The organism is Rhizobium sp. Leaf311, assembly GCF_001423445.1.
Taxonomy (GTDB): domain Bacteria; phylum Pseudomonadota; class Alphaproteobacteria; order Rhizobiales; family Rhizobiaceae; genus Agrobacterium.
The window spans coordinates 57423-161090 of the sequence record NZ_LMNZ01000022.1; the positions used below are offsets into that span (position 1 = coordinate 57423).

Below are 103668 nucleotides of genomic sequence, written 5' to 3' on the forward strand. Positions count from 1 at the left end.
CTTCAAGCGCGCGGATGGCTTCTGCGCTGGTCACGGCAAAGGCGGCCGGTCTCGACGCGAATGCGTCCACACAGGCTTGCGCCAAATGAAGGGGGCGAACCAATGGCAGCAGAATGACCTCGTGGCCTCGCTGCCTCAACAGCTGTGCCGTCTTCATGCCCGACGCTTGCGGGCGCGTGACGACAACGCGCATGGTCAGCCCCAGCTTTCGAAGAAGCCGGTTCCCGCTGCACTTCTGACCCTCTCACCGGCTTTCAGCCCCAGCGCTTCGGCTTCAGTGCGTTTGCCCGAAACCTCGATGCTGTGTTCGGTCCGCCCATCCGGTGTCAGGATCATGCCGTGGAAATTCAAAAGGTCGCCGTCGCAGGTCGCGTAGCCGGCAATGGGGGTTCGGCAGGAGCCATCCAGAGCGGCCAGAAATGCTCTTTCGCAGTTTACCGCATCGGTCGTTTCGCGATGATCGACAGCAGCGAGCAAATTCTCCACGCGCGTGTCTCCAATGCGGCTTTCCAGCGCAATCGCCCCCTGACCGGGAGCGGGTGGGAACGTCGCGGCGTCCAGTATTTCCGTCGGAACGGTTTCCTTCTCAAGCCTTTTCAGGCCAGCAAGGGCGAGCAATGTCGCATCGGCCTGCCCCTCTTCAAGCTTGCGAAGGCGCGTGTCCACCAGACCGCGAAAAATGATGACGTCAATATCGGGGCGCAAGCGGCGGATGAGTGCCTGACGTCGAAGCGAGGCGGAGCCCACCGTTGCCGCATGGGGAAGCTCGATCAATCTTGCAGCCGTCCTGCCGATGAAGGCATCTCGAACATCTTCGCGCGGGAGATAGGCGGAAAGGTGCAGCCCATCCGGCAGCCGTGTCGACATGTCCTTGGCGCAATGCACGGCAAAATCCAGGTCTCCGGACAGAAGCTGGGTTTCCAGCTCTTCGGTAAACAGTCCTTTGCCGCCGATTTCCGACAGGGGGCGATCCGTCATCCGGTCTCCCTTCGTGGAAAGCGGAACGATCTGGAACATGTCCTGAGGAAGACCGTGCGCAGCCATCAGGCGGTCACGGGTTTCAAAGGCCTGTACCAGGGCAAGCGGGCTGCCGCGCGTGCCAATTCGGAAAGGTTTTGTTTGCATCCGCTTCTATCCATTGTTACCGGAGGTGTTCGTACCCAAGTTTCTGAAAAACCGCAATCAACGAACCGGCTGATGACCCCCATTCTTCGTATCCTCGGTATTGAGACAAGTTGTGACGAAACCGCTGCTTCCGTGGTGGTTCGCCATGAAAACGGGCAGGGTGACATTCTCTCCGACGTCGTTTTGTCGCAGCTTGAAGAACACAGCGCCTATGGCGGTGTCGTCCCCGAGATCGCGGCGCGCGCCCATGTTGAGGCTCTCGACAGGCTGATCGAGGAAGCCTTGACGTCAGCCAATGTGTCCTTGTCGGAAATCGATGCTGTCGCCGCGACATCCGGTCCGGGATTGATCGGGGGGCTGATCGTCGGCCTGATGACCGGAAAGGCCATCGCAAGAGCGGCGAACAAGCCTCTTTACGCCATCAATCATCTGGAGGGCCATGCGCTCACGGCGCGGCTGACCGACGGGCTGTCATTTCCCTATCTGATGCTGCTTGTCTCCGGCGGCCACACCCAGCTCATTCTTGTGCGCGGCGTTGGTGAATATGAACGCTGGGGCACGACGATCGATGACGCCTTGGGCGAAGCCTTCGACAAGACGGCCAAGCTCCTGGGGCTGCCTTATCCGGGTGGCCCGGCCGTTGAAAAGGCAGCAGCGAAAGGAAACGCAGACCGTTTCAATCTGCCCCGTCCCATGGTCGGGGAGGCGCGGCTCGACTTTTCCTTTTCCGGCCTGAAGACGGCAGTCCGGCAGGCGGCGACCGCGATAGCCCCCCTTTCGGAGCAGGATATCGCCGATATCTGCGCATCTTTCCAGAAAGCCGTCTCGCGCACGCTAAAGGACCGGATCGGGCGCGGTCTCAAGCGATTCTTGGAAGAATATCCTGATGTTTCCGGCACGCCGGCGCTTGTCGTTGCCGGGGGTGTGGCCGCCAACCAGGAAATCCGCCGCACGCTTCAGCAACTGTGCGAGATCCACCATTTTCGATTTGTCGCGCCGCCTTTGCACTTGTGTACGGATAATGCGGTCATGATCGGCTGGGCAGGGCTGGAGCGGATGGCGCTCGGCATCGCTCCCGATAGTCTGGACGTCCAGCCGCGATCGCGCTGGCCTCTGGATGCGCAGGCGCAAACACTGATCGGCTTTGGCAAGCGAGGCGCAAAGGCATGACGGCAAGGGATCGGATCGTCGTTATCGGTGCAGGTGCCTTTGGTACCGCGATAGCGGTTGTGGTGGCACTTGAGAACAGACAGGATGTGACACTTCTTGGCCGGGATGCCAGCTTGATGGCGGATTTGCGAGACAGCGGTTTCCACGATGCAGCACTCCCCGGCATTTCCCTGCCCGACGCCCTGCAATATTCGGCTGAGGCTGACGTTCTGAAAGATGCAAGTCTCGTCCTTTTCGCCATGCCGTCCCAGGCACAGGCCGATGCAGCCCGGACTTATGGTCCTTATCTGGCTAAGGATGCCGTCGTCGCAACCTGCGCCAAGGGGATCGACCGGCTGTCTGGCCAGTTGTTGACGGATGTGCTGGAGCGTGAACTGCCTCATCATCCCATATGCGTCCTGTCCGGCCCGGGCTTTGCAGCCGACATCGCGAAGGGACTGCCGACCGCGATGGCTTTCGCTGCGCATGAGACGAGCCTCGCAGAGCGTCTTGCGAGAATGATTTCAGGAAGCACATTCCGGCTTTACGCATCGAGTGACCGGATCGGCGTGCAACTGGGTGGGGCGTTGAAGAATGTTCTGGCCATCGCTGCCGGAATCGTCGAGGGCGCTGGTTTGGGCGAGTCCGCCCGGGCAGCACTGATCTCGCGTGGATTGGCCGAAATGTCTCGTCTGGTCGTGGCAATGGGCGGCAATGCGGATACGGTTCGTGGCCTCTCGGGCCTGGGAGACCTGGTGCTGACGGCGACCAGCCATCAGTCCCGCAACCTGCGCTTCGGAATCATGCTGGGGCAGGGGGGTGGTCCGGGATCGTTCCATGGCGGGTTGGTGGAAGGTGCCTATGCCGCCTCGGTCGCCTCGCGGCTGGCTGACGGGCTTGGCGTGGAGATGCCGATTACCGATGCCGTTGCGTCCATCATCGATGGCAGGCTGGAGATCAGCACCGCCATCCAACAGTTAATGACCCGGCCCATCACCACGGAATAGGGCCTTACGAGGAGACGAGAATGCTGTTTGCTTTCATTTGTAAAGACAAGTCCGATCATCTGCATGTGCGGATGGAAACACGCCCTGCTCATCTTGAGCATTTGAACGCCCTCAATGCAGCGGGAACGCTGAAAATGGCTGGCCCTTTTCTGGACGCCGAAGGCAAACCCAATGGCAGCCTGGTGATTGTCGAAGCTGCCGATATCGATGCGGCACGGGCCTTGGCCGATGCTGATCCTTATGCAAAGGCCGGCCTGTTCGAGAGCGTCGAGGTCAGACCGTATAACTGGGTCTTTAACAATCCGGGAGCGTAAGACCATGCCGAATTACTGGCTTTTCAAGTCGGAACCTTCCACCTGGTCATGGGACCAGCAGAAGGCGAAGGGAGAGGCGGGCGAGGAATGGGGCGGCGTTCGCAATTACCAGGCGCGCAACAACATGCGCGCCATGAAGCTGGGCGACAAGGGATTTTTCTATCATTCCAACGAGGGTCTTGAAGTCGTCGGCATCGTGGAAGTATGCGAATTGTCCCGGCCCGATTCGACGGCTGAAGGCGACGCGCGATGGGATTGCGTCCACATCAAAGCTGTCTGCGACATGCCGTCACCGGTTACCTTGAAGGATGTGAAGGCCAACCCCAAGCTTGCCGAAATGTCCCTTGTCACCTCGATGCGCCTGTCCGTACAGCCTGTCACGGAGGCGGAATATCGTGAAGTCTGCCGTATGGGAAAGCTGGCCGATCCGCCACAATCGCCGGAAACGGACGAGTGAAAACCGATCCTGAGACCTTCATCCGGGGAAATACATCCGTTCAGTCGCCGCCACATGTGCCGGAAATCCTACTTCATCTGGCAAGCGAGGCGCATGATCTCTGGCTGAAGACGGAAGATGAGTTGCAGGAAATCGGGCTTCCGCCGCCGTTCTGGGCATTCGCCTGGGCCGGTGGCCAGGGCCTTGCTCGCTATATCATCGACCATCCGCAGGAGGTGGCAGGCAAGCGCGTGGTAGATTTTGCCAGTGGATCGGGATTGGTCGCCATCGCGGCGGCCAAGGCTGGCGCCTTGAGCGTTACCGCCATCGATATCGATCCATGGGCGCAGACGGCGGTTGGCCTCAACGCGGCGCTGAATGGTGTGGAGGTGGATTTCTCCGGCGATGACATTATCGGGCGGGATGTGGAGACCGATGTCCTTCTCGCTGGCGACGTCTTTTATGACAGCGCATTCGCCGGGCTGCTTCGGCCATGGCTTCGCGAACTGACTCGGCGCGGTATTGGCGTTCTCGTCGGTGACCCTGGGCGCGCCTATCTTCCCAAGGACGATCTTTTCGCCTGCGCGACCTATCAGGTGCCGGTAACGCGGGCGCTTGAGGATAGTGATGTCAAGAAGACAACGGTTTGGCGTTTTGCATGATGGTCTCTCAGGGCCTTATGACGCACACGCCTGCCTCATAGGAACATGAGGCATCCGACCTGGCCTTGTCGACGTGGATAATGCGCGGTTTGGGCAGACCGCCAGCGCCAGGCCTTGAGAACGAGCCTCCCTCCACTGCGAAATAATTGCCATTTCTTCTCTCCCGAAAGGCCGTGATGCCACCTGAAAAGGTTCCCAATCGGCGGATGGAGGTCGTCAGGCTGTCACCACTATAAATTGATTTGTCATGGCGCCCATAAGAATGATGATGCCGGAAAGGGCTTTTCGAGTATTCCGCATGAGCGACAGAAACGCCGAAAATGGCCGTCAGGAGCCCCAGAAACGGTATCAGGTTACGGTGCGCAAACATGAGATTTTATCTCCTGAATAAATGGAATCTGCCGCATTTTTTCTAACGTTTACGTAAGAAAAAATATGCGTCTTGGCTTGGAAACGCTGGATATTTTATTTTTGATCCTTCAATCGCAAAGAATCTTCGATACACAATCGATTAAATTCGTTTTGCCGCCCAAATGTGCTTGTGGTTGCCGCCTCGTGCGATTAAAGGTCGCGGTTGGTGCAATGCACATTCCTCCGTCATGTGCGTTGTTTGGGGGCGTCCGGCTTGCGGGCGCAGGAAACGCCGTGAGGTCCATATGGCGAATACGACAAACAATCGGCCTTTGTCGCCGCATCTTCAAATCTACAAGCCCATTCCGACGATGGTCGCATCCATCATGCATCGCGTCACCGGTGGCGCACTGTATTTCGGCACGGTGCTTGTTGCCTGGTGGCTGATTGCGACCGCTTCTGGCGTCGACGCCTACAGCTGGGTGCAGTGGGCAATGAGTTCCATCATCGGTAAACTGATCCTGATCGGTTATACCTGGGCGCTCGTCCACCACATGCTGGGCGGCCTTCGCCACTTTATGTGGGACCTTGGGCATGGCTTCGATAAGCATTTCACGACCAGGATCGCGAAGGCGTCTTTCGTCGTTTCGATCTGTCTGACCGCGCTGATCTGGGTTGTCGCCCTGATCGTGCGCTGAGGAGATATTTTCATGGATATGCGCACACCTCTCAACAAGGTTCGCGGACTTGGCTCGGCCAAGGATGGCACTGAGCATTTCTGGCGCCAGCGCCTTACCGCAGTGGCAAACGTACCTTTGCTTATTTTCTTTGTCGTTTTCCTGGTTATGTATGGCGGCGCACCCTACGAGGAAGTCGCCTCCGCTCTGTCGAATCCGCTTGTGGCCGTTGTCATGGGGCTTGTTGTCGTTTCCGGCATCATCCACATGAAGCTCGGAATGCAGGTCATCATCGAAGATTACATACATGCCGAAGTGCCCAAGCTGGCGCTTTTGATGCTCAACACTTTCTTCGCGGTCATCATGGGCGGACTTTGCCTCTTCGCCGTACTGAAAATCGCATTTGCAGGATAATTTGTCATGGCATCGATCAGTTCACCTTCACAGAACGGCAAGGCCTACAACTACGTCGATCACTCCTATGATGTGATTGTCGTCGGCGCTGGTGGCGCGGGTCTTCGCGCGACGCTCGGCATGGCCGAACAGGGCTTCAAGACGGCCTGCATCACCAAAGTCTTCCCCACCCGCTCGCACACGGTTGCAGCGCAGGGCGGGATTGCCGCATCGCTGACCAACATGACGCCAGACTGCTGGCAGTGGCACCTTTACGATACCGTTAAGGGATCCGACTGGCTGGGCGATGTTGACGCCATGCAGTATCTCGCCATGGAAGCGCCAAAGGCGGTCTATGAGCTGGAGCATTACGGCGTTCCCTTCTCTCGTAATGCGGAAGGCAAGATCTACCAGCGCCCCTTCGGCGGCCATATGCAGAATTACGGTGAAGGCCCGCCGGTGCAGCGCACCTGTGCTGCTGCCGACCGCACCGGTCACGCCATCCTGCACACGCTCTATGGTCAGTCGCTGCGCAACAACGCCGAATTCTTCATCGAATATTTCGCGCTCGACCTCATCATGTCGGATGACGGTAGCCGCTGCACGGGCGTCGTTGCCTGGAACCTCGATGACGGTACGATCCACCGCTTCTCCGCCAAGATGGTGGTGCTGGCGACGGGCGGGTACGGACGTGCCTACTTCTCCGCTACATCCGCGCACACCTGCACGGGCGATGGCGGCGGCATGATTGCACGCGCCGGGCTTCCGCTTCAGGACATGGAGTTCGTCCAGTTTCACCCCACCGGCATCTATGGCGCTGGCTGCCTGATTACCGAAGGCGCGCGCGGTGAAGGCGGATATCTCGTCAACTCCGAAGGCGAGCGTTTCATGGAGCGCTATGCGCCTTCCGCAAAGGACCTGGCTTCGCGTGACGTCGTTTCGCGCTGCATGACCATGGAAATCCGCGAAGGCCGTGGCGTTGGCAAGAACAAGGACCACATCTTCCTGCATCTGGATCACCTCGATCCGGCTATCCTTCATGAGCGTCTGCCGGGCATTTCCGAGAGCGCGAAGATCTTTGCAGGCGTTGACGTGACCCGCGAGCCTATCCCGGTTCTGCCGACCGTTCACTACAATATGGGTGGCATTCCGACCAACTATTGGGGCGAAGTGCTGAATGCCGACAGCGAAAATCCAGAGCGCATCATCCCCGGCCTGATGGCAGTGGGTGAGGCCGGTTGCGCCTCCGTTCATGGCGCAAACCGTCTTGGCTCCAACTCGCTGATCGACCTCGTGGTCTTCGGGCGTGCCGCAGCAATCCGCGCAGCGGAAGTCATCGATCGCAACAGCTCGATCCCGGCTCTCAATGTCGCTGCCTGCGACAAGATCATGGATCGCTTCGACCGTCTGCGCAACGCCAATGGCAGCACGCCAACAGCCGTTCTTCGTGACAAGATGCAGCGCGCCATGCAGGACGATGCAGCGGTGTTCCGCACGCAGGAATCGCTGGAAAGCGGCTGCAAGCGTATCTCGGCCATCTGGAAGGAACTGCCAGACATCAAGGTCACCGACCGCTCGATGGTCTGGAATTCCGACCTTGTCGAGACGTTGGAACTTGAGAACCTGATGGCCAATGCCATCACGACCGTTTACGGGGCGGAAGCGCGCAAGGAAAGCCGCGGAAGCCACGCCCGCGAGGACTTTGTCGACGGCCCGTTCGGCGGCCGTGATGATGTCAACTGGCGCAAGCACACGCTGGCATGGGTAAACGAGCAGGGTGACGTCAAGCTTGACTATCGCCCAGTGCATACCGACCTGATCGCCGATGGCATCGATCTTCAGAAGATCGCGCCAAAAGCCCGCGTCTACTGATAGAGGATTTTGGACATGGTTGAACTGACTCTTCCCAAGAACTCTCAGATGACCGAAGGCAAGGTCTGGCCAAAGCCTGCGGGCGCGAAGAATGTTCGCGAATACCGTATTTACCGCTGGAACCCTGACGACGGTCAAAATCCGCGTATTGATACCTATTATATCGACGTGGATGATTGCGGCCCTATGGTTCTCGATGGCCTTTTGTACATCAAGAACAATATCGATCCGACCCTGACGCTGCGTCGCTCCTGTCGCGAAGGTATCTGTGGCTCCTGTGCCATGAATATCGACGGCACGAACACGCTCGCCTGCACCAAGGGCATGGAAGACATCAACGGCACGGTGAAGGTCTATCCTCTGCCGCATATGCCTGTGGTCAAGGACCTCGTTCCTGACCTTTCGAACTTCTACGCACAGCACCGTTCGATCGAGCCATGGCTGAAGACTGTCTCGCCAACTCCTGCCAAGGAGTGGAAGCAGAGCCACGACGACCGTATGAAGCTCGACGGTCTGTATGAGTGCATTCTGTGCGCCTGCTGCTCCACGTCCTGTCCGAGCTACTGGTGGAATGGTGACCGCTATCTTGGCCCGGCAGTCCTGCTGCAGGCTTATCGCTGGTTGATCGACAGCCGCGACGAGGCCACCGGCGAACGCCTCGACAATCTTGAGGATCCTTTCCGCCTTTATCGTTGCCACACCATCATGAACTGCGCACAGGCTTGCCCCAAGGGTCTGAATCCTGCCAAGGCCATTGCCGAAATCAAGAAGATGATGGTCGAGCGTCGCGTGTAAGCGGCACGCCATATTGACTTAATAGACAGGCCATGACGCGCGCGAATGGCCTGTTCACCAGACAGAGGGCTGAAGATTTGCATAAAATTCGGCTGAAATCGTAATTATCGAAGCATCGGCTTGCCGTGACTAATTCTTTGGTAATAATTCAGCCGTTTTGTGTAGACATGTTCTTTCCGAAGCAGAGAATCGGGAGCTTGAGATGCAATTCAGATATGTGGTGACAGGCCTTGCGGTTGTGATGAGCCTCGCCGGTTGCCAGCGTACCTCTTATGACTACAACAACAGCCCGAGTGGCAATTCCGGCTACACGCCGCCTCTTCAGGCGCAGCCGGTGCCTTCCGTTCAGTCCGGTTCATTGCCGCCACCGGGTGGTTCCACGCAGTTCCCGACAGCTCCTGGCAATGCGGCCCCTGCTGGCACCAACGTCGCTTCCGCAGCACCTGCTGCCGCAATGGACGTGACGAAAGAAGCCATGGTTGGCAACTGGCGCGTTTCGAATGGCGGCGCAAGCTGTGACATGTTCCTGACCCTGACCAACCTTGGCAGCGGTTCGCGTGGCGGCACACGTGGCTGCGCGGGCGAGCTTTCGTCGATGGGTTCCTGGGAAGTTTCCAACAAGATGGTGTTGTTCAAGAACAGAGCCGGTGACACGATCGGCCGTGTCTACAAGACTGGCGAGACCAAATATGATGGTACGACAAACAGTGGCCAGCCATTGACCCTCAGCCGATAATTCCATCTCTGCGGGCGCATCCGTGTGCCCGCACATAAGGCTCTTTCATGCAGCCATTGCCCGATTATAACCACAGCGTCGTAGAACAGCTCCAGGCATTGACCGCTTCTGGAGAGTTGAAGGCAGATGCTGCCCAGCTTGATGTCGCTCATAATCTCGACCGCATTCTAACCGACTTGAAGATCCGCAAGCCGGCGAGAAAGAAAAGCGCTCTCGGCTGGATGTTCGCAAAAAAGGCAGGGCCAGCCCCTTCGGTCAAAGGCCTCTATGTTCACGGTAGTGTCGGCCGTGGCAAGACGATGCTGATGGACATGTTCTTCAACATAGCCCCGGTGGAAAAGAAACGACGCTGCCATTTTCATGAATTCATGGCAGACGTCCATAATCGCGTCCACGCCCATCGCCAGAAGCTCAAGAATGGCGAAACCAAGCAGGCAGACCCCATTCCTCCCGTTGCGGCACAAATTCTGGAGGAGGCCGAGCTCCTCTGCTTCGATGAGTTTACGGTCACCGACATCGCTGACGCCATGATCCTGGCGCGTCTCTTCACTGAACTCTTTGCGCATGGATGCACGCTGGTGACGACGTCAAATGTCGTTCCGGACAATCTCTACAAGGACGGCCTCAATCGCGGGCTCTTTCTGCCTTTTGTCGATCTGCTGAAAGGCCACGTCCAGGTCGTCACGCTCGATAGTCCAACGGATTATCGGATGGAGAAGATCAGAAGTCTGCCCGTATATGTTACGCCGCTTGGCGATGCAGCGGATGCGGCCATGGAAAGAGCCTGGCAGCAACTGGTGAACGGGCAGGTCGTTGCATCGACAGAGATACAAATGAAGGGACGGTCGATCCACGTTCCACGTTCGGCCGGTCGCATCGCCCGGTTCTCGTTCTCCGACCTTTGCGAAAAGCCTCTCGGTGCTTCCGACTTCCTTGCGATCGCAGCTCGTTTCGACACTGTGTTCATCGATCACATCCCCCTTCTCGATGCGAATAAGCGCAACGAGACGAAACGTTTCATCATTCTCATCGATGCGCTCTATGACCACACGGTCCGCGTCATCGCATCGGCAGCAGCGATGCCGGAAGAGCTTCTGGTGACGCGTAAAGGTACCGAAGGTTTCGAATTCGACCGAACGGCGTCGCGACTTTTCGAAATGCGCAGTGCCGACTACCTCGCTCTCCACAACGAAAAACGTGAAGCAGCATGACAGAAACGTGTCTGAAATTCTTACGTTCACGTAAGAAATTTATCATCTAAACGATTGAAAATACTGAGCCTAAAAGAATCTGTTGCCAATTGGAGCCAATAAAGCTAAGTCGAGTGCGACAATTTAAAGCCGCCATACATTCGCGGCGAAATTGAATTGAAGCTCGAGAGGAAGCATTCGATGGCTCGCAAAAAGATTGCACTTATTGGTTCTGGCATGATCGGCGGTACGCTGGCGCATCTGGCCAGCCTGAAAGAACTGGGCGATATCGTCCTCTTCGACATCGCTGACGGCATCCCGCAGGGCAAGGGTCTGGATATTGCCCAGTCCGGCCCGGTCGAGGGCTTCAATGCAAAGCTCACCGGCGCATCCGACTACGCCGCGATCGAAGGCGCCGATGTCTGCATCGTGACCGCCGGTGTTGCCCGAAAGCCAGGCATGAGCCGCGACGATCTTCTCGGCATCAACCTCAAGGTCATGGAGCAGGTTGGCGCTGGCATCAAGAAATATGCCCCCAATGCTTTCGTGATCTGCATCACCAATCCGCTCGACGCCATGGTCTGGGCACTCCAGAAGTTCTCCGGCCTGCCGAAGAACAAGGTGGTCGGCATGGCTGGCGTTCTCGACAGCGCGCGCTTCCGCCTGTTCCTCTCGGAAGAGTTCAATGTTTCCGTTGAAGACGTGACCGCATTCGTTCTGGGCGGCCACGGCGACACGATGGTTCCGCTTGCCCGTTACTCCACGGTTGCCGGCGTGCCTTTGACCGACCTCGTCAAGATGGGCTGGCTCACTGCCGAGCGTCTGGAAGAAATCGTTCAGCGCACCCGTGATGGCGGTGCCGAAATCGTCGGTCTGCTCAAGACCGGTTCTGCCTATTACGCGCCTGCGGCTTCCGCAATCGAGATGGCTGAATCCTACCTCAAGGACAAGAAGCGCGTTCTGCCAGCTGCTGCCTATCTCTCCGGTCAGTACGGCGTCAACGACATGTATGTCGGCGTCCCAACGATCATCGGTGCCGGCGGCATTGAGCGCATCATCGAAATCGAACTCAACAAGGACGAGGAAGCTGCCTTCCAGAAGTCCGTCGGCGCCGTTGCGGGTCTTTGCGAAGCCTGCGTCAACATTGCTCCGTCGCTGAAGTAATTGCCGTTCAGGCTACAAACAGGGATTAATCCATGAATATTCATGAGTATCAGGCCAAGGCTCTCCTGAAGGGCTATGGTGCGCCGGTGGCCGAAGGGGTTGCTATCCTCAAGGTCGAAGAAGCCGAAGCGGCTGCAAAGCAGCTTCCCGGTCCGCTTTACGTGGTCAAGAGCCAGATCCATGCTGGCGGTCGCGGCAAGGGCAAGTTCAAGGAACTCGGCCCCGATGCAAAGGGCGGCGTTCGCCTGGCCAAGTCCATCGAGGAAGTCGTTTCCCACGCCAAGGATATGCTCGGCAACACGCTGGTCACAGCGCAGACGGGCGATGCCGGCAAGCAGGTCAACCGCCTTTACATCGAAGATGGTGCGGATATCGAGCGCGAACTCTATTGCTCGCTGCTGGTTGACCGTTCCGTTGGTCAGGTTGCATTCGTGGTTTCCACGGAAGGCGGCATGGACATCGAGGCCGTTGCGCATGACACGCCTGAAAAGATCCACACGATTGCGATCGAGCCGGAAGCTGGTGTGACGGCTGAGAATGTCGCTGCAATTTCGAAGGCACTCGAGCTTTCCAGCGCCGCTGCAGAAGACGCCAAGGCGCTCTTCCCTGCGCTCTACAAGGCCTTCGTCGAAAAGGACATGGCTCTTCTCGAAGTGAACCCGCTGATCGTCATGAAGGATGGTCACCTGCGCGTTCTCGACGCCAAGATGTCCTTCGACGGCAACGCGATCTTCCGCCATGACGACGTCAAGGCGCTGCGCGACGAGACCGAAGAAGATGCCAAGGAAATCGAAGCCTCCAAGTGGGACCTCGCCTATGTAGCGCTCGATGGCAACATCGGCTGCATGGTCAACGGTGCCGGTCTTGCCATGGCAACGATGGACATCATCAAGCTCTACGGCAAAGAGCCTGCAAACTTCTGCGACGTCGGCGGTGGCGCTGGCAAGGAAAAGGTTGCGGCTGCGTTCAAGATCATCACGGCTGACCCGAAGGTCGAGGGCATCCTCGTCAACATCTTCGGCGGCATCATGAAGTGCGACGTCATTGCTGAAGGCGTTATTGCCGCAGTGAAGGAAGTCGGCCTGAAGGTTCCTCTCGTCGTGCGCCTTGAAGGCACCAATGTCGAGCTGGGCAAGAAGCTTCTGAATGAATCGGGTCTTGCGATTACGGCTGCTGACGATCTGGACGATGCGGCCAAGAAGATCGTTGCGGCGATCAACGGCTAATTGAGGGACTGGAAATAATGTCTATTCTTGTAAACAAAGACACCAAGATCCTCGTTCAGGGTCTGACCGGCAAGACCGGTACCTTCCACACCGAACAGGCGCTTGCCTATTACGGCACGCAGATGGTCGGCGGTATTCACCCTTCCAAGGGTGGCACCAACTGGACTGGCTCCAAGGGCGAAACCCTGCCGATCTTCGCTTCCGTTGCTGAAGCCAAGGAAAAGACCGGCGCTGACGCATCGGTCATCTATGTTCCGCCAGCAGGCGCTGCAGATGCAATCATCGAAGCCATCGATGCGGAAATTCCGTTCATCACCTGCATCACCGAAGGCATTCCTGTCATGGACATGGTTCGCGTCAAGGCTCGCCTCGACCGCTCCAAGTCCCGCCTGCTTGGCCCTAACTGCCCGGGCATCATGACACCGGAAGAATGCAAGATCGGCATTATGCCGGGCTCCATCTTCCGCAAGGGCTCCGTCGGTATTGTCTCGCGCTCCGGCACGCTTACATATGAAGCTGTGTTCCAGACATCGAACGAAGGTCTCGGCCAGACAACGGCTGTCGGCATCGGCGGCGACCCGGTCAAGGGCACCGAGTTCATCGACGTGCTGGAAATGTTCCTCGCAGATGAAGCGACGACATCGATCATCATGATCGGCGAAATCGGCGGCGCTGCAGAAGAAGATGCGGCACAGTTCCTGATCGACGAAGCCAAGAAGGGCCGTAAGAAGCCAATGGCTGGCTTTATTGCCGGTCGTACGGCTCCAAAGGGCCGCACCATGGGCCACGCTGGCGCTGTCGTTTCCGGCGGCAAGGGCGATGCGGAATCGAAGATCGCAGCCATGGAAGCAGCTGGTATCAAGGTTTCGCCATCCCCGGCTCGCCTTGGCAAGACGCTGGTCGAAGTCCTTAAGGGCTGAGATAACAAAGATTTGGCAGCGGGCAGGTGTCGGAAACGGCAGCCTGCCCGAAGCCGCAAGAAAAGAGACTGACGCTGCATCGATTTAGACGCGGCGTGGACGAAAGCGGCAGGCCGGAAACGGTCATCAACGGGATTGAGGAGGCGGGCGAATACGTCCGCGAAAACACCATGGCAAGGCAAGACGCCAACGAGCAGTTTCAGATCACGTCGTTTCTAGACGGCGCGAATGCAGCCTATATCGAGCAGCTCTACGCCCGGTACGAGGAGGATCCGTCCTCCGTTTCTCCAGAGTGGCAGAGCTTTTTCAAAGGGCTTTCCGACAATCCCGACGACGTGAAGAAGGCCGCCAAGGGTGCTTCGTGGAAGCGCGCAAACTGGCCTATCGCGGCCAATGGCGACCTTATCTCGGCGCTTGACGGCAACTGGGCGACGGTTGAGAAGGCGATCGAGAAGAAGGTTCAGGCCAAGGCCGAAGCCAAGGGCGCAGAAACCGGCAAGGGCGTCAGCGAAGCCGAAGTCTTGCAGGCGACGCGCGACAGCGTGCGCGCCATCATGATGATCCGTGCCTACCGCATGCGCGGCCACCTGCATGCAAAGCTCGATCCGCTCGGCATTGCCAGCGCGGTTGAGGATTACAACGAATTGTCGCCGAAGTCCTACGGCTTCGAGGAAAGCGACTACGACCGCAAGATTTTCATCGATAACGTTCTGGGTCTCGAATACGCGACCGTTCGTGAGATGATCGAAATTCTCGAGCGGACCTATTGCTCGACGCTCGGCGTCGAATTCATGCATATTTCGAGCCCGGAAGAAAAGGGCTGGATCCAGGAACGCATCGAAGGCCCGGACAAGGGCGTTGCCTTCACCGCCGAAGGCAAGAAGGCGATCCTGTCCAAGCTGGTCGAAGCCGAAGGCTACGAGCAGTTCCTCGATGTGCGCTTCAAGGGCACAAAGCGTTTCGGCCTTGATGGCGGTGAATCGCTCATCCCCGCGCTGGAACAGATCATCAAGCGCGGCGGCCAGGACGGTCTGGAAGAAGTCGTTCTCGGCATGGCCCACCGTGGTCGCCTCAACGTTCTGACCAACGTCATGGGCAAGCCGCACCGCGCCGTTTTCCACGAGTTCAAGGGCGGTTCGTTCAAGCCTGACGATGTCGAAGGTTCCGGCGACGTGAAGTACCACCTCGGTGCGTCTTCCGACCGCGAATTCGATGGCAACAAGGTTCACCTGTCGCTGACGGCCAACCCTTCGCATCTTGAAATCGTCAACCCTGTCGTCATGGGCAAGGCCCGCGCCAAGCAGGACCAGCTTGCAAAGTCCTGGGACGGCGATACCATCCCATTGTCCGAGCGAGCCAAGGTTCTGCCACTGCTGCTGCATGGCGATGCTGCTTTTGCAGGTCAGGGCGTGGTTGCCGAAATCCTCGGTCTGTCCGGCCTTCGCGGTCACCGCGTTGCCGGTACCATGCACTTCATCATCAACAACCAGATCGGCTTTACGACGAATCCGGGCTTCTCGCGCTCGTCGCCTTACCCATCCGACGTTGCCAAGATGATCGAAGCGCCGATCTTCCACGTCAATGGTGATGACCCGGAAGCGGTTGTTTACGCGGCGAAAGTTGCGACCGAATACCGCATGAAGTTCCACAAGCCTGTCGTTATCGACATGTTCTGCTACCGCCGCTTTGGCCATAATGAAGGCGACGAGCCGTCCTTCACGCAGCCGAAGATGTACAAGGTCATTCGCGCACACAAGACTGTCGCGAATATCTATGCCGAGCGCCTGATTGCCGAAGGTCTGCTGACCGAAGGCGAATTCGAAAAGATGAAGGCCGACTGGCGCGCCAATCTGGAGCAGGAATTCGAAGCCGGTCAGAGCTACAAGCCGAACAAGGCCGACTGGCTCGACGGCCAGTGGTCCGGCCTGCGCGCTGCTGACAACGCAGATGAGCAGCGCCGTGGCAAGACCGGTGCTCCGATGAAGCAGTTGAAGGAAATCGGTCGCAAGCTGTCGACCATTCCGGAAGGTTTCAAGGCGCACAAGACCATTCAGCGCTTCATGGAAAACCGTGCCAACATGATCGAGACCGGTGAAGGTCTGGACTGGGCGATGGCTGAAGCACTTGCCTTCGGCTCGCTCGTGGTCGACGGTCACAAGATCCGTCTGTCCGGTCAGGATTGCGAACGCGGCACCTTCTCGCAGCGCCACTCGGTTCTTTACGATCAGGAGAGCGAAGAGCGTTACATTCCGCTGGCAAATCTTGCGCCAACGCAGGCTCGCTACGAAGTCATCAACTCCATGCTGTCAGAAGAAGCCGTTCTCGGTTTCGAATACGGCTACTCGCTGGCCCGTCCGAATGCGCTGACGCTTTGGGAAGCCCAGTTCGGTGACTTCGCCAACGGTGCGCAGGTCGTCTTCGACCAGTTCATCTCGTCTGGTGAACGCAAGTGGCTTCGCATGTCCGGTCTCGTCTGCCTTCTGCCGCATGGCTATGAAGGTCAGGGTCCGGAACACTCGTCTGCCCGTCTGGAACGCTGGTTGCAGATGTGCGCCGAAGACAACATGCAGGTCGCAAACGTGACCACGCCGTCGAACTACTTCCACATCCTGCGCCGTCAGGTGAAGCGCGACTTCCGCAAGCCGCTGATCCTGATGACGCCGAAGTCCCTGCTGCGCCACAAGCGCGCGACGTCTTCGCTGACCGAGCTGGCGGGCGAGTCCTCGTTCCACCGCCTGCTGTGGGACGATGCTGAGGTCATCAAGGACGGCCCAATCAAGCTGCAGAAGGATTCCAAGATCCGTCGCGTCGTACTGTGCACCGGCAAGGTCTATTACGACCTTCTGGAAGAGCGCGAAAAGCGCGGCATCGACGACATCTACCTGCTGCGCATCGAGCAACTCTATCCGTTCCCGGCCAAGGCGCTCATCAACGAGCTGTCGCGCTTCCGCAACGCCGAGATGGTCTGGTGCCAGGAGGAGCCGAAGAACATGGGTGCGTGGTCGTTCATCGACCCTTATCTGGAATGGGTTCTCGCCCATATCGATGCCAAGTACCAGAAGGTCCGTTACACGGGTCGTCCTGCTGCTGCATCGCCAGCAACGGGCCTGATGTCCAAGCACCTCGCGCAGCTCGCGGCATTCCTGGAAGACGCGCTGGGAGAGTGAAAACTCTCCCGCATGCACCCTTGCAAAACAGATTTTTGATGAAACGGAACTAGATCATGGCCACTGAAATCCGCGTACCAACCCTCGGCGAGTCCGTCAGCGAAGCGACTGTCGGCACCTGGTTCAAAAAAGTTGGCGATACCGTCAAGGCTGACGAGCCGCTGGTAGAGCTGGAAACCGACAAGGTTACCGTTGAAGTTCCAGCGCCAGCTTCCGGCGTCCTTACAGAAATCGTTGCGCAGAACGGTGAGACCGTTGGTCTCGACGCGCTGCTCGGCCAGATCGCTGAGGGTGCAGCCGGCGCTGCTCCATCTGCACCTGCTGCTGCACCGGCAAAGGCTCCTGAAGCCGCACCGGCTGCTGCTGCACCTGCCGCTGTTTCTTCTGCACCAAGCTCCATGCCACCAGCACCTGCTGCTGGAAAGCTGCTGGCTGAAAACAATCTGTCGGCCGATCAGGTTGACGGTTCCGGCAAGCGTGGCCAGGTTCTGAAGGGTGACGTTCTGGCGGCTGTCGCCAAGGGAACGTCTGCTCCTGCCGCAGCACCTGCTGCCGTTTCCGCGCCACGTCCGGCCTCTTCCGAGGGCGATGCTGTTCGCGAAGAGCGCGTGAAGATGACGCGCCTGCGCCAGACCATTGCGCGCCGCCTGAAGGACGCACAGAACACAGCAGCGATGCTGACCACTTATAATGAAGTGGACATGACTGCGGTCATGGAACTGCGCAATCGCTACAAGGACGTGTTCGAGAAGAAGCATGGCGTCAAGCTCGGCTTCATGGGCTTCTTCACCAAGGCCGTGACGCACGCGCTGAAGGAACTGCCAGCGGTTAACGCCGAGATCGATGGCAACGACATCATCTACAAGAACTATTGTCACGTCGGTATGGCTGTCGGCACGGATAAGGGCCTTGTCGTTCCTGTTATCCGTGATGCCGATCAGCGCTCCATCGCTGGCGTTGAAAAGGAACTGGGTCGTCTTGCCAAGGCAGCACGCGATGGTTCGCTGGGTATGGCAGACATGCAGGGCGGCACCTTCACCATCACCAATGGTGGTGTCTATGGTTCGCTGATGTCTTCGCCGATCCTGAATGCGCCTCAGTCCGGTATTCTGGGCATGCACAAGATCCAGGATCGTCCGGTTGCCATCGGCGGTCAGGTTGTCATCCGTCCGATGATGTATCTGGCGCTGTCCTACGATCACCGTATCGTTGATGGCAAGGAAGCCGTGACCTTCCTCGTTCGCGTCAAGGAAAGCCTGGAAGATCCAGAGCGTCTCGTTCTCGATCTCTGATCGAACTTGCTTTTTCGGTCAGCGGGGTTTCAAGTGAAATCCCGCTGAAATTGTCTCAGGAGCTTGCTCGTGCAACCCACTTTCCTTGCCGCATCACCGTTTCTACCCCTCATAGGGGTCAGTGTACTCATTCTGATGGTGCACATCGCGCTGCAGGCCATGACGGCGACGAAAGAGTTGGGGAGCAGCTGGAATGCCGGTCCGCGTGACGACGGCAAAAAACCGCAGGGCAAGCTTGCTGGCCGTGCAGAGCGCGCAGTCTCGAATTTTCTCGAAACCTACGTTGCCTTCATCGCTCTCGCCTTTGGGGTCATCATGGCGGGCGATCCTGCAGGGATTGCTTTGATTGGCGCATGGATCTGGGTCATCTGCCGCATTGTCTACATCCCGCTCTATCTGATGGGCATTCCCTATGTCCGGTCACTGGTCTGGATCGGTTCCATGATCGGGCTTCTCCTCATGCTCTTCGTCTTGATGTTCTAGGGGAAAGATCGATGCACCAGTATCTCATCGAGCTTGCATCCCTGATGGCGATTTTCTCGTTTGCCATCGTGTCTCCCGGGGCCGACCTCGCCATGGTCATGCGTCAGGCCATGGTGAATGGCCGCAGAGCGGCGATCATCACCAGTTTCGGTGTGGGAACATCCCTGATGTTCCACGTCACCTATACGATCCTTGGGCTCGGGCTGGTCATTTCTCAGTCCATTTATCTCTTCAACATCGTAAAGTGGCTTGGCGTCGCCTATCTAATCTATATCGGCATCAAGGCTTTGCGCGCTGGCAAGATGGATATCCCAGAGGTTGGTGCGGAAGACGTTTCCAGGCAGAAAAGACAATCGGGCCTCAAGGCCTTCACCCTTGGTTTTGCGGCCAATGCGCTCAATCCCAAGCCGGTGTTCTTCTTTCTGTCGATCTTCTCGACGGTGGTTCATGCGCATACGCCCGTTCCGATCAAGTTCGGCTACGGTTTCGTGATGGCAAGCTGCCTCATTCTCTGGTTTGTCGGTGTCAGCATGTTCATGACGACACCACGGATGCCCGCGGCTTTCGCCCGTGCCAGCCAGTGGATCGACCGCACGAGTGGCGTTGTGTTCATCGCCCTCGGAATCAAGCTTGCAACTGAAAAATCGGCCTGAATTTCAGGTCAAACGAAAGAAAGGACGGCGGTCGCCGTCCACAATCTATCAGGAACAAAGACATGGCATATGATGTAGTTGTGATCGGCACAGGCCCGGGCGGATATGTTTGCGCAGTCAAGGCAGCGCAGTTGGGGCTTAAGGTCGCTGTTGTCGAAAAGCGCGCGACCTATGGCGGCACCTGCCTCAACGTCGGCTGCATTCCCTCCAAGGCCCTGCTGCACGCGTCGGAAGTTTTTGCTCACGTGGCCCATGGCGTCGACAGCCTTGGCATCGAGGTTGCTGCTCCTAAGCTGAACCTCGAAAAGATGATGGCGCACAAGGACGGCGTCGTGAAGGCCAATGTCGACGGCGTATCCTTCCTGTTCAAGAAGAACAAGATCGATACATTCCAGGGCCTCGGCAAGGTCGTTTCCGCCGGCAAGGTCTCCGTGACCAATGATGCGGGCGAGGTTCAGGAAATCGAGACCAAGAAAATCGTCATCGCGACGGGTTCTGATGTCGCTGGCATTCCCGGCGTACAGGTCGAAATCGATGAGCAGGTTATCGTGTCCTCGACGGGCGGCATTGCCCTGTCGAAGGTTCCGGAAAAGATGATCGTCGTCGGTGGCGGCGTCATCGGTCTCGAACTCGGTTCCGTCTGGTCACGGCTTGGCGCGAAGGTCACCGTCGTCGAATATCTCGACAACATTCTTGGCGGCATGGACGGCGAATTGTCCAAGCAGGCCCAGCGCCTGTTTGCCAAGCAGGGCATGGACTTCAAGATGGGCGCCAAGGTTACCGCTGTTGAGAAGTCAGGCGATGGTGCCAAGGTGGTGTTTGAGCCGGTCAAGGGTGGTGCTGCTGAAACGCTGGAAGCCAATGTCGTGCTGATCTCGACCGGCCGCAAGCCATACACTGAAGGTCTCGGTCTGGCAGAGGCGGGCGTGGCACTGGACAGCCGCGGTCGCGTTGAAATCGATGGTCACTACAAGACGAATGTCGCAGGCATCTATGCCATCGGTGACGTGGTCAAGGGTCCGATGCTTGCGCATAAGGCCGAAGACGAAGGTGTGGCACTTGCGGAAATTCTTGCCGGTCAGCATGGCCACGTGAACTATGATGTCATCCCGGGCGTCGTCTATACCCAGCCGGAAGTCGCGTCGGTCGGCAAGACCGAAGAGGAATTGAAGGCCGCAGGCATCGCCTACAAGGTCGGCAAGTTCCCCTTCACGGCCAATGGCCGCGCCCGCGCCATGCAGGTTACCGATGGTTTCGTGAAGATCCTTGCTGACAAGGAAACGGATCGCGTTCTGGGTGGACACATCATCGGTTTCGGCGCTGGCGAACTGATCCAGGAAATTTCGGTCCTGATGGAGTTTGGCGGTTCGTCGGAAGATCTGGGCCGCACCTGCCACGCGCACCCGACCATGTCGGAGGCCGTCAAGGAAGCTGCCCTCGCAACCTTCTTCAAGCCGATCCACATGTAATCGGCCGGGCCGCGAGCGGCTCCATCATTATATTTTGGTAAGGCAAAAGCCGCAGCTTGATTGAAGCTGCGGCTTTTACCATGATGCCTGGACGCTTCTGAGGGGTTAAGGGCATGGCTGCAGTGTCACGAACTGGCTACACGTTTCCACAAAAGACGCTTCACTGGCTGATGGCGCTGCTGATCTTCTTAAATCTTCTGTTTGCGGATGGCATGGAGCACTGGAACAGGCTGGTCCGGCGGGGCGAACCCGTAACCGCTGCGGACATTTCCTCGGCGAATATCCATGCCTATGTCGGCATCGCCATTCTGCTGCTCTGTCTCGTGCGACTGATTTTACGCTTGGTTAAAGGTGTACCCGATGCGCCTGCAAACGAGCCGAAACTGGCAAAATTGGCAGCCAAAATTGCGCATTGGGCGTTCTACGCGCTTTTCGCCGTCATGCCGCTTGCTGGGATCGGCAAATACTACTTCGGCAACGAAGTGGCTGGCGATCTGCATGGCGGCCCGCTCAAACTACTCCTGTGGACGTTGATCGTCGTTCACATCGCGGCGGTGCTCGTCCACCAGCTCTACTGGCGGACGAACCTTATCAGGCGGATGACCTGAGCATCCATGCGCTTGGCCTTGACGATAGTCTTTAGCTGCGGATGGCGTGGAGGTACTGGAAGTGCCTGTCATATTGTAGCAGGACGTCCTGGATCAGCTCCTCCTTGGTGAAGCCCATCACGTCGTAGTCCTGCCCACCGTCCGACAGAAAGACTTCGGCGCGGTAGTAATGGTCGGCGGTCTTACGGTTCGACTGGCTTTCGAAGAAGCTGTAGCCAGGTGTTTCATAGCGGCGCATACGGATGCCATAGATGAATTCCTCCGCCTCGCCCGGTGTTACGACCAGCTTCAGCCTGTCCGCCTGATGATCGAACTTTGAGGTGAGCGCACGTTTCTCCAGCTCAAGCGCGACGGCCTCAAGGGCAGGCGTTGCGACGTCGTGGAGAAAACGCTCCGTTTCGGCCTTTCCGGGATGGTTCAAGATGCCCTGCAACTGACGCTGCCAGCTGGCCGACTGGCGTGGCCTCAGGCTTTGTACCAGTGCGTTCTGCCGCAAGCCCTCGCGCTGCAGTCCCTTCCAGAGGCCCCAGCACATCAGAAGCATGACAAAGGTGAAGGGCAGGGCACCGGCGATGGATGCGGTCTGCAAGGCATCCAAGCCGCCTGTCGACAGCAATATCGCTCCGATTATCCCAGAGACGATTGCCCAGAAGACACGGCGTGCCGTCGGGCCATCCTCGCGCCCGCCTGATGTCAGCGTATCGATGACCAGAGCAGAGGAGTCCGCGCCTGTGACGAAGAAGAACACGATCAATGCCATCGCAAACCACGACACATAGACGCCGAGCGGGAACTGCTCAAGAAACACGAACAGTGCAAGAGTTACGTCATTTGCCACGGCTTCTGAAACGGCAGTCGTCGCGCCCGTCAGATGCATGGAAAGCGCCGTGTCGCCGAAGACAGTCATCCAGGCGAAGCTGAAACCGGCGGGTACGAGCAACACGCCTGCAATGAATTCACGTATCGTCCGTCCACGCGAGATGCGGGCAATGAACATGCCGACGAAGGGCGACCAAGCGATCCACCAGCCCCAATAAAACAGCGTCCAGTCACCCAGCCAGTCACTCGGGCCCTTATCGGGGGCATAGGCGTACATGTAGAAAGTGCGCAGGACGAAGTGGTCCAGATAGGCTCCCAGATTCTGGACGAATGCGCGCAACAGGAAGGTTGTCGGTCCCATGACGAAGACGAACAGCATGAGGGCAACGGCCATCATCATGTTCAGATTGGACAGGAATTTGATGCCCTTATCGAGACCGGTTGCGACAGAGACGGTCGCCATGCCTGTAATGATGACGATCAGCGGCAACTGTATCCAGAAGCTAATTGGCCAGCCAAGCACGTGGTTGAAGCCTGCATTGACCTGCAGAACACCCAATCCGAGCGATGTCGCGACACCGAAGAGAGTACCGATAACGGCGAAGATATCGACGGCGTTGCCGATGGGACCGTAAATGCGATCACCGATCAGGGGGTAGAGCGCCGAGCGCATCGTTAGGGGCAGACCGTGACGGAATGAGAAATAGGCAAGTGACAGACCGATGACGGCATAGACGGCCCAGGCGTGGAGTCCCCAATGGAAATAGCTGATTTCCATGGCGGTGCGGGCGGCATCGATGGTGGCGGGGTCTCCCACCGGGGGTGCCGTGAAATGTTTGACCGGTTCCGCCACGCCAAAGAAGACAAGACCAATGCCCATGCCTGCCGCAAAGAGCATCGAGAACCATGCACCATAACTGTAATCCGGCTCGGAGTGATTCGGCCCCAGCTTGATCCTGCCGTGGCTGGAAAAGCCCAGGTAGAGCATGAAGATCAGAAAGACAGCCACTGACAAAAGGTAGATCCAGCCAAGCTCCGTCACGATCCAGGACTGCATGGCGCTGAAGACGGCGGCAGAACCCTGGGGCGCAATCACGCCAGCGATCACGAAGACCAGCGTCAGACCGACTGACCAGATGAAGACGGGCTTGTTGACCCCCTCTGTCAGACCCACACGCTTCGGTTCACTTGGTTCGTGTGCCATCTCTTTTCCCCTCGAAAACAGGTTTCCAGGCCGCTGTCGCAGCCTTGATGCGAGGAAATAATGAATTGCGCGCGATATGGTTGCACCAAAGGTGCCGATTTTGAACTTAAGAAAATGCTAAATTTACAGTGGCTTACCACTCGTTGACAGCGGTCAGCGTGAAGCCGCTTTTACGCAGGAGTTCGATGACCCCCACCTCGCCGGGAAGATGCAGGGCGCCGACCGCCATGAACACATTGCCTTTTTCGAGATGTGGTGTAGCGCCCTTGGCCATGACGTGATTGCGATCATCGATAACGCGCTGTTCGAATGCTGCATAGCCTTCATCCGAATTCTCGCTGGCATCGAGATGCTTCATCATGGGCATGATCATTCCGACCTGTCCATCCTGATAGAGATCGATCATCGTCGTCATCATGTCATCCATTCGCGCGCCAAGCCGAAGCATTTCGACCAATGACTGGACATGGAAGGACATTGGAAGTTCCGACAGGGCCGTAATCTGCTCAAGAAGCGTCTCGAGGCCCACGAGTTTCTTGCCCTGAGCGACGGCATCTTTTGCGAGCTTCATGTCCAGAAAGCTGGCACCGCTGGCTTTGCGGGCATATTCGCAGGCCGGGAGTGCGACGAAGCTGGACAGGATCCAGGGTTTCATCTTCGCAACGGCGGCGAGGGGAATGCCGCGCTCCTTCAGGCCACGTTCAAGTGTTGCTGCATCTTCTTTCGACAGCATGTCGGTCATGGATGTCCCGTCGAGAAACATCATGAGTTCGGGCTTTGCGAGAAGTGCCGCCGCAGCCTGCTTCTCATCGGTGATCTCATCGGATTCCACGATGACCGTCGTCGCTTTCGCGAAGGCTTCGGGCGCGCCCTGCGGCATTTCAAGCACGCGCGGGTCGGACAGATGCATTGTTCCCAGAAGCCATGACGGCTCGACCCCATCTTTTTCGATCTTCCAGAAGGTGCCTTGACCATTCGGTACCTTCGCAGCCTCTTCGACGATTGCGTCGTAGCCTGCCTTGTCCGACTGCTGCATGTCCACCAGCAGATTTTTCCCCGGGCAGGCTGTTTCCTGCGTAGCGGCATTCGCATCCGTGAGTGACAGAAGGGTCGCCAGCAGAACGGCAAGCGCCGCCAGGTGCATGGAGGCGAACAGCCACAACAGCGCATTTCCCATGCGGCCCATCAATAAGGATGTCAGGCTCTGAGGCTTGGAAATAACAATCATCGAATCACCCCCTGTCATTTGCGATTGCTTATAGGGCGGCGGATTTGCATGGACGGTTAACGCGTTTGGTTAGCAAACAGTAAACGCTTGCGTCTTTTTAATCCTGTTGGGTATGACACCCTTCGTTTCAGGCGCGAGGATGCGCCTTGTCGTAGATTTCAAGCAACCTGGCGGTGTCGACGCCGGTATAGATCTGCGTCGTCGACAGGCTGGAATGCCCCAGCAACTCCTGAATTGTGCGCAAGTCACCGCCGCCCGCCAGAAGATGCGTGGCAAAGGAATGGCGCAGTGCGTGCGGTGTCGCATTCTCCGGCAGGCCGAAGGCGCCCCGCATCTTCTGCATTTCACGCTGAATGATTGCCGGCTGTAGAGGCCCGCCACGCGCACCGAGGAAAAGCGGCTCGTCTTGTGCCAGATGGTACGGGCAAAGCTTGCGATAGGCCTCAACTGCTTCCAGCACGACGGGGAGCAGCGGCACGACGCGCATCTTGTTTCCCTTGCCGGTGACCCGAAGGCTTCGCGTCCCGGCGGTCAGGTCGGATGCCGTCAGACCGAGTGCTTCGGAAATGCGCAAACCGCAACCATACAGCAGCGCAAGCACCGCCGCATTGCGTGCGGCGATCCACGGTTCGTCTGAAAGCTGCCCCTCGGCAGTGGTGATTGTCAGCGCCTGCCGGTCGGTCAGCGGTTTGGGCAGGGACTTTGGCTGTTTGGGAGAGCGCATGGCCGTTGCGCCTGCCGCATTGACCAGCCCCTTTTTTTCCAGAAATCGAAGAAAGGAACGCAGGCCTGCGAGGTGCCGCCCAAGTGAACGCGCACCGGTTCCCTCCTTGCGCCGAAACGCCAGAAAAGCGCGCAGATCGACGGGCCGAAGCTTTCCGATATCGGTCAGGCGAGTGGAATGCCCGAGGTGACCTGTCATGAACATGAGGAATTGCCGCGTATCGCGCTCATAGGCCTCCACGGTGTTTCCGGCCAATCGCCGTTCACCCTCAAGCGAAGCCAACCATGATTGGCGCAGGGCAAGAAGCTCAGTATCGGCAAAGGTCAGAATGTCCTGCAAGTCGCTGTTTCCCGTCGTTTCATGCGACAATACGCTGCCGCCCTCAGCATTTGGTTAAACTTTTCATGATGTGCGGCCATGGCGCCTAGCTGAAGAGGCCTGACACGCCCAAAAATGATTCCGATCCCGGATGCGATGCGCTAAAGGTTCCCTTTCCTATCATTAGAGGGCATTGTCGCCTGCATCATGGCAAAAGATTCGACCGATCTGTTTGGCGCGCTGTTCGATCAACGCAAGCCTTCTCCGTCTGACCCTGTTTCGGCTGTTCCCGTGCTGGTGCCGTTGCCCGCGCCGGGGCCCTATAGCTATGCGGTGCCGGAAGGAATGATTGTCGAGCCCGGTTCCATCGTGCAGGTGCCGCTGGGTCCCAGACAGGTCATTGGCGTTGTCTGGGATGAGAGCGATGGTGCGCCTGTCGATCCCAAGAAATTGCGACCGATCACCAAAGCCTTCGACTGCCCGCCCATGCGCACGGAAATGCGCCGTTTCATCGATTGGGTCGCTGCCTATACCCTGTCAGCGCCGGGCCTGGTGGCGCGCATGGCCTTGCGCGCACCGGCTGCCTTTGATCCTGAACCGATGATCGAAGGCCTGCGCCTGACAGAGGCTCGCCCGGAACGGTCGACCCCGGCTCGCGCGCGCGCGCTGGAGCTTGCCGCTGAGGGGCACGCCTGGACCAAGAGCGGCCTTGCCAATGCGGCGGGCGTTTCCGCAAGCGTCATTGATGGCCTTGCGAAGCAGGGGGTGTTTGAAACCGTCTTCCTGCCAGCGCCGCCAGTCGTTGCGGAGCCTGATCCGGACTATACCGCACCCAGACTTGAAGGTCCGCAAAAGCAAGCTGCATCCGAAATCCTCGAAGACGTCGTAAAAGGCAGCTTCGCTGTCTCTCTTATTGATGGGGTGACGGGGTCTGGAAAAACCGAGGTCTATTTCGAGGCCGTCGCCGAAACCCTGCGGCAGGGAAAGCAGGTCCTTATCCTGTTGCCGGAAATTGCCCTGACGGCCTCGTTTCTTGAACGCTTTCAGGATCGCTTCGGCTCCAAGCCGGCAGAATGGCACTCGGACCTTTCACCGCGTATGCGCGAGAGGGTATGGCGTCAGGCGGTCACCGGAGAGGTTCGGGTTGTGGCTGGTGCGCGCTCCGCTCTGTTCCTGCCGTTCGACAATCTGGGCCTCATCATTGTCGATGAAGAACATGACCCTGCCTACAAGCAGGAAGACCGCGTCTATTACAATGCGCGCGACATGGCCGTGGTGCGCGCCCGTATAGCGGATTTCCCCGTGGTGCTGGTGTCAGCCACGCCATCCGTCGAAAGCCAGGTCAACGGCACGTCCGGCCGCTATAATACGATTCATCTGCACACGCGCTTCGGTGATGCGGCGATGCCGGATCTGCATCTTGTGGATATGCGTCGCCATCCGCCGGAGCGAGGTGGTTTCCTGTCGCCTGTGTTGCTGCGCGGCATTGCAAAAACACTGGAGAAGGGCGAGCAGTCGCTGCTGTTTCTGAACAGGCGCGGTTATGCACCGCTCACCCTGTGCAGGGTTTGCGGTCACCGCTTCCAGTGTCCGCAATGCTCAAGCTGGCTGGTGGAGCACCGTTTCCGCAGCCAGTTGCAGTGCCACCAGTGTGGCCACAGCCAGCCGACGCCCGACCATTGCCCGGAATGCGGAACTTTCGATCATCTGGCTGCTTGCGGCCCGGGCGTCGAGCGGATTGCCGAAGAGGTCGAGAAGCACTTCCCGGAGGCGCGGACAATCGTGCTGTCGTCCGATCTCATGGGCGTCAAGCGCTTGAGACTGGAACTGGAAGCAATTGTCAAAGGCGAGGCCGATATCGTGATCGGCACGCAGCTTGTTGCCAAAGGCCATAATTTTCCGCTGATGACCCTGGTCGGCATTGTCGATGCCGATATCGGTCTTGCAAATGGTGATCCACGTGCGGCGGAACGAACATTCCAGCTCCTGTCCCAGGTGACAGGTCGCGCTGGCCGCACGGGTCGCAAGAGCCACGGGCTGCTGCAGACTTACCAACCCCAGCATCCCGTTATGCAGGCCATCGTTTCGGGGGATGCGGCGGCATTTTACGAGCGCGAGGTGATCGAGAGAGAAAAGGCGCTGCTGCCACCCTTTGGCCGTCTAGCCTCAGTTATCGTTTCCGCAGATACCCGGGCCGAAGCTGAAGCCCATGCCCGCGGCTTGCGTGCATCGGCACCCCCTGCCTCCGGCATCATGCTGCTTGGACCGGCGGAAGCACCGCTTGCGTTGATCCGCGGACGCTACCGTTTTCGTTTGCTCGTTCACGGCAAGCGCAATTCCGACATGCAATCCTTCATGCGGGCCATGCTCGGTAACGGGCCGAAGGAGCGCGGATCGATCCACGTTCAGGTGGATATCGACCCACAAAGTTTTCTCTGAGCTTCTTTCGATGGCGCAGTCTTCGTGCCATAAGGCGGCCACGAGAATATTGATTTGAGGGACATCATGGAGTTCTATTTTCCGGTGGAGTTCGGCGAACAGCTCGCCTTTTTCGCCGCAGCCCTTTCCGCTGTCATCGGCCTTGTCATCATGTTTGCACCGGGGCTCATCTTCCGGTTGTTTGGCCTTCAGGTTACTGCAGAGCGCCGCGACGGCCTCGTCCTGCTTCGATCTTCCCTGGCAGCATTCTATCTCGGGTTTGGCGCAACGGCGATGCTGCTCGCCCAGCCCATGGTTTACCTCGCATTCGGGGCTTCATTCGCCCTTGCTGTCTTTGGTGCTGTCCTCTCAATCCTGTCGGACGGTGGAGCAACACTGCGAAATTGCCTACTCCTGGTTGTTCACGCCATTCTCGCGGCCTTGCCGCTCTGCTACGTATTCGGAATGGTCTGAGGCGGCGGTTTTGACATTTCTGCCGCAGTTATCGCTCCCAAGGGCATGATGTCGGAAAATTTAACGCCATCCCTCTTGCCCAAACGACACTTTCCGTTACTACGCGTGTTGCGAGTCCCGGCTTCCTATGCTAGACGGACCGCGAAATCGAGATAAGGCAGGGGGGAATTCCGGCCTTTTTCGGGGAAATTGAAACGATTTCAAGAATTTGGTGGAGCTGGTCCTCAGCTTGGCCTTCTTGGACGATTAGCAGGGAAAAAGTGCCCGTGGCAGATACCTCCCATGGAACATCCGGTGTAGCGGAAAGGTATGCGTCGTCGCTTTTCGAGCTTGCTCTGGAAGCGGGTGTGATTGAAGCGGTCGGTGCTGACCTCGATAAGTTTCAGGCTATGCTGGATGACAGCGATGACCTGAAGCGTCTGGTTGCGAGCCCGGTCTTTTCTTCGGAAGATCAGTCGAAGGCCATCTCAGCCATTTCTGCAAAGGCCGGTATCTCCGGTCTTGCGGCAAATTTTCTGAAGGTTGTCGCAGGCAATCGTCGTCTGTTTGCCGTTCCCGGCATGATCGTTGCTTATCGTGAAATCGCTGCCGCTCATCGCGGTGAGATTACTGCCGAAGTGACTTCGGCACATGCGCTGGATGAGGCGCAGGAAACTGAACTGAAGGCGGCGCTGAAGAGCGTGACTGGCAAGGATGTGAAGGTCGTATTGACCGTCGATCCATCCATTCTTGGCGGTCTCATCGTCAAGGTTGGCTCACGCCAGACCGATACGTCTCTTCGCACCAAACTTTCCACCCTTAAGCTTGCACTGAAAGAGGTTGGCTGATGGATATCCGCGCCGCGGAAATTTCCGCAATTCTAAAAGACCAGATCAAAAATTTCGGCAACGAGGCAGAAGTCTCGGAAGTCGGCCAGGTGCTTTCCGTCGGTGACGGTATCGCCCGCGTTTACGGCCTCGACAATGTTCAGGCTGGTGAAATGGTCGAATTCCCAGGCGGCATTCGCGGCATGGCACTCAACCTCGAAAACGACAACGTCGGTGTTGTTATTTTCGGTTCCGACCGTGACATCAAGGAAGGCGACACCGTCAAGCGGACTGGCGCTATCGTTGACGTTCCTGTCGGTCCAGAGCTTCTTGGCCGTGTTGTCGACGCTCTCGGCAACCCGATCGATGGCAAGGGCCCCATCAACGCCACGCGTCGTTCGCGCGTTGACGTAAAGGCTCCTGGCATCATTCCGCGCAAGTCGGTTCATGAGCCAATGTCGACAGGCCTCAAGGCTATCGACGCTCTTATCCCTGTCGGCCGTGGCCAGCGCGAGCTTGTCATTGGTGACCGTCAGACCGGCAAGACCGCCATCATTCTCGACACCATCCTCAACCAGAAGGCCATTCACGACAACGGCCCTGACAGCGAAAAGCTGTACTGCGTCTACGTGGCCATCGGTCAGAAGCGTTCGACGGTTGCGCAGTTCGTGAAGGTTCTGGAAGAGCGTGGCGCTCTGCAGTACTCCATCATCGTCGCTGCAACCGCGTCCGATCCTGCTCCTATGCAGTATCTGGCTCCGTTCGCCGGTTGCGCCATGGGTGAATACTTCCGTGACAACGGCCAGCACGCGCTGATCGGTTACGACGACCTTTCCAAGCAGGCTGTTGCCTACCGTCAGATGTCGCTCCTTCTGCGTCGTCCTCCGGGCCGCGAAGCCTACCCTGGTGACGTTTTCTACCTCCACTCCCGTCTTCTCGAGCGCGCTGCAAAGCTCTCCGACGAAAACGGCGCTGGCTCGCTGACGGCTCTGCCGGTCATCGAAACACAGGGTAACGACGTTTCCGCCTTCATTCCGACCAACGTGATCTCGATCACCGACGGCCAGATCTTCCTTGAAACCGACCTGTTCTACCAGGGTATCCGTCCGGCTGTTAACGTCGGTCTGTCGGTGTCTCGCGTTGGTTCTGCTGCGCAGATCAAGGCCATGAAGCAGGTTGCCGGTTCGATCAAGGGTGAGCTTGCCCAGTATCGCGAAATGGCAGCGTTTGCCCAGTTCGGTTCCGACCTCGATGCATCGACCCAGCGTTTGCTGAACCGTGGTGCGCGTCTGACCGAACTGCTCAAGCAGCCACAGTTCTCTCCGCTCAAGACGGAAGAACAGGTTGCCGTGATCTTCGCCGGTGTTAACGGTTACCTCGACAAGGTTGCTGTTGCCGATATCGGCAAGTTCGAGCAGGGTCTGCTGTCCTACCTCCGTTCGGAAGGCAAGGACATTCTCGACACCATCCGCACGGAAAAGGCTGTTAGCGATGACACCAAGAGCAAGCTGAAGACCGCTCTTGAAAACTTCGCCAAGTCTTTCTCCTGATTAGCCTCGTGACTGGGACGGATAACGGATGCCTTCACTAAAGGATCTGAAAAACCGCATTGCCTCCGTAAAGGCGACGCAGAAGATTACCAAGGCGATGAAAATGGTCGCCGCGGCGAAGCTTCGGCGCGCCCAGGAAGCTGCGGAGGCCGCCCGGCCTTACTCGCAGCGCATGGGCGCCGTTCTTGCCAACATCGCGCAGGCGGTTGAAGCAGACGTTGCTCCGGTTCTGATGACCGGTACGGGCAAGGACGACGTGCATCTGCTCGTCGTCTGCACCGCTGAGCGTGGTCTTTGCGGCGGTTTCAACAGCCAGATTTCCCGCTTTGCCCGTGATCGTGCCCGCAAGCTGATCTCAGAAGGCAAGACGGTCAAGATCATGACTGTCGGCAAGAAGGGCTACGACAGCCTTCGTCGCGAATTCGCATCCAATATCATCGAGCGCATCGAGTTGCGTGACGTGAAGCGGGTCGGGTTCGAGAATGCGGATGGCATTGCCAAGAAGATCATCGCGCGTTTCAACGCCGGTGAATTCGATGTTTGCACGTTGATCTATTCCGAATTCAAGTCGGTGATCAGCCAGGTGCCGACAGGCCTGCAGCTCATCCCTGCTGCTGCCCCTGCCGCTGACGCTGTGCAGCCGACTACGACGGCTATCTACGAATACGAGCCGGATGCGGCTTCCATTCTGGAAGACCTTATTCCGCGCAACATTTCGGTTCAGGTTTTCCGGGCTCTGCTCGAAAACGTTGCTGGCGAAATGGGTGCCAAGATGAGCGCGATGGACAATGCCACGCGCAACGCCGGTGAAATGATCCACAAGCTGACGCTTTCCTATAACCGTCAACGCCAGGCTCAGATCACCAAGGAACTGATTGAAATCATTTCGGGCGCGGAAGCGCTCTGAGGTTAAGGAAAGAGGGTAAGGATAATGGCTAAGGCAGCTACCCCCAAGAAAACCGCAGCGATCACTGGCGCGACCGGCAAGGTTACGCAGGTTATCGGCGCTGTTGTCGACGTGGCGTTCGAAGGCGACCTGCCTGCGATCCTCAACGCGGTCGAAACTGACAACATGGGCAACCGTCTGGTTCTCGAAGTTGCGCAGCATCTCGGCGAAAACGTTGTTCGCACGATCGCCATGGACTCGACCGAAGGTCTGGTTCGCGGTCAGGCCGTTCGCGACACGGGCGCTCCGATCACCGTTCCAGTCGGTCCAGAGACACTCGGCCGTATCATGAACGTCATCGGCGAGCCAGTTGACGAAGCAGGCCCGCTGGTCACTTCCGGTCGCCGCGCCATTCACCAGGAAGCTCCTTCCTACGTGGACCAGTCCACCGAAGGCCAGATTCTGGTTACGGGCATCAAGGTCGTCGACCTCTTGGCACCTTATGCAAAGGGTGGCAAGATCGGCCTCTTCGGCGGCGCCGGCGTTGGCAAGACCGTTCTGATCATGGAATTGATCAACAACGTCGCCAAGGCGCATGGTGGTTACTCGGTGTTTGCTGGCGTGGGTGAACGTACCCGCGAAGGTAACGACCTCTATCACGAAATGATCGAATCCGGCGTGAACAAGCACGGCGGCGGCGAAGGTTCCAAGGCTGCACTCGTGTACGGCCAGATGAATGAGCCACCAGGCGCGCGTGCCCGCGTTGCTCTGACAGGTCTGACCATCGCTGAAGACTTCCGCGACAAGGGCCAGGACGTTCTCTTCTTCGTGGACAACATCTTCCGCTTCACGCAGGCTGGTTCCGAAGTGTCGGCTCTTCTCGGCCGTATTCCTTCTGCCGTGGGTTATCAGCCAACGCTGGCAACCGACATGGGCCAGATGCAGGAACGCATCACGACGACAACTAAGGGCTCGATCACATCGGTTCAGGCAATCTACGTGCCCGCCGACGACTTGACCGACCCGGCGCCTGCAACATCCTTTGCCCACCTAGATGCAACGACCGTTCTGTCGCGTTCGATTGCTGAAAAGGGCATCTATCCGGCTGTTGACCCGCTCGACTCCACGTCCCGTATGCTCGACCCGATGATCGTTGGCGAAGAGCACTACGAAGTGGCTCGTAAGGTTCAGTCGACGCTGCAGCGCTACAAGGCTCTCCAGGACATCATCGCCATCCTCGGCATGGACGAACTGTCTGAAGAAGACCGTCTGGCTGTTGCGCGCGCTCGTAAGATCGAACGCTTCCTGTCCCAGCCATTCTTCGTTGCCGAAGTCTTCACCGGTTCGCCAGGCAAGCTGGTTGCTCTCGAAGACACGATCAAGGGGTTCAAGGGCCTCGTCAATGGCGAGTACGACCATCTGCCGGAAGCGGCATTCTACATGGTTGGCTCCATGGAAGAAGCGATCGAAAAAGCCAAGAAGATGGCTGCAGAAGTCGCCTGATACTATGAAAGAAGGCGCGTGGTTTGACACGCGCCTTTGCCCGTCGCGCAACAAAAAAGAAGTGAAAAGCCATGGCTGACAGTTTCAAATTCGAACTTGTTTCCCCAGAGCGTCTGCTTGTTTCCGAAACGGTTACTGAAGTTGTCATTCCTGCCACGCTTGGTGAAATGACCGTGCTGCCAAACCACGCACCGGTTATGACGACAATCAAGCCTGGTATCGTGACCGTAAAGCTGGCTTCCGGCGAGTCCCACAAATATGTGGTTTTCGGTGGCTTCGCAGATATCTTGCCCACAGGTTGCACGCTGCTTGCCGAATCTGCCACGCCCGCCGACGAACTGAGCGCCGATGACCTGCAGAAGCGTATCGATGCCGCCCGTTCAGAGATTGACGAAGGCAGCCACCATCACGAACATCTGACAAAGCTTGAAAAGCATCTCTATGAATTGACGAACCTGCACGAGGTTCTTGTCGCTGCTTGAAAGCACCGGGCGGGTTCGTAAGAACGACTGCCCAAAAAGCGGAACCTTCAAGCGGCCCAACGGGCCGCTTTTTCTTTTGGGCTGCACTTAATCGCGCATGGTCGCGCTACGCTGGTATAGTATGTCTCTTCAGAGATAGCCAAAGAAGCCGAAAGCGTTGACCGAGATCGGCGCAATCGCGTTTCAGGCATTCATTCAGTATTTCCAATAGGTCCGTCCATGCCCGCAACTTCCCCGTACCGCTCCGTCAAACGCATATCCCGCCGTGATGGCGTCGTGAGCGAGGGCCTTCGGGATTCTCCTGAAGAAGTCGCCGTTGCTTTCTCATATGGCGGCACCACACATGCCGTTATGATGGCGACACCTGCGGATCTGGAAGATTTTGCGGTTGGCTTCAGCCTCACCGAGGGGATCATATCGAGCGTTTCGCAGATTGATGCTGTGGACGTGCTGGAGACCGAGCAGGGTTTCGACGTCCAGGTGTCGCTATTCGATGAGCAGGCTGACGCCTTGCGCTCACGCAGGCGTCACATGGCGGGCCCCGTTGGGTGTGGCCTATGCGGCATTGAATCGATCGAGCAGGCATTGCGGCCCATTCCGGATGTGTCGCATTGCGATCTCAAGGTTTCCGCTGATGATCTCGTGGCTGCCATGGATGCGCTCCATGAAGCCCAACCCATTTTCCGGCAAACCCGTGCGGTGCACGGTTGCGGCTTCTATATTCCCGGAGAGGGACTTCAAGCCGCGCGCGAGGATGTCGGGCGGCACAATGCGTTGGACAAGCTGGCAGGGGCGGTTCTGCGCAGCGGTGGTAGCGGCAGCGCAGGCGTGGTGGTCGTGACGAGCCGCATCTCAGTCGAGATGGTCCAGAAGGCCGCGATTCTCGGTAGCAGTATGTTGGCGGCGGTGTCAGCTCCAACCGCCCTGGCGATCGAAACCGCCGAACGTGCCGGCATGACACTCGTCGCCCTGGTCAGGGGTGATGACATGGAGATATTCACGCGTTCCGACAGGGTTCTTGTTGACTGAGGTAAGATATCGGCAAGCACGGCATCAGCATTCCTTTTGCTTTCTGATGCAGTTTTGCTATTCCTCAACTCCGTAACGCGCGCGGCTGGCCCTGAGCGCGAAACCGGCGTCTCCACGCAAAAATCTGACGGTCCGCTGATGTTGCGCGCCGGGAGAATACCATGCAACATGACATGATCCCGAAGACCAAGGCAAAAGGACAGGAGCCGGATTTCGGCCCGTGGCTAGCCAAGGCCTCGGTTCTCATCATCGATGACGAGCCCGGCATGCGCAACTTTCTCATGCGGACGCTCGAGACGCGTTGTGCCTTTGTGGACGAGGCCGCAGATACCGCAGAGGCGACCCGAAAGCTGGACGAGCGCCATTTCGATATCGTCATTCTCGACAATATCATGCCGAAAAAAACAGGCCTGGAATGGCTGGCGGAGCAGAGAGCGGTCGGCTTCTATGCCGATGCAATCCTGATGACGGCCTATGCGGATCTCGACACTGCAATCCAGGCCATCCGAGCTGGCGCTGCGGATTTCGTTCTCAAGCCGTTTCGGTCAAACCAGATCCTGAATGCGATCTCACGTGCGCTTGATCGTTCCAATCTCCAGCGGGAAAATTCGGCACTCAAATATCAGTTGAGGACCGCCGCCGACCATATTTTCCTCAGGGATCGGCTGGTCGGCAGTTCTGCCACCATTCAACAGACGCGCGACATGATAAGCCGGGTTGCGCCGTTGCCAACCTCCGTTCTGCTGACCGGCGAATCCGGAACAGGCAAGGAAGTGCTGGCGCACTCCATCCATGATCTGTCCGACCGTGCCAGCAAACCATTCGTGCCGGTCAATTGCGCAGCCATTCCCGCCGACATGCTGGAAACCGAACTCTTTGGCCACGTGAAAGGTGCGTTTACGGGGGCAGATACGCGACGGGAAGGATTGTTTCTGCACGCTCAGGGCGGAACATTGTTTCTGGATGAGATTGGCGAAATGCCCGTCCCCTTGCAAAGCAAGTTGTTGCGCGTTCTCGAAGATCGGAAAGTCCGACCCGTCGGTGCCGAGCGCGAGGTGCCGATCGATATACGCTTCATCTTCGCGACCAATGCAGATCTGGCGGCGGATGTCGAGAAAGGCCGGTTCCGGGCAGATTTGTTCTACCGTATCAACGTTATGCAGATTTATCTGGCGCCGTTGCGTGACCGTGACCAGGATGTTCTGGAACTCTGCGAGTTGTTCATGCACAAGCTTTCGCAGCAACTGGGAATGCCGCCTGTGGCGATGGACGATTCGGTTCGTTCAATGCTTCTTTCCTACCATTGGCCGGGGAACGTGCGGGAACTGCGCAATTTCATCGAGCGAAGCCTCATCCTTGGCCGTTTTCCGCTCGATCTGAAGGGCAGTGTGCCGCTGCAAAGCTCTTCCGGGACGCTGGAGGAGGTCGAGCGACGTCATATACTGGCTGTCTTGAGTGACGTTTCGGGGAACAGGGACGAGGCTTCAAGGCGGCTTGGAATTTCACGAAAGACGATCGATCGTAAGATGTCTTTCTGGCATGGCTGAAAAACCGGGGCTTTTTAGCGTATTTGGCGCATTGAAATCAGTCCGGTTTCGGCTTCTGGCCATCGCCTTGTTGCCGACGCTCGTCATTCTGCCGCTGCTGCTCGGCATAACCATGGTACGGTGGAGCGGCAAGTTCGATGCGCTCCTGACCACCAAGGTCAACAGTGACCTGACTGTTGCCCATCAGTATCTCGCAACAATCCTCGAGAACACCGGCGAACGGCTGGGGGCGATCAGCGCTTCGGCCCGCCTCAGAGACATCACCACCGCGGGAGATGAAGAGGCGCTCAGGCTCTTTCTGGAAGAGAGCAGGCAAAAGCTCGGCCTCGACTTTCTTTTCGTCGTGGATGGCGGGGGAGCGATTTCCGCAAGCGCGGGTACCGGAACAGGCCGGACGCGCGTCGATTGGCCGGTGCGTTCGTCTGCCCTTGCAGGCAAAGCATCTTATGCTATCGATGTTTTTTCCGAGGAGGATTTGAAGACGCTGTCGCCTGCTCTTGCACAAAGAGCGCGGCTTGACCTCGTGCCGACCGCCAACGCCCAGAGCGGAGAAAAACCTACCGAAACCCGCGGAATGATGATCCATGCGGCAAGTCCGCTCCAGCTGCGTGACGGAACGACGCTCGCGCTGGTTGGCGGCAGGCTGCTCAACCAGAACCTCGATTTCATCGATACGATCAATGATCTCGTCTACCGAAAGGCCAGTCTGCCGGAGGGAAGCCAGGGCACGGCTACCCTTTTTCTGGATGATGTCCGCATCAGCACCAATGTGCGGCTGTTCGAGAATCAGCGGGCTCTGGGGACCAGAGTATCGCAGGTGGTGTATTCCGCCGTTCTGGGTTCCGGTCAGGTCTGGCTGGACAGCGCCTTTGTCGTCAACGACTGGTATATTTCAGCCTATGAGCCATTGGTGGACAGCTATGGCAAGCGCGTGGGAATGCTTTATGTCGGTTTTCTGGAGGCCCCGTTTGCGCAGGCCAAGTATGAGACGCTTGGTTCTGTTATTGCGGCGTTTCTGGGCATTACGATTCTCAGCATTCCCGTTTTTCTGCGCTGGGCACGGGCCATCTTCAAACCACTTGAACGCATTACCGAGACAATTTCACAGGTTGATGACGGCAATCTTTCGGCGCGAACCGGCCTTCCACCGAACGCAGACGAGATAGGACAGGTGGCCGTTCACCTTGATGAGCTGCTTGATCGGCTCCAGCAGCGCGAGGGTGAGCTGCGCGCTTGGAACGAGGAGCTCAACGTCCGGGTCGGCCAACGCACACAGGAATTGCAGCTTGCCAATCTGCGTCTGGAGGCAACGACGAAGCAATTGGTCATGTCGGAAAAGCTGGCGACGATCGGAGAGATTACCGCGGGCGTCGCCCACGAGATCAACAATCCGATTGCGGTGATCCAGGGCAATCTCGAAGTCGCGCGTGTGATTCTGGGCGATCAGGCGGATCTGGCGAGGACGGAGTTCAATCTGATCGATGAGCAGGTCGAGCGGATCAGCCGGATCGTGGGCAAGCTTCTGCAGTTTGCCAGACCGGAGGAATTTGCCGGATATGTGGAGCGTCTCAGCCCGGACGCGGTGATCTCAGACTGTATGCCGCTGGTCAAACATGTGCTCAGCCGGGCAGGCATTGAAATCGTCAGGGCAGACACTGCCACCGGCCTTCTGGCAATGAACCGCACTGAACTGCAACAGGTACTGGTCAACCTCATCGTCAATGCCGCTCATGCCATGCCAGAGGGCGGAACCCTTACATTGACCAGCTTTGATGAGGAACGGCACGGGTCACATGGGGTAGGGCTTGCCGTGAAGGATAATGGCGTGGGCATGAGTGAAGATGTCGTCGCCCGAATTTTCGATCCCTTCTTCACCACGAAGCGGCAGGAGGGAACGGGTCTCGGTCTGTCCGTCAGCCAGATGCTGATTGCCCGGCAAGGCGGTGAAATTACTGTCGAGAGCATTCCCGGCCAGGGTACGTCCTTCACCATATGGCTGCCGCAGGCCCTCTAGGGGCAGCCAAAGCCATCCGATCGTGGCGAAAAGAAAGCAAAAATGTGGACATTTTGTCGGGCCCGCTGGGACATTTTGTCCCACTGCCTGATGAATGCCTGTCTATCTCGTTGATAAACCTCAATTTCGTTTCTGGCACATGAATTGCTGAGCCTTGGATGGCAACACATCAGGCCAGTGCATGTGAGCGTCCCGTAGAAGGAGCCGCCCGCGCATTTTGGCCCCGTGGGCTTGGGACATTGTTTCCAATGTATCGGAGCGCGCCTTGCGCCAGGAAGCGCCAGACGCTGCTCCGACACCGTGGAAATGAATAACAACATCGAAATTCATCGCCTGGCGCGGTGAATGGAGGGACACAAATGACTGCGACCAACGAAACATTCGCGCCCACAGGTGCGGGTGCAGGTCTTCTGGACCGTGAAAGAATTATCGCAAAACCTGGCTTCAACCGCTGGCTGGTTCCCCCGGCCGCTTTGGCCATCCATCTGTGCATCGGCATGGCTTACGGCTTCTCGGTTTTCTGGCTGCCGCTCACCAAGGCAATCGGCATCACGTCGTCCGTTGCATGTACCGACCTCAACCTCGCATCTGCGCTGTTCACCACGACTTGCGACTGGCGCGTCAGTGACCTCGGCTGGATCTACACACTCTTCTTCGTTCTCCTGGGTTGCTCTGCCGCCATATGGGGTGGATGGCTGGAGCGTGCGGGTCCCCGCAAGGCAGGCTTCGTATCGGCAATCTGCTGGTGCGGTGGCATGACCATCGCTGCCATCGGCATCATGACACACCAGCTTTGGCTAATGTGGTTCGGCGCCGGCGTTATCGGCGGTATCGGCCTTGGCCTTGGCTACATCTCTCCGGTTTCCACCCTGATCAAGTGGTTCCCGGACCGTCGCGGCATGGCAACCGGCATGGCCATCATGGGCTTTGGTGGTGGTGCTATGATTGGTGCGCCTCTTGCTGACGCTCTCATGCGCCATTTCCGCACCGACGTTTCCATCGGCGTGTGGGAAACCTTCCTTGTCATGGCAGCGATCTATTTCGTCTTCATGATGGCCGGTGCCTTTGGTTACCGCATTCCGCCAGCTGGCTGGAAGCCGGAAGGCTGGACAGCGCCTGCTGCCAAGAATTCCATGATCACGACCCGTCACGTGCACCTGAAAAACGCGCACAAGACGAAGCAGTTCTGGATGATCTGGCTCGTTCTGTGCCTTAACGTTTCTGCCGGTATCGGCGTTCTTGGCATGGCATCCCCGATGCTCCAGGAAATCTTCGCCGGTTCGCTGATTGGCCAGCCGGACGTCAAGTTCGCTGATCTTACCCCGGAGCAACTGGCGCAGATCGCCGCAATCGCCGCCGGTTTCACCGGCTTGCTGTCGGTATTCAACATCGCCGGTCGTTTCTTCTGGGCTTCGCTCTCTGACCGCATCGGCCGCAAGGGCACCTACTTCACCTTCTTTGCTCTCGGCATCCTGCTTTATGCGTCGGCTCCCTGGGCGGCAGGTCTGGGCAACAAGGCGCTCTTCGTTGGAATGCTCTGCATCATCGTTTCGATGTATGGTGGTGGCTTTGCGACGATTCCGGCCTATCTTGCCGATATCTTCGGCACCCAGTTCGTTGGCGCCATCCATGGCCGCTTGCTCACAGCCTGGGCAACGGCGGGCATCATCGGGCCTGTCGTCGTCAACTACATTCGTGAAGCGCAGATCGCCGCCGGTATTCCGCGCGCCCAGGTCTATGACTTCACGATGTATATTCTGGCTGGCATGTTGGTCCTCGGCCTCATCGCCAATCTGATGGTGAAGCCGCTGGCCGACAAGTGGTACATGTCGGAAGAAGAAGTTGCGGCCCTTCAGGCCAAGACGACAGCTGCTGGCGCCGGTCCGACCGGATCTTTCGGAATTGGCAAGGGTGGCTTCGACGCCAAGGCGCTGATTGCATGGGCAATCGTCGGTATCCCCATCATCTGGGGTATCTGGATTACGCTGCAGAAGACATTCGTATTGTTCACCTGAGCGACACGATATGACACATGAAAAAGGCGGCAGATTGCCGCCTTTTTTGTTGGCCGGGAAAGTCTCGGCTTAGAAGTCTTCCCATTTGGCTGCCGCTGCAGTCTGTCTGGACGATGCTACCATCCTGACTGGCGATGGCGCGACACGTGCCTCCGGGACGCGGGGGGAGGGGGCGGAATTGCCGATCTTGAACTGACCCAGCAATTCTCTCAGGCTCTCGGCTTCGCGCGCCAGGCCGTGGCTCGCGGCGTTGGTCTCTTCCACCATTGCCGCATTTTTCTGAGTTGCCTGATCCATGATGTTGACGGCATCATTGATTTCCGCCAGACCGCTTGCCTGCTCCTTGGTGGCCTCAACGATAGCCGCGACATTGGCATCGATCAGTCCGACCTTGGACGCAATCTCCTTGAGGGCGCTCCCCGTCTGGCCGACAAGATCGACACCGTTGGCGACCTGTTCTCGAGATTTGTTGATCAGTTGCTTGATTTCCTTTGCTGCACTTGCCGAACGCTGCGCAAGTTCGCGAACCTCCTGTGCGACGACGGCAAAACCCTTACCAGCCTCGCCTGCGCGGGCGGCCTCTACCCCGGCATTCAGGGCAAGTAGGTTTGTCTGAAAGGCGATATCGTCGATAACGCCGATAATGTTGGTGATCTCACCGGAAGACTGTGAGATTTGGTCCATGGCCCCGATGGCCCGGTCGACAATCGCGCCTGATACTTCGGCGCTTTGTTTTGTGGAGTTAACCAGCTTCCCGGCCTCGTTGGCCCGCTGGCTGGAATCCTTTACCGTCGTCGTTATCTGCTCCAATGCCGCCGCGCTCTCTTCCAGAGACGCCGCCTGCTGGCTCGTTCGCTGTGCAAGTTGGTCTGCCGCGACACGAATTTCCGTCGAGCCCGAGGCAATGGTCGTGGCATTGTTCGCCACGGTTTGCATGGTCAGGCGCAGTTTCTCGATGACTTCATTGAAATCGGCCCGCAGCTTTTCCATGCTGGGCACAAAAGGCGTGTCCAACTTCTGGCGAAGTTCTCCATCTGCCAATTGGCGCAAGGCTTCGCCAAGCGTCGAAATCGCGCTCATGCGCGGCGTCACGTCCGTGGCGAGTTTGACGACTTTTACAACATGCCCCTTGTCGTTCAGGATGGGATTGTAAGCCGCCTGGATCCAGACTTCCTTGCCGTTCTTGCCGTATCTGACGAATTCGTCGGAGATGAATTCACCCGCTGCCAGGCGCTTCCAGAAGTTGGCGTATTCCGGTGAAGCAACATAGTTTGGTTCGCAAAACATCCGGTGGTGCTTGCCGACAATTTCGCTCAGGCTGTAATTCAGCGTGGTGCAGAAGTTCTCATTCGCGGTCAGAATCTCACCGGTCGGCGTAAATTCAATAACGGCCTGAGAACGTGAGAGGGCGTTCATCTTGCCCTTGTCGTCGTCAGCCTTCAGCTTCTTCGCCGTAATGTCGGTTGCAAGTTTAACAACCTTGTAAGGTTTGCCGTTACGGCAGATGGGGTTGTAGGAAGCTTCGATCCAGACTTCCCGACCGTCTTTGCGAATACGCTTGTATTCCCGTGCGTCGTATTTCCCGTTTCCGAGGCTCTTCCAGAAGTCGATATAGGCTTGAGAATTTCTGTAATCCTCTTCGCAGAAAATCCGATGATGTTTTCCAACGATTTCGGCCAGCGAGTACCCCATCGCCGAGCAGAAGTTTTCGTTGGCATCAAGAATGTTTCCCGTCAAATCGAATACGATCATCGCCTGAGATGCTGAAAACGCGTCCAGGACTTGCTTGTTGTCCGCACTCTTTCCCCGCCAAAGCATGTTGTCTCCAGGTTGGCTGATGATGCCGCGGCAATGAAGCCATCCGGTGCCGCGCGCATTGTTTTCGAGAACAATCATTATGAATGATTGTTTTCGCTCTGGGATTGAATTAGACATCTATAATATTAAAAATTCATTTATGAATTTCTCTTACAGCAGTATTTTTCCCTGTATTGCAAGTATAAATCGACTATTATTGCGAATAAATCTTTTGTTAATTCAAAGGTTTATAGTATTTAAATGTATATCCGCATATTGTTTTATGAAACAACAGCAATGAAAAAAGCCGCCCAGTTTTGCCGGGCGGCTTCGCAATGGTAGAAAACTATACTTGGCAGTATCAGGCGGCCAGATCTTCCAGATCGGTGCCCTTGAACATCTTTGCGAGGTTCAGGAAGCAAATCATGCCATGTTCGTTTGCGATGATGCCTTCCGAGAAGGACTTGTCGAAGGACGCCGAAACTTCAGGGACAGGCTGCACCTGGCTTGCTGGAATTGTCAGAATGTCCGAGACGCGATCAACCAGCATTCCGATGACCATATTGTGCACTTCGGCAACGACGATGGCGCTGCGTTCATTCGCAACAGTGCTCTTCATGCCAAGCTTGTAGGCCAGGTCGATGATGGGGATGACAGAGCCGCGAAGGTTCATGACGCCGATGACATCCTTCGGCGCGTGTGGAAGTGGAGTCGATGGAGCCCAGCCGCGGATTTCACGGATGGTGGTCGTTTTGACGCAGAACTCCTGATCGTGCAGACGAAACGCGATGATTTCCAGCGTATCGCCGCCAAAGTTCGTAGAATTAATCGTAACCATCAGAATTCTTCCCAATCCTTGTTCTGGGCTAGTGCAAGCGCACCGACGCTCGCGTATCCGGACTTCGGCTTCCTGCCTGGTGTAAGAACAACCGGAGCATGGCGTTCCGGCTTCATCCGTATAGTTGTAACAGCAGATTGTTGCTTAAATCTAAACTGCGTTAACAAATTTCTCAGAATCGACTTGATGCGCAAGGCTTTGGATTGCTGCGGTGGTGTCTTCCAACGTCGCCGTGTTTTGCTGGGCACTCGAATCCAGCGCTTGAAGGGCGTGGGTTCTGTATCGAGAGTTCTTCACCCGCTTACGCTGCGGGTTTCAGTACTCTTTTTCGTAGAAGATGCCTGCAGCACCTTCGCCATCACCACCGGCTTCGCCGCGCAGTTTCACGCCTCGTCCGACATCGAGATTGATGATCGCTTTTGCACCTGAACTGCCGCTCTGCTCAAGCTCCAGATAGGTCCGGTCATTCAGATATTTACCGGCAGAAACGCGCGCCTGACCTTCCGAATCCGTCGAAATATCGAGATCGTCGATACCGAGGTTGCTGCGCAGGCTGTCGAAAAGAGATGTGGAGCGCCCGCCTGCGAGCTGACCGGCCGCATCTGCCAGACGCGCGATCTGGAGTGCGGACAGTTTTGACATGGATTGGCCGAAAATCAGCTGGGCCATCACCTCGTCCTGCGGCAATGCCGGGGAGGAGGTAAAGGCGAATGCCGGATCATTGGCATTGCCGGTAACCGATACCGTTACCGTTGTCGATCCGGCGGTCGATTCGGCTGCCATGTTGAGCACGGGTACGAGACCGCCGCCGAAGGTGATGTCGCCGGTGGTGAAGTCCAGACGGCGCGTCAGGATTTCCAGTCGGCCCCGGCGCATTTCAAAGCCGCCCGATACGGCTGGCTCCGCTGCCGTGCCCCGCACCGTCAGGCTACCCGTCAACTCCGCGTCGATGCCTCGTCCGCGCACGAATATGCCGCTTGGCGCATTGATCTGGAGATCGAGAGCGATGGGCGACGAGTTCCCCCCGCTGCCCTTGTCTGCCTTGAGCTTGCGGTCCTGTGCTCTTACCGCTGCCGGAGCGTTCTTGTGCTTGACATTCAACTGTGACAGCGAAGCGGGCAGACGCTCTGGAATGGTGATTGAGCTTTTTTCGAGTGTGATCGTACCGCCCAACACCGGTGAATTCAGGACCGGGCCCTTCAGGGTCAAGGTGCCGCTTGCGATCGTGGTGAACAACGTTCCGTCATTATAGGCCGCGCGATCAAGCGTGATGGTCAGATCGGCGGGAAAGCCCGACGCGGCAGACATTCCGACCGAGCCCGTGCCGGATATGGTTCCCCCACCTGCCAGACGGCCTGTCAGGCGCGAGATCGTCGCCTTGTCACGGTCAAAGCCAATCGTGGCACCCAGATTGTTGATCGTCAGGTTGCGACGGACATCGGTCACGCGCGTACCGTCCGTCGTTATGCCGCCGGTAATGACCGGCGCACTGGTGGTGCCGTCGATCTTGACATCGATTGCTGCCGAACCTTGAACATCGAACCCTTGCGCAGACGTTTGCGCTGCGAGAGCCCCGAAGGGCAGGGTACCCTTGAACGCCATCGCCAAAGGCCTGTTGCCGGTGACGCCCAGCGTACCTCCGCCGGACAGCGTGAGGCCACCCTGTCCTGTGACCGTGGTGTCGAGACGCAAGGTTGCCCCTGCAAAACGCCCATTTGCCTTTATGCCCAGGGCACCCAGACCAGCGGCCCGTGTCTGGCTGATGGCAGCGTCAGACCATGTCAGATCGTAATCCACCGCAGGATCGGACGAGGCGCCGGTGGCGGCCACAGTGCCGGAAATAGTTCCCGCCGCATCAAGCCCCGGTGAAAAGGCATTTGCGAGGTCGGCTGGCAGGCTTCTGATCTGCGCCTTGAGATCGAGCGCAGATCCTGCCGTACCGTTGACCTCAATGCGGCCATTTCCCGTCTGGATGAAGAGATTGCTGATGCGAGCCGTACCATTGGTGATGGTAACAGTTGTTGGCTGCACAAGCTTGACCGGAATACCCCGTGGGGTCGCTGACAGCGCATCCACCGTTACCGCTATCGGTCCTGCGCCGGTATCTGCGCTTCCCTTGAGGGTCAGAGGCGCGTTGTCGTAACGACCATTGAGATCGAATGTTGTTGCCGTTCCGGCATGATCGACGTTGACGTTCAGCCCTGAAATGGCAACAGCACCGGCATTGATGGTTTCCGCGCGCACATTTCCATTGGCAGCCAGAGCCGTGAGATCATCGATCTTCAGATCGGCGGCCAGTTTCGAAATCGTTGTGGTGCCCTGCGCGATGGTTCCGCCGGTTGCGCGGATGGTGGCGGCAATCTTTCCGCCGGAGTTTGACAGCGCAATATCGCCCTTTACGTCACCACTGGCCTGCTGCGCCGCAAGGGCAGCAAGCAACGACAGGTCCGGGAAATCAAACGTCAGCTGACCGGAGGGAAGAAACTCGCGGCTGAACTGAAGGTCGCCTCTCAAAACGTTGCGACCGACCTTGATGTCAAGTTCCGGTATTGCTGTGCCGTTTTCACTCTGAACCAGCTGGCCCGATGCATCGATGACCTGGCCATCCAGTGTGCCGCTGGCCTGAAGTTTGGCTTGCGGCGCATTCAGATCGGCCTTGCCGTTTGCCGTTACCGTCAGAGCTTCCAAAGCCCGCCCCGCCAAGAGCGCCTTTGCAGAATTGAGGTTGATCTGGAAATCCGCGGCGGTTAGCGGACCATTGGCCTCCAACGAAAAACCGACCGCGCCAGATGCCTGAGGCGTCAGCTTTTCAAGCGCCGGCAGTCGTCCGCCGAGCTTTGCGACGATATTGCCGTTCTCAAGCGAGAGGTCGCCATTGGCTTCCAGGGTTCCGGATTTGATTACCAGATTTTCGATGCGCGTCGCCCTGCCCACGGTCGCATTGACGTAGCCGTCCACTGCAATGGTGGTATCGAATTTCGCTGCCAGATCAGGGGGAAGAACGGCTGGCATGACGAAAAGACGGAGATTCGTGGCAACTGTGCCGGTGGCGATATCATAGGTGCCGCTGCCTGTGCCGCCAATGCTCGGGCTTTCCAGGGTCGCACCTTCAAAGGCAATCGTCTGGGGCGAAATGCGCAGCGGTGCGTTCAGTGTCAGCGGTGCCTTGACGACGCGCTGGAGGTCCGGTGCAGTCATTGTCGACCGGGCGATGCTGACCGACGTCCTGATCGTGCCGCTCTGGCTGGCCAGGTTGAGATCGTCGCTCATGGCCGAAAGCTTGACGTCTTCGAATTGGCCCTGAGGCAAATCAAGCCGCCTGAGAGCGGCGCTCAAGGAGAGCTTGGCGGCATCAGCGCCGCCACGGAGCGATAGATCCATGCCATCGATCAGGGCGTTCAGCTCGCCGCCTTCCAGCGGCAAACGAAGATTGATCGGTCCATCCGTGCCGATGAGATTGGCGGAAAGGTCGTTTTGACCCTGCGGGTCGATGGCGCCTGATGCTGTCAGAAGCAGCTTGCCGGTTTCCAGTGTCCCGCTTTCGACGCCGATGCGTCCTTCCGGCGAGATGGTTGCGGCGAGATCGAGTTTGGTCTGGCCGGCAAAGAGCTGGCGGGTAAAGGGTGGCAACAGCATGTCCGGCTGTCCGCCGCCATGCAGTTCCAGACGGCGTGTGCCATCGGCGGCAAGCTGGTGTCGACCGGTGACGTCTAGAACCTGCGTATCCGCCACGGCGCCATTCAGTTTACCGGTCCAGTCTGACAGGGCCCCTTCGCCGCGAAGGTTGAGCGCGACCGCAGGTGCGCCCGGCAGGCGCAAAAGATTTGCCAGCAAGCCACCCTGTGGCTCGTTGAGTGACGCATCCAGCTTCAGAATGTTGTCATTCGGTGCAAATGCGATATCGGCAACGACAAGCGCCTTGGCGTCATCCTTGCGGTTGGCGGTGAGCGACAGTGAAATTGCGTTGCTTGTCGCGTTCCCACGACCTCTGGCGGCCAGAGCGAACGTCCGTCCGGCCAGTTTTTCACCAAGCCTGATATCGGGCAGGGAAAGATCGTCGATGGAGATTTCCACCGGCAAAGAAAAATCTTCCGTGCTTTGCGGGGCGGGCTCTACGGGGGGCAGGGGAGCCCGCTCGATATCGACGCTTGCGGCGGTTACGCGCTCTGCTTTGAACGTGCCTTTCAGGAGCGCAAGCGGTGACCAGTCCACTTCAATGCCGGTCAGCCGGGCATAGGGGCCTTGTCTGTCGGATACGGTCAGGCTTGCAACCCGCAGATCGCCTGTCAGCAGTCCCGACGGGGCCGAGATTTCGAACGCCTGGTCCGGGGTGGAGATGAGAGAGGCAATTTGTCTTGCTGCAAATTGAGCGCCCGTCGATGTGAAGCCTAAAAACAGGACAGCTACAAGCACGAGTGCCACACCTGCCAGGGCGGCGTAGACGATCCATGTCAGGGTACGAATCAATGCTGTCATCGAAATCAATCTACACTTTGCTGGTTACGCCCGGCATTGCTCTTCAGAACGCCTGTCCAATGCCGGCATATATGCCGAAGCTGCTGCCACCGTCATATTTTTCGAGCGGCATGGCCACATCGAGACGCAGAGGGCCGAAAGGCGTTGCATAACGAAGTCCGATACCTGCACCTGCGCGAATATCGGAAAAATCCGGCGTGATTTTGGATGATACCACGCCTGCATCGACAAAGGGAACCAATCCGATCGTTTCCGTGACCTTGAAGCGTGCCTCCAGCGAGGCCACGACATAGGAACGGCCTCCTGTTGCTTCGCCGCCATCGGTGTAAGGCGAGATTTCCTGATAGCTGTAACCGCGAACCGAGCCGCCGCCGCCCGCATAAAAGCGTCGTGTCGCAGGCACGTCTTCAAGTTCGCTGACACCGACAAGAACGCCGCCGGCAATCTTGCCGGCCAACACCACCTGATCATCGGCACCGAGGCCCTTGTAGCCGGTGGTAGATCCCTCGAAGCTGGTGAAGAACGTGCCGTTCAGCGCCTCGTAACTCGGTTTTACAGAAACAGCAGCGCGAAACCCGTCGGTCGGGTTCAGCTTGTCGTCACGCATGTCGCGCACGAACTCCAGCGGGATGGATGTCGTGAGATACTGGTTGTTGCCGAACGCATCGTCCGTATCGGTAAACTCGACCTCAAGCCCGGCTGAAGCCGTATCATAGTCATTGAACTCATAGGAAAAACCGCCATAGCCGGTGACGGATCTCGCGTCATAGGTATCCGGATGTTCCGTCTTGGCCTTGAGGCTGGCGGTAAATGTCGTCTCCGGGTTGAAGATGCCCGGCTTGGTGAAAATGATCCCGGCGGAATAGTCCATGTCCTGGACATTCGATGCCTCGCCCAGTCGCGAAACCGCGCCTTCTATCCGAAGCGATTCGGCTTGTCCGAAGAGGTTTCGATGTCCCCAGTAGCCGTGAAGACCGATACCTTCGGTGGTCGAATATTGAGCGCCAACGCCGAGATACCGGTGCTTGCCTTCCGAAACCTCGATGGTGAGCGGAATGGTGCCATTGGGCGCAAGAGCGCTGGCTTCCTTGATGGTGATGCTGGAAAAGACCCCCAGCTTGCGCAATCGTTCAGAGGCTTTCCGCAGTTTCTCAGGCGAATAGGGTTCGCCGCCATTCAGACGCGAATAGCGCTCAATGAATGCCTGATCGACGGTGCGCTGGCCCTTGACAGTTACATTGCCCAGCGGCGCAACCGGCCCGCCCTTGGCCGCAAGTGTCAGATCGACCGTGCTGTTGGCATGGTTGGCGACGGCTTCTCTTTTTGTCAGTTCAGCAAGCGGGCGGCCTTCGGCCTTCAGATCGTCAATCAGCTTGTTGCCTGCCTTGATGATGGCAAGGGAGCCTGCATCGCCACCCGTTACAAGGCCGTACTGATCGAGGTCCCGCCCTGCGACATCACCCTCCAGCCTCACATTTCCAAGGGTGAAGGCGGGTCCTGGAACCACTTCGAAGACGACTGGAACGGGCCCGGAGCGATTGAACGCCGGATTTGGAGGGATGGAATCGATATCCCGCCCTTCGATGGTAACCTTTACCGTGCCGCCATACCGCGCATTCTCATAGAGCGCGGCAATCAGCCTCTCACGGTCATCGCGCGCCCTGATCAACAGGCCAAGGTCGCCGGAGGCCGGCTTGTCGGGTTCGGATGACAGAAGGGAGCTGTTTTCCAGGCTTTGCTGCAGCTTGCTGTCGGCGCCGGGTGCATTCAGCGTGACGGTGAATTTGACGGGATCAAGGACCTGTTCTTCGTCCTTGTCCGATCCGAATATGGTAATGCCGAAAATCTTGAAGGCGAAGGCCTGGGACGCGAATCCCGGATAAAGCGATATGGATGCTGCGACCGCCAGTGCGGTGCCTGCCTTCCAGAACGCAATACTCTTCTTTGGGTCAGTCCGTCTTGCTGGCATACGCTACTTTATGGTTGAGCATTTATTATCGGCCCTACCGGTTTCCCGTCCGTTAATATGACATTTTAATCATAAATGGACAGGTTGGTAACCCGCAAAAGCATTTTCGCACCACAAACGCAAAAGCCCCGGCGAACCGGGGCTTCCTCGATAGAATTTTCAGGTATTAGCGGCAACGAGCTGTGTAACGCTGACCGTACTGGTCGCGGTAGTAGCAATAGCCAGGCTCGGAAGCGTTGCCGATCAGAGCGCCGCCCACACCGCCGATAGCTGCGCCAACCGCTGCGCCACGGACGTTGCCGGTTACTGCACCACCGATGACAGCGCCGGAAACGGCACCGATCGAAGCGCCCTTTTCAGTCTGCGTGCAACCTGCAAGCGTCAAACCGATTGCGGCGAAAATAATAGCCTTTTTCATGAACTCTCTCCAACGTTACATACGAGCTCTATGGCTCTTGGTAGGCGTCCCATAGGTTATCTGCGGCGACTGCTACCTCCGACCGCAACAGATATCTAACAAGTCGAATGTGTTTATGGAAGCCTCCCCTTGTCAGGCTATGCTCCCGGCCCAAATCGATTGTGCCCTACTGAACGGCATCAGAAAGAAAAAGTTCCAATTTGATTGCTGATTGATGTGAATCAATTTTGCGGTTTGGCAATTCCCTTATATGTGTTTTTGGAATAGTTCAAAATTGGAGGCGAATTGACGCAGTTTATCTTAAATGGCGTCAAGGGGGGTTGACGGTTCAGGGAGGTGAGCCGACAACGAATACAAGATTTCTGGAGCATGGAATGGACTTTGAGGCATACTTCAAGACCGAGCTGGATGGCTTGCATTCGGAAGGTCGCTACCGCGTATTCGCCGATCTGGAGCGGCAGCAGGGCAATTTTCCGCGCGCCACCCGCTACACGGAAAAGGGCGACAAGCAGGACGTCACGGTCTGGTGCTCCAACGACTATCTCGGAATGGGTCAGAACCCCAAGGTGATCGAGGCGATGAAGGCCGCAATCGACCACTGTGGCGCGGGTGCGGGAGGCACCCGGAATATTTCTGGCACCAACCATTATCATGTTCAGCTGGAACGCGAGCTTGCCGATCTTCACGGCAAGGAATCCGCGCTGATCTTCACCTCCGGCTATATTTCCAACTGGGCGACGCTTGGTACGCTCGGACAGAAGATTCCTGGCCTCATCATTTTCTCCGACGCTCTCAACCACGCTTCGATGATTGAAGGCATCCGCTATGGCCGCTGTGAAAAGGTCATCTGGAAGCACAATGATCTCGAAGATCTTGAAGCAAAGCTCAAGGCTGCCGATCCCTCGGCGCCGAAGCTGATTGCCTTCGAATCCGTCTATTCGATGGATGGCGACATTTCGCCGATCAAGGAAATCTGCGACTTGGCCGACAAGTACGGCGCAATGACCTATCTCGATGAAGTTCATGCCGTTGGCATGTACGGCCCGCGCGGTGGCGGTATCGCTGAGCGTGAAGGCTTGATGGATCGCCTGACGATTATCGAGGGCACGCTGGGCAAGGCATTCGGCGTCATGGGTGGCTATATCGCTGCGTCAGAGGCGCTTTGCGATTTCATTCGCTCCTTTGCGTCGGGCTTCATCTTTACCACGGCATTGCCACCGTCACTGGCGGCCGGTGCTGTTGCGTCCATCCAGCATCTGAAGGCAAGTCCGTTCGAGCGGTCCCGGCATCAGGAGCGCGTCCGCACACTTCGTTCCATGCTCGACAAGAGCGGCATTCCGCACATGCCAAATCCAAGCCATATCGTCCCCGTCATGGTCGGCGATGCGGCCAAGTGCAAGTGGATTTCCGACATCCTGCTCGATGATCATGGCGTTTATGTGCAGCCGATCAATTATCCCACGGTGCCACGCAAGACGGAACGTCTGCGCATCACCCCGACACCGCTTCACAGCGATGCGGATCTGGAGCAGCTGGTTGGAGCACTTCACCAGTTGTGGTCGCGATGCGCTCTGGCGCGGGCTGTTGCCTGATAAGAATGAGAAATTTCGAAACGAAGGGCCGCGTTATGCGGCCTTTTGTTTATTGAGAATGGTTTCCCGCGCATAAGTCCGCGCCTGCGCATCGGCAGCAAGGACATCCTCGATAGTCTGGGCGGTCCTTCCGTCGTTCATGCGGTCCATCACGGTCTCCACGATGTCCGCCATATCCAGAAAGCCGATCTGCCCGTCTACGAAGGCGTGGTATGCGGCTTCATCGGCGGCATTGAGGACCGCGCCCTGCGCACCGCCACGCTGCAAGGCGGTTCTGGCAAGCCTGAGGGCAGGGAAGCGAACCTCATCAGGTGCTTCGAAATCCAGCCTCGCCAACCTCGCAAAGTCCAGACGCTCCACCTCGATGTCGCCGCGCGCGGGGTAGGTCAGGGCATAAGCGATGGCCGTGCGCATGTCCGGGCAGCCGAGTTGCGCGATGACTGAGCCATCCGTGTAGGCCACCATGGAATGGATGATCGATTGTGGATGAACGATAACCTCGATCTGGTCGGGCGAAAGATCGAACAGATATTTTGCCTCGATCATTTCCAGCGCCTTGTTGAACATGGAGGCACTGCCGATGGATACTTTGAGGCCCATCGACCAGTTGGGATGCGCCCGCGCGACGTCGGCAGTCACCCCGGCCATTTGCTCGCGACTATGGGTACGGAACGGACCTCCGGACGCTGTCAACACGATGCGTTCGATGGCCTTTCTGTTATGGGGTTCGAGGCATTGAAAAATCGCGCTGTGTTCGCTGTCGACGGGAATAAGTTGGCCGCCCCCTTCGGCAACGGCGCGAAGAAAGACGTCTCCGGCGGAAACGAGACATTCCTTGTTTGCCAGAGCAATATTGGCGCCACGCCGTGCCGCAGCAAGCGTCGGCTCAAGCCCCGGCGTTCCGGCAATGGCCGCCATCACCCAGTCTGCATCCATGCTGGCGGCTTCATCAAGGCCACTTTGCCCGCTTGCAACGGCAATGCCTGTTCCAGCAAGAGCATCCTTCAAGGCAGCGTATTTATCTTCCTGCGAAGTAACGGCAAGCTTGACGCCGAGGTCGCGGGCCTGTTGCGCCAGAAGATCGATATTGCTCGCTCCGGTCAACGCCATCACCTCGAACCGGTCACGACCGCCCAACTGCCGGATGACGTCCACCGTATTCGTGCCAATGGAGCCGGTGGAACCAAGAATGGTCAGCCTGTGTGGTGAAGTCGGGCCTTGAGCGTTCGTCATAACAATCCGGTTCATATCGATAATGTCTTTCAAGCCTCTACAAGGCAAAGGCGGGCATAACAAGGAGGAACCCACACTTGTGTTTGGCGGTTGCTGCCCGCATAGTCTCACCCCTGATGCTGAGGAATGACATGCGGCGCTTTTTTGTTTCAAGTGGTTGGATTTTTATTGCGACTATCGTTCTCGTGCTGGCATTCATCCCTTTTGATCCGCTGATCTCGCAACGGGCGCAGGCACTTCCGGCTGCTGTCGTCGGCTTCAACCAGGCAATAACGGATTTCGGCACGTTCCGCTGGATGCTCTACACCACAGGATTTCTGGCAATCCTCGCCTATACGGCTGCCCGTGCATTCGGGACGCGCGCCTACGGTGTGCGTATAAGAACGACGTGGCGTCTGCTCTTCTATTTTTTCTCGACAATCGGTACGGCAAGTGTGCTCGTCCATCTGCTGAAATTCCTCATCGGACGCGCAAGGCCGGAGCTTCTGATGGAGATGGGGGCCTACAGTCTCACACCCTTTACCGGCGACAATCTCTATGAGAGCTTTCCGTCCGGACACTCAGCCGCAGCGGGCTCCTTTTTCGGCGCCTTTCTGATGCTTGTTCCCCGCTTCCGTTTTCTGTTTATCGGTCTTGCCCTGGTCATCGGTGTCTCACGCGTCATTGTCGGGGCGCATTATCCCAGCGACGTTGCTGCCGGACTTTTGCTGGGCACCTGGACGGCGATTGCCTTTGCCTTCATCTTTGCGCGGGGGGGATGGTTGTTCAGTTTCAATGAGAATGGCTGGCCTCACCCGAAACATGCCGTGTCTCGGCGGAGCTAGCCATTGGGCGAAGTGGAATCCAGATCATGCAGTCGATAAGAACGACCGTGGCGATTGCCGGTGGCGGGCCGGCGGGGATGATGCTCGGGCTTCTCCTTGCGCGCTTCAACATCGACGTGACCGTGATCGAGAAACACGCCGATTTCCTTCGCGATTTCCGCGGCGACACCATTCATCCGTCAACGCTTGAAATCATCGAGCAGCTTGGCTTCATCAAGGAGTTTCTGGCGCTTCCGCACACGAAGGCGAAAAAACTCCATGCACAGATTGGTGAGCAAAAGATCACGATTGCCGATTTTTCATGGCTGCCGGTCAAAAATCGCTTCATCGCTTTCATGCCGCAATGGGATTTTCTGAATTTCATCGCGGGCAAGGCCGGTCACTACGAGAATTTTCGACTGTTGATGGGTGCGACCGTGACCGATCTGGTCGAAGATGGAGGAAGAGTGCGTGGCCTTCGCCTTGAAACCGCAAACGGTCCTTTGACTGTCGAGTCGGACCTTGTGGTCGGAGCGGATGGGCGCAATTCCGCAATTCGGGAAAAGGCTGGTCTGGAAATCCAGAGATTCGGCGTGCCGACGGAAGTGCTGTGGATGCGGCTGTCAAAACAGCCGGGGGATCCCGTTGAAACGATGGGACATGCCGGCCCGCAACAGGGCTTCGTCCTCATCGACCGCGGCGACTACTGGCAATGTGGCTATGTGGTTCGCAAGGGTGTCTTCGCCGAGATCAGGTCAAAGGGGCTGGATGCATTCCGCAAACAGGTCGCGCAGGTCTGCCCGCTGCCGCAGGAACGGCTTCTGGAGTTGGAAAGCTGGAACCATGTCCAGTTGCTGACCGTGCGGATCGACCGTCTCACACAATGGTGGAAGCCGGGCGTTATCTGCATCGGAGATTCGGCCCACGCCATGTCGCCCATCGGCGGCGTGGGTGTCAATCTGGCCATTCAGGATGCGGTGGCGACCGCGAACGTGCTCGTTCCCATTCTGACCTCTGGCCGGGCCATCACCGATGCCGATCTGGCTGCGATAGAGAAACGCCGGACTTTTCCGACAAAGGCGACGCAGCGGCTGCAATTGATGATGCGCAGCAAGAACAGAAAAGATCAGGCCGATGCGAAAAAGGCGAAGGGTCCGCCAGCTTTCGTTCTGGCCATCATGCGCTTTCCACTTCTGGCGCATCTGGCAGGCAGGTTGATAGGGCTCGGCTTCCGACGCGAGAAGCTCAGACACTGAGCCTGTCATGTTCGCGCTCGTCGTAGAGTTGGCGCAATATCCGCGCCGTGCCCGCGGCTCCATCCAGATCGAGGTCGATATGGTCGGGTTCAGGCAGGTCTAGTGCCGCATTGATGGCGTCAGCCATGGATTGCGGAGATATGGCATCCTCTTCAAGAACCTGGGCAAGACCCAGTTTTGCAAGGCGGCTGGCGCGTGCGCCCTGTTCCGTCTCTCCGCTGGCCGCGAAGGGAATGAGCAGAGAGCGGCATTTGGCCTGCAGTATGTCGCAAACCGTGTTGTAGCCGGCTTGCGATATGGAAAGACGGGCTCCTGACAATAGGTTGGCGAAGTCCTTCCGGAACCGGAAAACCTCTATTCCGTTGCCTGCTCGTGCGGAAATGGCATCCACATCCGCCTGCGGCATGTTCGGCCCGGTGATCAGGCACCAGCTCTTCACGCGGTCGATGGCGGGAGCCGCATCCAGTGCCGCGCTGATAAGCTTTGCGCCGACCGCTCCACCGCCTGCTGATACCACCACATCGAAACGGTCCCGGGCAGCCTCCGCTCTGGCAGGTGCAACAAGGCCGGTATAGACGATCCGCTGGCTGATCTGGTGGGCGAGCGGAAACGTATCTTCCAGCCGCACGAAATCCGGGTCGCCATGCACAAGCACCGTATCGAAATGCTTTTTGACGAGAGCGATGGTTTCCTCGTCGCGCCCCGGCTTGGCGCGCTCCTGCAGGATGTCGCGCAGCGAGGTCATGACCAGCGGACGCTCCAGACTGTGATCGATGGCGCTCAGCAGCGGCATGAGCTCAAAGCGTACTTGCCTGCGACCGAAAGGAAACGCCTCGATAATGACGATGTCTGGCCGTGCGCCGTGATAGGCACCGAGCAACATGCTCGTGCGATCATCCTTGAAGGCATCGTCGACCGGCTTGCCCGTTGCATCCACCAGACCGGCAAAGTTGCCGTCGCTGACAGCAATGGGCGGCAGTTCGATATGGCGGATGCCCTCGCCGGGAAATCCCGGTACCGGGGTTCCACCCGTTACCAGGGTCACGTCGAAACCGTCGGCAACCAGTGCACGGGCAATCCGGCTGGCACGGGCAATGTGGCCGATGCCGAGCAGGTGTTGCACATAGAAGAAAACGCGCGGCGCTGATTTCTTGGCGATCACAGCTTTGCCTCCCATTCCTGTTCGAACAATGCCTTCAATTCTGTAATGGAATTGCGATGATCGAATGAACTGCGCACGCGGTTTTCTGCCGCTGCGCCAAGTCTTGCGCGTTTTTCGGGGTCAACGATCACGCTGCGCAGGGCATCGGAGAATGCTGTCGCGTCTTCCGGCTCCGTCAGAACGCCGTTTTCTCCATCGATGAAAAATTCCGGGATACCGGAAATATTTGTCGATACACAGGCGAGATTCTGGCTTGCCGCCTCCACCAGAACGTTTGGCAACCCATCGCGGTCGCCATCGCTGGTAATGCGGCAGGCCAGTGCAAAGAGATCGGCCTGCCGGTAATGTTCCAGCACCTGCTTCTGGTCCATGGCTCCCGTCCACGTGATACGGTCGGAAATGCCAAGTTCGGCAGCAAGAGCCTTCAGTCCTTGCAGTTCGTCACCGCCGCCGATGTGGGTGAATTGCCATGACAGCGATGAGGGCAGGGCCGCCAGGGCGCGAAGGAGAATGTCGATGCCCTTTTTCTTGACGGCGCGTCCGACGCTGAGGATTCGGACAGGATCATTCGGATCCGAGCCGTCGCGTGGTGCTCTCGGACCTTCGAAATGCGGAAAGCGCGTCAGATCAAGGCCGTGATAGCTAAGGTGGACCTTGCCCTTGTCACGCGAGAGATTTTGCAGGTGTCGAAACCCGCTCGCCGTGCAGGTTACCGCCCAGCGGGCGCTATCCAGCTTGGCGGAAAGGTCCCTGTCGCTTGAAGTCCAGATGTCCTTGGCGTGGGCCGAAATCGTCCAGGGAATGCCGCTGATGACATGCGTATAGGCTGCAACCGATGCCGGTGTGTGGATGAAATGCACATGCAGCCAGCCAGCGTCTTTCGGCCACTCATGGGCAAGCACGGCGGCCTGACCGAAGCGGCGGAAGCGATTGCGGGTAAAGTCATGGCGCAGATCGTGCGCCAGAAGCTTCAGCGCCTTGGCGAAACCGGGCTTCTTCCGGCAGGCCCACAAGGCTTTGAGAACGCGCAAGGGTTCTTCATGCAGATATTCCGGCAGATAGGTGACACCTGCCTGTATCTCGTCGTGCACGGGGTGGCGCTTCTTGTCCGTCGGCCGCCTCATGGAAACGAGTTCCAGTTCCAGCCCGGCCTTTTCCAGCCCCAGAAGTTCCTGTGCGATGAAAGTTTCCGACAGACGCGGATACCCCTTCAGAAGAACCACGATCTTATGTCTGATGGTCACGATGTCCGTGTCTCTTTTTAAATATTAGCCGCTGGCGGGGATGACCTTGACGGCATCCTGCGGCTGAAGCCATTCGGCAATGCGTTTTGAAATATTTTCCAGCCCGTCAAGCTCGATACCCTTGCCATTGGCGGAAGGTGGAGCCCGGGTGAGCAGGGCTTTGAGTGCCTTCGCCATCTTATGCGGGTCTTCCGCATCTTCCGGCAGCAGCATGTCGAAGAGGCCGAGCTCGGAGGCTCGTGTTGCGCGGATCAACTGTTCCTCGCGCGGAACGATGCGCGGCACGATAAGAGCTGGCTTGTCAAAGGAAAGGATTTCGCAAACCGTGTTGTATCCGCCCATCGAAACGACTGCTTTCGCTCCAGCGACGATATCCTCCATCCGGTTATCGAATTCGATGATCTCGATATGCGGAATGCCGGACGTGTTCTGCATGAAGCGCTGGCGCTGTTCGCCCGGCATGTAGGGACCGAGAACGATCAGCGTCTTTTGCGTCAGCTCGGGAGCGGCCTTGTAGGCATTGATGACATTGTCGATCAGTTCGCTGCCATCCCCGCCACCACCGGTGGTCACCAGAATGTAGTCACCTTCGGCGCGATAAGACGTGCTTTCAGACTGCGTCTTGGAGCGTTGCAGGAAGCCGACGAAGTCCATTTTCTCGCGCACCGCGGATGGCACGTCGAGGCCGAGAAGCGGATCATGAAAATCCGGCGGACCGTAGACCCAGACGTGATCGTAGTAATGTTCGATCTTGCGCAGAATATCGTTTCGCTTCCACTCGGCCTCCAGCAAATTCGGCGCGTCCATCACGTCACGCAGGCCGATAACCAGCTTGGTGCCCTTTTGTTGGAGGTAGGCCAGCGTTTCCTCCACCTCACCGCGCAGGCCCATGGGTTCCTTGTCCACGATGAAGATGTCCGGCTGGAAGCTTTCGGCGGTGTGGTAGATGATCGAGCGGCGCATCTTCAGCGTTTCCTGAAGATCGATATGCCGGTCGAGCGAGGTATATTCGCCATTTCTGAGCTTGATGACGCTGGGGATTTTGACGAAATCCACCCGGGCACGGTAGTCGAATGCACCGGCGATAGTGGCGCCGGAGATGATCAGAACATTGAGCCCGCGGTAATCCTCGACAAGGGCGTGGGCAATCGTCCGACAGCGACGCAAGTGCCCCAGACCGAAGGAATCGTGGCTGTACATCAGGATGCGGACGTCGTTCAGACGGGCGCTCACGCTTGGCACCTCGGGTCCAGCTTCGAATAATGCGTCATAGGGGGTCGATATATCACTGGAAGGTCCGTCGTTATTTGAAAGGATCTGCCGCATCACGTAGTCCGTCGCCAAAGAAATTAAAGGCCAGGATGACGAGCACCACCGGGATGGTCGGCAAAAGAAGCCAGGGATAAAGGGCAATCACGCTCACGCTTCGCGCTTCTGTGAGCAGAATGCCCCAACTTGTGATGGGGGGGCGCAATCCAAGGCCGAGGAAGCTGAGTGCCGTCTCACCAAGAATCATGCCCGGTATGGTCAGTGTCGCCGACGCAATCAGATGCGACATGAAGCCGGGGATAAGATGTCGCCCGATGATACGCGGTGTGCTTGCTCCCATCAACTGGGCAGCAAGAACATAATCCTCTTCACGCAGAGCCAGAAGTTTCGAACGCACCGCGCGCGCCAGTCCCGTCCAGTCCAGAAGCCCGAGGATGAGCGTAATACCGAGGTAGACGAGGATAGGGCTCCAGGTCACCGGCATGATGGCTGCGAGCGCAAGCCAAAGGGGAATGCTCGGGATAGACTGGAGAACCTCGATGATGCGCTGGACGATCAGATCGAACACGCCACCGCGATAGCCCGCCAGACCGCCGATGACAATGCCCAGAACAAAGCTCATGGCGACGCCGAATAGCCCGATCGTCAAGGAAATGCGTGCGCCATAGATGATACGCGAAAGCACATCCCGCCCAAGCCGGTCGGTGCCGAGCAGGTACATTTGTCCACCCTCCGCCGGGCAGACCAGATGGACGTTGCTGTCGAACAGGCCCCAGAAACGATAATCATCGCCACGGCAGAAGAAGCGCAGTTTCTGGACGTCCGTCGGCACGTCGCTATAGACGCGCCGCAGATTTTCCATGTCGAGACTCATTTTTCGCCCATAGACGAAAGGCCCGACGAACTGTCCGTCATGGAACAGATGAACGGCCTGAGGCGGTGCGTAGATGTTTTCGACGTTGCGGGTATGCAGATTATAGGGCGCCAGAAATTCGCAGATCAGGATGGACAGATAGACGACCAGCAGGAAAATGCCGGAATATAGCGCGACCTTGTGCTGGCGAAACTGCCACCACATCAGCCTGAACTGCGATGCCTTGTTGAAGGCTGCCGCCCCCGAAGTCGTTGGCTCGATAAGGTTGGGATCGAACGGGGCCGTCGATACATAGTGGGGTAGCGGCTCGCCGGGCTTGGGAATGGTGGAGGTCATTTTACGTTACCACCCCCAAAGCGGATACGAGGGTCCAGAATGGCGAGTGCGATATCGGAGACCAATACGCCGATCACCGTCAGGAACGCCAGAAACATCAGGAAGGAGCCGGCCAGATACATGTCCTGACTTTGCAGGGCACGGATCAGCATTGGACCGGTCGTTTCCAGTGACAGAACGACAGCGGTGATTTCGGCACCGGAGATGATCGCGGGCAGAATGGAGCCGATGTCCGATATGAAGAAGTTCAGCGCCATGCGCAGCGGGTATTTGGTCAGCACCTTGAAGGGGTGCAGACCCTTGGCGCGGGCCGTGACGACATATTGCTTCTGCAATTCGTCCAGCAGGTTTGCCCGCAGGCGACGGATCATGCCGGCGGTTCCGGCCGTGCCGATGATGAGGACGGGTATCCACAGATGCTCCAGAATGGATTTGAACTTCGCCCAGCTCATGGCCTGGTTCAGATATTCCCGGTCCATCAGGTGCCCGATGGAGGTTCCGAACCAGATATTGGCAAAGTACATCAAAATGAGCGCAAGCATGAAGTTGGGGATGGCGATGCCGAGCAATCCCAGGAAGGTGAGGCCATAGTCACCCCAGCTGTATTTGTGGGTGGCGGAATAGATGCCGATAGGGAAGGCGAGAATCCAGGTCACGAAGATGGTGACGAAGGATACGAGCATCGTCAGCCACAAGCGATCACCGACGACTTCGTTGACGGGCAGCTGATATTCGAAGGAATAGCCGAAATCTCCCACCAGCATTCCCGTCACCCATCGGAAATAGCGGATCGGTGCGGGCTGATCGAAGCCGTAGCGAACGCGCAGCTCCTCGATCTCCGCCATGTTGGCGGATTCGCCCATGGCCCGCATTTCCGAAACATAGCTTTCGAAATAATCCCCCGGCGGCAATTCGATGATGGTGAAGACCAGCATCGAAATCAAAATGAGAGTGGGGATCATGACCAGCAGGCGCCCTACGACGTATCTAAGCATGTCATGCGTCTCCGTCGTACCAGAACGCGTCTGGCATATAGACACCGAGATAGGATGTGGGCTCAAAACCGTAGAGGCCCTTTTCCGGAACATTCCGCATTTTCGCCGCGTGGACGATCGGTTGCAGGGCGCTGTTGACGATGCCGATGGAAAAGACCTGCTGGGAATAGATGCTGAGCATCTCGAGCCAGATATTGCGACGGTCTTCTTCCTTCACGCTTCGCCGCCATTGTTTGAGAAGGGCCAGGAGATGCGCGGCCTCAGGCAGGTCAGGCTCGACACCCTCGCGCCCGCCAGACAGGTAGTGCACGCCCCAGACGGGCCATTGCAGCTGGTCATCTCCGGTCGGAGCGAGTCCCGCGGGCAGCATGTCGGGCGTCGGCACGGCATTGTCCATGCCGAACCACACCGACATCATCACCTCGCCACCCATGGCCCGCTTTCTGAACACGTCGCGCTGGGTCGGACGGCTGGAAAGCGATATGCCGAGCTGACGCCAATGGTCGGTCACGAGTTCAAGCACGTCCGTTTCAAGCGTGCTTTCACCGGCGGTTTCGACGATGATATGCGCCGCCCGCCCATCGGGCAGCAGCCGGATGCCCCTGTCATTGCGCTTGGTCAGGCCAAGTTCATCCAGCAGCGCATTCGCCATTTTCGGATTGAAGTCCGACCAGGCCCTGGCAAATTCCGGGCGGAACAGCGAGCTCTCAGGCAAGACCGTGTCGGCACTTTCCTTGGCGAGGCCATAGAAGCAGACCATGTTGATCTCGTGCCTGTCGATGCCGACAGAAAGAGCCCGTCGCATCCGCACATCGCGGAACAGGTTGCGCCAGACGTCGTCGCCGCAATTGAGGTTGGGCAGAAGACAGACGCGCGATCCCTGGCTGCGTGTCCACAGATTGACCTTCAGCGGAAAGCGATCTTCCGCCTCCTTGAGGTAGGTATAGTCGTTGAAATCCAGCCCCATGAACTGCAGATCGCTGTCGCCGGACGCAGTTTTTGCGGCAATGATTTCCGATGAGGTGACATTCAGCAGGAAGCGATCGAGATAGGGCAGCTGCAGGCCGTTTTCATCGACCCGGTGATAATACGGGTTGCGTTCGAAAATGAACTGCTCGGCAGGCGGCGGGGTGATGTTGCGCCAGGCGTCAAGCGTCGGAAGGTCAGGGTTTTCAGGCCGAAGCTGCCGCGACATCTTGATATGCAGGCTGCTCCAGTCATCCGCCTTGTTCTTCTTCGCCAATTTGGCAAGATTTTCCGGCGTCTGATATTTGATGTGGAACTGCTTCATGTAGGCCGATGGCAGGAAGATGCGTGCAGGAGATGCGCCCGCGAGCTTTGCCAGAAAATCGGGATTGGGACCTTCCCACGTGTAGCGAATGGTCAGGCGGTCGATGACCTCCACCTTGGGCGGCTTGTCGTAGACCAGCAACTCGATGGGTGGACCACCCTTGTGGATTTCCAGGTTGAGCGCCACGTCCTCCCAGAAATAGCGGAAGTCTTCCGAGGTAAAATCGCTGCCGTCAGACCATTTGTGTCCATCACGCAGTTTCAGCGTGAATATGCGCTCTTCATCGATCGTGTAGCCTTCCAGAATATCCGGCTGGAAGTTGAAGTTCTCGTCATAACCGACAAGGCGCGCATAGCTGTTGATGGGCATGAGGCGTATGTCACGCTGACCGCCAATCAGCATACGGACGGAGCCGCCATGGCGACCCGGCTGGCGGCCATGATCTGCGAGATTTATGACCCGAGGATTTTTGGGCAACCGCTGCTCAACCGGCGGAAGCTCGCCCTTGTCACGCTTGTCCTTGAAGAAATCGGAATCGATGTAGGCAGCGTTTGCTTTCCAGGGCGCGAAGACAGAGGCCAGAAGGGCAAGAGTTGTTCTACGGGTAATCACGAGCGCAGCTCCGACACATCGACATTTCCATTGGCCAGCACGAGATGCCCGTCGCCGAGGTCTGCGGTTACGAGAGTATCATTGTCATTGGCGCGAAACTGCTTGCCCCAGTCGAATTTGCCGGTCGCGCTGATCTTGCCGATGGTGCTGAAATCGAGCGGCCTGTCGAGATCCGGGAAAGGAACGGCAGCCAGCAGGGATTTGGTGTAGGGGTGGACGGGGTTGCGCATCAAGGCTTCCCTCGGCGCCAGTTCCACGATCCTGCCTTCGCACATCACGGCAACCCGGTCGGCCATGTAATCGACAACAGCCAGATTGTGAGAAATGAACAGGTAGGTCAGCCCGAGGTCTTTCTGCAAATCCTTCAGGAGGTTCAAAATCTGCGCCTGAACCGATACGTCGAGGGCCGAAACCGGCTCGTCGCAGATCAGCAGTTCCGGCCCAAGCGTCAGCGCCCTTGCAATGCCGATGCGCTGCCGCTGGCCGCCGGAAAAACTATGCGGGTAACGATTGAGCGCGCTGTCGCCAAGCCCGATTGCTTTCAGGAGGTTGCGAACCTTTTCGGATCGATAGGCAGCATCGCCTCGACCATGAATTTCGAGCGGCTCGCTCAGGATGTTGCTGACGGTCATGCGTGGTGACAGCGACGATATGGGGTCCTGAAAAACCATCTGAATCTTCGTGCGCAGTTCCCGCAGGTCGCCATCCTTTGCGTCGAGAACGTCGATATCGCCGGTGCGGCTATGGAATGTTATGGAGCCCTCGTCCGGTCGCACCGCGCGCATCAGGATCTTGCTGACCGTGGTCTTGCCGCTGCCGCTCTCACCGACGAGACCCAGACATTCGCCGCGCCGAATTTCAAAGCTCACGCCATCGACGGCCTTGGTTTCCAGGGATTTTCCAGAGGTGAACCAGCTCGATTTGCGGGTCGTGAATGTCTTGCTGACATTGTTGACGGTCAACAGCACGCCGTCCGCCTTGTCGACATTGGCGGATGACTTGCCGATCAGGCTTTCCTTGTCGATGACGACATCGCGAAGCGCCTTCAGCCTTTCGCCCGGTTTCATGTCGAAATGCGGAACGGCGGCCATAAGACCCTTCAGATAGGGGTGGGAGGGTGCGCGGAAGATGTCGTCCACCGTTCCGGACTCCATGATTTCGCCCTGGTAGATAACAGCAACTTCATCGGCAATGTTGGCGACCACACCCAGATCGTGGGTGATGAGCAACATGCTCATGTTCAGCTTGTTCTGCAGGTCGCGAAGCAGCTTGAGAATCTGCGCCTGGATCGTCACGTCGAGTGCCGTCGTCGGCTCGTCTGCGATCAGCAGGGCCGGGCGACAGATCAGCGCCATGGCAATCATGGCGCGCTGGCGCATCCCGCCAGACAGCTCGAAAGGGTACATGTTGCAGATTTTTTTTGGATTGGGAAAACCGACGAGGTCCAGCGTCTCCTCAAGCTTGGCCTGTCTTTCCCTAGGTGTCAGCACCGACTGAATTCTCAAAGCTTCATCGATCTGGTTAGCGATCGTGTGGAGCGGCGAAAACGACGTCATCGGCTCCTGGAAGATAAGCCCGACGCGGTTGCCACGGATGGCTCGCATGGGCTTGCCATCGGGATCGAGGCTTAAAAGATCGACCGCACCCGTTTCCGGGCGTGCAGGATCGGAGAACAGCACGCGGCCACTGACCCTGGCGGTGCGTGGCTGGATACCCATGATGGTCTGGCCGATGACCGATTTTCCTGAGCCGGATTCTCCCACCAGCGCGGTGACCTTGCCGGGCAGAATACGAAGACTTGTATTTCTGACGGCGTCAATTTTGCCGCCCATCAAGGAAAAGGAAACCTGAAGATCTTCAATGCGAAGCAAATCGGCGCCTAAACTCATGCCAAGGGTGTCCTCACCGTTTCTTATCTTGCCTGGAGCAATTGTTTTGGGCCATTGAAATCACGTTATCGCAGCCCCCTAGTTCTGTCTATGCTCCTGAAACATCGAAAATTTAAGGATGTTCCGAATATCGCTCACATAATAGAAAACATGTATTTCGAAGATGTGTCCGAGTTATTAAACTCTGAGGGAGTTGCCATGTCTGATAAGGCCAGTCTGGATAAAAAGCTGTCGGAGATCAGGCAACTGATTGCGGTGAGGCAATTTGATGAAGCCCGCGAACGTCTCGCCCGGCTTTCCGATGAGCCGGATAGACATTTGATGGGTGAGACGACGGCGCTTGGGCTGCCAAGGAAGCTTCACTCTGCCTTTCTGGCTCTTGCAAAGGCGCAGCGAGACAAGGTCAGCACGACGGGCCACCAATATCTCCTTGTTCCGCCGCCTGACGTTCTTGAGCCCTTTGGCCGCTTTTCGCTCGATGAGCGTCGGTGGATTGCGGCATTGAACCGCGAGCCGGTTCCAAGGATCATCCATCAGATATGGATCGGCGATCGCCCGGTGCCGGTGTCAACACAGGCATGGTCGGACCACGCCCGTCAAAACGGGATCGAGTATCGCCTGTGGCGCGAGAGGGACCTTGATGAAGCCGGCATTTCATCAAACCCTGTCTTTTCCAGAATGGTTGAAGACGGGGATTATCCCGGTGCCGTCGATGTTGCCCGCTACGTCATTCTTTCGCGCTTTGGCGGAATCTACCTCGATTGCGATTTTTATCCTGCCCGGGACGATGTGAGCTTTTTCGATATGCTGCCGATGATCGGTTTGACCGCATTCGGCGAGGACGTGCCCCGCAAGACGGGCCAGGGCAGCCTGTTGCTGGCAAATTCTTTCATCGCCACGCCCGCCGGTCATCCGGTGTTCGAGCGGATGCTGCAATCTTTCCCCGAGATATTCCAGAAATTGCCAAGGGCACCCGCCTGGTGGGCGACGGGGCCGTTGATTTTTACGGAGGTGGCGCGCGGAGCGGGATCGGTATCGCTCGCGGGCGGAAATTTTGTCTTGGCCGCGCTGCCGGACCGTGCGCCACTCAGCGCGGTGGACGATCTTCGTCGCGGCGTGCAAGCTGCAGATGGTGGGCTGCTGATCGCATGGAAGTCATGGTGAAATTTCCTTGAGCCAAAGGCGGGATGAGCGCCAGCGGCAGGCGGGATGGCTGGATGTGACTTCGAAGAGCGATCGAAGGAAAGCCCATACGGTTTCGTCATGGTCGAGATGGTGCGTCAGGATCCCGGTCATGCGGCCGCTGTCCTGAGCGGTGCGAATGCGCATCGCTATGTCTGCAAACAGCGTGTCGTGGTCCTTGCCGCCGCGCGAGCCACGCCAGTCGATAACATCAATATGGGTGTTGAGAAGGGGAAGGCTGGTTTCCTCCTCCGGCCCATAGACTGAAAGGGCCTTGTAGCCGAGGTCTGGCAGGTGCTCGACCACGGCGGCGTCGATACGATTCCAGGGCGGCACAAGCATGGGAACACATCGGTCCCCATGCAGTGCCTGAAGCTTGGCGAGCCCCTGGCGTAACTCTCCCAGCACGAGATCGAGGGGTCTGTGCAGTCCCAGTTCGCGCTTTTTTTCCTGCGGCCCTGCGTGGTTGCGATGTGCCCAGCCGTGAACGGCAACATCCACGTTGGAGTGTTTCTCGAGACGGGCGGCCAGGGCATCGCCCGTCGGCTCAGGTATGACGGCAAGTGTTGAAGCTACGGCAAACTCTCCGCAAAGGTCCAGAAATCTGTCCAGCGCCGGTGTCGGCTCGACCGCGTCATCGTCACGCAACCAGAAATCCGCAACGATCTCGCGTCCGGCGAACTCATCCAGCGTATCAAGCAACAGTCTTTTACTCATGATGTCTCTCCCGGCAGGGATTTGATAATGGCGTCAAGCGTGGCGGCGGCGCTGCCGAGCGAGCGTTCGGAGAGGGCGAAATGTCGGGCCCTGGCTGCCATTTCCAGCCGCAGGGTTTCGTCTTTCATCAACAGCAGCAATGCATCGGCATAGGCTTCTGTGTTGCCCGCTTCCGTCAACAGGCCGGTTTTACCACTCGTGACGACAGCGGGAACGCCAGCCACCCTTTCGGCGACCACTGGCAGGCCCGCTGCCTGTGCCTCCAGATAGGCAAGTCCATAGGCTTCGCCGTGCCCGGGCCAGACATAGAGGGACGCGCGGGAAAGAATGGTGGCGATGTTTTCTGGCGTCTGTTCGCCATGCCAGATGATGCGCTCATGATCGACGCTGTCGAACAGCCCGCGTACCGTCTCGCGCTCCGGCCCGTCTCCAACAATATCCAGCGACCACGGACAATCCTCCGGCAGGAGCTGCAACGCCTGTGACAGCGCACGGTAGCTGCTCAGCTTGTCGCCCGCGCGCATCATGGCCACGGTCGCCATCCGGTAGCGAATGGGCGATGAAGCTGTCTTTTCGAAGAGGGCGGTATCGATGAAGGGGGGCAAAAGCGCCGATTGAAGCAGGGGCTCAGCATTCAGGAGACCCTGTCTGTCCCGTTCCGTAAAGCAGATATTGACCGCAGCTAACCGTAGATCTGCCAGCAATTCGGTCTGGATCGCCTCCCAGCCCATGCCGTTGCGCTTCGGTGAATAGGAGGCTTCCGCTGTCACATAGGTCACGCCGAAACTTTGGCACAGCGATGGCCCCAACAGGTCACGGGCCTTGTAATAGGGGTGGTAGCAGAACCAGACATCCGGTGTGCCGTCGCGCTGCCATGCCGCAGCGATGCCTTCCCGCTCCCTTTCAGCCGCCAGTTTCAGACTATCCTGTCCCTCGCCAACCGGTTCGCGTTGAAAGCTGCGAAGCTCGGAAACGACCTCTACCTCATGCCCACCCAGCTGGAGTGCCCTGATCAAAAGGCGCGACATCAGCCTGTCGCCGGAGGGAACGGGATGGTTGGGCGATTTCAGCGGAGAATAGAATGCGATTTTCATGTGCTAGTTCTGCTTTGCCGCAGAAGGCTTCGTCAATGGGAAATCGAGGCTGCCAACCTTGACACTCTGCTTCTTCTTGCCCAACTGATGAACATCTTTTTCCATGCGCGGAGCGCAATCAGCTTTGACATCCTCATCCAACGCACAACACCTTCTCGAACTCGTCCAGTCCAGAAAAGCGACGGCAGGCGTCATCGGCCTTGGCTATGTCGGCCTGCCACTGGCCATGACCATTGCCAATTCCGGCTTCAAGGTCGTGGGTTTCGACATTGACCCCGGCAAGATCACGGCAATCGATGCCGGCAAAAGCTATATCGAGGCGGTATCTGACGATATCCTGAACGGAGCGCGAGAGAATGGAGGGTTCATCGCGACCTGCGATTTTTCGCAGCTTGCAGACTGTGATGTCATTGCCATCTGTGTGCCGACGCCGCTGACGAAATACCGCGATCCCGATCTCTCCTACGTGGAAAACACCTGTCGCGAGATAGCCAGCAGCCTGCGCCCGGGACAGCTTGTCGTGCTGGAATCAACGACCTATCCCGGCACCACGGATGGGGTGGTCAAGGCCATTCTGGAAAAGACCGGCCTGCGGTCGGGCACCGATTTCTTCCTTGGCTTTTCTCCGGAACGGGAAGATCCCGGCAACCGCGACTTCCAGACCTCGACCATTCCCAAGGTGGTATCTGGCGATGGCGCTGATGCAGCGACATTGATGACGGCGTTTTATGGGGCCGTGGTAAAGACCGTGGTTCCGGTTTCCACCAATGCGACTGCGGAAGCGGTGAAGATTACCGAAAACGTGTTCCGGGCTGTCAACATCGCGCTCGTCAACGAATTGAAGGTCGTCTACGAGGCGATGGGTATCGACATCTGGGAAGTTATCGATGCGGCCAAAACGAAGCCCTTCGGGTACATGCCCTTTTACCCCGGTCCCGGGCTTGGTGGACATTGCATTCCCATCGATCCGTTTTACCTGACCTGGAAATCACGCGAATACGACCTGCCGACACGTTTCATCGAGCTTGCGGGGCAGATCAACACTGCCATGCCGGGCCATGTCGTCGGTCGCCTTGCGGAGGCTCTCGACCTGCATCTGGGCAAGGCTCTCAGCCGGTCCAAGGTTCTTGTCGTCGGGCTGGCCTACAAGAAGAACGTTCCCGATATTCGCGAAAGCCCCTCGCTGAAACTGATCGAGCTGATTTCCGAGCGAAAGGGACAGGTGTCCTATTTCGATCCTTTCGTGGCCGAAATCCCGAAAACACGCGAATATGGCGATCTGCTTGGAATGAAGTCCGTCTCCTGGGACAAGCAGACAATCGAAAGTTTCGACGCGGTTCTGGTCGCGACCGACCATGACAATATCGATTATGCCAGCCTCAGCGAGTGGTCGCCATTGATCATCGACACCCGCAATGCCTTTGCCAAGCGCGGGATTGTGGCCAAGCATATCATCAAGGCTTGATGGAAGAGAAAAATGAGCAGACTGGACAGCTTCATTCGCCGTTTGACGGCACAGAGGGACATATTGAACCATGTCCAGGCCGATCTCGACCTGCCTGACAATGGTCCCGTCATGGAGATAGGTCTCGGAAACGGTCGCACCTTCAATCATCTGCGCGAAATTTTTCCCGGCCGTCGCATCATCGCTTTCGATCGTGCCATGGGCGCCCATGCGTCTTCCGTGCCGGAAGAGGGCAATCTTGTCATCGGTGAGATATCCGAGACAGCGCAGGCCTATCTCGGCGTTGATGCGTCGCTGGTTCATGCAGATATCGGTACCGGTTATCCTGAAAAGGATGCCATCACACTGACCTGGCTGCCGCAGCTCGTTGCCGGAATGCTGGCGCGCGGCGGTGTCGCAGTCAGCGGGTTGCCGCTCGATGATGCTTTGCTTGTGCCTCTTCCCGTCCCGGCCTCCGTACCAAAAGACAGGTACTTCCTCTATCGGAAAGCCTGATCCTTACAGGAACCTTCGGCTTTCCAGTTCCGAGATGAGGAAGACCCTCATCTCGTTGCGTTTGCCGCGAATGGCAATCGTGCGTCGCTCCAATGTCTGAGCATCATGGCCGGACTGCCGCAACAGGGGCTCCGATACCACAATCGACGTATCGAATTCCTTGGCCGCGCTTTCGAGGCGGCTGGCGACATTGACCGTGTCGCCAATTGCGGTGAGGTTTTTGGCGTCGCCATATCCCATGACCCCGACGATGGACGGGCCCGCATGGATGCCGACCACCACCTTGAGCTTGACCGCGAATTGCCGCTCGAGCTCTTCATTGAGCGTTTCGACATTGCGCAAAATATGCGCTGCGGCCTTGAGCGCGTTTCGGCTTGCCAGATCCTTGTCTCCATCCAGGCCGAAAAGCGCCATCGCGCCGTCGCCGATGAACTTATCGAGCCTTCCACCCGCATGTTCGACCGCCTGACCAACCATCGTGAAGTAGCGGTTCAGCAAAAACACCATGTCATAGGGAAGACGCGCTTCCGAGAGTGCGGTGAAATTGCGCAGGTCACAGAAGAGGACAGCAATTTCCTCCTCCCGGCCCGGCCGGATCGGTTCGGCATTGGGAGGCATATCTCCCTTCTGCCGCGAGGATAAGAGAAGCGCCACACTCAGATTATGCCGAGGTCGCAACTGGCAGCCCAGCCGGACATCGTCATCGGCGTGAACACGCTGCAATGTCGCTCTTTCCAGGCTGGAAGGTTCCGGCAGCGGCCCATCTGTCTGGATGATCCGCACGCGGCATGTCGAGCAGCGACCCTTACCGCCACAGGCTGAGAAGTGGGAAACACCGCCTGACCGGCTGGCCTCCAATATGCTCAACCCGGCGGGCACGCGCACCAGCGCGCCATGATCGTAGCGGATTTCGAAGGCGTTGGATCGTTGTCGCCAGCTGCGTGCGCCGCGCATCACGAACACCAACAGCACAGCACCCCCAAAAATGGTCTTCAGGCCGGCGGTGACACGATCAACAACCGCCTCCAACTCAGCCTGATTGGGGTGGACGACACGAACCGGCGGGTTGGTTTCCATGGCCCGGCCCGCATCGCTGAAGCCAAGAAGTGCGAGGATTGGCAAAAGAACGGCAAATGTCAGAAGGTAGGGCGAGATCTGCTTGTACCAGTCTCGATATCGCAGCCAGTAAAAGACGCCGAGGCACCCGTGCAACCAGATAAGGACGAGCACAGTGCTTTGGCGCAATCCCAGCATCGGGTTGCGGATCCAGAAATTGTTGATGACAACCTCATAGCCGATATCGATACTGTAAAGCGCGCGTGCCAGCCGAATTCCGGCGGCATGATCGATGATCATGTAGGGGATCAGCAGTCCCAGAATAATCTGGGTTGCTTCGCGCACCGGCATTTTCAGGGTTCGGCGTGAATAGATCGTACGCAGGACAAGGGTGACATGCACAAGAGCGGCGCCATAGAAGATGACGCTGCTGACGGGGTTAAGCCAGATGAGGCTAAACCAGCCGCGCCCATATTCGGCGGCTTCCAGCGAAATCAATGCCAGCGAATGATTGAGCAAATGGCTGAAAACGAAAGTAAGCATGACAAGGCCGGAGAGCAATCGCGCACGTCTGAGCGACGTCTCCGACACGATATCATCCATGCTTGATGTCTCCGTTGCCTAAAACCTGTTGCAGCGTGGCGACGGACAGGGGCGTCCAAGTCGAAACCGTCTGTTGCTATACTTGAACGCGGGGAAATTCAGAATAGAGCGATGATCACGTCGTCGGCATTTCACCGAGCCTGCACTGCTCGATGCCGGTCACACCGTCTCAAAGCTCAATCGTGTCGCCATCACGCGCGGCAAAGGCACCCGAGAACTCTTTTTTTGCATCGGCCTCGATGGCGTCCAGATCATCATCCGTGCGGAATGGCGCGTGGTGAATGAAGCCGACACGTTTGGCGTTTGCGTGTTTCGCCAGAAGGCAAGCCTGCTGCCAGGAGGAGTGGCCATAACCGCGATAGGTCGACATTTCCGCCTCGGTAAAGGAGGCATCGTAGAGAAACAGATCGACATTATCGATCAATTTCAAAACGGATTTGTCCAGCTTGCCGTCCTCATGCTCGGTATCGGTGATGATCGCCAGACTGCGACCTTGCCAATCGATGCGATAGCCTATCGCATTGCCGGGGTGATTGAGCATTCCCGTGGTGATCTCAAGCTCGGGATGGACCGACAGGACGTCGCCGGCCTTGAAATCCCGGGTAATGATTTGCGCGCAACAGATATCCAGAGGTGCTGGAAACCATGGCGGGCTCATGAATTCGGCAAGCATTTCCCGCGTGGTTTTCTGGCCTGCCAGATGGCCGGACCAGATACGAACGTCATTTTCGCGGTTGAAGAAGGGCTTGAAATAGGGGAAGCCGACAATGTGGTCGTAATGGCAATGGGAAAAGAACATGCTGACATCGCCGATGCCTTCGGCCTTGAGAGCCTGTCCCGCCGGCAACAGGCCCGAGCCTGCATCGAACAGCAAGACGTGTTCTCCGCATCTCACCTCGATGCAGATGGTGTTGCCGCCATATTTTTGGAATTTTTCTCCTGAGACGGGAAGCGTTCCTCTTGCTCCCCAGATCTTGACCCGAAATTCCTGCTTACTGTCCCGACGATGATCGTCGGACTTCAACGCCATGATACACCCCAGTTTATCACATGTGTCCAAGCTCCTCCTTCGGACACCGTGCCTCTTTCTGTCTTGCCCCAGCTCAGGCGAGAACCAATACCGCTCTGCCTTATTACGTTCAGCATTTCAGTTTTATTACAATAGCACCACTTTTATTTTTATTTCTGCGGTGCTGCTGCGGCAAATGCCGCTCTATGCCTTGTTCTCGGACCTGGCTTTGCTCAATTCGGTGGTGGTCTGTGTCAAGCGTTCGGCAAGAACCCGCATCACCTTGATGGTAATTTCCGGAAAGTCCGACATCAGCTTGAAAAACTGTTCCTTGCCAATTCTCAAGGCTTCGACGGAGGTAGAAGCACGAACGGTCGCGGTTCTGACGCTATCGCAAAGAATGGCGATTTCACCGACGATGGCGTTTCCGCTCATTTCCGTCAGTTTTATCGGACCGGAAGGCGAGTCAATGAGAACGTCAACCTTGCCGGTCAGAAGAACATAAGCGGCATCGCCAAGGTCACCCTGACGGAACAGCTCGTCACCGGCATGGTATGAAACCCGATCAGATGCAAATGCGAGCAACTTCAGCTTGGAAGGTTCCATTTCGCTGAAGAAGGGAACGCGTTTCAGCATCTGAATTTCGTCTTTGAAAAGCATTGCCTTTTCCTGTCCGTGTTCCTGACCGCCTGTATTACCCATCAGGCTGCGATCATTTCTTTGAATGTACCGTTTTCTTCTGCAAGAGTCTCATAGGGGCCGTCTGCAACAACCGATCCGTGGTTTATTACGATAACACGGTCAAACATTTTTGATAGTGACGGGTTGGACAACACCCACAGAACGGCGGGATTTGTCCCGTCGCTTCTGAGAAAGTTGATGACATTGTCAACAATCTCCTGCTGAAGCCGGTGGTCGAGGCCGGGCAGGGGTCTGTTAAGGACGTAATAATCCGACTTGCGCATCAATGCCCGCGCCAGATTGAGCTTCTGCCGCTGCAGCGGTCCAAGACGCTTGCCGCCGGCCCCGAGATTGAATTCCAGCCCCACAGCCAGAACCTTCTCGTAAAGGCCCTGCTTCTTCATTGCATCTGCAACAATCCTGGTGATGCGTCGTGAGGCATCGGCATAGCGATGGCTGATCTTGCCGAACAGGATATTGTCGAGAAGACTGGTGGATGTGGCGTATTTTTCCGGATCATAGGGCTCGATCCAGCTGCGAAGGTCATCCGGCAGTTTCTCATGGAACATGTGGCGGACCTCCACAATCTTGTCCATCACCTCCTGCGTCAGGAGGCCGAAACGCTGGCGGGGCTCGATATAGAAGAAACTCAGGCGCAGCATGGCCCGCTTTTCCGCTTCGGTCGCATCCTTGTAGCCCTTGCCCTGCAGGCGTTGCAGCATCTGCTGATAGCCGGGGATATCGTCCGCGGTCATGAAGGTAAGCTGCTGGAAGAAGGGGTGGTCTGGCGGAAGATCGCTGAAGATTTCAACGACGTTTTCCGCGATTGTGTAGCCCATATGGAAGAGCGTGTCGGACAGGCCGGTTCCACGCATCAACGCGCGGAAATAATCGCTGTTGATGATCATGCTGCTGCCGGTGGTGGCATCCCGCATGGTGCCGAACATGATGTTTTCACCCACCGTCGCTTCGGTGTTGTAGCTGTTTGGCTCGAACGGCACGATCAGCCCGCTGAGGTTCTCTCGATCAAGTTCCGTGCGCAGGGCCTGTCGCAGTTCAACGATCCGGGCCGCCAGATGCAGGTCGGTCAGCGGGTCGATGGACGAGCGCAATGCAAATTCCAGCACATCAGGCGATAGCTGCACCGTATCGAGCACCGAGAGCATGGCCTTGAGAAACTGCTCTTCCTCGTCGCTTCCCGCCGGACTTGACGCATAGTCGATCCAGTCGCTGTTGATGTCGATATCAGGGTTCTGGGCAAGCTTTGCTTCGCGGACTTCCCATTTGCGATGTTCCAGTTCAGCACCGCTATAGACTTTCGGCTTCAGCGGCGCGTGTTTGAGGCCGTAAACCAGATTTTCCTTCAGGCTTGCATGGAAGAAATAGGTGTCTGCAGAAACGTAGGAAATCCGTCTGCCGGTGACGGATTCGGGCAATTCGTGAAGGTCGGTGTCGCCAAGGGTGATCTTGCCCGAGGTCGGCCAAAGTGTTCGCCCAAGTGCATCGGCAAGCGCTTCTGCGCCAGCGGTGCCGACGATTGCGATTGTTTCCCCCGGATTGATCGTCAGACTGGCCTGATCGAGCAAACGTGTGCCGCTATCGTCATCGAGGGACAGTCCGGCGATTACGATGGGGCCGGTAATCGCTGCTGCTGCCTGTGGCGACAATTCCTGGATTTTCGCGGCCATCATCAGCGGTGAGTCGAACTGCTCGAAGACCTGCTCGTACTTTACCTGCACGTCCTGGCGCGCCTGATCCCAGTCGATCAGTTCCTTCAGTGGTCCGGGAAGCTCTTTGTAGGCGTTGATGACGGCCACGAGCTGGCCCACGTCCAAACTGCCTCGCAGGGTCAGATATCCGCCCAGCGCATAGAAGAAGAAAGGCGTCAGCTGTGCCAGGAAATTGTTGATGAACTTGACGATAAATTTCCACTGGTAGAGATCGTAGCGGATTTTGAAGATCTCACCCAGACGGTGCGCCGCATCCGCCCGTTCGTAATTGGATGTGTCATAGGCGTGGATCGTACCGATGCCATCGACCATTTCGCCGATGCGGCCCGCGAGTTGCCGGGCGCTCAGCTGGCGTTGTCTGCCAAGCTCGATAAGACGACGGCGCATCTGCGGAATGATGCCAACCTGAATGGCGGCCATGAAGGCGGCAATCAGGCCGAGCCAGAAATTCTGCACGAGAATGAAGAAAAGGGCCGACAGCGCTTGCCCGCCCAGAAGTGCGGGCTGGACAAAGGCATCGCCGGTAAATCCACCCAGCGGCTCTACCTCATCCTTGATCATGCTGGAGATTTCCGCACCCTTAACCCGTTTGAAGTGGGATGGCGGAAACAGAAGAATGCGGTCGATCAGCTGGAAGCGTATGCGGCGGAGAAGACGTTCGCCGAGACGACCCTTGTAGGTGTTGATGTAATATTTGAAGAGCCCGTTGACGATGACGAGAGCCAGAAATGTCAGGCTCAAGCCCATCAACATTCCCAGTCGGCTCAGTTCGATGCCCGGAAACAGCGTGACCGTCCCGATATAGGGAAGATCAAAGGCAATATGCATGAAGAGTTGCGTCGAGTTGACGCCTTCAAATCCGTCCCCCTGAATGGGGCCGTTGACGATCTGTTTTGGCAGGTCGAAGGCAAGAAAATAGGGAATCATCGAAAGAGCGACGATGAGCAGGATGTAAAGCTGCTGCCGCCGCGTGTGATTCCAGATGTAACGGGTTAGACTTTTTTCCATGTAGGATTTCTACGCCTTGCCGTGCCGAGCGGTATGATTTTCAGACCGGATACACCTGGAAATCATACGGCTCGTCTTCAGACTATGAACGGGACTGGATGGCGCGATCATAAAAATTCTCGCCCTCCGGAATGGTCAGAAGGTAATCGATGTTTGCAACTGCGTCAAAGCCGCAGTCGTGGGAAGAAGGGTGCGTTTCAGAATAGTTTAATGGCGGTTATATAGGTCAGAAACCTTGGAAAATAAGGTACCAAAGTTGGCGAATACAATATTGCCGACTTAAATTTCGTCCGTCCAGTTCAGAAGTGAAAGGCACGTCGACTGCCAAGGGATTTCAGTGCACCCGAGGGCCTGTCTCCGCTTTGGGCGTCGAGCCTCTCAAGGTCGATGTGCCTTGTCTGACCGGGTGCCAGATGAAACCAGTCGTCCGATGGTCTGAAACCTTCAGCTTCGACATGCACTGACTGGGCGAAAACGTCGGTTTTTACCCGCAACGTCCACAGACAGTCGTTGTGAACAAGCTCGGTTTCCAGCGTTGCTGGATGCATCGCCATCTGCCGCCCCTGCGGGAAATGGAAGGACGATGCGAGATGCGCGCCGCTTTTCTGATCGTAGAGATTTGCTACCGTGACATCATGCGATGGCGGCCCGAAACGGTAGGCGTAGGTCGTATCGAAGAATGCTCCGAACAAATCGGTTGCCGGGATTTTCTGCCTGTCGCGGGCGGCAAGGGTGACCGATGTTTTACCCGTCACGACCGGCTGAAGGCCGTCGCGCAGACACGTGACGTCAACGACAAGATCCATGTCGACGGCGGTTTCGTTGATGACGTGGATATCGAGCCCATTGGTACCCTCATCCGTCAGCGCCAGTTGCAGCGGACGAAAGGCGCGCCTGAGCCCATACCAGATGGACTTGGGCTCTCCCGTTGCGTCAATGACGCCCCAACCCGGCCCAGGTAGCAGGTCCTGGAGTGTCCAGACCAGTGCGCCATTGCAACTGGAGCCGCAACGCCGCCATTCCGCAAACGTCGCCTCGACAAGTTCGGCGGTGACGGCGCGGGACAGATCGAGGTAACGGTCGGCATCCTGCCGCCGCAAGACGCTGGGCTCTACAGCGTAGAGCAAGGCGAGATAGTGATCTCTCACATCCTCGAAATCCCATGATGCGCCACGATCCCTGGGCACGCGCATTTTCCACATCGGATCATGTACCGGCTTTACCGGAAGATGCTTGTCCAGTGTGCTCTGCTGCGGCACGTTGGCAAAGGCGAGGCATTCCGCCGCAAAGCGCAGATCGGCACGCCTTGCATCGTCCAAAGGTCGGCAATAGGCGCCCACGCCGTAATAGTGGCCAACCTTTTCATTCGGCAAAAACGGCAGGGCTCCGCCGAACGGCGAGTTGGGAACATAGGCCACGTCCGGGCGCAGCCGCGCTACATGGGCTGGCAACAGGTCTTCCGTCAATGGCCCTTTCCAGAACTGTTCGGAAAGGCCCATCATCGCGCCCTGCTGGTACATTTCGCTGCCGCCGCACAGCACGGTCAAGGATGGAGACAGCGCCGTGGCGCTCAGAAGCTGCGAGATTTCCGTTTCTATGTGCGCGAGAAATCCTTGATCCTTTGCCGGATAATCAAAATTGGCCAGCATCATATCCTGCCACACCATCAGCCCCAGTTCATCGCAGAGCGCGAAGAATTCCGGTGTTTCATAGGCCATGGTCCCGCCGATGCGGATCATGTTCATTCCGGCCTTCGCCGCAAGGCGCAACCAGGGTTCGTAGTCGGACCTGCCACCCGGCAGCCGCACGATATCCGCCGTCGTCCATACGGCTCCCCGGCAGAAGACGGGAACGCCGTTGATCCGGATACCAAAGCTCTTGCCATCCTCGCCATGTTCTGTCTCGATGCGCCGGAAACCGGTCGTGCCGAGCGTGAAGACCTGCTCGTCGATACGAAGCGTCACATCATGAAGCGTCGGCGTGCCGTGCGTTGCAGGCCACCATGGCTCAATATTCTCCAGCCGCAACGTGCCCTCGAAAATACCGTTCTCTGTAGCCGTCAGCTTTTCTGATCTGCCGGCGCAAGTGACTTCGACATTAGCGGCGTTGCTGTGGATACGGATCGCGAGATGAAGCAGACCTGCTCCGTCCACCGCCAGTTCAGTGCGCGATGAGACCATGTCAAAGCTGCGTTCTGTCCGGCTTGTCAGGCGAACGGGCCGCCATGGGCCTACTGCGTGAACCTCGGGGCACCAACCCGGCATATAGCCGAGCGCCGTCGTTCTGATCAGGCGCAAGCCTTGGCTGCTCATCATCTGTGGTCGCCAGCGCGCCCTCGGACCTGTTGCCTTGAGGCGTGGAGTCAGAGCGCGAAAGCAGATCGCGAGGTCATCGGCGCCTGAGGGAGTGAATGGCACGTCGGTTGCCTCGAACATGCTGTCCGAGTGCGCAACGCATTTGCCATTGAGAAAAATCTCGGCGACCGTCGCCAGCCCCTCAAAACGCAGAATGGCCGGTTCCAGCGTTTCAGATGTGATCGATACTCGATACCATGCGTCCTGGGTGTCGAGCGGCACCGGGTTCAGCCGGTCAAACGCTCCGAGGATTTCCAATGCCTGCGCAACGGTCCCGGGAACTGGTGCCGCGATGGTCTTCGCTTCTGCAGGAATGTCGCCGGGTGCTTGGAAGGCATTGGCGGGCGTCAGCGTCAGGGTCCAGCCGTGGCTCAAGAGCCGGCCTTGCGGGGTTTTGGTTGCGGACATCGCCGTCACGCTGCCTCGCTCGCCTTGCCAAGCGCAGCCTCAAGTTCCGCCATCATCTCGTCCCATGCGTCGATTGCGGGATCAAGAGCTGCTGCGAGTGGATCGAACCTGCGCCGGGCGATGGCACGGGCAAGCTGAAACTGCACGGATTTGGCGACTTCGGATATCCGCAGAGCCTGAACCGCCGCGCCGGAATGGCTTATATCCCCGCCAAGCCACTCCAGATGGCTGGCGGCCAGTTCGAAATTGGCGCCAAGCTGACGCAGCGTGTTGAATGCGTATTTATGGAAAAAGCCGAAGGGTCGGTCCGCCACTTTTTCCACCTGCGACGGGAAAACCTCGGCAAAGGCCCTTACAGGATTTTTCTTCGGTCTTCTCGCAAAATGCTGGATCAGCAGGCGCTGCGCCGCTTCCCGTCTGTCGCGATCATCAACAGGATGTTCGGGAAATTTGGCAAATTCCGTGTAGGGAAGAAAAGGAAGATCGTCATCACCGAGGTGATGCTGGAAAATGCCGGAGAAATCCTCACCTTCAAGCGCGAAATAACCGGCATTGTGGAAATATTCCAGTCTGCGGTTTTGCAGGTCCATGCGGTTTATGGCGACCGTCGTCTTGCCGTGCTCCTTGCGATAGCCGACGCCCTGCGTGTCGGGCATGTAGAAGCTGTCCATTTCGATCAGGCAGATGCGACCGCGCTGCAATTGCGTTTCGACGTGGCTCTCAAGCCTGTCGAAAATCGCGAGCTCCGTCACCCGGATGCCATAGAGCGTTTCCAGGTCTTCGAGCGGCACCTTGAAGAAGGTGAACTGATCGCCTTCGAAGTCCTGCGCCAGTGTAAAACCCAGCATGGCCTCTGGCGGCAAGGCGCTTGCCGCCAGAAGTTCGATCCACAGATCGACGTAGCAATTGGTTTCCGGCCACATCCGCTCCGATGAATGCAACGGATGTGGAAGATAGGCTTCGGCACTCAACGCCGGAAATATGCTGGTCATGCCGTCCTTAGCCCCACAAAGCGTCCCGCACGGATTGTGGCCATGTCTCGACATCCAGTCCATGTTTTGCAAACAGGGCAAGCGCAATGCGCTCCAGTCCGAAGCCGACGCAGGCGGTATGGGCAACGGCACCATCGGCGAGATTGAGGCCCCATTTTGCGCCGAATGAGTCCTGATGGTAGTTGAAGCTCATGCAAGCGGTCAGGTTGGCCGTGGATGTGACGGGCATCAGCAGCTCGAATTTCAGGTTCTGGTCGCGCTGGTTGTTGGCCAGCATCTTTCCAGCCCGCCCGAAGAAGGGATCGTTGGCGATCTCGAGCTTGACGTCCAGGCCGACCTTTTCCATCATCTCCACGCCGCGATCCATCCACAGCTGGCGGAAGTCGGTAACATCGCCTTGGGTGCCGATGCGAACATATTCACGCATACGGAAAAGCTGCTGCCGGGCCGGATCCTTGGATGGTTCATGGCGGAAGCAGTAGGACTGGATATCGTAAAGACCGCCGCCGCTGGGGAGGTTGCCGCGCTTGGCGATGGTCGGATAGAGCGGGTAGCAGGCAGCAGGGGTCAGGACGATATCGGTAATCTTCTGGTCTTTCGTCCAGTCGGTGCCCTCGTCCATGCTCTTGATCAGGCTGACATGATCCAGTTCGCAGCCGCAGAAGGAGTGGACCGTGCCGGCCAGTTGCGGAAAGCTTTTCATGTAACCGCTTTTTTCGAAATAGGCGCGGTTGATGCCGGGGGGGAAGCGGATCACTTCCGCATTGTCTGCACCGCCGAACTTGCCGATGAGGCGTTCGAATCCTGAAATGACGTCTTCGAACTGGCCGCTGCGACCGTAGAGTCCATCGACGCCGGTATCGATCAGCAGTCCCTTGTCGAACAGGCGATCGAGAAACGATGTTTGCATATCCATGGTTTTATCCCGAGAGGCTGGTGTCCTGCTTCTGCACGAGCAGGAGATTGGCGGAGTTGCTGAGGATTCGGTCATTGGAGATCATCAGCTGTGCCGAATGGGCATCTCGAAGATGCCGCCCGAGGCTGAAGGGCGTACCGTTCTTGTAGCCCATGATGCCGCAGATCAGCATGGCATGGTTGATGATTTCCAGAATGGTTTCCGACGAGCATATCTTGACGTTGTTCATGGCGATGGCAAAGGCCATCGACATCAGCCGGTCGGGATCGTTTCTGGTGTCTTCATAGGCCTTGAGACCAGCAATGACGTTCGATTTCACAATCTGCAGCTTGCTGGATACTTCTGCCAGACGAATAGCGCCTGGAGGTGCGACACCGGGCGACTTGCGGGCTGCTGCGCGAACGAATGCCTGGGCGCGGAGGACAGCATCGGCGGCGATGCCGTACCACACGCCGCTCCACAAAAGGTGGGAGGTTGCCAGCATGGATTGCGCGGCGATTTCCGCAAAGGGTTTCGGAAAAATCTGCTGTGCGGGCGCTTGGCCCTTGAACAGAAATCCGTCCGAGCACGTGCCTCGCATACCCAGCGTGTTCCAGACATGCGTCTTTTCAAGGCTGTACTGGTTCTTCAGGAAAACCGTCATGACCTGGTCGGCAGGCGCAGCATCGGCATGGGCGCGCGATGTAATGAGAATGGCGTCCGCTTCACTGCCGTAGGAAATGACGGTGGCGTTTTTTTCCAGCGTGCAATTCTCGCCATCGATATGGATCGCGCAGATCGAGTTTCGCAGATTTCCGCCTATGCCGCCTTCCGTCGTTGCCGAACCCAGCAGAAGCTGCTCGGCTGCCACACGCCGCATGAAATCGGTGTGCCAGGCGCGCTCCTCACCATGCTCGACAAGGCTGGATGCCTTAATGTGGTGCATGGCGAAAATCATTGCCGTTGCAGAGCAGGACTGCCCAAGGGTGCAGCAGATGTCCGCAATCTGCGAAAGGCTGGCACTCTCGCCGCCGAGATGTGCCGGAACCTGAATCCCCAGAAGCCGTTCCGAGCGCAGGGCATCGACAGCTTCCTTCGGGAACCGTGCGGCCGCATCGACGTCATCCGCATGGTGTGCGGCGATTGACGCGACCCGAGCCGCGCGCGCAGAGAGCGTGGCATTGGGCGGTGCGACGGAAAGGTCCATTACGCCGCCTCTTTGCCGTCGAGAATCGTCTTCACTGTGGTTTCGATTGCGTGGATGCTCGCAAATGACTTGCGATTGAGCATACTGTCAGGAAATTCGATATCGAATGCGTCTTCGATACCAAGCATCAACTGTACTGATGCGAAAGAAGAAAGTCCCGCTGCATAAAGATCAGCGTCGTCAGCGATTGTATCGACCGGCGCAGGGAGCTGCCCGAATTTCGATAGTATTTCACGAATTGTTGAATTCATTCCCTATATTCTCCCATATTAGCGCGTCATCATAACGCATTCTTCGAAATAAGCTGGAAAAAATAACATTCGTATAAATGGCTAGGTTAATTTGTCGTGACCGCTAAAAAAGCGCCCAATATCGCAACTTGACAAAAGATGACGCCGGGTCTTTCATTGCGACATTCACCAGGGGGGTCCCGGCAAGGGGCTGAGATACTGCTAGCGCGCGCAGTGACCCGTTGAACCTGATCCAGTTCATACTGGCGTAGGGACGGTGCAAACGCGGAACTGGCAGTTCGACCTCGTCGAACATTATCGCTATTCGTCCGTGGTTTTTCGTCTTCATGCTCGAACTGGGTCTCCACTGTCTTTGCTTTGGAGCCTCACGATGAACATTGCCGCTAAAAATCTCTCGCCTGTCGTCACCACAGGCCCGCTTCCTGCCTCCACTAAAATCTACAAGCCGGGAACCCTTCACCCCCATATTCGTGTGCCGATGCGAGAAATCGCCGTGCATCCAACAGCCGGCGAACCGCCGGTCACAGTCTATGATTCCTCCGGCCCCTACACCGACCCTTCCCATACCGTCAGCATCGAGAGCGGCTTGCCCCGGCTGCGTCATGACTGGGTCGTCGCTCGGGGCGATGTGGAGGTCTATGATGGCCGCCACGTCAAACCGGAGGATAACGGCTTTGCGACGGGCGAGCGGCTGACACCTGAATTCCCGCTGCGTCATCGGCCGTTGAAAGCCAGGGACGGGAAGGCCGTCACGCAGCTCGCATATGCCCGAGCAGGTATCATCACACCGGAAATGGAATTTATCGCCATTCGTGAGAACCTTGGCCGCGAGGCGATCAAGGACAAGCTGGTGCGCGATGGCGAAAGTTTTGGTGCACATATTCCAGATTTCGTCACGCCGGAATTTGTGCGTCAGGAAGTCGCCGCTGGCCGGGCGATCATTCCCGCCAATATCAACCACCCGGAAGCCGAGCCGATGATTATCGGCCGCAATTTTCTGGTCAAGATCAACGCCAATATCGGAAACTCTGCGGTGACCTCCTCCATGGCGGATGAGGTCGACAAGATGGTTTGGGCCATCCGCTGGGGTGGCGACACCGTTATGGACCTTTCCACCGGTCGCAACATCCATAATATCCGGGAATGGATCATCCGCAACTCTCCGGTCCCGATTGGCACTGTCCCTCTCTATCAGGCGCTGGAAAAGGTGGGCGGCATTGCCGAAGACCTGACCTGGGAGGTGTTTCGCGATACTTTGATCGAGCAGGCCGAGCAGGGCGTCGACTATTTCACCATCCATGCGGGTGTGCGGTTGCATTACATTCCGCTCACCGTCAACAGGGTCACCGGTATCGTTTCGCGTGGTGGCTCCATCATGGCCAAGTGGTGTCTGCATCACCACAAGGAGTCCTTCCTCTACGAGCATTTCGAGGAAATCTGCGACATCTGCCGGGCCTATGACGTTTCCTTTTCGTTAGGCGATGGCCTGCGTCCCGGCTCTATTGCCGATGCCAATGATGCTGCGCAGTTTGCAGAACTGGAAACGCTTGGAGAACTGACACAGATCGCCTGGGCGAAAGACTGTCAGGTGATGATCGAAGGGCCTGGCCATGTGCCAATGCACAAGATCAAGGAGAACATGGACAAGCAGCTGAAGGTCTGCGGCGAGGCACCCTTCTATACGCTTGGGCCGCTCACCACCGATATTGCCCCCGGCTATGACCACATCACCTCAGGCATCGGCGCTGCCATGATCGGCTGGTTCGGCACGGCCATGCTTTGCTACGTCACGCCAAAGGAGCATCTCGGTCTGCCGGACCGCAATGACGTCAAGGTTGGCGTGATCACCTACAAGATCGCCGCCCATGCCGCCGATCTCGCCAAAGGACATCCGGCGGCACAGATCCGCGACAATGCGCTATCGCGGGCGCGCTTCGAGTTTCGTTGGGAAGATCAGTTCAACCTGTCGCTCGACCCTGAGACAGCCAGGTCCTTTCACGATGAGACCCTGCCCAAGGAAGCGCACAAGGTCGCCCATTTCTGCTCGATGTGCGGGCCTAAATTCTGCTCGATGCGGATTTCGCACGACATTCGTGCCGAGGCGCAGAAGGAAGGTCTGGAAGCCATGGCGCAGAAATTCCAGCAGGGCGGTGATCTCTATATGCCGCTGGAAAAACCGGCAGAGGGCTGAGATGGATGTTCTTATCAAGGGCGCAGGCGTTGCGGGTCTGACGGTTGCGCTGGAACTTTCCCGCCGCGGTGCCTGCGTTACCTTTTGCGATCCGGCGCATCAACCAGGGCGCGGTGCGTCCTGGTTTGCGGGCGGCATGTTGGCACCCTGGTGCGAAAGGGAGAGTGCGGATGAGGCGGTGTTGACGCTCGGCCAATCCGCCCTCGACTGGTGGGACGAGGCCACGCCGGGTCTTGTTGTCCGCAAAGGCACGCTGGTTGTGGCCCAAGGCAGGGACAAGGCTGAACTGTCGCGCTTTGCGTCGCGCACGACGGGTTATCGCTGGGTGGATGAGGCCGAAATTGCGGCGCTCGAACCTGATCTCGCAGGGCGTTTTCCGATCGGTCTTTTCTTTGAGGGCGAGGGGCATCTCGATCCACGAGCCGCCCTCAATGCGCTTCATGAGCGGCTTGTCTCTCTCGGCGTGGATTTCCATCTGGGGGCAGACGTCGTTGACGAAAAAGCCTTCCCCCATCGCGTGGATTGCACGGGCGCCGCGCAGGCGGGCAGACTTGCCGGTCTTCGTGGGGTTCGGGGTGAGATGCTCTATCTCGCCACGGACGAGCTTGCGCTGTCACGTCCCATTCGAGTGCTTCATCCACGCATCCCGCTCTACATCGTGCCTCGCGACAAGGGGCGCTTCATGGTGGGGGCAACGATGATCGAAACGCAGGAGAGCGGGCCGATAACCGCCCGCTCGATGATGGAGCTGCTAAACGCCGCCTACGCGCTTCACCCGGCCTTCGGGGAGGCACAGATCATCGAGACGGGAACGGGCGTGCGCCCGGCCTTTGCCGATAATCTTCCGCGTGTCGTTGAGAATGATGGCACGCTTTTCGTCAATGGAGCGCACCGGCATGGTTTTCTGCTTTCGCCAGCCATGGCGCAACAGGCGGCCGGTATTTTGCTTTCAAAGGAGGTTTCCCATGAAAATTCTCGTCAATGGGCAAGAGCATGATCTTGCTGCCGACCGGCTTTCGACCGTTCTGACAGCGCTTGACTATGAAGGCGAGTGGCTGGCGACTGCCGTCAACGGCGATCTCGTCCACGCGCAGGATCGCGGTGACTTTCGCCTCAAGGAATTTGACCGGGTTGAAGTTCTTTCACCCATGCAGGGAGGGTAGGCCATGCTGAAACTCTACGAACGCGAGATTGGCTCACGGTTGCTGCTTGGCACCGCACGTTATCCCTCGCCTGCCGTTCTGGCCGATGCGGTGCGCGCCAGCAAGACGGACATTCTCACCATTTCGTTGCGACGGGAAATGGCCGGAAGCAGGCAAGGCGGGCAGTTTTTCGAGCTTATCCGGGAGCTGGACCGCAATATCCTGCCCAATACTGCCGGTTGCCATACCGCAAAAGAGGCTGTTCTGACGGCGAAAATGGCACGCGAGGTTTTCAAGACAAACTGGATCAAGCTGGAGGTGATCGGCAACCACGATACACTTCAGCCGGATGTGTTTGCGCTGGTGGAGGCTGCCCGCATTCTCAGCGATGACGGCTTCGAGGTATTTCCCTATACGACAGACGATCTTGTGGTGGCCGAAAAGCTGATCGATGCCGGTTGCAGGATATTGATGCCCTGGTGCGCGCCCATCGGCAGTGCCATGGGGCCGTTGAACGTGACGGCCTTGCGCTCCATGCGGGCCCATTTTCCGGATGTGCCGATGATCGTCGATGCGGGGCTGGGGCGCCCTTCCCATGCGGCAACCGTTATGGAGCTTGGCTATGATGCCGTGCTTCTCAACACGGCCGTTGCCGGAGCGGGCAATCCCGTCATCATGGCGGGTGCCTTTGCAAAGGCGGTGACCGCCGGGCGCGAAGCCTATCTTTCCGGTATGCTGGAGCCGCGGGATATGGCGGTTCCTTCGACGCCGGTCATCGGGACGGCGGTGTTTTCCTGAGGCGTTGACAAGAGGATGGCACGGCGAGATACCGGCAGAGATGACCTGAAAGGTGTTGCGCCGTGCACAATCTGCTGATCGATATCGAAGGTGTTTCCGTTGGCCATGTGACGGATCTCCAGCTGGGTTCGGGCGTCACGGCCATTCTGTTCGATGAACCTGCAACGGCGTCCGGTTGCATTCTTGGTGGTGCGCCGGGCGGGCGTGACACAGCGTTGCTCGACCCCTCAATGACGATAGCCAAAGTAGATGCCTTCGTGCTGTCCGGTGGTTCTGCCTTTGGGCTGGATGCAGCGGGCGGAGTGCAGGCGGGCCTTCGCGAGATCGGTCGTGGCTTTCCTGTCGGGACGACCCGTGTCCCCATTGTCCCACAGGCCATTCTCATGGACCTGCTCAATGGCAGCAACAAGGAATGGGGCGTCCACTCCCCCTATCGCGAAATGGGCTATGCCGCATTCAAGGCCGCCAGTGCCCAGCCCTTCCTGCTGGGCAGCGTCGGGGCTGGCACAGGTGCGACCACGGCAACATGGAAGGGTGGGCTGGGGTCTGTCGGTGCAACGACGACAGGTGGCCACAGGATTGCAGCCATTGTGGCCGTCAATGCATTGGGGTCGACAACAGTTGGAACGAGCAGGCACTTCTGGGCCGCCCCGTTCGAGCAGAATGGTGAGTTCGGAGGCTTCGGGTTGCCACCGCAGTTTTCGCCGGCCGATACGGCCATGTGCATCAAGGGCGCGACGCAGACGGCAACGACCATCGGCTGTGTGGTGACGGATGCAGTTTTGACCAAGGCGCAGGCGCATCGGCTGTCGATCATGGCGCAAGGCGGGCTTGCACGTGCTGTCATGCCGTCGCATCTGGCCAGTGACGGCGATACCATGTTTGCTGCGGCCACGGGAAAGATGCCGTTGGAAACTGTGAATGATTTTGCCGAGCTTTGCCACCTCGCGGCGATGACCGTCAGTCGTGCGATTGCGCGCGGTATCTACGAGGCAAGCTCCCTGCCTTACCCGGGGGCGCAAAAAGCGTGGCGCGATCAGTTCGCTGGCGAGGCAGAATGAGTGGACGCGAATCGCCCTTGAAAACGACCCTTCGAATCGATTTTCCCCTGGGAGATCGGTTGGGGCCTGGGAAAGCCCAGCTCATGGAACTGATTGCTTCGACAGGCTCCATTTCCGCTGCCGGGCGGGCCATGGATATGTCCTATCGACGTGCGTGGCTTTTGGTGGATGCTTTGAACCATATGTTCAAGGACACGGTCATTGAGCGCCAGCGTGGCGGCAGCCAGGGCGGCGGGGCGGTTCTGACGGAGTTTGGTCAGACCTTGCTTGAGCGCTATCGCAACATGGAAAGACGCCTCGATGATGCGTTGAAGGAAGACCTTGACTGGCTTGAGGCCCATCGCAACAAAGATCAATAGGGATCGAGCGCCGCCGATTTCACGATTGCGAAAACGGTCTGCCCCTTGGCCAGGCCCAGCCTCTCGACAGAAAGGCTCGTGATCCGCGACGTAACGACCGTTCCGTCACAGTTCACCGCAACCATCGCCAAACCGTCCCTGAAGGGCCCGATGTCGGCAATCTGGCCCGCCAGAATATTGAGAGCACTCAAGCCTTCAGGCCTGACCGTTGCCAGCAATACTTCGCGGGCGGGAATGTGGATACGCACCCTTTGTCCGACCCGGGCCGCCGTTGCAGGGATCTGTAGCGCCGATCGACCCACCCTGACGGTGGCGAGCCCATGCACCGTATCGAATGCCTCGACATTGCCGGACAGAATGCTGCCTATGTCCCGGCGCTCAAGCTGTTCACCGAATGCGGGATGGGACAGAATTTCCGCTGCCGGGCCCGCCGCATCGACCTTGCCGCCCTTCATGACCACGATCTGGTCCGCCAGGCGCGAAACCTCGCTGATTGAATGGCTGACATAGATGATGGGGACGCCGGTCTCGTCACGAAGCCGTTCCAGATAGGGGATGATTTCGGCCTTTCGGGCTTCATCCAGCGCCGCAAGCGGTTCGTCCATCAAAAGCAGGCGCGGGGAGGAGAAAAGAGCCCGGCCGATGGCCACGCGCTGTTTTTCGCCACCGGACAGTTTTTCCGGGTAGCGTTTCAAAAGATGCTCAATACCCAGCATCTCGATGATCTTGCTGCCGTCTCCGCCCGCCTGGACCTTGCCTGCAAACCAGCGACCGTAAACCAGATTTTGGCGCACGGTCAGGTGCGGGAAAAGTCGCGCCTCCTGAAAGACATAGCCAAACCGACGCTTGTGACAGGGGGTGAAGAAGTGCCTCTTGCTATCTGCCAGAGTGATGTCATCGAGAGCGAGGGTTCCATGATCGGGCCTCATCAGGCCCGCGATAATCCGGACAAGTGAGGTCTTGCCTGAACCCGAGCGGCCAAACAGGGCGGTCACGCCCTTGCCTGCGGTAAATTGTGCATCCAGCGCAAAGGCACCCAGCCGGTGTTTTACATCGAGCGTCAAGGTCATGGCGCGTGAACCCTTCTGCCGACAATGCGTGCCAGAAACTCGGACGCGAGAAGGGCTACCACGGAGATGACGATGGCGACCACTGTCAGCCGCAGCGCGCCGGCATCGCCTCCGGGAACCTGCGTGAAGGTGTAAATTGCTGATGACAGGGTCTGGGTCTCTCCGGGAATGTTGGAGACGAAGGTTATCGTTGCACCGAACTCTCCCATGGCCTTGGCGAATGCCAGAACCATTCCGGCGATGATTCCCGGCAACGTCAGAGGCAGGGTGACGGTCACGAAAATCCAGAACGGGCTTGCGCCCAGGGTGCCCGCCGCTTCCTCGAGTTTGCGATCAACCGCTTCGATCGACAGCCGGATGGAGCGAACCATCAACGGAAAGGCCATGATCCCGCAAGCCAGCGCTGCACCCGTCCAGCGGAAGGAAAAGACGATGCCGAAATACTGATCCAGAAACTGCCCGATGACTCCTTTGCGCCCAAAGAGGATCAGAAGAAGAAAGCCGGTAACGACGGGTGGCAGAATGAGGGGCAGATGCACGATGCTGTTGAGGAGTGATTTGCCCCAGAAATTGCCCCTTGCCAGCACAAGTGCGGTGAAGATGCCGAAAGGCAGGCTCACGACCATGGCGATGGTGGAAACCCAGAGGCTTAAACGTATGGATGTCCACTCTTGCGCGCTGAGGCTAAGCCAATCCAATATGATGTTCCCGTTTATGCCGCACCCGCAAGACCGCCTGTTGATGCAGGCGATCGGTCAGATCTTACTTCAGAATTGTAAAACCCTGCTCTTCAAAAAAAGATGCAGCCTCTGGCGATTTTAGAAAATCCAGATAGGCGGTTGCGGCAGGGTTGCCGGATTGGGACAGAATGGCCGCCGGATAGATGATGGGCTCATGACTGTTTTCCGGAAATGTGCCGACGATCTTCACTCCCGGGTCTGCAGCGGCGTCGGTCTGGTAGACAATGCCATAAGGGGCCTCACCACGAGAGACGAGAAGCAAAGCGGCACGAACGCTTTCTGCGGCGGCAACTTTTGCCTCCACTGAAGACCAGACCCCCAGCTTTTCCAACGCAGCCTTACCGTATTTTCCCGCGGGAACGGAATCGACAGCGCCCATGGCCAGCTTTCCGTCACCCACGAGCTGCGCCAGTCCAAACCCCGGCTGGATGTTTACAGGTGCAGCCTTGTCTGCGGAGGTGATCAGGACAAGGCGGTTTCCGAGAAGATTGGTCCTTGTGCCTTCCTTGATGAGTTTCCTGGTCGCGACATAGTCCATCCATGAAAGATCTGCGGAGATGAAGAGATCGGCTGGTGCACCGGCTTCTATCTGTTTTGCCAATGCCGAGCTTGCCGCATAGGAGACGACGGCGGTGTTGCCGGTCTCTTTCGACCATGCCTCATTTGCGGCATCGAGTGCGTTCTTCATGCTCGCCGCCGCGAAAACCGTCACCTGTTGCTGCTCCGGTGCCGCATGTGCCAGACCAAGGGTGGACAGGCAGCAGCCGAAGGCAACGACGCCCGTGATGAATGTCCTGCGCAAGATTGTCATGGCCGTCAGCTCCAGCTAGCGAAATATCCGAAGGAATATAACGCTTCTTAAAGGGCTGGCATTATATACGCAAGAATATAACGGTTACCCCTGCCACCAGTGCTCCAAACTGCGGTCGATATCAGCCGTCAGCCACGTTCGCCGGCAAAATGGGCAATCTGCGCCCCGGCCTCGTAATAGGCTTCCCGCAGGGCGCGGAAGCTTCTGGCTTTTGCAGATGTGACCGGCAGGGGAAGGGCATCTTCTGCCACGTCACCTGCAACATGGGCTGCAAGCGTCTTGCCGAATACGGTGCCGGGGGCGATGCCGCGCCCGTTATAGCCGCAAAAGCCGACGACGTTTTTTGCAAATTTGTGGAATCTCGGCACGGAATCGTCGGTCATGCCGATCTGACCGTACCACTCACATTCGAATTCGACGTCGCCCAATTGGGGAAACAGTCTTTTCAAGGCGCGCTTTGCCCATGCGGGGTGGATGGTTGCGCCCGTGTTGCGCAGAGCCCCGACGCTGCCGAATACGAGGCGACCTGCCTTGTCCATGCGGAAGGACGACAGGATTTCATTGGTGTCCCAGCAGCCTTCTCGGTTTGGCAGGATTGTCTTTCTCAGATTGTCGCCCAGAGGCTTCGTTGCCGCATTGAAATAGGGCAGGTAGACCTGCTCCTCGCGGATGATTTTCCAGGGGCCGTCACTATAGGCTTCGGTCGCGACCACCACCCAGTCGGCGCGTACCGAACCGCTTGCAGTCTTGACCCGCCAGCCCTCTCCATCCTGCTCATAGTCGATGACCGGGCTGGATGTGTGGATGGTGGCACCTGCCTTGATGGCTGCGGATGCGAGGCCCCGCACATAGGCCAAAGGCTGCAGCGTGCCTGCGCGCTCGTCCAGCAAGGCGCCGCTATAGGCTGACGAACCAACGCGCTGAGCGGTTTCTTCGGCATCGAGAAGCCTGACGGGAGCGCCGCGAGCCGCCCATTGGGCACAGCGTTCGCGGATTTCGGCCAGACCCTTGTCGCCGACGGCACAGTGAAGGGTGCCATTCTTCTCGAGTTCGCACTCGATCTGGTGTTTTTCAATCAGTTCACGAACAAGGAAGGGGGCGTTGCCGAGAAGCGAGAGCAGCCTTTCGCCGTAGACCGGGCCGAGCACATCAGGCAATTCCTTCGGCATGACCCACATACCGCCATTGATGAGGCCGACATTCCGACCCGCACCGCCGAAGCCGATCTCCTTGCCTTCGAGAACGGTGACGCGAATACCGCGTTCTGCAAGATGAAGTGCGGTGGAAAGTCCGGTAAAGCCGCCGCCCACGACCACGACATCGACCGTGGAATCACCTTCCAGCGAGGACGTCGCCGGCGGCTTCGGCGCGGTTTTTTCCCAAAGGCCGTGTGAACGCGGATCATTATACATCGAAATCACCCAAGGACGTGACAGGTCATAGGTCGTGGCATCTGCCAGCAGGCCGATTGTCTTTTCCGCCTGTCATGAAGACAGATTAGTGGCAGTCCTTGCAAGGGAATACCGACATCTCGTCATGACATGATGCCTGCCGGGAATGTGGAGGAATGGCCAAGATGCGCCACCGGGGTTGAAACATGCGCTCTGCTCGGACAATAGTGCAGCCAGCGCGCAAGGCTGTTTGCGTTTTGCGCATCATCCATCATGTGACGGGAACCGATTATGAAGCCAATTTTCGTTCAGCTTCAATGCACGCCCGGCAAGACCTACGACGTTGCCGATGCCATCTACAAAACGGAACTGGTTTCCGAGCTTTATTCGACGAGCGGCGAATATGATCTCCTGTTGAAGATCTATCTCTCGCCGGAGCAGGATATCGGCAAATTCATCAATGAAAATATCGTCAGCATTCCGGGCATCGTGCGGTCTCTGACGACCCTGACATTCACAGCGTTCTGACAACGCCCTCCAGCAGCGGGAAGGCGTCTCAGATGGATGCGACAACGTCTAAGCTGTGCGCTGTCGCATCATTGGCGCGGTAAGGTTGTGGTGTTGCGGGTCTCATCTGTTGAAGTCTGCGGATTCTCAGACCAGTGACGCGACATTGCGATTGCGCACCAGGTTGCGAATGGCTGTGCGGACATCGTCTGCGCTGTCAAAGCGCTGTTCGTCGAGATCGTGAACATGAAATTTGACGGCGATGAACTTCAAACGATTCTCGTCCGGCACGACAATACCGACAGGTTCACCTGCGAATTCAATGACTTGCTTTTGCATTATACATACTCCCGCTGTGGCTTGTGACACAGCAATTCGTCGAATTGAATTTTAGATAAGGTTGGACCGTAAGGTCACATTCGACAGCAGCGGGAACACATCGCTGTGTATCCGGCAGTCACGAACCGCACTCCAAGGATTGCGGCAATGTGTTTCGGTTTGGACATGACACTCTCCCTGCGTTGGTGTTGACCCCGGAATACCGGAGAATCGCTCTCCAGTTGAAACACTGATACTCCGGATTTGCGGCGTGATCAATGATTTTCAATATAGGTAGAATATTTTTCTTTATGATGACAGGATGGGGGCGGAATTGTGAAATTTTTGTTTCTCTGCCGCCGCCTCTCCAAAGTCCCTGTGACGCCGCATTCGCGACTGCAATTTTACACGGCGATCACGGATAGAGGTGATCGTTGCCGTTGAAATCCGAAACCGTGTAGCAACCGTCGGCATGTTTCGATGCCGCATTCTGACCGATGACGGCTTTTCCATGGCCTCCAGGCAGATCCAGAACATAGGTCGGCTGGCAAAGGCCGGAGATACGACCTCGCAGAGCGGCAACGATACGCTGACCCTCTTCTATATCCAATCGGAAGTGGCTGGTGCCGGGCGCCAGATCGGGGTGGTGGAGGTAGTAGGGCTTGACCCTCATCTCAACGAAGGCGCGCATGAGCTCTGCCAGGACGGAAGGATCGTCATTGATGCCCTTTAGCAGCACCGACTGGCTGACCATTGCAATGCCTGCATCGATCATACGGGCGCAGGCTGCCCGTGCCTCTGTCGTGAGTTCGCGTGGGTGGTTGGCATGAAGCGCAACATAGGTCGTCTTGCCGCTCGACTTTAGGGCATCCACAAGCTCCGCATCGATGCGATCGGGATCGACAACGGGAACGCGTGTGTGGAATCGGATGATTTTCACATGCGAAATGGATTTGAGACCGTCCATGATCGCGGACAGACGCCGCGGCGATAGCACGAGCGGATCGCCACCGGTGAGAATGACCTCCCAGATCTCATCATGGTCGCGGATATAGTCGAGCGCTGCGGACAGCTCCTGCGGCGTCAACGTCCCGTTGCCCTGTGGTCCGACCATCTCCCGGCGGAAACAGAAGCGGCAATAGACCGGGCATATGTGAACGGCTTTCAGCAACACCCGGTCCGGGTATCGGTGGACTACGCCGTGGACGGGGCTGTGCGCCTCATCGCTGATGGGATCAGCGCGTTCCTGCGGCGTCTGCACCAATTCCGCATCGCTTGGAATGAACTGCAGGCCGATTGGATCCTTCGAATCGCTGGGATCTATGAGTTTGACCATGGCAGGCGTTACGGCCACGGCGTATCTGTCTGCAACGGGACGCAGGCTTTCCAGAGACTGCCTGCCGATCAGGCCAGCATCATGCAACTCCTCCACCGATTTGAGGCTGCGTATCGTCATGAACCATAATCCGGTACTGGCGCCCACATGACAAGGTCAATCCTCGGTGCACCCGTTGCCAACATCACCAGACGGTCAAAGCCAAGCGCAATGCCGCTGGCCGCCGGCATGATTTCGAGCGCTGCCAGCAGGTCTTCATCGATTGGATAGGTCTCGCCGTAGACACGCTGTTTCTCAAGCATTTCCGCTTCGAAACGGCGACGTTGTTCTGCGGCATCCGTCAGTTCGCCGAAGGCATTGGCGAGTTCCACGCCGCAGGCATAGAGCTCGAAACGCTCCGCAACGCGGCTGTCTGCTGGAGAACGACGGGCGAGTGCGGCTTCGCTTGTCGGGTACTCATCAAGAATGGTCGCCCGCTCGAAGCCGAGCTTCGGCTCGACACGCTCTACGATGACACGACTGAACATATCCGCCCAGCTGTCATCATCGGCAACGCGGATGCTGGCTTGTTTCAGTTCTGCTGCAAGATGGTCGCGGTCGGTTTCGCCATCTGGGGCAATGGTTGCCAGAAGATCGATATTTCCGAAGCGATTAAAGGCTTCCGCCACGCTCAGTCGCTCAGGTTCAAGAAACGGGTCGATGCTCCGCCCCCGGTAGGTCAGGGTCTTCGTCTTTGCTGTTTCTGCGGCAAGCCCCAGCAATTGCGCGCTGTCGCGCATCAGCGTCTCATAGGTTTCGCCGACCCGGTACCATTCCAGCATGGTGAATTCCGGATGATGCAACGGTCCGCGCTCGCGATTGCGGTAGACGTGGGCAAAGCAACTGATGCGCTTTTCTCCGGCCGCCAGCAATTTCTTGCAGGCGAACTCCGGCGACGTGTGAAGATACAAGGGCGCGCGCTCGCCGCCGGTGCTTATTCCGGTCGTTGCAAAGGCGTGCAGATGTGCCTCGTTGCCGGGAGAGATCTGCAAGGTCGCAGTATCGACTTCCAGAAAATCGCGGGCGGCGAAAAAGCTGCGCATGGCTGCCTGTATCGCATTTCGACCCAGGAGGAAGGGGCGGCGATCCAGATGAACGTCGGGCGTCCACCAGGCAGATGCTGTGTCGAGCTTCGAGCCCATATGCTGCTTTCTTTTCATCAATACGGTTGGTCGGCAGAAGAATTGTTCAGATCGAAGGCGTTCAAACTCCGCCTTTTATCGAAATATTCGAAAACTGCCGCACAGTTTTTGGTTCAATGCTGTTGAAGGCTGGCAATTCCCGCAAATTTAGGATAGTTGCGCCCCAGAAAACTTACAAAACGTCCGTCGGGTCGGTGCAGCCGCGCGGTCCTTTACGACGCATTTCATTGAGTTACAAGGAAATCCTATGGTCAAGGTTATCGCCTCATCCGTCCGCAAGGGCAATGTTATCGACGTGGATGGCAAGCTCTATGTCGTTCTCAGCGCCAGCAACTTCCATCCCGGCAAGGGCACGCCTGTGACCCAGGTCGATATGCGCCGCATCGTTGATGGCGTGAAGGTGTCTGAGCGTTGGCGCACGACCGAACAGGTTGAGCGTGCCTTCGTTGAAGACCTGAACTTCCAGTTTCTCTACGAAGACGGTGAAGGCTTCCACTTCATGAACCCGGAAAACTACGATCAGGTCGTGGTTGACGTTGAAACCATGGGTGAGCAGAAGGCCTATCTTCAGGAAGGTATGACCTGCGTCCTGTCGATCCACGAAGGCTTGCCGCTGGCCGTGGAACTTCCGCGTCACGTTACGCTCGAGATCGTTGAGACCGAACCGGTCGTCAAGGGCCAGACAGCGTCTTCCTCCTACAAGCCTGCGATCCTGTCGAACGGCATTCGTACGATGGTGCCGCCGCATGTTGATGCAGGCATCCGGGTTGTCATCGCGACGGAAGACAATTCCTACGTCGAGCGCGCCAAGAACTAAACGCTCCGTCCCCCTGTATGATAAAGGCCCCGATCCGGGGCCTTTTTTGTGCGCGGTTTACAGACATAAAAAAACCCGCGGTCGAAGCCGCGGGTTTTTTATCTGTTCGAATGCTGAGCTTATCACATGCCCTTGGGAGTGTTTGCTGCAGCTACCTTGGGTCCGGTGACGGCTTGCGTTTCGCCGACCGCGTAACCGCCGCCAAGCGCGATGCTCAGAGATACGTAATCCTGAGCCGTCTTTTGAACGGCTGTCGCGAGATTGGCCTGCGCCGTGGACACTTGGCGCTGGGCATCCAGTACGTCGAGCAGAGACGAGGCACCGTCACGATAGCTGGCTGTCGCGAGCGAGAGAGCTTCCTGATAGGACTTCACGGTTCTGCGAAGGGCGTCTTCAGTCTGCTTGTCGCGATTGACGGCTGCCAGTGCGTTCTCAACCTCTTCAATTGCTTCGAGAACGGTGGATTTCCAGACAAGATACTGCTCACGAGCCGATGACTTGGCGATATCGACATTGGCGCGCAGGCTGCCACCATCAAGGATTGGCAGGACGAGGCTTGGGCCGAAGGACCAGGTGTTCGATGTTCCACGCGAGCCATTGTTGGAGAGGTTCACGTAGCTTGGCGAAATCGAGCCGCTGATGGTGATGCTTGGATAGAGGCGTGATTCGGCAACACCGATCTGTGCGGTGGCGGCAGCCAGGTTGCGCTCGGCAACGCGAATGTCTGGACGATTGCGGATCAGGTCAGCTGGAATACCTGTTGTCGCAGGTCTGCGAGCAACCGGCTGGCGTGCGCCACGCTGCAATTCGACAACCAGCGAAGAGGCTGGCATGCCGAGAAGTGTAGCGATGCGGTGCGCGGCCTGACGGAAACTTGTTTCAAGACCAGGCATGTCCGCAAGCGTGGAATTGACGAGGCCTTCAGACTGGACGACGTCGAGGCGCGATGCTGCACCGGCTTCAAGCTGAAGCTTGGTGAGATCCAGCGTCTCGCGACGAGACTTCAGGTTCTCGCGGGCAATTGCCAGACGTTCCTGATAGTAGCGAACATCGATATAGGCTGAAACGACGGAAGAGATCAGCGTCAGACGCTGTACGTCGGCCGTTGAATAGGCGGCATCAAGCTGTGCGCTCGCGTTTTCCTTGGACCGGCGATACTGACCGAAAAGGTCGAGCAGCCAGGACACATCCAGACCGCCTGAAGAATTGTTCTGGACGCTGGAGTTGTTGGTCGGGAAGCTACCCTTGGTCTGTCCGGTGGTGTGGGAGGCAGAACCAGTAAGGCTTGGAAGCGCGCCAGCGCCAGCGACCGTTATCTGCGACTGAGCCTGGTTGATTCGCTCCAGTGCCTGCAGAACCGTGAGGTTCTGGGAAAGGCCCGTTGCCACGTAGCCGTTCAGGCGGCTGTCATTGAACGCGTTCCACCAGGCCACTGTTGCCACGTCGCCGTTGGTGGCGGTTCCGCCCTCGGCAAATTTCCCAGGCATCTGGGTTTCTGGTGCCTTGTGGTCCGGACCGACAACGCAGCCGGAAAGCAGCAGCATTGCAAGAGGAATGGTAGCGCGAATGGACGACATTGAAATTATCCCAATTTTATTTGGCGCACTTGGCACCTCAGTCAAAACGAGCGTAGCGCCGGATACTGAAGAAAAATGCGGTTCACAATTGCCAACATTTCTAACAGCGTCTTTCGGTTTTGCTAGCATATTTTTTATTTGTTAACGTTTAGATATCCGCCGAATAATGACGAAAAACGACGGGATGAAGAAAATTCCGAGCAGTGTTGCAGAAAGCATACCACCCAATACCCCGATACCGATCGCATTCTGCGCCGCAGAGCCTGCACCGTTGGCAATTGCCAATGGTACGACGCCGAGAATGAAGGCGAGCGATGTCATGATAATCGGACGTAATCTCAGCTTTGCAGCTTCAAGGGTAGCATCCAGCAAACTCAAGCCGTGCTCCTGGCGCTCCTTTGCAAATTCGACGATGAGGATGGCGTTTTTCGCGGCAAGGCCGATGGTCGTCAGCAGCCCCACCTTAAAGTAGACGTCATTGGATTGGCCGAAGAAGTGCGCTGCGACCAGCGCCCCCAGCACGCCCACTGGCACGGCCATGATGACCGAGAAGGGTATCGACCAGCTTTCATACAGTGCGGCAAGGCACAGAAAGACGATAAGCACCGAGAGCGCATAGAGCATGGGTGCCTGTGAGCCAGACAAGCGTTCCTGATAGGAGATGCCCTGCCATGCCACGGTGTAACCGCCCGGCAAAGCCGCGGTCATCCGTTCCATCTCGTCCATTGCATCGCCAGAAGCGACTCCCGGGCCTGCAGCGCCTTCCATCGAGATCGCGCTTGTGCCGTTGAATCGAGCGAGTGTCGGCGGACCATTGATCCAGGATACTTCGCTAAAGGAGGAAAAAGGCACCATTTCCCCGTTTGTATTGCGGGCATACCAGTATTTCAGATCTTCCGGCTGCATCCGGTAAGGTGCATCGCCCTGAACGTAAACAGGTCTCAATTCGCCATTCAGCGTAAAGTCGTTGACGTCGCGACCGGCGAAGATCGTGGACAGCATCAGGTTGACGGAAGCAAGATCGACTCCCATCGCACCCATCTTTTCCTGATCGAGATTGATCTTCATCTGTGATTCGTCGTCACGGCTGTTGCTGCGAAGGGAGCTGAGGTTCGGGTTGGTCCCTGCCTGTCTGATCAATTCCTTGGAAGCGGCTGTCAGGGCATCGGTGCCGTTTTTGCCGCTATCGACGAGATACATCGAAAAGCCGCTGGAATTGCCCAGGCCCTGAATGGCCGGCGGCAGAAGTGCGAAGACCTGTGCGTCACGCATTCCGAAGAATGCCTTCTGGGCACGTCCGACGATCGCAGCTGCGTGGCTTTCAGCAGACGTGCGGACTGAGAAGTCCTTCAGCTTTGTGAAGACCATGGCGTTATTCTGGCCGGAACCGGTGAAGCTGAAACCAAGAACGCCGAAAACTGATTCGACATTGTTGCCCTCTTTCTCGCGGTAGAAGGCCTCAACCTGCTTTACGACCGCATTGGTGCGTTCGATGGTCGAGCCGGTCGGGGTCTGAACGATTGTCAAAAGCACACCCTGGTCTTCCTGCGGCAGGAAGGATGTCGGAAGGCGGGTGAAGAACCAGGCGCAGCCGCCGATCACGACGAGAAACAGGACCAGCACGCGCAATGGCCGCTTGAGCAAATAGCCGATGCTGGAAACATAGCCGTTGGTCGTGCGGTTGAAGTTGCGGTTGAACCATGCTGCAGGGCCGGTCTGCTTCTTCTCGTGCTTGACCGGCTTCAACATGGTTGCGCACAGGGCAGGGGTCAGAACGATGGCGACTACCGCCGACAGCAGCATCGCAGAGACGATCGTGATCGAGAACTGGCGATAGATGATACCCGTAGAGCCGCCGAAAAAGGCCATGGGGATGAAAACGGCGGTAAGGACGAGTGCGATACCGACGATGGCGCCAGTAATTTCACCCATCGATTTTTCCGTCGCTTCCAGAGGGGAAAGCCCCTCTTCCGACATGATTCGTTCGACGTTTTCAACGACGACGATGGCGTCGTCAACGAGAAGACCGATGGCCAGTACCATGGCAAACATGGTCAGCGTGTTGATGGAATATCCGGTCAGGGCCAGAATACCGAATGTTCCAAGAAGAACGACCGGCACGGCAATCATTGGAATGAACGTTGCCCTGAGATTCTGCAGGAAAACGAGGAGAACAACGAAAACCAGAATGATCGCTTCGATCAACGTGTGTACCACTTTTTCGATCGACAGCTTGACGAAAGGCGTCGTGTCATAGGGGTATTCGATGGCCACGCCTTCGGGAAGAGAGCTTTCTGCGTTGACCAGCACGGTCTTGACGCGCGCCGCCGTGTCCAGCGCATTGGCACCGGTGGCGAGGTTAACGGCAAAGCCCGCAGACGGACGGCTGTTGGAGCGCGAATCGCCGCCATAGCTTTCCTGCCCGATCTCGATGCGGGCTACGTCGCTGAGGCGAACAGCTGCGCCGTCCTTCTCGACCTTGAGGATGACGGATTCGAAGTCGGCTACTGTCGTCAGCTGGCTTTGTGCCGTTACCGTTACGTTGAGCTGCTGTCCCACGACGGCTGGTAGCGCACCGAGCGATCCCACCGAAACCTGCGTGTTCTGGCTTTCGATGGCGCTGGTAACATCAGCGGTGGTCAACTGATATTTGTTGAGCCTGAACGGGTCCAGCCAGATACGCATCGCATATTCGGAGCCAAAGACGTTGATCGAGCCTACGCCCTCAAGACGTTTGACCTGATCTTCCAGCGTGCTCGAAAATACGTTGCCGAGATCCGCGGAGTTGCGCTTACCGTCCGTGGAGATCAGCGCGCCGACCATCAGGATGCTGGATGTCGAGCGGCTGACATCGACGCCCTGCTGCTGAACGACGTCAGGCAACTGCGACTGGACGAGCTGCAACTTGTTCTGAACCTGGACCTGCGCGATGTCAGGCATGATGCTATTGCCGAAGGTGAGCGTGACCGAGGCGCTTCCGGTGCTGGAAGACGAGGTCATGTAAGTCAGGTCGTCAAGGCCGGTCATACCGTCCTCGATCACGGTCGTAACCGACTTTTCCACCGTTTCGGCGCTTGCACCATTATAGGTGGCGCTGATGCGGACGGTTGTCGGTGCAATTTCCGGATATTGGGAAATCGACAGGGTCGAAATTGCGAGTGCACCGCCAAGCATGATGACGATTGCGATAACCCACGCAAAGACGGGGCGCCGTATGAAGAAATGAGCCATTTGGACTGCGCCTTACATATTGCAGATGTGCATGGGGAACTCGGACGAATTTACTTTGCTTCGGGCGCAGCCGCGGGTGCGGCTTGAGGCTGCTGCTTCGGTGTCACCAGACCTCGCTCGTCGATTGTTGCCTCGACGGGCGCAACGGTTGCGCCTTCGGTAATCCACTGGAAGCCATCAACCACAAGCTTGTCGCCGTCTTTCACGTTCTCCGTCACCAGCCAGGCGTTGCGGGATTCCTTGCTGGTCGGGAAGATACGCGTTTCAATCTTGTTTTCGGCAGTCACGAACTTGGCCGTCAACTCGCCATTGGCATTGCGGGTCGCTGCGCGCTGCGGGATCAGGAAACCCTTCTCATTGCCAATCGTCAGGGTTGCCCGCATGTACATGCCGGGCAGGATGGTCGCATCGGGATTCTTGAACAACGCGCGGATCGAATAGGTGCCAGTCGTTTCACTGACAGACATGTCCGACATGTCGACCTTGCCGTCCTGCGAATATTCGGTGCCGTCCTCAAGCGTCAGATGAATGCCTGCGGTTGCCTCTCGTTTCCCAAGCTGGCCGGATTCAACAGCGCTTCTCAAACGCTGCAGGTTGGCGCTGGACTCCATCAGTTCGATGTAGATGGGGTCGATGCGACGAAGCGTGGTCAGGGCAGATGTCTGGTTGGCTGTGACGACGTTGCCGATGCTGAAATTGGTCGAGGAGGTAATGCCATCAAATGGCGCGCGGATCTTGGTAAGGTCGAGATTGATTGTCGCGGTCTCGAGCGCGGCCTGCGCCTGCGCTACATCGGCCTGTGCCTGTGCCAAGGTCGTTTTTGCATTTTCATATTCGATCTGGGTCGCACCGCTGTTTACCAGTCGTTCGTAACGGGAAAGATTGGCCTGGGCGCCGGGAATGCTTGCCTGCGCCTTGGCAAGACTTGCCTGCGCCTGAGCGACTTCTGCCCTGTAGGTGTTGTCCTCGATCTGGTAGAGAATGTCGCCCTGTTTTACCGCGCTGCCTTCCTTGAAGGGAATTTGACGGATTATACCGGTCACACGCGGGCGAATTTCCGCCATCTGATAGGCGCTTGCGCGGCCTGGCAGAACTGTGGTCAGCGGGTGCTCGCTCATGGACATCGTGATGATGCTGACGGGAGAGGGTGGGCGCTGGTTTGCCTGACCTGCAGCCTTGTTTTCTTCGCCGCCCTCGCTGCAACCCGCTATCGCGCCTGCCATGAGCATTAGTGTCAATAAAGGACCAAAACGTCTTTTCATCGGAGTTCTCATGTTCGGCGGCCAAGATTTCAGTGATGCTTCATGGTTCACAGCGCATCGGCTCTGCGTCAGTCTTCCGCGTGCGGCGCTATAAGGCGACGTTCAGGAGCTTGGTGACGTATAGCCGTTATCGTCACTTAGCAATCCCATACCGCAGTGCACAATCGACTAGTTCAGCAAGTTCTCTACATCGTGTTGCTAAAATGTCGACTTCCTCATGTGCGATGAGCGCAGGATGAAGGACGCTTGTCAACGCCATCAGCGCGGTGCGCGCAGACGTGTCGATATCCGTCTGCGCGTAGATACCGGCCGAAACACCGTCGCGGATGATTGTCGCCAGCAGATCGGAAATGACATTCTCGTAATAACGGCCGCAGGCAAGTTCTCGCTTGGCCGTCATGAGGATCATTTCGAAGATATAGGGATTGTCGTTCAGGTCGCGGCGATGGTTTTCCATCAGGCTTCGCGCCAGATGCGCCAGACGCTCGAAGGGTGGATGGGATGCGTCCAGCGGCATCAGCTTCTGTTCGAGCAGGCGGATCTGCTGCAGAAACATCGCATCGACCAATGCGTTCTTGGAGTGGAAGTGCTTGAAGACATTGGCGGGTGACATCTCCAGTGCCGCAGCAATATCGGCAATGGAGACAGCCCCGAATCCCCGCTCACGAAAAAGACATTCCGTCATTGCCAGAATGTCCTTGCGGGTTTCCTCAGCCGAGCGCCGGGGACGGCTTTTCCGAGGGGGATGCTCCTGCGTCTGGGACGGTGAGTTCTCGCTGTTTGTCTTGGTCAAATTACACCCCCTGAAAAAAGGGCTCCAGATTCTTTCGCACCCTTTCAATTGGAGAGCTGCCGCTGTCATCGGGCTGGAACGCTTTTCCGATTATGCGCTCGAACGCCTCGATATAGACCTTGGACGTCTGCTCAACGAGTTCCTGTGGAATTTCGGGAATGGCGTCCTTATAGGGGTCGCACCGCTCAGCTACCCAGGCGCGTACGAAATCCTTGTCAAAGCTTTGGGGCCGCGTCCCGTTCTGGAAGGCTTGCTCATAGCTCTCTGCAATCCAGTAACGACTGCTGTCCGGCGTGTGGATTTCGTCCGCCAGAATGATCGTGCCGTTTTCATCCGTGCCGAACTCATACTTTGTGTCGACGAGGATAAGCCCGCGCTCTGCCGCAATTTCCTGTCCCCGCTTGAACAGTGCCAGCGCATAGGCAGAAAGCGTTTGCCACTGCGCTTCCGTCAGGAGCTTCTTCTCTATGATTTCCGCTGGCGTTAGCGGTTCATCATGGCCGCCATCGAATTCCTTGCTGGTCGGCGTGATAATCGGTTCCGGCAAAACCTGATTATCTCTCATGCCCTCTGGAAAGGTAACTCCATACATATGTCGCTCGCCCTTCTTATAGAGCGTGAGAATGGAGGTCCCTGTCGTGCCGGCGAGATATCCGCGCACAACGATCTCAACGGGCAGAATATCGAGGCGCTTGCCAATCACCACATTCGGGTCCGGGTAGGACACGACATGGTTCGGACAAATGTCTTTTGTCTGCTCAAACCAGTAGCGAGCTGTTTCGGTCAGAACCTGACCCTTATATGGGATGCAGGTCAGTATCCGGTCGAAAGCACTCAAGCGGTCGGTGGAGATGATGACCCGGTTGCCATCAGGCAGATCATAGTTCTCGCGGACCTTGCCACGATAGTATTTCGGCAGTTCGGGAATGACGGCTTCAGGCAGTACGCGCACGGGATATCCAATCTCTTATATCAGATGAGAACCGACGACATGGCGTCGGAGACTGTGGATACCCTATGGCATGTTTCACGGCGGAGGACCAGTACGCGCCACATGGTCGCCCTTTCGGGGAAAATCGCTACCCGTTGGAAATACCCTAGCCAAATCATGGCCTTACATAAAATCTGTATTTTTTTGGATTGGCAGTGTTGACTTGTTTGAGGGGTGTCCTCTAT

The 103668-nt window shown here is 57.5% G+C and carries 85 protein-coding genes, 1 pseudogene and 1 riboswitch (1 of these 87 cut by a window edge); of the genes and pseudogenes, 45 read left to right on the forward strand and 41 right to left on the reverse strand.

Annotated features, from left to right (window positions below):
- Window positions 1-193: the 5' portion of a uroporphyrinogen-III synthase gene (locus tag ASF69_RS20920; RefSeq protein ID WP_062590294.1), read on the reverse strand. The gene continues 548 nt to the left of window position 1, outside the view; 193 of the gene's 741 nt are visible here — the first part of the coding sequence; it begins with the start codon at window positions 191-193; the stop codon falls past the left edge of the window.
- A 2-nt stretch (window positions 194-195) separates the two neighbouring features.
- Window positions 196-1125, reverse strand: coding sequence for a hydroxymethylbilane synthase (hemC, locus tag ASF69_RS20925; RefSeq protein WP_062590296.1), 930 nt, complete (start codon window positions 1123-1125; stop codon window positions 196-198).
- A 72-nt stretch (window positions 1126-1197) separates the two neighbouring features.
- Here hemC and tsaD point away from each other — a divergent pair, with 72 nt between their 5' ends.
- From tsaD to ASF69_RS21030, 20 genes are all read left to right on the forward strand, one after another.
- Window positions 1198-2295 (forward strand): tRNA (adenosine(37)-N6)-threonylcarbamoyltransferase complex transferase subunit TsaD, encoded by a 1098-nt coding sequence (tsaD, locus tag ASF69_RS20930; protein ID WP_062590298.1) that lies wholly within the window; start codon window positions 1198-1200, stop codon window positions 2293-2295.
- Complete coding sequence (locus ASF69_RS20935) at window positions 2292-3281, forward strand: NAD(P)H-dependent glycerol-3-phosphate dehydrogenase (RefSeq protein WP_062590300.1); 990 nt, start codon at window positions 2292-2294, stop codon at window positions 3279-3281. Before tsaD ends, ASF69_RS20935 begins: the two co-directional genes overlap by 4 nt.
- A gap of 20 nt (window positions 3282-3301) precedes the next feature.
- Window positions 3302-3595: a YciI-like protein gene (locus tag ASF69_RS20940; protein ID WP_062590301.1), complete on the forward strand. Its 294-nt coding sequence runs from the start codon at window positions 3302-3304 to the stop codon at window positions 3593-3595.
- Between the two features lie 4 nt (window positions 3596-3599).
- Entirely contained in the window at window positions 3600-4052 is a 453-nt protein-coding gene (locus tag ASF69_RS20945; RefSeq protein WP_062590303.1) for an EVE domain-containing protein, read from the forward strand.
- Window positions 4049-4693 (forward strand): methyltransferase, encoded by a 645-nt coding sequence (locus tag ASF69_RS20950; RefSeq protein WP_062590305.1) that lies wholly within the window; start codon window positions 4049-4051, stop codon window positions 4691-4693. The genes ASF69_RS20945 and ASF69_RS20950 overlap by 4 nt, the downstream gene beginning before the upstream one ends.
- A gap of 656 nt (window positions 4694-5349) precedes the next feature.
- Window positions 5350-5742 (forward strand): succinate dehydrogenase, cytochrome b556 subunit, encoded by a 393-nt coding sequence (sdhC, locus tag ASF69_RS20960; protein ID WP_062590309.1) that lies wholly within the window; start codon window positions 5350-5352, stop codon window positions 5740-5742.
- A 12-nt stretch (window positions 5743-5754) separates the two neighbouring features.
- The gene (gene sdhD, locus ASF69_RS20965; protein WP_062590310.1) at window positions 5755-6135 is read left to right on the forward strand and encodes a succinate dehydrogenase, hydrophobic membrane anchor protein; all 381 of its coding nucleotides are present in this window, start codon (window positions 5755-5757) and stop codon (window positions 6133-6135) included.
- Window positions 6136-6141: 6 nt separating this feature from the next.
- Complete coding sequence (gene sdhA / locus ASF69_RS20970) at window positions 6142-7986, forward strand: succinate dehydrogenase flavoprotein subunit (RefSeq protein WP_062590312.1); 1845 nt, start codon at window positions 6142-6144, stop codon at window positions 7984-7986.
- Window positions 7987-8001: 15 nt separating this feature from the next.
- On the forward strand, window positions 8002-8781 hold the full coding sequence (locus tag ASF69_RS20975) for a succinate dehydrogenase iron-sulfur subunit (protein ID WP_062590315.1): 780 nt from the start codon (window positions 8002-8004) through the stop codon (window positions 8779-8781).
- Between the two features lie 202 nt (window positions 8782-8983).
- Window positions 8984-9517: a protease inhibitor Inh/omp19 family protein gene (locus ASF69_RS20980; protein WP_062590316.1), complete on the forward strand. Its 534-nt coding sequence runs from the start codon at window positions 8984-8986 to the stop codon at window positions 9515-9517.
- 47 nt (window positions 9518-9564) lie between these two features.
- Window positions 9565-10728 (forward strand): cell division protein ZapE, encoded by a 1164-nt coding sequence (zapE, locus tag ASF69_RS20985; protein WP_062590317.1) that lies wholly within the window; start codon window positions 9565-9567, stop codon window positions 10726-10728.
- A 180-nt stretch (window positions 10729-10908) separates the two neighbouring features.
- Complete coding sequence (mdh, locus tag ASF69_RS20990; protein ID WP_062590318.1) at window positions 10909-11871, forward strand: malate dehydrogenase; 963 nt, start codon at window positions 10909-10911, stop codon at window positions 11869-11871.
- Between the two features lie 32 nt (window positions 11872-11903).
- Window positions 11904-13097 (forward strand): ADP-forming succinate--CoA ligase subunit beta, encoded by a 1194-nt coding sequence (gene sucC / locus ASF69_RS20995; protein ID WP_062590319.1) that lies wholly within the window; start codon window positions 11904-11906, stop codon window positions 13095-13097.
- Between the two features lie 17 nt (window positions 13098-13114).
- Window positions 13115-14017, forward strand: coding sequence for a succinate--CoA ligase subunit alpha (gene sucD / locus ASF69_RS21000; protein WP_062590320.1), 903 nt, complete (start codon window positions 13115-13117; stop codon window positions 14015-14017).
- Window positions 14018-14187: 170 nt separating this feature from the next.
- Window positions 14188-17184, forward strand: a complete 2997-nt coding sequence (locus tag ASF69_RS21005; protein ID WP_062590448.1) for a 2-oxoglutarate dehydrogenase E1 component — start codon at window positions 14188-14190, stop codon at window positions 17182-17184.
- A 56-nt stretch (window positions 17185-17240) separates the two neighbouring features.
- Window positions 17241-18476 (forward strand): 2-oxoglutarate dehydrogenase complex dihydrolipoyllysine-residue succinyltransferase, encoded by a 1236-nt coding sequence (gene odhB, locus ASF69_RS21010; protein ID WP_042620061.1) that lies wholly within the window; start codon window positions 17241-17243, stop codon window positions 18474-18476.
- Window positions 18477-18545: 69 nt separating this feature from the next.
- A complete protein-coding gene (locus ASF69_RS21015; RefSeq protein WP_062590450.1) occupies window positions 18546-18959 on the forward strand; it encodes an MAPEG family protein in 414 nt (137 codons plus the stop codon).
- An 11-nt stretch (window positions 18960-18970) separates the two neighbouring features.
- Window positions 18971-19612 (forward strand): LysE family translocator, encoded by a 642-nt coding sequence (locus tag ASF69_RS21020; protein ID WP_062590322.1) that lies wholly within the window; start codon window positions 18971-18973, stop codon window positions 19610-19612.
- Window positions 19613-19674: 62 nt separating this feature from the next.
- Window positions 19675-21081 carry a dihydrolipoyl dehydrogenase gene (lpdA, locus tag ASF69_RS21025; protein WP_062590323.1) on the forward strand — a complete coding sequence of 469 codons (1407 nt, stop codon included), beginning with the start codon at window positions 19675-19677 and terminating at the stop codon, window positions 21079-21081.
- Between the two features lie 113 nt (window positions 21082-21194).
- Complete coding sequence (locus tag ASF69_RS21030) at window positions 21195-21689, forward strand: cytochrome b/b6 domain-containing protein (protein WP_062590324.1); 495 nt, start codon at window positions 21195-21197, stop codon at window positions 21687-21689.
- Window positions 21690-21720: 31 nt separating this feature from the next.
- On the opposite strand, the gene ASF69_RS21035 is transcribed toward ASF69_RS21030, so the two are convergent.
- The 3 genes from ASF69_RS21035 to ASF69_RS21045 form a co-directional block, all read right to left on the reverse strand.
- The gene (locus ASF69_RS21035; RefSeq protein ID WP_062590325.1) at window positions 21721-23712 is read right to left on the reverse strand and encodes a BCCT family transporter; all 1992 of its coding nucleotides are present in this window, start codon (window positions 23710-23712) and stop codon (window positions 21721-21723) included.
- A gap of 133 nt (window positions 23713-23845) precedes the next feature.
- On the reverse strand, window positions 23846-24940 hold the full coding sequence (locus tag ASF69_RS21040; protein WP_062590326.1) for a TraB/GumN family protein: 1095 nt from the start codon (window positions 24938-24940) through the stop codon (window positions 23846-23848).
- Window positions 24941-25067: 127 nt separating this feature from the next.
- Entirely contained in the window at window positions 25068-26003 is a 936-nt protein-coding gene (locus tag ASF69_RS21045; protein ID WP_062590452.1) for a tyrosine recombinase XerC, read from the reverse strand.
- Between the two features lie 186 nt (window positions 26004-26189).
- Between ASF69_RS21045 and ASF69_RS21050 the strand changes: the two genes are divergently transcribed.
- The 11 genes from ASF69_RS21050 to ASF69_RS21100 all read left to right on the forward strand — a co-directional run bounded on the left by ASF69_RS21050 (window position 26190) and on the right by ASF69_RS21100 (window position 40706).
- Window positions 26190-28421 carry a primosomal protein N' gene (locus tag ASF69_RS21050; RefSeq protein ID WP_062590327.1) on the forward strand — a complete coding sequence of 744 codons (2232 nt, stop codon included), beginning with the start codon at window positions 26190-26192 and terminating at the stop codon, window positions 28419-28421.
- 66 nt (window positions 28422-28487) lie between these two features.
- The gene (locus ASF69_RS21055; RefSeq protein ID WP_062590329.1) at window positions 28488-28874 is read left to right on the forward strand and encodes a hypothetical protein; all 387 of its coding nucleotides are present in this window, start codon (window positions 28488-28490) and stop codon (window positions 28872-28874) included.
- Window positions 28875-29134: 260 nt separating this feature from the next.
- Window positions 29135-29701, forward strand: a complete 567-nt coding sequence (locus ASF69_RS21060) for a F0F1 ATP synthase subunit delta (protein ID WP_200939120.1) — start codon at window positions 29135-29137, stop codon at window positions 29699-29701.
- Window positions 29701-31230, forward strand: a complete 1530-nt coding sequence (atpA, locus tag ASF69_RS21065) for a F0F1 ATP synthase subunit alpha (protein ID WP_062590333.1) — start codon at window positions 29701-29703, stop codon at window positions 31228-31230. The genes ASF69_RS21060 and atpA overlap by 1 nt, the downstream gene beginning before the upstream one ends.
- Window positions 31231-31258: 28 nt before the next feature.
- Complete coding sequence (locus ASF69_RS21070) at window positions 31259-32137, forward strand: F0F1 ATP synthase subunit gamma (RefSeq protein WP_062590335.1); 879 nt, start codon at window positions 31259-31261, stop codon at window positions 32135-32137.
- 24 nt (window positions 32138-32161) lie between these two features.
- Entirely contained in the window at window positions 32162-33619 is a 1458-nt protein-coding gene (atpD, locus tag ASF69_RS21075; RefSeq protein WP_062590336.1) for a F0F1 ATP synthase subunit beta, read from the forward strand.
- Window positions 33620-33690: 71 nt separating this feature from the next.
- The gene (locus ASF69_RS21080; protein WP_062590338.1) at window positions 33691-34101 is read left to right on the forward strand and encodes a F0F1 ATP synthase subunit epsilon; all 411 of its coding nucleotides are present in this window, start codon (window positions 33691-33693) and stop codon (window positions 34099-34101) included.
- A 219-nt stretch (window positions 34102-34320) separates the two neighbouring features.
- Window positions 34321-35130, forward strand: a complete 810-nt coding sequence (gene fdhD, locus ASF69_RS21085) for a formate dehydrogenase accessory sulfurtransferase FdhD (protein WP_062590343.1) — start codon at window positions 34321-34323, stop codon at window positions 35128-35130.
- Between the two features lie 161 nt (window positions 35131-35291).
- Window positions 35292-36677, forward strand: coding sequence for a sigma-54 dependent transcriptional regulator (locus ASF69_RS21090; RefSeq protein WP_062590344.1), 1386 nt, complete (start codon window positions 35292-35294; stop codon window positions 36675-36677).
- The gene (locus ASF69_RS21095; protein WP_062590345.1) at window positions 36670-38691 is read left to right on the forward strand and encodes a cache domain-containing protein; all 2022 of its coding nucleotides are present in this window, start codon (window positions 36670-36672) and stop codon (window positions 38689-38691) included. The genes ASF69_RS21090 and ASF69_RS21095 overlap by 8 nt, the downstream gene beginning before the upstream one ends.
- Window positions 38692-39050: 359 nt before the next feature.
- On the forward strand, window positions 39051-40706 hold the full coding sequence (locus ASF69_RS21100) for an OFA family MFS transporter (RefSeq protein WP_062590346.1): 1656 nt from the start codon (window positions 39051-39053) through the stop codon (window positions 40704-40706).
- A 69-nt stretch (window positions 40707-40775) separates the two neighbouring features.
- Here the strand turns inward: ASF69_RS21100 and ASF69_RS21105 are convergent, their stop codons facing one another.
- The 5 genes from ASF69_RS21105 to ASF69_RS21125 form a co-directional block, all read right to left on the reverse strand.
- Window positions 40776-42524 (reverse strand): PAS domain-containing methyl-accepting chemotaxis protein, encoded by a 1749-nt coding sequence (locus ASF69_RS21105; RefSeq protein ID WP_062590454.1) that lies wholly within the window; start codon window positions 42522-42524, stop codon window positions 40776-40778.
- A gap of 340 nt (window positions 42525-42864) precedes the next feature.
- Window positions 42865-43341, reverse strand: a complete 477-nt coding sequence (locus tag ASF69_RS21110; protein WP_062590348.1) for a chemotaxis protein CheW — start codon at window positions 43339-43341, stop codon at window positions 42865-42867.
- A gap of 315 nt (window positions 43342-43656) precedes the next feature.
- The gene (locus ASF69_RS21115) at window positions 43657-47817 is read right to left on the reverse strand and encodes a translocation/assembly module TamB domain-containing protein (protein WP_062590349.1); all 4161 of its coding nucleotides are present in this window, start codon (window positions 47815-47817) and stop codon (window positions 43657-43659) included.
- A 43-nt stretch (window positions 47818-47860) separates the two neighbouring features.
- Window positions 47861-49786: an autotransporter assembly complex family protein gene (locus ASF69_RS21120; protein ID WP_062590351.1), complete on the reverse strand. Its 1926-nt coding sequence runs from the start codon at window positions 49784-49786 to the stop codon at window positions 47861-47863.
- A 166-nt stretch (window positions 49787-49952) separates the two neighbouring features.
- The gene (locus tag ASF69_RS21125) at window positions 49953-50204 is read right to left on the reverse strand and encodes a YMGG-like glycine zipper-containing protein (RefSeq protein ID WP_045230832.1); all 252 of its coding nucleotides are present in this window, start codon (window positions 50202-50204) and stop codon (window positions 49953-49955) included.
- A gap of 374 nt (window positions 50205-50578) precedes the next feature.
- Here ASF69_RS21125 and hemA point away from each other — a divergent pair, with 374 nt between their 5' ends.
- On the forward strand, window positions 50579-51796 hold the full coding sequence (hemA, locus tag ASF69_RS21130; protein WP_062590353.1) for a 5-aminolevulinate synthase: 1218 nt from the start codon (window positions 50579-50581) through the stop codon (window positions 51794-51796).
- Window positions 51797-51829: 33 nt separating this feature from the next.
- On the opposite strand, the gene dxr is transcribed toward hemA, so the two are convergent.
- A complete protein-coding gene (gene dxr, locus ASF69_RS21135; RefSeq protein ID WP_244475543.1) occupies window positions 51830-53044 on the reverse strand; it encodes a 1-deoxy-D-xylulose-5-phosphate reductoisomerase in 1215 nt (404 codons plus the stop codon).
- A 116-nt stretch (window positions 53045-53160) separates the two neighbouring features.
- On the opposite strand from dxr, the gene ASF69_RS21140 reads away from it, so the two are divergent.
- Both ASF69_RS21140 and ASF69_RS21145 read left to right on the forward strand, forming a co-directional pair.
- Window positions 53161-53853, forward strand: coding sequence for a phosphatase PAP2 family protein (locus tag ASF69_RS21140; protein ID WP_062590354.1), 693 nt, complete (start codon window positions 53161-53163; stop codon window positions 53851-53853).
- A 26-nt stretch (window positions 53854-53879) separates the two neighbouring features.
- Complete coding sequence (locus ASF69_RS21145) at window positions 53880-55088, forward strand: FAD-dependent oxidoreductase (RefSeq protein WP_062590356.1); 1209 nt, start codon at window positions 53880-53882, stop codon at window positions 55086-55088.
- Here ASF69_RS21145 and ASF69_RS21150 read toward each other — a convergent pair.
- The 7 genes from ASF69_RS21150 to ASF69_RS21180 all read right to left on the reverse strand — a co-directional run bounded on the left by ASF69_RS21150 (window position 55078) and on the right by ASF69_RS21180 (window position 64760).
- The gene (locus ASF69_RS21150) at window positions 55078-56247 is read right to left on the reverse strand and encodes a glycosyltransferase (RefSeq protein WP_244475544.1); all 1170 of its coding nucleotides are present in this window, start codon (window positions 56245-56247) and stop codon (window positions 55078-55080) included. The genes ASF69_RS21145 and ASF69_RS21150 overlap by 11 nt on opposite strands.
- The gene (locus ASF69_RS21155; RefSeq protein ID WP_062590360.1) at window positions 56247-57494 is read right to left on the reverse strand and encodes a glycosyltransferase; all 1248 of its coding nucleotides are present in this window, start codon (window positions 57492-57494) and stop codon (window positions 56247-56249) included. The genes ASF69_RS21150 and ASF69_RS21155 overlap by 1 nt, the downstream gene beginning before the upstream one ends.
- 24 nt (window positions 57495-57518) lie before the next feature.
- On the reverse strand, window positions 57519-58727 hold the full coding sequence (locus tag ASF69_RS21160) for a glycosyltransferase family protein (RefSeq protein ID WP_062590458.1): 1209 nt from the start codon (window positions 58725-58727) through the stop codon (window positions 57519-57521).
- A gap of 70 nt (window positions 58728-58797) precedes the next feature.
- Window positions 58798-59973, reverse strand: coding sequence for an ABC transporter permease (locus ASF69_RS21165; RefSeq protein ID WP_062590365.1), 1176 nt, complete (start codon window positions 59971-59973; stop codon window positions 58798-58800).
- On the reverse strand, window positions 59970-60968 hold the full coding sequence (locus tag ASF69_RS21170) for an ABC transporter permease (protein WP_062590367.1): 999 nt from the start codon (window positions 60966-60968) through the stop codon (window positions 59970-59972). Before ASF69_RS21170 ends, ASF69_RS21165 begins: the two co-directional genes overlap by 4 nt.
- Before the next feature lies 1 nt (window position 60969).
- Window positions 60970-62871, reverse strand: coding sequence for an ABC transporter substrate-binding protein (locus tag ASF69_RS21175; protein ID WP_062590369.1), 1902 nt, complete (start codon window positions 62869-62871; stop codon window positions 60970-60972).
- Complete coding sequence (locus ASF69_RS21180) at window positions 62868-64760, reverse strand: ABC transporter ATP-binding protein (protein ID WP_062590371.1); 1893 nt, start codon at window positions 64758-64760, stop codon at window positions 62868-62870. Before ASF69_RS21180 ends, ASF69_RS21175 begins: the two co-directional genes overlap by 4 nt.
- 198 nt (window positions 64761-64958) lie before the next feature.
- Here ASF69_RS21180 and ASF69_RS21185 point away from each other — a divergent pair, with 198 nt between their 5' ends.
- The gene (locus tag ASF69_RS21185) at window positions 64959-65924 is read left to right on the forward strand and encodes a glycosyltransferase (RefSeq protein ID WP_062590373.1); all 966 of its coding nucleotides are present in this window, start codon (window positions 64959-64961) and stop codon (window positions 65922-65924) included.
- Here the strand turns inward: ASF69_RS21185 and ASF69_RS21190 are convergent.
- Both ASF69_RS21190 and ASF69_RS21195 read right to left on the reverse strand, forming a co-directional pair.
- A complete protein-coding gene (locus ASF69_RS21190) occupies window positions 65916-66659 on the reverse strand; it encodes a polysaccharide deacetylase family protein (protein ID WP_062590375.1) in 744 nt (247 codons plus the stop codon). The genes ASF69_RS21185 and ASF69_RS21190 overlap by 9 nt on opposite strands.
- The gene (locus ASF69_RS21195) at window positions 66656-67753 is read right to left on the reverse strand and encodes a glycosyltransferase family 4 protein (RefSeq protein ID WP_062590379.1); all 1098 of its coding nucleotides are present in this window, start codon (window positions 67751-67753) and stop codon (window positions 66656-66658) included. The genes ASF69_RS21190 and ASF69_RS21195 overlap by 4 nt, the downstream gene beginning before the upstream one ends.
- Before the next feature lie 124 nt (window positions 67754-67877).
- Between ASF69_RS21195 and ASF69_RS21200 the strand changes: the two genes are divergently transcribed.
- Together ASF69_RS21200 and ASF69_RS21205 are read left to right on the forward strand one after the other, a co-directional pair.
- Window positions 67878-69218: a nucleotide sugar dehydrogenase gene (locus tag ASF69_RS21200; RefSeq protein ID WP_062590460.1), complete on the forward strand. Its 1341-nt coding sequence runs from the start codon at window positions 67878-67880 to the stop codon at window positions 69216-69218.
- Window positions 69219-69230: 12 nt separating this feature from the next.
- Entirely contained in the window at window positions 69231-69713 is a 483-nt protein-coding gene (locus ASF69_RS21205; RefSeq protein WP_062590381.1) for a class I SAM-dependent methyltransferase, read from the forward strand.
- A gap of 3 nt (window positions 69714-69716) precedes the next feature.
- On the opposite strand, the gene ASF69_RS21210 is transcribed toward ASF69_RS21205, so the two are convergent.
- From ASF69_RS21210 to ASF69_RS21250, 9 genes are all read right to left on the reverse strand, one after another.
- A complete protein-coding gene (locus tag ASF69_RS21210) occupies window positions 69717-71372 on the reverse strand; it encodes an adenylate/guanylate cyclase domain-containing protein (protein WP_062590383.1) in 1656 nt (551 codons plus the stop codon).
- A gap of 169 nt (window positions 71373-71541) precedes the next feature.
- Window positions 71542-72402, reverse strand: coding sequence for an MBL fold metallo-hydrolase (locus ASF69_RS21215; protein ID WP_062590385.1), 861 nt, complete (start codon window positions 72400-72402; stop codon window positions 71542-71544).
- A 183-nt stretch (window positions 72403-72585) separates the two neighbouring features.
- On the reverse strand, window positions 72586-73041 hold the full coding sequence (locus ASF69_RS21220) for a cyclic nucleotide-binding domain-containing protein (protein WP_062590462.1): 456 nt from the start codon (window positions 73039-73041) through the stop codon (window positions 72586-72588).
- A 41-nt stretch (window positions 73042-73082) separates the two neighbouring features.
- Window positions 73083-75800, reverse strand: a complete 2718-nt coding sequence (locus tag ASF69_RS21225) for an ABC transporter ATP-binding protein (RefSeq protein ID WP_062590387.1) — start codon at window positions 75798-75800, stop codon at window positions 73083-73085.
- 299 nt (window positions 75801-76099) lie between these two features.
- On the reverse strand, window positions 76100-78562 hold the full coding sequence (locus ASF69_RS21230; RefSeq protein ID WP_062590388.1) for a glycoside hydrolase family 2 protein: 2463 nt from the start codon (window positions 78560-78562) through the stop codon (window positions 76100-76102).
- A 5-nt stretch (window positions 78563-78567) separates the two neighbouring features.
- Complete coding sequence (locus ASF69_RS21235) at window positions 78568-79554, reverse strand: DUF1839 family protein (protein ID WP_062590390.1); 987 nt, start codon at window positions 79552-79554, stop codon at window positions 78568-78570.
- A gap of 7 nt (window positions 79555-79561) precedes the next feature.
- The gene (locus ASF69_RS21240) at window positions 79562-80470 is read right to left on the reverse strand and encodes an amino acid--[acyl-carrier-protein] ligase (RefSeq protein WP_062590399.1); all 909 of its coding nucleotides are present in this window, start codon (window positions 80468-80470) and stop codon (window positions 79562-79564) included.
- A gap of 4 nt (window positions 80471-80474) precedes the next feature.
- Window positions 80475-81656 carry an acyl-CoA dehydrogenase family protein gene (locus ASF69_RS21245; protein ID WP_062590407.1) on the reverse strand — a complete coding sequence of 394 codons (1182 nt, stop codon included), beginning with the start codon at window positions 81654-81656 and terminating at the stop codon, window positions 80475-80477.
- Window positions 81656-81907 (reverse strand): acyl carrier protein, encoded by a 252-nt coding sequence (locus ASF69_RS21250; protein WP_062590408.1) that lies wholly within the window; start codon window positions 81905-81907, stop codon window positions 81656-81658. Before ASF69_RS21250 ends, ASF69_RS21245 begins: the two co-directional genes overlap by 1 nt.
- A 160-nt stretch (window positions 81908-82067) precedes the next feature.
- A riboswitch (TPP riboswitch) is annotated at window positions 82068-82179 on the forward strand.
- Between the two features lie 98 nt (window positions 82180-82277).
- Here ASF69_RS21250 and thiC point away from each other — a divergent pair.
- The 6 genes and pseudogenes from thiC to ASF69_RS21280 all read left to right on the forward strand — a co-directional run bounded on the left by thiC (window position 82278) and on the right by ASF69_RS21280 (window position 87540).
- On the forward strand, window positions 82278-84098 hold the full coding sequence (gene thiC, locus ASF69_RS21255; protein WP_062590409.1) for a phosphomethylpyrimidine synthase ThiC: 1821 nt from the start codon (window positions 82278-82280) through the stop codon (window positions 84096-84098).
- Between the two features lies 1 nt (window position 84099).
- A complete protein-coding gene (gene thiO / locus ASF69_RS21260; RefSeq protein ID WP_062590410.1) occupies window positions 84100-85095 on the forward strand; it encodes a glycine oxidase ThiO in 996 nt (331 codons plus the stop codon).
- On the forward strand, window positions 85064-85261 hold the full coding sequence (gene thiS, locus ASF69_RS21265) for a sulfur carrier protein ThiS (protein ID WP_062590411.1): 198 nt from the start codon (window positions 85064-85066) through the stop codon (window positions 85259-85261). Before thiO ends, thiS begins: the two co-directional genes overlap by 32 nt.
- 3 nt (window positions 85262-85264) lie before the next feature.
- Window positions 85265-86038 (forward strand): thiazole synthase, encoded by a 774-nt coding sequence (locus ASF69_RS21270; RefSeq protein WP_062590412.1) that lies wholly within the window; start codon window positions 85265-85267, stop codon window positions 86036-86038.
- A 62-nt stretch (window positions 86039-86100) separates the two neighbouring features.
- A complete protein-coding gene (locus ASF69_RS21275; protein WP_062590413.1) occupies window positions 86101-87099 on the forward strand; it encodes a P1 family peptidase in 999 nt (332 codons plus the stop codon).
- A pseudogene (locus ASF69_RS21280) lies at window positions 87096-87540 on the forward strand (winged helix-turn-helix domain-containing protein). Before ASF69_RS21275 ends, ASF69_RS21280 begins: the two are co-directional and overlap by 4 nt.
- On the opposite strand, the gene modC reads toward ASF69_RS21280, so the two are convergent.
- The 4 genes from modC to ASF69_RS21300 form a co-directional block, all read right to left on the reverse strand.
- Window positions 87452-88528 (reverse strand): molybdenum ABC transporter ATP-binding protein, encoded by a 1077-nt coding sequence (gene modC, locus ASF69_RS21285; protein WP_062590416.1) that lies wholly within the window; start codon window positions 88526-88528, stop codon window positions 87452-87454. The pseudogene ASF69_RS21280 and the gene modC sit on opposite strands and share 89 nt — an antisense overlap.
- Window positions 88525-89226: a molybdate ABC transporter permease subunit gene (gene modB, locus ASF69_RS21290; RefSeq protein ID WP_062590418.1), complete on the reverse strand. Its 702-nt coding sequence runs from the start codon at window positions 89224-89226 to the stop codon at window positions 88525-88527. The genes modC and modB overlap by 4 nt, the downstream gene beginning before the upstream one ends.
- A gap of 64 nt (window positions 89227-89290) precedes the next feature.
- Complete coding sequence (gene modA, locus ASF69_RS21295) at window positions 89291-90079, reverse strand: molybdate ABC transporter substrate-binding protein (RefSeq protein WP_062590419.1); 789 nt, start codon at window positions 90077-90079, stop codon at window positions 89291-89293.
- Between the two features lie 128 nt (window positions 90080-90207).
- Window positions 90208-91491, reverse strand: coding sequence for an FAD-binding oxidoreductase (locus ASF69_RS21300; protein WP_062590464.1), 1284 nt, complete (start codon window positions 91489-91491; stop codon window positions 90208-90210).
- Between the two features lie 270 nt (window positions 91492-91761).
- On the opposite strand from ASF69_RS21300, the gene ASF69_RS21305 reads away from it, so the two are divergent.
- Window positions 91762-91998: an Lrp/AsnC ligand binding domain-containing protein gene (locus ASF69_RS21305; protein ID WP_062590421.1), complete on the forward strand. Its 237-nt coding sequence runs from the start codon at window positions 91762-91764 to the stop codon at window positions 91996-91998.
- Window positions 91999-92124: 126 nt separating this feature from the next.
- Here the strand turns inward: ASF69_RS21305 and ASF69_RS21310 are convergent, their stop codons facing one another.
- From ASF69_RS21310 to epmA, 3 genes are all read right to left on the reverse strand, one after another.
- On the reverse strand, window positions 92125-92316 hold the full coding sequence (locus tag ASF69_RS21310; RefSeq protein ID WP_062590423.1) for a hypothetical protein: 192 nt from the start codon (window positions 92314-92316) through the stop codon (window positions 92125-92127).
- A 394-nt stretch (window positions 92317-92710) separates the two neighbouring features.
- Window positions 92711-93751 (reverse strand): lysine-2,3-aminomutase-like protein, encoded by a 1041-nt coding sequence (locus ASF69_RS21315; RefSeq protein WP_062590425.1) that lies wholly within the window; start codon window positions 93749-93751, stop codon window positions 92711-92713.
- Complete coding sequence (gene epmA / locus ASF69_RS21320) at window positions 93748-94812, reverse strand: EF-P lysine aminoacylase EpmA (protein ID WP_062590426.1); 1065 nt, start codon at window positions 94810-94812, stop codon at window positions 93748-93750. Before epmA ends, ASF69_RS21315 begins: the two co-directional genes overlap by 4 nt.
- Before the next feature lie 247 nt (window positions 94813-95059).
- On the opposite strand from epmA, the gene efp reads away from it, so the two are divergent.
- Entirely contained in the window at window positions 95060-95629 is a 570-nt protein-coding gene (efp, locus tag ASF69_RS21325; protein WP_062590428.1) for an elongation factor P, read from the forward strand.
- Between the two features lie 122 nt (window positions 95630-95751).
- Here efp and ASF69_RS21330 read toward each other — a convergent pair whose 3' ends face one another.
- From ASF69_RS21330 to ASF69_RS21350, 5 genes are all read right to left on the reverse strand, one after another.
- Window positions 95752-97206 (reverse strand): efflux transporter outer membrane subunit, encoded by a 1455-nt coding sequence (locus tag ASF69_RS21330; protein WP_062590430.1) that lies wholly within the window; start codon window positions 97204-97206, stop codon window positions 95752-95754.
- Window positions 97207-97347: 141 nt separating this feature from the next.
- A complete protein-coding gene (locus ASF69_RS21335) occupies window positions 97348-100437 on the reverse strand; it encodes an efflux RND transporter permease subunit (RefSeq protein WP_062590432.1) in 3090 nt (1029 codons plus the stop codon).
- 50 nt (window positions 100438-100487) lie between these two features.
- Window positions 100488-101699: an efflux RND transporter periplasmic adaptor subunit gene (locus tag ASF69_RS21340; protein WP_062590435.1), complete on the reverse strand. Its 1212-nt coding sequence runs from the start codon at window positions 101697-101699 to the stop codon at window positions 100488-100490.
- Window positions 101700-101832: 133 nt separating this feature from the next.
- A complete protein-coding gene (locus ASF69_RS21345; protein WP_062590437.1) occupies window positions 101833-102492 on the reverse strand; it encodes a TetR family transcriptional regulator in 660 nt (219 codons plus the stop codon).
- Window position 102493: 1 nt separating this feature from the next.
- The gene (locus ASF69_RS21350; protein WP_062590438.1) at window positions 102494-103444 is read right to left on the reverse strand and encodes a phosphoribosylaminoimidazolesuccinocarboxamide synthase; all 951 of its coding nucleotides are present in this window, start codon (window positions 103442-103444) and stop codon (window positions 102494-102496) included.
- Window positions 103445-103668 lie beyond the last annotated feature (224 nt).

What these genes read in the sequence shown, in the direction of transcription:
- hemC (WP_062590296.1), bottom strand. Translation starts at nt 1,125, where the DNA reads ATGCAAACAAAACCTTTCCGAATTGGCACGCGCGGCAGCCCGCTTGCC.
- tsaD (WP_062590298.1), top strand. Translation starts at nt 1,198, where the DNA reads ATGACCCCCATTCTTCGTATCCTCGGTATTGAGACAAGTTGTGACGAA.
- ASF69_RS20935 (WP_062590300.1), top strand. Translation starts at nt 2,292, where the DNA reads ATGACGGCAAGGGATCGGATCGTCGTTATCGGTGCAGGTGCCTTTGGT.
- ASF69_RS20940 (WP_062590301.1), top strand. Translation starts at nt 3,302, where the DNA reads ATGCTGTTTGCTTTCATTTGTAAAGACAAGTCCGATCATCTGCATGTG.
- ASF69_RS20945 (WP_062590303.1), top strand. Translation starts at nt 3,600, where the DNA reads ATGCCGAATTACTGGCTTTTCAAGTCGGAACCTTCCACCTGGTCATGG.
- sdhC (WP_062590309.1), top strand. Translation starts at nt 5,350, where the DNA reads ATGGCGAATACGACAAACAATCGGCCTTTGTCGCCGCATCTTCAAATC.
- sdhD (WP_062590310.1), top strand. Translation starts at nt 5,755, where the DNA reads ATGGATATGCGCACACCTCTCAACAAGGTTCGCGGACTTGGCTCGGCC.
- sdhA (WP_062590312.1), top strand. Translation starts at nt 6,142, where the DNA reads ATGGCATCGATCAGTTCACCTTCACAGAACGGCAAGGCCTACAACTAC.
- ASF69_RS20975 (WP_062590315.1), top strand. Translation starts at nt 8,002, where the DNA reads ATGGTTGAACTGACTCTTCCCAAGAACTCTCAGATGACCGAAGGCAAG.
- ASF69_RS20980 (WP_062590316.1), top strand. Translation starts at nt 8,984, where the DNA reads ATGCAATTCAGATATGTGGTGACAGGCCTTGCGGTTGTGATGAGCCTC.
- zapE (WP_062590317.1), top strand. Translation starts at nt 9,565, where the DNA reads ATGCAGCCATTGCCCGATTATAACCACAGCGTCGTAGAACAGCTCCAG.
- mdh (WP_062590318.1), top strand. Translation starts at nt 10,909, where the DNA reads ATGGCTCGCAAAAAGATTGCACTTATTGGTTCTGGCATGATCGGCGGT.
- sucC (WP_062590319.1), top strand. Translation starts at nt 11,904, where the DNA reads ATGAATATTCATGAGTATCAGGCCAAGGCTCTCCTGAAGGGCTATGGT.
- sucD (WP_062590320.1), top strand. Translation starts at nt 13,115, where the DNA reads ATGTCTATTCTTGTAAACAAAGACACCAAGATCCTCGTTCAGGGTCTG.
- ASF69_RS21005 (WP_062590448.1), top strand. Translation starts at nt 14,188, where the DNA reads ATGGCAAGGCAAGACGCCAACGAGCAGTTTCAGATCACGTCGTTTCTA.
- odhB (WP_042620061.1), top strand. Translation starts at nt 17,241, where the DNA reads ATGGCCACTGAAATCCGCGTACCAACCCTCGGCGAGTCCGTCAGCGAA.
- ASF69_RS21020 (WP_062590322.1), top strand. Translation starts at nt 18,971, where the DNA reads ATGCACCAGTATCTCATCGAGCTTGCATCCCTGATGGCGATTTTCTCG.
- lpdA (WP_062590323.1), top strand. Translation starts at nt 19,675, where the DNA reads ATGGCATATGATGTAGTTGTGATCGGCACAGGCCCGGGCGGATATGTT.
- ASF69_RS21030 (WP_062590324.1), top strand. Translation starts at nt 21,195, where the DNA reads ATGGCTGCAGTGTCACGAACTGGCTACACGTTTCCACAAAAGACGCTT.
- ASF69_RS21035 (WP_062590325.1), bottom strand. Translation starts at nt 23,712, where the DNA reads ATGGCACACGAACCAAGTGAACCGAAGCGTGTGGGTCTGACAGAGGGG.
- ASF69_RS21040 (WP_062590326.1), bottom strand. Translation starts at nt 24,940, where the DNA reads ATGATTGTTATTTCCAAGCCTCAGAGCCTGACATCCTTATTGATGGGC.
- ASF69_RS21050 (WP_062590327.1), top strand. Translation starts at nt 26,190, where the DNA reads ATGGCAAAAGATTCGACCGATCTGTTTGGCGCGCTGTTCGATCAACGC.
- ASF69_RS21055 (WP_062590329.1), top strand. Translation starts at nt 28,488, where the DNA reads ATGGAGTTCTATTTTCCGGTGGAGTTCGGCGAACAGCTCGCCTTTTTC.
- atpA (WP_062590333.1), top strand. Translation starts at nt 29,701, where the DNA reads ATGGATATCCGCGCCGCGGAAATTTCCGCAATTCTAAAAGACCAGATC.
- ASF69_RS21070 (WP_062590335.1), top strand. Translation starts at nt 31,259, where the DNA reads ATGCCTTCACTAAAGGATCTGAAAAACCGCATTGCCTCCGTAAAGGCG.
- atpD (WP_062590336.1), top strand. Translation starts at nt 32,162, where the DNA reads ATGGCTAAGGCAGCTACCCCCAAGAAAACCGCAGCGATCACTGGCGCG.
- ASF69_RS21080 (WP_062590338.1), top strand. Translation starts at nt 33,691, where the DNA reads ATGGCTGACAGTTTCAAATTCGAACTTGTTTCCCCAGAGCGTCTGCTT.
- fdhD (WP_062590343.1), top strand. Translation starts at nt 34,321, where the DNA reads ATGCCCGCAACTTCCCCGTACCGCTCCGTCAAACGCATATCCCGCCGT.
- ASF69_RS21090 (WP_062590344.1), top strand. Translation starts at nt 35,292, where the DNA reads ATGCAACATGACATGATCCCGAAGACCAAGGCAAAAGGACAGGAGCCG.
- ASF69_RS21095 (WP_062590345.1), top strand. Translation starts at nt 36,670, where the DNA reads ATGGCTGAAAAACCGGGGCTTTTTAGCGTATTTGGCGCATTGAAATCA.
- ASF69_RS21100 (WP_062590346.1), top strand. Translation starts at nt 39,051, where the DNA reads ATGACTGCGACCAACGAAACATTCGCGCCCACAGGTGCGGGTGCAGGT.
- ASF69_RS21105 (WP_062590454.1), bottom strand. Translation starts at nt 42,524, where the DNA reads ATGCTTTGGCGGGGAAAGAGTGCGGACAACAAGCAAGTCCTGGACGCG.
- ASF69_RS21110 (WP_062590348.1), bottom strand. Translation starts at nt 43,341, where the DNA reads ATGGTTACGATTAATTCTACGAACTTTGGCGGCGATACGCTGGAAATC.
- ASF69_RS21115 (WP_062590349.1), bottom strand. Translation starts at nt 47,817, where the DNA reads ATGACAGCATTGATTCGTACCCTGACATGGATCGTCTACGCCGCCCTG.
- ASF69_RS21120 (WP_062590351.1), bottom strand. Translation starts at nt 49,786, where the DNA reads ATGCCAGCAAGACGGACTGACCCAAAGAAGAGTATTGCGTTCTGGAAG.
- ASF69_RS21125 (WP_045230832.1), bottom strand. Translation starts at nt 50,204, where the DNA reads ATGAAAAAGGCTATTATTTTCGCCGCAATCGGTTTGACGCTTGCAGGT.
- hemA (WP_062590353.1), top strand. Translation starts at nt 50,579, where the DNA reads ATGGACTTTGAGGCATACTTCAAGACCGAGCTGGATGGCTTGCATTCG.
- dxr (WP_244475543.1), bottom strand. Translation starts at nt 53,044, where the DNA reads ATGAACCGGATTGTTATGACGAACGCTCAAGGCCCGACTTCACCACAC.
- ASF69_RS21140 (WP_062590354.1), top strand. Translation starts at nt 53,161, where the DNA reads ATGCGGCGCTTTTTTGTTTCAAGTGGTTGGATTTTTATTGCGACTATC.
- ASF69_RS21145 (WP_062590356.1), top strand. Translation starts at nt 53,880, where the DNA reads ATGCAGTCGATAAGAACGACCGTGGCGATTGCCGGTGGCGGGCCGGCG.
- ASF69_RS21165 (WP_062590365.1), bottom strand. Translation starts at nt 59,973, where the DNA reads ATGACCTCCACCATTCCCAAGCCCGGCGAGCCGCTACCCCACTATGTA.
- ASF69_RS21170 (WP_062590367.1), bottom strand. Translation starts at nt 60,968, where the DNA reads ATGCTTAGATACGTCGTAGGGCGCCTGCTGGTCATGATCCCCACTCTC.
- ASF69_RS21180 (WP_062590371.1), bottom strand. Translation starts at nt 64,760, where the DNA reads ATGAGTTTAGGCGCCGATTTGCTTCGCATTGAAGATCTTCAGGTTTCC.
- ASF69_RS21185 (WP_062590373.1), top strand. Translation starts at nt 64,959, where the DNA reads ATGTCTGATAAGGCCAGTCTGGATAAAAAGCTGTCGGAGATCAGGCAA.
- ASF69_RS21190 (WP_062590375.1), bottom strand. Translation starts at nt 66,659, where the DNA reads ATGAGTAAAAGACTGTTGCTTGATACGCTGGATGAGTTCGCCGGACGC.
- ASF69_RS21195 (WP_062590379.1), bottom strand. Translation starts at nt 67,753, where the DNA reads ATGAAAATCGCATTCTATTCTCCGCTGAAATCGCCCAACCATCCCGTT.
- ASF69_RS21205 (WP_062590381.1), top strand. Translation starts at nt 69,231, where the DNA reads ATGAGCAGACTGGACAGCTTCATTCGCCGTTTGACGGCACAGAGGGAC.
- ASF69_RS21210 (WP_062590383.1), bottom strand. Translation starts at nt 71,372, where the DNA reads ATGGATGATATCGTGTCGGAGACGTCGCTCAGACGTGCGCGATTGCTC.
- ASF69_RS21215 (WP_062590385.1), bottom strand. Translation starts at nt 72,402, where the DNA reads ATGGCGTTGAAGTCCGACGATCATCGTCGGGACAGTAAGCAGGAATTT.
- ASF69_RS21220 (WP_062590462.1), bottom strand. Translation starts at nt 73,041, where the DNA reads ATGCTTTTCAAAGACGAAATTCAGATGCTGAAACGCGTTCCCTTCTTC.
- ASF69_RS21225 (WP_062590387.1), bottom strand. Translation starts at nt 75,800, where the DNA reads ATGGAAAAAAGTCTAACCCGTTACATCTGGAATCACACGCGGCGGCAG.
- ASF69_RS21230 (WP_062590388.1), bottom strand. Translation starts at nt 78,562, where the DNA reads ATGTCCGCAACCAAAACCCCGCAAGGCCGGCTCTTGAGCCACGGCTGG.
- ASF69_RS21235 (WP_062590390.1), bottom strand. Translation starts at nt 79,554, where the DNA reads ATGACCAGCATATTTCCGGCGTTGAGTGCCGAAGCCTATCTTCCACAT.
- ASF69_RS21240 (WP_062590399.1), bottom strand. Translation starts at nt 80,470, where the DNA reads ATGGATATGCAAACATCGTTTCTCGATCGCCTGTTCGACAAGGGACTG.
- ASF69_RS21245 (WP_062590407.1), bottom strand. Translation starts at nt 81,656, where the DNA reads ATGGACCTTTCCGTCGCACCGCCCAATGCCACGCTCTCTGCGCGCGCG.
- ASF69_RS21250 (WP_062590408.1), bottom strand. Translation starts at nt 81,907, where the DNA reads ATGAATTCAACAATTCGTGAAATACTATCGAAATTCGGGCAGCTCCCT.
- thiC (WP_062590409.1), top strand. Translation starts at nt 82,278, where the DNA reads ATGAACATTGCCGCTAAAAATCTCTCGCCTGTCGTCACCACAGGCCCG.
- thiO (WP_062590410.1), top strand. Translation starts at nt 84,100, where the DNA reads ATGGATGTTCTTATCAAGGGCGCAGGCGTTGCGGGTCTGACGGTTGCG.
- thiS (WP_062590411.1), top strand. Translation starts at nt 85,064, where the DNA reads ATGAAAATTCTCGTCAATGGGCAAGAGCATGATCTTGCTGCCGACCGG.
- ASF69_RS21270 (WP_062590412.1), top strand. Translation starts at nt 85,265, where the DNA reads ATGCTGAAACTCTACGAACGCGAGATTGGCTCACGGTTGCTGCTTGGC.
- modC (WP_062590416.1), bottom strand. Translation starts at nt 88,528, where the DNA reads ATGACCTTGACGCTCGATGTAAAACACCGGCTGGGTGCCTTTGCGCTG.
- modA (WP_062590419.1), bottom strand. Translation starts at nt 90,079, where the DNA reads ATGACAATCTTGCGCAGGACATTCATCACGGGCGTCGTTGCCTTCGGC.
- ASF69_RS21300 (WP_062590464.1), bottom strand. Translation starts at nt 91,491, where the DNA reads ATGTATAATGATCCGCGTTCACACGGCCTTTGGGAAAAAACCGCGCCG.
- ASF69_RS21305 (WP_062590421.1), top strand. Translation starts at nt 91,762, where the DNA reads ATGAAGCCAATTTTCGTTCAGCTTCAATGCACGCCCGGCAAGACCTAC.
- ASF69_RS21310 (WP_062590423.1), bottom strand. Translation starts at nt 92,316, where the DNA reads ATGCAAAAGCAAGTCATTGAATTCGCAGGTGAACCTGTCGGTATTGTC.
- ASF69_RS21315 (WP_062590425.1), bottom strand. Translation starts at nt 93,751, where the DNA reads ATGACGATACGCAGCCTCAAATCGGTGGAGGAGTTGCATGATGCTGGC.
- epmA (WP_062590426.1), bottom strand. Translation starts at nt 94,812, where the DNA reads ATGGGCTCGAAGCTCGACACAGCATCTGCCTGGTGGACGCCCGACGTT.
- efp (WP_062590428.1), top strand. Translation starts at nt 95,060, where the DNA reads ATGGTCAAGGTTATCGCCTCATCCGTCCGCAAGGGCAATGTTATCGAC.
- ASF69_RS21330 (WP_062590430.1), bottom strand. Translation starts at nt 97,206, where the DNA reads ATGTCGTCCATTCGCGCTACCATTCCTCTTGCAATGCTGCTGCTTTCC.
- ASF69_RS21335 (WP_062590432.1), bottom strand. Translation starts at nt 100,437, where the DNA reads ATGGCTCATTTCTTCATACGGCGCCCCGTCTTTGCGTGGGTTATCGCA.
- ASF69_RS21340 (WP_062590435.1), bottom strand. Translation starts at nt 101,699, where the DNA reads ATGAAAAGACGTTTTGGTCCTTTATTGACACTAATGCTCATGGCAGGC.